This is a genomic window from Pseudomonas ulcerans, from assembly GCF_036324125.1.
Classification (GTDB): Bacteria; Pseudomonadota; Gammaproteobacteria; order Pseudomonadales; family Pseudomonadaceae; genus Aquipseudomonas; species Aquipseudomonas ulcerans.
This window is the reverse complement of record NZ_JAZDQN010000009.1, coordinates 1-109,301: the sequence shown is the minus strand read 5'-3', so window position 1 is coordinate 109,301 and position 109,301 is coordinate 1. Positions and strand designations below refer to the sequence as shown.

At 64.5% G+C, this 109,301-nt stretch carries 112 protein-coding genes, 2 tRNA genes and 1 pseudogene (1 of these 115 running past the window's edge); 50 read left to right on the top strand and 65 right to left on the bottom strand.

Features of this window, described 5'->3' with window-relative positions; all coding sequences use genetic code 11:
- From V0R59_RS11060 to V0R59_RS11045, 4 genes are all read left to right on the top strand, one after another.
- Positions 1-1,168: the 3' portion of a PepSY-associated TM helix domain-containing protein gene (locus tag V0R59_RS11060; RefSeq protein ID WP_330073885.1), read on the top strand. It extends 380 nt beyond the left edge of the window; the window shows 1,168 of its 1,548 coding nt (coding positions 381-1,548); the start codon falls outside the window, past its left edge; its stop codon occupies positions 1,166-1,168.
- A 1-nt stretch (position 1,169) separates the two neighbouring features.
- Positions 1,170-1,502: a DUF3325 domain-containing protein gene (locus V0R59_RS11055; protein ID WP_330073884.1), complete on the top strand. Its 333-nt coding sequence runs from the start codon at positions 1,170-1,172 to the stop codon at positions 1,500-1,502.
- A gap of 302 nt (positions 1,503-1,804) precedes the next feature.
- Entirely contained in the window at positions 1,805-2,182 is a 378-nt protein-coding gene (locus tag V0R59_RS11050; protein WP_330073883.1) for a helix-turn-helix domain-containing protein, read from the top strand.
- A complete protein-coding gene (locus tag V0R59_RS11045) occupies positions 2,179-3,477 on the top strand; it encodes a type II toxin-antitoxin system HipA family toxin (protein WP_330073882.1) in 1,299 nt (432 codons plus the stop codon). Before V0R59_RS11050 ends, V0R59_RS11045 begins: the two co-directional genes overlap by 4 nt.
- A 4-nt stretch (positions 3,478-3,481) precedes the next feature.
- Here the strand turns inward: V0R59_RS11045 and V0R59_RS11040 are convergent, their stop codons facing one another.
- On the bottom strand, positions 3,482-4,957 hold the full coding sequence (locus V0R59_RS11040; RefSeq protein WP_330073881.1) for a methylenetetrahydrofolate reductase C-terminal domain-containing protein: 1,476 nt from the start codon (positions 4,955-4,957) through the stop codon (positions 3,482-3,484).
- Positions 4,958-5,174: 217 nt separating this feature from the next.
- Here V0R59_RS11040 and metE point away from each other — a divergent pair, with 217 nt between their 5' ends.
- On the top strand, positions 5,175-7,475 hold the full coding sequence (metE, locus tag V0R59_RS11035) for a 5-methyltetrahydropteroyltriglutamate--homocysteine S-methyltransferase (RefSeq protein ID WP_330073880.1): 2,301 nt from the start codon (positions 5,175-5,177) through the stop codon (positions 7,473-7,475).
- Between the two features lie 76 nt (positions 7,476-7,551).
- Here metE and V0R59_RS11030 read toward each other — a convergent pair whose 3' ends face one another.
- Positions 7,552-8,064 (bottom strand): GNAT family N-acetyltransferase, encoded by a 513-nt coding sequence (locus V0R59_RS11030; protein ID WP_330073879.1) that lies wholly within the window; start codon positions 8,062-8,064, stop codon positions 7,552-7,554.
- 557 nt (positions 8,065-8,621) lie between these two features.
- On the bottom strand, positions 8,622-8,825 hold the full coding sequence (locus V0R59_RS11025) for a hypothetical protein (protein ID WP_232862130.1): 204 nt from the start codon (positions 8,823-8,825) through the stop codon (positions 8,622-8,624).
- A gap of 1,598 nt (positions 8,826-10,423) precedes the next feature.
- Between V0R59_RS11025 and V0R59_RS11020 the strand changes: the two genes are divergently transcribed.
- Positions 10,424-10,606: a hypothetical protein gene (locus tag V0R59_RS11020; protein WP_330073878.1), complete on the top strand. Its 183-nt coding sequence runs from the start codon at positions 10,424-10,426 to the stop codon at positions 10,604-10,606.
- Between the two features lie 285 nt (positions 10,607-10,891).
- Here V0R59_RS11020 and V0R59_RS11015 read toward each other — a convergent pair whose 3' ends face one another.
- From V0R59_RS11015 to V0R59_RS10915, 21 genes are all read right to left on the bottom strand, one after another.
- Positions 10,892-11,068: a hypothetical protein gene (locus V0R59_RS11015; protein ID WP_178097494.1), complete on the bottom strand. Its 177-nt coding sequence runs from the start codon at positions 11,066-11,068 to the stop codon at positions 10,892-10,894.
- A 237-nt stretch (positions 11,069-11,305) separates the two neighbouring features.
- The gene (locus V0R59_RS11010; protein ID WP_330073877.1) at positions 11,306-11,761 is read right to left on the bottom strand and encodes a hypothetical protein; all 456 of its coding nucleotides are present in this window, start codon (positions 11,759-11,761) and stop codon (positions 11,306-11,308) included.
- A complete protein-coding gene (locus V0R59_RS11005) occupies positions 11,758-12,357 on the bottom strand; it encodes a tail assembly protein (RefSeq protein WP_330073876.1) in 600 nt (199 codons plus the stop codon). Before V0R59_RS11005 ends, V0R59_RS11010 begins: the two co-directional genes overlap by 4 nt.
- A gap of 71 nt (positions 12,358-12,428) precedes the next feature.
- Positions 12,429-13,367, bottom strand: a complete 939-nt coding sequence (locus V0R59_RS11000) for a hypothetical protein (RefSeq protein ID WP_330073875.1) — start codon at positions 13,365-13,367, stop codon at positions 12,429-12,431.
- A gap of 3 nt (positions 13,368-13,370) precedes the next feature.
- The gene (locus V0R59_RS10995) at positions 13,371-13,970 is read right to left on the bottom strand and encodes a hypothetical protein (RefSeq protein WP_330073874.1); all 600 of its coding nucleotides are present in this window, start codon (positions 13,968-13,970) and stop codon (positions 13,371-13,373) included.
- Positions 13,967-14,269, bottom strand: coding sequence for a hypothetical protein (locus tag V0R59_RS10990; protein WP_330073873.1), 303 nt, complete (start codon positions 14,267-14,269; stop codon positions 13,967-13,969). The genes V0R59_RS10995 and V0R59_RS10990 overlap by 4 nt, the downstream gene beginning before the upstream one ends.
- A 336-nt stretch (positions 14,270-14,605) precedes the next feature.
- Entirely contained in the window at positions 14,606-16,405 is a 1,800-nt protein-coding gene (locus tag V0R59_RS10985) for a DUF927 domain-containing protein (protein ID WP_330073872.1), read from the bottom strand.
- Positions 16,392-17,282: a toprim domain-containing protein gene (locus V0R59_RS10980; protein ID WP_330073871.1), complete on the bottom strand. Its 891-nt coding sequence runs from the start codon at positions 17,280-17,282 to the stop codon at positions 16,392-16,394. Before V0R59_RS10980 ends, V0R59_RS10985 begins: the two co-directional genes overlap by 14 nt.
- Positions 17,279-17,506, bottom strand: a complete 228-nt coding sequence (locus V0R59_RS10975) for a hypothetical protein (protein ID WP_330073870.1) — start codon at positions 17,504-17,506, stop codon at positions 17,279-17,281. Before V0R59_RS10975 ends, V0R59_RS10980 begins: the two co-directional genes overlap by 4 nt.
- Positions 17,499-17,960, bottom strand: a complete 462-nt coding sequence (locus tag V0R59_RS10970) for a hypothetical protein (protein ID WP_330073869.1) — start codon at positions 17,958-17,960, stop codon at positions 17,499-17,501. The genes V0R59_RS10975 and V0R59_RS10970 overlap by 8 nt, the downstream gene beginning before the upstream one ends.
- Complete coding sequence (locus V0R59_RS10965) at positions 17,957-18,244, bottom strand: hypothetical protein (protein WP_330073868.1); 288 nt, start codon at positions 18,242-18,244, stop codon at positions 17,957-17,959. Before V0R59_RS10965 ends, V0R59_RS10970 begins: the two co-directional genes overlap by 4 nt.
- 10 nt (positions 18,245-18,254) lie before the next feature.
- A complete protein-coding gene (locus V0R59_RS10960; RefSeq protein WP_330073867.1) occupies positions 18,255-18,506 on the bottom strand; it encodes a hypothetical protein in 252 nt (83 codons plus the stop codon).
- Entirely contained in the window at positions 18,503-18,796 is a 294-nt protein-coding gene (locus V0R59_RS10955; protein ID WP_330073866.1) for a hypothetical protein, read from the bottom strand. Before V0R59_RS10955 ends, V0R59_RS10960 begins: the two co-directional genes overlap by 4 nt.
- A gap of 325 nt (positions 18,797-19,121) precedes the next feature.
- On the bottom strand, positions 19,122-19,385 hold the full coding sequence (locus V0R59_RS10950) for a hypothetical protein (RefSeq protein ID WP_330073865.1): 264 nt from the start codon (positions 19,383-19,385) through the stop codon (positions 19,122-19,124).
- Complete coding sequence (locus V0R59_RS10945) at positions 19,382-19,540, bottom strand: hypothetical protein (protein WP_330073864.1); 159 nt, start codon at positions 19,538-19,540, stop codon at positions 19,382-19,384. The genes V0R59_RS10950 and V0R59_RS10945 overlap by 4 nt, the downstream gene beginning before the upstream one ends.
- A gap of 320 nt (positions 19,541-19,860) precedes the next feature.
- Positions 19,861-20,367, bottom strand: coding sequence for a Rha family transcriptional regulator (locus V0R59_RS10940; protein ID WP_330073863.1), 507 nt, complete (start codon positions 20,365-20,367; stop codon positions 19,861-19,863).
- Positions 20,364-20,717 carry a hypothetical protein gene (locus V0R59_RS10935; protein ID WP_330073862.1) on the bottom strand — a complete coding sequence of 118 codons (354 nt, stop codon included), beginning with the start codon at positions 20,715-20,717 and terminating at the stop codon, positions 20,364-20,366. Before V0R59_RS10935 ends, V0R59_RS10940 begins: the two co-directional genes overlap by 4 nt.
- A complete protein-coding gene (locus V0R59_RS10930) occupies positions 20,718-20,984 on the bottom strand; it encodes a helix-turn-helix transcriptional regulator (protein WP_330073861.1) in 267 nt (88 codons plus the stop codon).
- An 84-nt stretch (positions 20,985-21,068) separates the two neighbouring features.
- Positions 21,069-22,007, bottom strand: coding sequence for a hypothetical protein (locus V0R59_RS10925; RefSeq protein ID WP_330073860.1), 939 nt, complete (start codon positions 22,005-22,007; stop codon positions 21,069-21,071).
- Positions 22,008-22,164: 157 nt separating this feature from the next.
- Positions 22,165-23,403, bottom strand: coding sequence for a tyrosine-type recombinase/integrase (locus V0R59_RS10920; RefSeq protein ID WP_330073859.1), 1,239 nt, complete (start codon positions 23,401-23,403; stop codon positions 22,165-22,167).
- Between the two features lie 167 nt (positions 23,404-23,570).
- A tRNA-Met gene (locus V0R59_RS10915) sits at positions 23,571-23,647 on the bottom strand.
- A gap of 310 nt (positions 23,648-23,957) precedes the next feature.
- Between V0R59_RS10915 and V0R59_RS10910 the strand changes: the two genes are divergently transcribed.
- Positions 23,958-25,322: a sensor domain-containing diguanylate cyclase gene (locus V0R59_RS10910; protein ID WP_330073858.1), complete on the top strand. Its 1,365-nt coding sequence runs from the start codon at positions 23,958-23,960 to the stop codon at positions 25,320-25,322.
- Between the two features lie 14 nt (positions 25,323-25,336).
- Here the strand turns inward: V0R59_RS10910 and V0R59_RS10905 are convergent, their stop codons facing one another.
- Complete coding sequence (locus tag V0R59_RS10905) at positions 25,337-25,840, bottom strand: hypothetical protein (protein WP_330073857.1); 504 nt, start codon at positions 25,838-25,840, stop codon at positions 25,337-25,339.
- A gap of 111 nt (positions 25,841-25,951) precedes the next feature.
- A complete protein-coding gene (locus V0R59_RS10900; RefSeq protein WP_330073856.1) occupies positions 25,952-27,157 on the bottom strand; it encodes an NHL repeat-containing protein in 1,206 nt (401 codons plus the stop codon).
- A gap of 239 nt (positions 27,158-27,396) precedes the next feature.
- On the opposite strand from V0R59_RS10900, the gene V0R59_RS10895 reads away from it, so the two are divergent.
- Positions 27,397-27,540 carry a hypothetical protein gene (locus V0R59_RS10895; RefSeq protein ID WP_330073855.1) on the top strand — a complete coding sequence of 48 codons (144 nt, stop codon included), beginning with the start codon at positions 27,397-27,399 and terminating at the stop codon, positions 27,538-27,540.
- Positions 27,541-27,640: 100 nt separating this feature from the next.
- Positions 27,641-28,798, top strand: a complete 1,158-nt coding sequence (locus tag V0R59_RS10890) for an MFS transporter (RefSeq protein WP_330073854.1) — start codon at positions 27,641-27,643, stop codon at positions 28,796-28,798.
- 18 nt (positions 28,799-28,816) lie between these two features.
- Here V0R59_RS10890 and V0R59_RS10885 read toward each other — a convergent pair whose 3' ends face one another.
- Complete coding sequence (locus tag V0R59_RS10885) at positions 28,817-29,044, bottom strand: hypothetical protein (RefSeq protein ID WP_330073853.1); 228 nt, start codon at positions 29,042-29,044, stop codon at positions 28,817-28,819.
- A gap of 96 nt (positions 29,045-29,140) precedes the next feature.
- Positions 29,141-29,713: a TetR/AcrR family transcriptional regulator gene (locus V0R59_RS10880; protein WP_330073852.1), complete on the bottom strand. Its 573-nt coding sequence runs from the start codon at positions 29,711-29,713 to the stop codon at positions 29,141-29,143.
- A gap of 134 nt (positions 29,714-29,847) precedes the next feature.
- Between V0R59_RS10880 and V0R59_RS10875 the strand changes: the two genes are divergently transcribed.
- Positions 29,848-31,041: an MFS transporter gene (locus tag V0R59_RS10875; RefSeq protein ID WP_330073851.1), complete on the top strand. Its 1,194-nt coding sequence runs from the start codon at positions 29,848-29,850 to the stop codon at positions 31,039-31,041.
- 14 nt (positions 31,042-31,055) lie between these two features.
- Here V0R59_RS10875 and V0R59_RS10870 read toward each other — a convergent pair whose 3' ends face one another.
- Together V0R59_RS10870 and V0R59_RS10865 are read right to left on the bottom strand one after the other, a co-directional pair.
- On the bottom strand, positions 31,056-31,298 hold the full coding sequence (locus V0R59_RS10870) for a hypothetical protein (protein ID WP_330073850.1): 243 nt from the start codon (positions 31,296-31,298) through the stop codon (positions 31,056-31,058).
- A 329-nt stretch (positions 31,299-31,627) separates the two neighbouring features.
- Positions 31,628-31,927, bottom strand: coding sequence for an ArsR/SmtB family transcription factor (locus V0R59_RS10865; RefSeq protein ID WP_330073849.1), 300 nt, complete (start codon positions 31,925-31,927; stop codon positions 31,628-31,630).
- 85 nt (positions 31,928-32,012) lie between these two features.
- On the opposite strand from V0R59_RS10865, the gene V0R59_RS10860 reads away from it, so the two are divergent.
- A complete protein-coding gene (locus V0R59_RS10860; RefSeq protein ID WP_330073848.1) occupies positions 32,013-33,104 on the top strand; it encodes an NADH:flavin oxidoreductase/NADH oxidase in 1,092 nt (363 codons plus the stop codon).
- A gap of 126 nt (positions 33,105-33,230) precedes the next feature.
- Here V0R59_RS10860 and V0R59_RS10855 read toward each other — a convergent pair whose 3' ends face one another.
- The 6 genes from V0R59_RS10855 to V0R59_RS10830 form a co-directional block, all read right to left on the bottom strand.
- Entirely contained in the window at positions 33,231-33,539 is a 309-nt protein-coding gene (locus tag V0R59_RS10855) for a YkgJ family cysteine cluster protein (protein ID WP_330073847.1), read from the bottom strand.
- A 47-nt stretch (positions 33,540-33,586) separates the two neighbouring features.
- Positions 33,587-34,615 (bottom strand): hypothetical protein, encoded by a 1,029-nt coding sequence (locus V0R59_RS10850; protein ID WP_330073846.1) that lies wholly within the window; start codon positions 34,613-34,615, stop codon positions 33,587-33,589.
- Between the two features lie 11 nt (positions 34,616-34,626).
- Positions 34,627-35,196, bottom strand: a complete 570-nt coding sequence (locus tag V0R59_RS10845; protein WP_330073845.1) for a hypothetical protein — start codon at positions 35,194-35,196, stop codon at positions 34,627-34,629.
- A 41-nt stretch (positions 35,197-35,237) separates the two neighbouring features.
- Positions 35,238-36,809: a hypothetical protein gene (locus V0R59_RS10840; protein ID WP_330073844.1), complete on the bottom strand. Its 1,572-nt coding sequence runs from the start codon at positions 36,807-36,809 to the stop codon at positions 35,238-35,240.
- Positions 36,806-37,873: a helix-turn-helix transcriptional regulator gene (locus V0R59_RS10835; protein WP_330073843.1), complete on the bottom strand. Its 1,068-nt coding sequence runs from the start codon at positions 37,871-37,873 to the stop codon at positions 36,806-36,808. Before V0R59_RS10835 ends, V0R59_RS10840 begins: the two co-directional genes overlap by 4 nt.
- A gap of 108 nt (positions 37,874-37,981) precedes the next feature.
- Positions 37,982-38,122 (bottom strand): hypothetical protein, encoded by a 141-nt coding sequence (locus tag V0R59_RS10830; RefSeq protein WP_330073842.1) that lies wholly within the window; start codon positions 38,120-38,122, stop codon positions 37,982-37,984.
- Between the two features lie 218 nt (positions 38,123-38,340).
- Here V0R59_RS10830 and V0R59_RS10825 point away from each other — a divergent pair, with 218 nt between their 5' ends.
- Both V0R59_RS10825 and V0R59_RS10820 read left to right on the top strand, forming a co-directional pair.
- Positions 38,341-39,543, top strand: a complete 1,203-nt coding sequence (locus tag V0R59_RS10825) for an MFS transporter (RefSeq protein WP_330073841.1) — start codon at positions 38,341-38,343, stop codon at positions 39,541-39,543.
- 77 nt (positions 39,544-39,620) lie between these two features.
- Entirely contained in the window at positions 39,621-40,517 is an 897-nt protein-coding gene (locus V0R59_RS10820; protein WP_330073840.1) for a LysR family transcriptional regulator, read from the top strand.
- Between the two features lie 140 nt (positions 40,518-40,657).
- Here V0R59_RS10820 and V0R59_RS10815 read toward each other — a convergent pair whose 3' ends face one another.
- The 9 genes from V0R59_RS10815 to V0R59_RS10775 all read right to left on the bottom strand — a co-directional run bounded on the left by V0R59_RS10815 (position 40,658) and on the right by V0R59_RS10775 (position 49,385).
- A complete protein-coding gene (locus V0R59_RS10815; protein ID WP_330073839.1) occupies positions 40,658-42,358 on the bottom strand; it encodes an AMP-binding protein in 1,701 nt (566 codons plus the stop codon).
- Between the two features lie 207 nt (positions 42,359-42,565).
- A complete protein-coding gene (gene ychF / locus V0R59_RS10810) occupies positions 42,566-43,666 on the bottom strand; it encodes a redox-regulated ATPase YchF (RefSeq protein ID WP_330073838.1) in 1,101 nt (366 codons plus the stop codon).
- A 21-nt stretch (positions 43,667-43,687) separates the two neighbouring features.
- Positions 43,688-44,272, bottom strand: a complete 585-nt coding sequence (pth, locus tag V0R59_RS10805; RefSeq protein ID WP_330073837.1) for an aminoacyl-tRNA hydrolase — start codon at positions 44,270-44,272, stop codon at positions 43,688-43,690.
- A gap of 76 nt (positions 44,273-44,348) precedes the next feature.
- Positions 44,349-44,942: a 50S ribosomal protein L25/general stress protein Ctc gene (locus V0R59_RS10800; protein ID WP_330073836.1), complete on the bottom strand. Its 594-nt coding sequence runs from the start codon at positions 44,940-44,942 to the stop codon at positions 44,349-44,351.
- 138 nt (positions 44,943-45,080) lie between these two features.
- Positions 45,081-46,022 (bottom strand): ribose-phosphate pyrophosphokinase, encoded by a 942-nt coding sequence (locus V0R59_RS10795; RefSeq protein ID WP_009405962.1) that lies wholly within the window; start codon positions 46,020-46,022, stop codon positions 45,081-45,083.
- 48 nt (positions 46,023-46,070) lie between these two features.
- Positions 46,071-46,145 (bottom strand) — tRNA-Gln (locus V0R59_RS10790).
- Positions 46,146-46,179: 34 nt separating this feature from the next.
- Complete coding sequence (gene ispE, locus V0R59_RS10785; RefSeq protein ID WP_330073835.1) at positions 46,180-47,028, bottom strand: 4-(cytidine 5'-diphospho)-2-C-methyl-D-erythritol kinase; 849 nt, start codon at positions 47,026-47,028, stop codon at positions 46,180-46,182.
- Position 47,029: 1 nt separating this feature from the next.
- Positions 47,030-47,647 carry a lipoprotein insertase outer membrane protein LolB gene (gene lolB, locus V0R59_RS10780; protein ID WP_330073834.1) on the bottom strand — a complete coding sequence of 206 codons (618 nt, stop codon included), beginning with the start codon at positions 47,645-47,647 and terminating at the stop codon, positions 47,030-47,032.
- Between the two features lie 4 nt (positions 47,648-47,651).
- The gene (locus V0R59_RS10775; RefSeq protein WP_330073833.1) at positions 47,652-49,385 is read right to left on the bottom strand and encodes a tetratricopeptide repeat protein; all 1,734 of its coding nucleotides are present in this window, start codon (positions 49,383-49,385) and stop codon (positions 47,652-47,654) included.
- A gap of 177 nt (positions 49,386-49,562) precedes the next feature.
- Between V0R59_RS10775 and hemA the strand changes: the two genes are divergently transcribed.
- The 6 genes from hemA to V0R59_RS10745 all read left to right on the top strand — a co-directional run bounded on the left by hemA (position 49,563) and on the right by V0R59_RS10745 (position 54,932).
- Complete coding sequence (gene hemA, locus V0R59_RS10770; RefSeq protein WP_330073832.1) at positions 49,563-50,840, top strand: glutamyl-tRNA reductase; 1,278 nt, start codon at positions 49,563-49,565, stop codon at positions 50,838-50,840.
- Positions 50,837-51,919, top strand: coding sequence for a peptide chain release factor 1 (prfA, locus tag V0R59_RS10765; RefSeq protein WP_330073831.1), 1,083 nt, complete (start codon positions 50,837-50,839; stop codon positions 51,917-51,919). Before hemA ends, prfA begins: the two co-directional genes overlap by 4 nt.
- A complete protein-coding gene (gene prmC / locus V0R59_RS10760) occupies positions 51,920-52,750 on the top strand; it encodes a peptide chain release factor N(5)-glutamine methyltransferase (protein ID WP_330073830.1) in 831 nt (276 codons plus the stop codon).
- Entirely contained in the window at positions 52,744-53,499 is a 756-nt protein-coding gene (locus V0R59_RS10755) for a molybdopterin-synthase adenylyltransferase MoeB (RefSeq protein ID WP_330073829.1), read from the top strand. Before prmC ends, V0R59_RS10755 begins: the two co-directional genes overlap by 7 nt.
- Positions 53,492-54,292 (top strand): glutamate racemase, encoded by an 801-nt coding sequence (gene murI / locus V0R59_RS10750; RefSeq protein WP_330073828.1) that lies wholly within the window; start codon positions 53,492-53,494, stop codon positions 54,290-54,292. Before V0R59_RS10755 ends, murI begins: the two co-directional genes overlap by 8 nt.
- Before the next feature lie 124 nt (positions 54,293-54,416).
- Positions 54,417-54,932, top strand: a complete 516-nt coding sequence (locus V0R59_RS10745; RefSeq protein WP_330073827.1) for an acyloxyacyl hydrolase — start codon at positions 54,417-54,419, stop codon at positions 54,930-54,932.
- Positions 54,933-55,009: 77 nt separating this feature from the next.
- On the opposite strand, the gene V0R59_RS10740 is transcribed toward V0R59_RS10745, so the two are convergent.
- The 5 genes from V0R59_RS10740 to V0R59_RS10720 form a co-directional block, all read right to left on the bottom strand.
- Entirely contained in the window at positions 55,010-55,708 is a 699-nt protein-coding gene (locus V0R59_RS10740; RefSeq protein WP_330073826.1) for an SDR family NAD(P)-dependent oxidoreductase, read from the bottom strand.
- The gene (gene phrB / locus V0R59_RS10735) at positions 55,698-57,140 is read right to left on the bottom strand and encodes a deoxyribodipyrimidine photo-lyase (protein WP_330073825.1); all 1,443 of its coding nucleotides are present in this window, start codon (positions 57,138-57,140) and stop codon (positions 55,698-55,700) included. Before phrB ends, V0R59_RS10740 begins: the two co-directional genes overlap by 11 nt.
- On the bottom strand, positions 57,131-58,045 hold the full coding sequence (locus V0R59_RS10730) for a MerR family transcriptional regulator (RefSeq protein WP_330073824.1): 915 nt from the start codon (positions 58,043-58,045) through the stop codon (positions 57,131-57,133). Before V0R59_RS10730 ends, phrB begins: the two co-directional genes overlap by 10 nt.
- Positions 58,035-58,991, bottom strand: coding sequence for a YbgA family protein (locus V0R59_RS10725; RefSeq protein WP_330073823.1), 957 nt, complete (start codon positions 58,989-58,991; stop codon positions 58,035-58,037). Before V0R59_RS10725 ends, V0R59_RS10730 begins: the two co-directional genes overlap by 11 nt.
- Positions 58,992-59,101: 110 nt before the next feature.
- Complete coding sequence (locus V0R59_RS10720; RefSeq protein ID WP_330073822.1) at positions 59,102-60,088, bottom strand: NAD(P)/FAD-dependent oxidoreductase; 987 nt, start codon at positions 60,086-60,088, stop codon at positions 59,102-59,104.
- Between the two features lie 192 nt (positions 60,089-60,280).
- Between V0R59_RS10720 and V0R59_RS10715 the strand changes: the two genes are divergently transcribed.
- Both V0R59_RS10715 and hemH read left to right on the top strand, forming a co-directional pair.
- Positions 60,281-61,183: a TIGR01777 family oxidoreductase gene (locus V0R59_RS10715; RefSeq protein WP_330073821.1), complete on the top strand. Its 903-nt coding sequence runs from the start codon at positions 60,281-60,283 to the stop codon at positions 61,181-61,183.
- Positions 61,184-61,195: 12 nt separating this feature from the next.
- Positions 61,196-62,209, top strand: coding sequence for a ferrochelatase (hemH, locus tag V0R59_RS10710; RefSeq protein ID WP_330073820.1), 1,014 nt, complete (start codon positions 61,196-61,198; stop codon positions 62,207-62,209).
- Positions 62,210-62,266: 57 nt separating this feature from the next.
- Here hemH and V0R59_RS10705 read toward each other — a convergent pair whose 3' ends face one another.
- Together V0R59_RS10705 and upp are read right to left on the bottom strand one after the other, a co-directional pair.
- The gene (locus V0R59_RS10705; RefSeq protein ID WP_330073819.1) at positions 62,267-63,541 is read right to left on the bottom strand and encodes a uracil-xanthine permease family protein; all 1,275 of its coding nucleotides are present in this window, start codon (positions 63,539-63,541) and stop codon (positions 62,267-62,269) included.
- A 2-nt stretch (positions 63,542-63,543) separates the two neighbouring features.
- Positions 63,544-64,182: a uracil phosphoribosyltransferase gene (gene upp / locus V0R59_RS10700; RefSeq protein ID WP_330073818.1), complete on the bottom strand. Its 639-nt coding sequence runs from the start codon at positions 64,180-64,182 to the stop codon at positions 63,544-63,546.
- Between the two features lie 167 nt (positions 64,183-64,349).
- Here upp and V0R59_RS10695 point away from each other — a divergent pair, with 167 nt between their 5' ends.
- The 4 genes from V0R59_RS10695 to V0R59_RS10680 all read left to right on the top strand — a co-directional run bounded on the left by V0R59_RS10695 (position 64,350) and on the right by V0R59_RS10680 (position 66,294).
- The gene (locus V0R59_RS10695) at positions 64,350-64,907 is read left to right on the top strand and encodes a hypoxanthine-guanine phosphoribosyltransferase (protein WP_330073817.1); all 558 of its coding nucleotides are present in this window, start codon (positions 64,350-64,352) and stop codon (positions 64,905-64,907) included.
- Between the two features lies 1 nt (position 64,908).
- Entirely contained in the window at positions 64,909-65,385 is a 477-nt protein-coding gene (locus V0R59_RS10690; protein WP_330073816.1) for a WbuC family cupin fold metalloprotein, read from the top strand.
- Positions 65,386-65,463: 78 nt separating this feature from the next.
- A complete protein-coding gene (locus tag V0R59_RS10685) occupies positions 65,464-65,931 on the top strand; it encodes a hypothetical protein (protein WP_330073815.1) in 468 nt (155 codons plus the stop codon).
- 72 nt (positions 65,932-66,003) lie between these two features.
- Positions 66,004-66,294, top strand: a complete 291-nt coding sequence (locus V0R59_RS10680) for a PA4642 family protein (protein WP_330073814.1) — start codon at positions 66,004-66,006, stop codon at positions 66,292-66,294.
- A 187-nt stretch (positions 66,295-66,481) separates the two neighbouring features.
- Here the strand turns inward: V0R59_RS10680 and mqo are convergent, their stop codons facing one another.
- A complete protein-coding gene (mqo, locus tag V0R59_RS10675; RefSeq protein ID WP_330073813.1) occupies positions 66,482-67,987 on the bottom strand; it encodes a malate dehydrogenase (quinone) in 1,506 nt (501 codons plus the stop codon).
- Between the two features lie 605 nt (positions 67,988-68,592).
- Positions 68,593-68,823: a hypothetical protein gene (locus V0R59_RS10670; protein ID WP_330073812.1), complete on the bottom strand. Its 231-nt coding sequence runs from the start codon at positions 68,821-68,823 to the stop codon at positions 68,593-68,595.
- Between the two features lie 174 nt (positions 68,824-68,997).
- On the opposite strand from V0R59_RS10670, the gene V0R59_RS10665 reads away from it, so the two are divergent.
- Positions 68,998-69,582, top strand: coding sequence for a YajG family lipoprotein (locus V0R59_RS10665; protein ID WP_330073811.1), 585 nt, complete (start codon positions 68,998-69,000; stop codon positions 69,580-69,582).
- 218 nt (positions 69,583-69,800) lie between these two features.
- Here V0R59_RS10665 and V0R59_RS10660 read toward each other — a convergent pair whose 3' ends face one another.
- Positions 69,801-70,007: a hypothetical protein gene (locus V0R59_RS10660; RefSeq protein ID WP_330073810.1), complete on the bottom strand. Its 207-nt coding sequence runs from the start codon at positions 70,005-70,007 to the stop codon at positions 69,801-69,803.
- 153 nt (positions 70,008-70,160) lie between these two features.
- Here V0R59_RS10660 and V0R59_RS10655 point away from each other — a divergent pair, with 153 nt between their 5' ends.
- On the top strand, positions 70,161-70,421 hold the full coding sequence (locus tag V0R59_RS10655) for a hypothetical protein (RefSeq protein WP_330073809.1): 261 nt from the start codon (positions 70,161-70,163) through the stop codon (positions 70,419-70,421).
- 49 nt (positions 70,422-70,470) lie between these two features.
- Here V0R59_RS10655 and V0R59_RS10650 read toward each other — a convergent pair whose 3' ends face one another.
- On the bottom strand, positions 70,471-71,637 hold the full coding sequence (locus V0R59_RS10650; RefSeq protein ID WP_330073808.1) for a 1-acyl-sn-glycerol-3-phosphate acyltransferase: 1,167 nt from the start codon (positions 71,635-71,637) through the stop codon (positions 70,471-70,473).
- A gap of 109 nt (positions 71,638-71,746) precedes the next feature.
- Here V0R59_RS10650 and V0R59_RS10645 point away from each other — a divergent pair, with 109 nt between their 5' ends.
- Genes V0R59_RS10645 through V0R59_RS10635 form a run of 3 tightly spaced genes read left to right on the top strand, consistent with a single transcriptional unit; the run spans position 71,747 to position 72,820 of the window.
- On the top strand, positions 71,747-71,929 hold the full coding sequence (locus V0R59_RS10645; RefSeq protein WP_330073807.1) for a CPXCG motif-containing cysteine-rich protein: 183 nt from the start codon (positions 71,747-71,749) through the stop codon (positions 71,927-71,929).
- A complete protein-coding gene (locus V0R59_RS10640) occupies positions 71,929-72,189 on the top strand; it encodes a putative signal transducing protein (RefSeq protein ID WP_330073806.1) in 261 nt (86 codons plus the stop codon). The genes V0R59_RS10645 and V0R59_RS10640 overlap by 1 nt, the downstream gene beginning before the upstream one ends.
- Positions 72,190-72,199: 10 nt before the next feature.
- The gene (locus V0R59_RS10635; RefSeq protein ID WP_330073805.1) at positions 72,200-72,820 is read left to right on the top strand and encodes an SOS response-associated peptidase; all 621 of its coding nucleotides are present in this window, start codon (positions 72,200-72,202) and stop codon (positions 72,818-72,820) included.
- Between the two features lie 112 nt (positions 72,821-72,932).
- Here V0R59_RS10635 and V0R59_RS31890 read toward each other — a convergent pair whose 3' ends face one another.
- Positions 72,933-73,676: a methyl-accepting chemotaxis protein gene (locus V0R59_RS31890; protein ID WP_375547350.1), complete on the bottom strand. Its 744-nt coding sequence runs from the start codon at positions 73,674-73,676 to the stop codon at positions 72,933-72,935.
- Between the two features lie 114 nt (positions 73,677-73,790).
- A pseudogene (locus tag V0R59_RS31885) lies at positions 73,791-73,991 on the bottom strand (HAMP domain-containing protein); the annotation flags it as partial.
- 1,403 nt (positions 73,992-75,394) lie between these two features.
- On the opposite strand from V0R59_RS31885, the gene V0R59_RS10625 reads away from it, so the two are divergent.
- On the top strand, positions 75,395-76,213 hold the full coding sequence (locus tag V0R59_RS10625; protein ID WP_330073803.1) for a M48 family metallopeptidase: 819 nt from the start codon (positions 75,395-75,397) through the stop codon (positions 76,211-76,213).
- A 120-nt stretch (positions 76,214-76,333) separates the two neighbouring features.
- Here the strand turns inward: V0R59_RS10625 and V0R59_RS10620 are convergent, their stop codons facing one another.
- The 5 genes from V0R59_RS10620 to V0R59_RS10600 form a co-directional block, all read right to left on the bottom strand.
- Complete coding sequence (locus tag V0R59_RS10620) at positions 76,334-76,918, bottom strand: TMEM165/GDT1 family protein (RefSeq protein WP_330073964.1); 585 nt, start codon at positions 76,916-76,918, stop codon at positions 76,334-76,336.
- Positions 76,919-77,172: 254 nt separating this feature from the next.
- A complete protein-coding gene (locus tag V0R59_RS10615) occupies positions 77,173-78,171 on the bottom strand; it encodes a class I SAM-dependent methyltransferase (RefSeq protein WP_330073802.1) in 999 nt (332 codons plus the stop codon).
- 53 nt (positions 78,172-78,224) lie between these two features.
- Positions 78,225-79,181: a 2-hydroxyacid dehydrogenase gene (locus V0R59_RS10610; RefSeq protein WP_330073801.1), complete on the bottom strand. Its 957-nt coding sequence runs from the start codon at positions 79,179-79,181 to the stop codon at positions 78,225-78,227.
- Positions 79,182-79,200: 19 nt separating this feature from the next.
- Positions 79,201-79,557 (bottom strand): MerR family transcriptional regulator, encoded by a 357-nt coding sequence (locus tag V0R59_RS10605; RefSeq protein ID WP_330073800.1) that lies wholly within the window; start codon positions 79,555-79,557, stop codon positions 79,201-79,203.
- A gap of 12 nt (positions 79,558-79,569) precedes the next feature.
- Positions 79,570-80,145, bottom strand: a complete 576-nt coding sequence (locus V0R59_RS10600) for an NAD(P)H-dependent oxidoreductase (protein WP_330073799.1) — start codon at positions 80,143-80,145, stop codon at positions 79,570-79,572.
- Positions 80,146-80,304: 159 nt separating this feature from the next.
- Here V0R59_RS10600 and V0R59_RS10595 point away from each other — a divergent pair, with 159 nt between their 5' ends.
- From V0R59_RS10595 to qhpG, 9 genes are all read left to right on the top strand, one after another.
- A complete protein-coding gene (locus V0R59_RS10595) occupies positions 80,305-80,934 on the top strand; it encodes a LysE family transporter (protein WP_330073798.1) in 630 nt (209 codons plus the stop codon).
- Positions 80,935-81,073: 139 nt separating this feature from the next.
- Complete coding sequence (locus tag V0R59_RS10590) at positions 81,074-82,756, top strand: fatty acid--CoA ligase (RefSeq protein WP_330073797.1); 1,683 nt, start codon at positions 81,074-81,076, stop codon at positions 82,754-82,756.
- A gap of 322 nt (positions 82,757-83,078) precedes the next feature.
- A complete protein-coding gene (locus V0R59_RS10585) occupies positions 83,079-84,980 on the top strand; it encodes a DUF1302 domain-containing protein (RefSeq protein WP_330073796.1) in 1,902 nt (633 codons plus the stop codon).
- A 29-nt stretch (positions 84,981-85,009) separates the two neighbouring features.
- Positions 85,010-86,374 carry a DUF1329 domain-containing protein gene (locus V0R59_RS10580; RefSeq protein WP_330073963.1) on the top strand — a complete coding sequence of 455 codons (1,365 nt, stop codon included), beginning with the start codon at positions 85,010-85,012 and terminating at the stop codon, positions 86,372-86,374.
- Positions 86,375-86,643: 269 nt separating this feature from the next.
- Positions 86,644-89,349, top strand: a complete 2,706-nt coding sequence (locus tag V0R59_RS10575; protein WP_330073795.1) for a LuxR C-terminal-related transcriptional regulator — start codon at positions 86,644-86,646, stop codon at positions 89,347-89,349.
- Positions 89,350-89,458: 109 nt separating this feature from the next.
- A complete protein-coding gene (locus V0R59_RS10570) occupies positions 89,459-91,360 on the top strand; it encodes a sigma-54-dependent Fis family transcriptional regulator (protein WP_330073794.1) in 1,902 nt (633 codons plus the stop codon).
- Positions 91,360-93,075: an ABC transporter ATP-binding protein gene (locus tag V0R59_RS10565; protein ID WP_330073962.1), complete on the top strand. Its 1,716-nt coding sequence runs from the start codon at positions 91,360-91,362 to the stop codon at positions 93,073-93,075. The genes V0R59_RS10570 and V0R59_RS10565 overlap by 1 nt, the downstream gene beginning before the upstream one ends.
- On the top strand, positions 93,068-93,733 hold the full coding sequence (gene qhpE / locus V0R59_RS10560) for a subtilisin-like serine protease QhpE (RefSeq protein ID WP_330073793.1): 666 nt from the start codon (positions 93,068-93,070) through the stop codon (positions 93,731-93,733). Before V0R59_RS10565 ends, qhpE begins: the two co-directional genes overlap by 8 nt.
- On the top strand, positions 93,730-95,037 hold the full coding sequence (gene qhpG / locus V0R59_RS10555; protein ID WP_330073792.1) for a flavin-dependent monooxygenase QhpG: 1,308 nt from the start codon (positions 93,730-93,732) through the stop codon (positions 95,035-95,037). Before qhpE ends, qhpG begins: the two co-directional genes overlap by 4 nt.
- A gap of 128 nt (positions 95,038-95,165) precedes the next feature.
- Here the strand turns inward: qhpG and V0R59_RS10550 are convergent, their stop codons facing one another.
- Positions 95,166-96,659, bottom strand: a complete 1,494-nt coding sequence (locus V0R59_RS10550; RefSeq protein ID WP_330073791.1) for an aldehyde dehydrogenase family protein — start codon at positions 96,657-96,659, stop codon at positions 95,166-95,168.
- A 400-nt stretch (positions 96,660-97,059) separates the two neighbouring features.
- On the opposite strand from V0R59_RS10550, the gene peaA reads away from it, so the two are divergent.
- From peaA to V0R59_RS10520, 6 genes are all read left to right on the top strand, one after another.
- Positions 97,060-98,637 (top strand): quinohemoprotein amine dehydrogenase subunit alpha, encoded by a 1,578-nt coding sequence (peaA, locus tag V0R59_RS10545; protein ID WP_330073790.1) that lies wholly within the window; start codon positions 97,060-97,062, stop codon positions 98,635-98,637.
- Positions 98,638-98,684: 47 nt separating this feature from the next.
- Entirely contained in the window at positions 98,685-100,115 is a 1,431-nt protein-coding gene (gene peaB / locus V0R59_RS10540) for a quinohemoprotein amine dehydrogenase maturation protein (RefSeq protein WP_330073789.1), read from the top strand.
- A gap of 1 nt (position 100,116) precedes the next feature.
- Complete coding sequence (gene qhpC, locus V0R59_RS10535) at positions 100,117-100,440, top strand: quinohemoprotein amine dehydrogenase subunit gamma (protein WP_330073788.1); 324 nt, start codon at positions 100,117-100,119, stop codon at positions 100,438-100,440.
- 32 nt (positions 100,441-100,472) lie between these two features.
- The gene (gene peaD / locus V0R59_RS10530) at positions 100,473-101,594 is read left to right on the top strand and encodes a quinohemoprotein amine dehydrogenase subunit beta (RefSeq protein WP_330073787.1); all 1,122 of its coding nucleotides are present in this window, start codon (positions 100,473-100,475) and stop codon (positions 101,592-101,594) included.
- Positions 101,595-101,836: 242 nt separating this feature from the next.
- The gene (locus V0R59_RS10525; RefSeq protein WP_330073786.1) at positions 101,837-102,349 is read left to right on the top strand and encodes a hypothetical protein; all 513 of its coding nucleotides are present in this window, start codon (positions 101,837-101,839) and stop codon (positions 102,347-102,349) included.
- Between the two features lie 8 nt (positions 102,350-102,357).
- Positions 102,358-102,798 carry a type II toxin-antitoxin system YafO family toxin gene (locus V0R59_RS10520; RefSeq protein ID WP_330073785.1) on the top strand — a complete coding sequence of 147 codons (441 nt, stop codon included), beginning with the start codon at positions 102,358-102,360 and terminating at the stop codon, positions 102,796-102,798.
- A gap of 18 nt (positions 102,799-102,816) precedes the next feature.
- Here the strand turns inward: V0R59_RS10520 and V0R59_RS10515 are convergent, their stop codons facing one another.
- Complete coding sequence (locus V0R59_RS10515) at positions 102,817-104,214, bottom strand: aminotransferase-like domain-containing protein (RefSeq protein ID WP_330073784.1); 1,398 nt, start codon at positions 104,212-104,214, stop codon at positions 102,817-102,819.
- Positions 104,215-104,413: 199 nt separating this feature from the next.
- Here V0R59_RS10515 and V0R59_RS10510 point away from each other — a divergent pair, with 199 nt between their 5' ends.
- The 4 genes from V0R59_RS10510 to V0R59_RS10495 all read left to right on the top strand — a co-directional run bounded on the left by V0R59_RS10510 (position 104,414) and on the right by V0R59_RS10495 (position 109,167).
- Complete coding sequence (locus V0R59_RS10510) at positions 104,414-105,616, top strand: benzoate/H(+) symporter BenE family transporter (protein ID WP_330073783.1); 1,203 nt, start codon at positions 104,414-104,416, stop codon at positions 105,614-105,616.
- Between the two features lie 83 nt (positions 105,617-105,699).
- Positions 105,700-106,785 carry a sensor domain-containing diguanylate cyclase gene (locus tag V0R59_RS10505; RefSeq protein ID WP_330073782.1) on the top strand — a complete coding sequence of 362 codons (1,086 nt, stop codon included), beginning with the start codon at positions 105,700-105,702 and terminating at the stop codon, positions 106,783-106,785.
- Between the two features lie 79 nt (positions 106,786-106,864).
- Complete coding sequence (locus tag V0R59_RS10500; protein WP_330073781.1) at positions 106,865-108,472, top strand: response regulator; 1,608 nt, start codon at positions 106,865-106,867, stop codon at positions 108,470-108,472.
- Positions 108,472-109,167 (top strand): sensor histidine kinase, encoded by a 696-nt coding sequence (locus tag V0R59_RS10495; protein ID WP_330073780.1) that lies wholly within the window; start codon positions 108,472-108,474, stop codon positions 109,165-109,167. Before V0R59_RS10500 ends, V0R59_RS10495 begins: the two co-directional genes overlap by 1 nt.
- Positions 109,168-109,301: the final 134 nt, after the last annotated feature.

Sequence of the window (109,301 nt, the reverse complement as noted above, 5' to 3'; positions counted from 1 at the left end):
CTTCACCCTCAACCTGCCGCGCAACTTCGGTATCTGGGTGGTCGGCCTGGCTGCCATGGCCATGCTCGCGGCGCTGGTCAGCGGCATCGTCATTCACAAGAAATTCTTCAAGGAGTTCTTCACCTTCCGCCCGGCCAAAGGCCAGCGCTCCTGGCTTGATGCGCATAACGCCACGGCCGTGCTGGTGCTGCCGTTCCACCTGATGATCACCTACACCGGGTTGGTGATCTTCTACCTGATCTACATGCCGGCGGCGTCCGACGCGCTGTTCGACGGCGACCGCGACGCGCTCAATCGGGCACTGCGCGGGATGCCGGCGGAGCAGCATGCCCAGCATGGACAACGCGGCGGGCGAGGGGCGCCGGGCGAGGCGGCAGCGCTGACCGACCTGGGGCCGGTACTGGTGGCGGCCGAGCAGGCCATGGGCCCGTTGTCCGGCCTGTCGATCCAGAACCCGGGGCGCAGTGATGCACGGATAGAGGTACGCCCGGTGCTGGGCAATCGCATCGAGCTGACCAAGGGGCAGAGCATGCTCTTCGACGGCGTCAGCGGCCAGGTCCTGCGCGCACCGGCGCAAAGCCGCCCGAGCCTGCTGACCCAGCGGGTGATGTCGGGCATGCACTTCGCCCAGTTCGGCGGTTATCCGATGCGCTGGTTGTACTTCCTCTGCGGCCTGGCGAGCTGCGCCATGATCGCCACCGGGCTGGTGCTGTTCACCGTCAAGCGCCGGCGTCGGCATGAGGGCGAGGGGGCGCTCGGTGCGCTGCTGTATCACGTGGCCGAACGCCTGAACGTCAGCGTGGTGGCCGGGTTGTCCATCGCCTGCATCGGCTTGCTCTGGGCCAATCGCCTGCTGCCGGTGGAGCTGGCGCAGCGCGGTGGCTGGGAAGTGCGGGTGTTCTTCCTGGTCTGGCTGGCGACCCTCGGGCACGCCATCGCCAGGCCATGGTTGAGTGCCTGGCGCGAGCAACTGGGGCTGGCGGCGTTGCTGTGCCTGCTGCTGCCGATGCTGAATTTCTTCACCGTCAATCGTGGGGCCTTCGTGCACCTGGAGCTCACCTGCGTGGTGATCGGGGCGTTGCTGGGCTGGTGCTGCTGGAAGCTGGCGCAGCCAGCGAAGGAGCGTCCGGCACGACGCGGGGCTGCTGGCGTGGCGGAGGTCAACTGAGATGAGCCTGATGTTATCCACAGGGCTGTTGCTGGCCTACAGCGGAATGCTCGGGCTATGCCTGGGGCTGGAGCGGCATTACAAGCAGGTCTGGCAGCGTGTGCCCGGGCCCCGCTTGCGCCGCGCACTGCGCATCGGCGGCTGGCTGGCGCTGGGCGGCAGTTTCGCCGCGAGCGTCGTGGCCTGGGGCTGGGCCATGGGGCCGATCGGCTGGTTCGGTTTGATGTCGCTGGCGGGATTGGGCTTGGTGCTGTTGTTGCCTTATCGGGCGAAGGCCGCGGTATGGCTGGCAGTTGTCGGATTGCCGCTGCTTGGTGTCGTGAGAATGCTATGAGGTCAAGGTCGGAAACATCGAGTCGGACTGGAGGACCTTCCTGATGCAGTGCTCAAGACTGCAGAGTTCTCGGGTAGGACCTTGCTGAAAGAACAGTGCATCTTGATTACCTTTCGGGATTAATCCGAGAGCAGGAAGCGATTGTGTTTAGTGGATAGAAAAATAGCCGTATTTGATATTTTTATGCGTTAGCGGTTGAAATCTTATTCGTTGTTTTGGTTTTTGGCTTGTTTCAGTATTGTGGCTAGAATTCTGTTCGATACTGACGATAAAGCGACTTAACGGTAAGGAAGTCACCCGCTATGCGTATGCTTTCCATGAGCGATCAGGCCATTGCCGAACTGATCGGTTCACGCATCGAAGCCCTCAGGCTAAAGAAAAACATCCATCTGGAAGTGGTTGCCCATGAGGCAGGCATTTCCCGCCAGACCCTGCGAAATCTGCTCAAAGGCAAAGGGACGCTTCTGAATCTGATCGCGGTCCTGCGGGTGATCGATGAACTGGACCGACTAGGCTCTCTCACCGACGAGGTGCGGCCCAGCCCGATCCAGATGGCCAGGATGGCCGGCAAGCAAAGGATTCGCGCCTCCAGCCCACGGAAAAAGGACAACGAGCCTCTGCCGGCAAGTGGCAGGAAACCGTTGCTGGCTCCGGCAGGAAAAAAGGACATTGACTGGTGATCGCGAAAATCTATCTATGGGATCTGTACGTGGGCGCCCTGAACTGGGACGAAGCCACCCGGACGGGCGAGTTTGAATACGCCGCCGAGTTCGTGCGCAGCGGTTTGCAGATCTCGCCGATCCATATGCCGTTGCGTGCCGACTACACCTACGTCTTCCCGGGGTTGAACCGGGAGACATTCCACGCATTGCCGGCGATCTTCGCCGATTCCCTGCCCGACGATTTCGGCACCGCCCTGATCAATGCCTGGCTTGCCCAGCGCGGGCGGGACCGGCAGGGGTTTTCGCCGGTGGAGAGACTGCTCTACCAGGGCAGCCGCGGCATGGGGGCGCTGGAGTATCACCCGGCGCTGAACGCCGAGATGGACCAGGCACAGCGCATCGAGATCCATGCGCTGGTGCAGTTGGCCGGCGAGGTGCTGTCCAGTCGCACCAGCCTGGAGGACCGATTGAGCGCCCATGACCCGAGCGTCGACGAGTCGGCCCTGCAGCGCCTGATCCAGGTCGGCACCAGTGCGGGTGGGGCGCGGGCCAAGGCGATCATCGCCATCAACGACGCTGGGGATATTCGCTCCGGGCAGATCAAGGCCCCGCCTGGCTACAGCTACTGGCTGCTGAAATTCGATGTCGCCAGGCACACCGACCTGTTGGCCGATAGCCAGGGTTATGGGCGTATCGAGTATGCCTACCACCTGATGGCCAAGGAGGCCGGGGTGCAGATGAGCGAGTGCCGGCTACTGGAAGAGGGCGGGCGCGCACATTTCATGACCCGGCGTTTCGACCGCAACGACGCCGGGGAGAAGATTCACATGGCGACCTTGTGCGCCCTCGACCATGCCGACTACAAGAAGCCTGGTGACTACTCCTATGCCGAAGCCTTCGCCGTGATGCGCATGCTCAGGCTGGGGCGTGACGAGGCGGTGCAGTTTTTCCGGCGCATGGTCTTCAACGTCATCGCGCGCAATCAGGATGACCACACCAAGAACATCGGCTTCCTGATGGATACCGATGGCACCTGGTACCTGTCTCCGGCTTATGACGTGACCTGGTCGTACCTGCCGGGCAACTTCTGGGTCGACAGCCATCAGATGACGATCAACGGCAAACGCGACGATTTCATCCTGGATGACCTGCTGGCAGTGGGGGAGCAGGTCAGGGGCATGGATGCGCGTCAGGTGGTGCGCGAGGTTGCCGATGCCGTGGCCCGCTGGCCGGAGATAGCGCGCGGTGTCGGGGTGGCACCAGCGACAGTCGAGGCGATCGCACGCTCGCATCGCCTCTATCTGGCGGCCTGAGGGCTCAGGGGAGCGCGGTGCTCCCGACCTGCTCCGGGGCGTTTCCTTCCGAGCCGACTTCGAACCATCCCGGCCACGAACTGCGCTGTCGCCCGCCCACTTCCACGCAGGGAATCAACCGATCCGTCAGCACTGCCGTCTGCCCCACGGATTTCGCGGTGCGGTACTTGAAGCTGTGGATGCATTCGCGGTCGCCGAACTCGCAGCGGTTCAGCCGGGTGCCGCCGCAGGGGCCGTTGGCCAGTCCCTTGGGGCAGGTTTCGGGGCAGACGTACAGGGTGTCCTCCAGCCGGCAACTGCCGCAGGTATCGCAGCCCACCAGGGGGCGTTTCACCTTGCGCTCCAGCCTGTGCAGCCAGCGTGCTCCTGTCGGGGTCGACCACATCGGCCGGCGTACTGCCCATCCGAAGGCACGGCTCAGCCAGGTGCTGCGGCTGAAGAACTGGGAATGGAACGCGGACAGCAAGTGATAGCGCAGCTTCTCCCGCGTGCTGGCCTGGACCTGCGATTCACCCGCCCTCCAGTCCGACGCCGGCGGATGGAAGCTCACCGGCGGCCCTTCCGGCATGCGCCAGCTTTCGGCCCAGGCGATGGCCCATTCCTCTTCGCTGCGGATCTTCCCGTTCCAGCTGTCCAGGGCCTTTTCCAGGGCCAGCAACTGCTCCAGCTCATGCACGCCGGACAGGTTGATCCCGGCATAGCCGAGCCATTGCAGGCCGATGATCTGCAAGGCCAGGCGGCTGACGCTGCGCTCTTGGGCAAAGGCCTTCGACACCGCTTCCTCCGCCGCCACCAGCGCGCGCATCGAGGGTGACACGGTGACCCCGGCAACATGTTCGAGCATCTTCGCCCGGCCATGGGTCAGGCCCATGATGCACGCCAGCATCGGCCGCGGCGTCGGCTGGCGCTTCATCCAGTCCATGGCCTCGCGGTACTTGGCCATGTCGAAGCCGAGCTGGAGGATGAAGAAATCAGCCCCGGCGGCGAGTTTCTTCTGCGCCTTGAAGTACTGCGCGCCACCTTCTTCCTCGCGGTACTTGAACGGGTTGAGCGCGGCACCCAGCAGCCAGTCTGGCCGCGCCTGGCGGACGATACCGAGGGCGGCCACCGACTCCAGGTAGCGCACCGGTCGCTCCCCCGGCACATGGCCGTGGAGGCGGTCGCCGGTGAGCAGCAGGAGCTGGTCGAGACCGAGGCCGTCCATGCGTTCCAGTTGCGCCAGCAGGTCCTGGCGCTCGCGGTCCTTGCCGGAGAAGTGGGGGATCACCGGGACAGGCCGGGAGAGGGCGCTGTAGGTATCCAGGGGGGACAGGTCGAGGTTGCTGCCGACCCGGTCGGCGATGCCGGCGAGCATCGGCCAGCCGCACAGCTGGCCACGCTGCATCAGCGTTTCGAATGCGGCCATGCGTTGCGGCTTGGGCACGAATTCCATCACGCAAACGAACTGCCGTTCGCGCAGGGCCTGTTTCAACGGGTTCATGTGGGGCGCCATCGGCTCAGCTCATCGACCCGACGATTCTGCGGCAGGGCCGGGTGCGGCCCATGTCCGAAAACGCAGGGGAATGTTTTGAAAGAGACATCAGACAGGACTGCATCGTGAGAGATTCTCTAGATCATCGTTAAGAAAATGAGTTTGTCTCATTCAAGGCTGGTCCGCAGAATTCTCTCATTCATTTTCATTCTTGAGGGATCTGCACATGGCCTTGGCACATAACCTGGGTTTCCCCCGCATCGGACGCGACCGTGAGCTGAAGAAGGCCCAGGAAGCCTTCTGGAAAGGCGAGTTGGACGAAGCCGGGCTGTGTGCCGTCGGCCGCGAGCTGCGGGCCGCCCACTGGCAGGTGCAGAAAGATGCCGGGATCGAGTTGCTGCCGGTGGGCGACTTCGCCTGGTACGACCAGGTCCTGACCCATTCGCTGACCTTCGGCGTGATCCCCGAGCGCTTCCGCGGCCACGGCGATGCCAGGCCAACCCTGCAGACCCTGTTCGCCATGGCCCGCGGTGTCTCTGACAGCTGCTGTGGCGGCGCCCACGCCCAGGAAATGACCAAGTGGTTCGACACCAACTACCACTACCTGGTCCCCGAGTTCGCTGCCGACCAGCAGTTCACCCTTCGCTGGGAGCAGCTGTTCGAGGAAGTCGACGAGGCCCTGGCCCTTGGCCATGCGGTCAAGCCGGTGGTGATCGGCCCGCTGACCTACCTGTGGCTGGGCAAGACCAAGGGCGCCGACTTCGACAAGCTCGACCTGGTCGAGCGCCTGTTGCCGCTGTACGACCAGATCTTCAATCGCCTGGCCGCGCAGGGCGTGGAATGGGTGCAGATCGACGAGCCGATCCTGGTCCTCGACCTGCCGCAGGACTGGAAGAACGCCTACGAGCGCGTCTACAACATCCTCCAGCGCGCACCGCTGAAGAAGCTGGTCGCCACCTTCTTCGGCGGACTGGAAGAAAACCTCGGGCTGGCCGCCAACCTGCCGGTCGACGGCCTGCATATCGACCTGGTGCGTGCCCCCGAGCAGTACCCGACGATTCTCGACCGCCTGCCGGCCTACAAGGTGCTGTCCCTCGGCGTGGTCAACGGTCGCAACGTCTGGCGCTGCGACCTGGAGAAGGCCCTCGACGTGTTGCGTCATGCTGCCGAACGCCTGGGCGATCGCCTGTGGATCGCGCCGTCCTGCTCGCTGCTGCACAGCCCGGTGGACCTGGCGCGTGAAGACGGGCTGGATGCCGAGCTGAAAAGCTGGCTGGCCTTCGCCGTGCAGAAGTGCGAGGAAGTCGCCGTGCTGACCCAGGCCATCAACCAGCCGCAAGCGCCCGCTGTGCTCGCTGCCATTGAACAGAGCCGCGCCGTGCAGGCTAGCCGGGCCGCTTCGCCACGTATCCACAAGGCGGCAGTGCAGGCACGCCTGGCGGCGATCAAGCCGGCGGACAGCCAGCGTCACTCGCCCTTCGAGCAGCGCATCGCCAGGCAGCGCGCCGTTCTCGACCTGCCGGCGTTCCCCACCACCACCATCGGTTCATTCCCGCAGACCCCGGCAATCCGCCTGGCGCGCCAGGCGTTCAAGCAGGGCAGGCTGGCCGAGGCCGACTACGTCGAAGCCATGCGCGGTGAAATCCGTCATGCAGTGCAGATCCAGGAGCACCTGGGCCTGGACGTGCTGGTCCATGGCGAGGCCGAGCGCAACGACATGGTCGAGTACTTCGCCGAGCAGTTGGACGGCTACGCCTTCACCCGTTTCGGCTGGGTGCAGAGCTATGGCTCGCGCTGCGTGAAACCGGCGCTGATCTTCGGCGACCTGAGCCGCCCGAAAGCCATGACCGTGGAGTGGACCCGCTATGCCCAGGGCCTGACCAACAAGGTCATGAAAGGCATGCTCACCGGCCCGGTGACCATGCTGATGTGGTCCTTCCCGCGGGAAGACGTGAGCCGTGAAATCCAGGCCAGGCAGTTGGCCCTGGCGATCCGCGACGAAGTGCTCGACCTGGAGGCCGCTGGCATCAGGATCGTGCAGATCGACGAAGCCGCCTTCCGCGAAGGCTTGCCACTGCGCCGCAGCGCCTGGACGCATTACCTGGACTGGGCGACGGAAGCCTTCCGCCTGTGCGCCAGCGGTGTGCGTGACGAAACCCAGACCCACACCCACATGTGCTACAGCGAGTTCAACGATGTGATCGAGTCGATCGCGGCCATGGACGCCGACGTCATTACCATCGAGACCTCGCGCTCGGACATGGAGTTGCTGGAGGCGTTCGAGAAGTTCGACTACCCGAACGAGATCGGCCCCGGGGTGTACGACATCCACTCGCCGCGGGTGCCGGGCCGGGAAGAGATGGTCGGGCTGCTGCGCAAGGCGGCCCGGCGGATTCCACCGCAGCGGTTGTGGGTCAACCCGGATTGCGGCCTGAAGACCCGGGCCTGGTCGGAGACCGAGGCGGCGCTGGTGAACATGGTGGCGGCGGCGCGGGAGTTGCGTGGGGATGTTGCCCTGATGGGGTGATGCAGTTCATCAGGCAACCTCAAGACGCAAGACGGGACGCAGCGCGTCCCGTCTTGCCTTTTACCCGCAGCGCCGCCTACTCGGTGGCCTCAAACGCCTCGTGATAGCGCACGGTGCCTGTTGGCACTTCACCGGCAAAGGCCTGTGCCTGGAAGTATTCCTGGGGAACCCCGGGCAGTTCCAGGTCCGGGCACGGCTTGAAACCGAAGCGCCCGTAGTAGCCAGGATCGCCCAGCACGACGCAACCGATGCCGCCAAGACGTTGCAGCTCCGCCAGGGCGGCTTTCATCAAGGCCGAGCCGATGCCTTGCCCTTGGTGATCCGGCCATACCGAAATCGGTCCAAGCCCGAACCATCCTGTTGCCCCAGACGAAACCTGAACCGGGGATACCGCGACATGGCCGATGATCTCGCCGTTCTCCACCGCCACCAGGGAAAGGGTGAGCTGCTTGCTGCGGCGTAGCGCGTTGACGATGAACTGCTCGGTGTGGTTTGAGTGTTCTTCGTGTTCAAAGGCGGCCGTGGTCAGTCGCGTTATGGCGTCGATGTCTTCGACCTGTTCGTTGCGGATGTTCACGGTGCTATGCATGAGCGTTTCTCCCGGTCTTCGGACGACGACCATAAACCATGAGGTTGCAGGCGGGTAACGGGGGCGGGCGGATGTGAGGGGGGGCGACAAGGACGAATGCCCCAGACGCAAAAAAGCCCGCGCGAGGCGGGCTTTTTCGTTTGCCTTGAGGTCAGGTTTCAACCTCAGGGCGGGGTATGGTGGTACACAGTCATTTGAACCTGATCGTAATGTTCCTGTATTTAAAGGGTTTTCAGGTTTCGTGTTTTTTGGGGATACACCAGGGGATACACGGTACTCGCTGCTGGGCCGTTTTTGCCCGTTTTTCCATGATTGCCGGTGATGGTCCGGGCGGCACGTTGCGACGTTATTGCCACCCTGTTTCGGGGTAGTGCTCGGCACCTGTCACGGTTAGGTCAGGGGGAGGCCACTGGGTGAACGGATCGTTCACCTCACCGGGGAATACCAGCCGCCAGGAAGGGTGGGGTGGCGCTTCACCACCCAATGACCGTGAGTGCCCGCTGGCGGGTGTTGCTATGACAGCAACCCCTTATCGGCAATTACGGAGAATCCCGTAATTACAGCCCCATCTGCCTGATGATCCTACGCGGCTCCATTCCATCGCGAAGCGCCCTGCTGGCGTCCGTGGTCATCTGGTCGAGGGCTTTGCTCTCGAATGCCTCGGCCATGGCGGCGGCCTTCCTGACGATCAGTAGCGCCAGCTCAGGCGGGAAGGTGATCGGTTCCGGGTCGGGTAAGTAGTCGCAGTCGATAACGGACATGGAGCGGCCCTCGATGTGGTGGCACTCAACGGGGTGAGCTGGGCGCCTGATTATCTTATAACTACCCAGCACCCGGGTAGTTCGCGGCGGGCAGGTCGGCCACCTGCAGGACCTGCGCAACCTGCAGATTTTCGTTGCTCCTGCGCTTTCTCGTCAGACCTGCTGCCCCCCCCGGCCTGGCGCACCTTCGCCGCCAGGATTAGGTCACTCTGGGGCTGTTCCCGCTCCGCTGCCAGGTCTGCCTGGTTCTCGCGAACGGCGGCGACCATACCTGCCTGGTTCTGTATCGCGTTGAGAGCCAGTCCACCGTGTCGATTTCTACACAGCGTCTCGTTTTCCACACGCTGGCGCTCGTCGAGTCGATCGATATTGGTAGTTTCGCCGAGGCTGGCCAGCCCCAGGTGATGCTCCTAGCTTTCGGGGTGTCTCCGCCAGGGAAACACCTTTGCAGTAAGGGCGTGGTGATATCCACCATCCCCTTAGCTGTGGTGACGACCATGGCCCGCGGCGGAGGGGCGAGTCACTTTGGCCGCCCTTTTTCGGGCCCGGAATATAAGGTTTTGTCAGGCTCTGGACTACCCGGTTTCCCTTGACGAGCACCCTCGGAAATTCTTGACGGCCTCCGCTCCCACAGGTCGGCTAGACTCAGCGCCAGCCCTTGTACAACAAGGCTTAGAGCCGATCCTGCTCAAGCGCCGGCGGCTGAATCCGTCAGGGGTCTGTCAAGGATTTCGTCAAGGCCTGTCAAGATTTTCGCCACTCTCCGGCCATTCTGGACGGGTGTTCGCCGGTCGATGGTGACCAGTCTCCCGCGCCCCAGGTAAATCAGCGCCCCACGTCATTTCACCTGCTGGTGCTGGCGCCGATCCGTCCAGAGCCTGTCCAGAATTCGGGCCTCGGCATTAGACGGAACTGTCCGCGCCAGCCCATCACGCATAGGCGCAGGCCAGGCCCGGCAAGTGATCCAGCGCAGGGGGCCACCGCTCACCGTCTAGTTGGGTCTAGTGCTGGTCTAGTTCCACCTGGCGATTTTGGACGAGCGTGCGGGCGGAGCAGCCCACCACCAGACTGACAGCCAGCCATCACACGCCATAGCGCCAGCACCACCGCGCAACACCAGCGCCGATCCGTCCAAAGCTGTCCAAAATCCGTCAGGGGCCTGTCAGGGGTATGAGGCGGCCACGGCCTCGACTTTGACGGCCTCCCGCATAGGCTGGGCCTCTGACGCCCACCCGGCGCTGGGTTCCGTCTCATGCCTGTCTCACATTCCGTCAAAGCGTGGTCAAAGTGGCGCCGCTCGGCACCGTGTTGATTCCTACACAGTGTGTCGCTTTCGACACAGTAGAACCTGAGAAAACCTGAGATCGGATCGGCTGGCGCTGGGCGGCGGGCATTGTGGTTTTCATGTGGTCTTTCGATTCAGGGCGCACCGGACCGGTTGCCACTGGCTAGGCTGTAATACCGTGGAAACCCCAGTGGAAACCATCGCCTGACAACCTCAACATTTCTCAACATGCAGGCCGCCAGGTTCGCGCATAGAGGTTGCGAACCTACAGCGCGAACCACCGGTGCGAACTGGCCCAGCACCAGCGCCTGAAATGCGTACCTGGCTGCGTGCCGTGGAAGATTTCACGCACCTCGCCTGCGTGACGATCGTGCGTGAAGCTCTGCGTGAAACAGGCCAGGACTTCCCGCTGGAACTGCGCATTTCGTGGATACCGGAGTGGATGCCGGGCGATCTGGTCAGCGCCAGCACTTGGCCAGACGTTGACAAATGTTGACATCGAAGCGGCCCGGCGCCACTGATCGAGCCCTGCCCTGTTAGCAAATGTTAGTACCGGGCAGGGGCTGGCCAGCCTTCCAGCCTGTTAACAATTGTCAAGGTTGAGCGCTGGCGCTGGGAGTGTCGGTCACCGCGGTCAGGCTGGTTACCAGGTGCGGCTACCACCGTTGGTTACCACCACGCATGACCAGCTCAACGAGACAGACGATATGGTCCGAATCAGACGCTTTGGTCTGTCTCGCGCCACAAAAGGGTGGGGTCGAATTTTGTGGCGCGGAATCAGTCACAGGCAGCTCTTCGTCGACTCCAGCGCCGTTGCTCTACCAGCGCCAAAATCCATGTACCAGCGCTGATAGAACTTCACATCGCTGCCGCTGGCGGACTTGGTGATCTGCAAAATCTCGTTGGTGCCCATATCGTCACCACTGAGCAGGCGGTAACCGCTTTCGGTTTCAGCCAACGTAGCCCCTGGGCGACTCTCCTGCCACTGAGGGAAGACGCACAGAGCGTATGCCTTGGGCTGCTTTGCTGTCTGAGCAGAATAGGTCGGGCCCTTCTGTATCAGTTCACCGGGTGAATAACAGCCCGCGACACTGAGGGCAAGAGTTGCGATTATGGCTAGGCCGGTAGAGCGCATGGTTCAGTCATCCGTTACTCAAGAAACGGAAAAGCTAACATGCGCTCGACCAAAGCCCAATCAGTGACGACGCTCTCCGAGCATCTCGGCGCCAGCGGCAACAGTGAACGAATGCCGCCAGCTCTCGACAAGGTCGCCCTTGGCACTTGGAGACAGCCCTGTCAGATAGACGACCGCGGGATGATGACCACCAATGGTGCTAATCAGATCTCGCGTACTCACGCCATGGTCGCTGCAGAAATCTGCAAAAGCTTGGTTCGCTGCGGCGATCTGATCAAGACATTCCAGTTTAGCGGCACCATCCATAGCTGAACTCGCGAAGTTCAATGCCAGACCGCGCATCTCGCACTCGAAAAGCTGGGCCACACGACATAGCATTCTCGTCGTGTTGAGAAACTCCAGGCTTGCGACTTCCACATGCTCTGTGGGGCAGTTATCTATCAACTGACGGACCTGGGCGTGATCTTTTTGAGCGATAGCCTTAATCGTGTGAGCGATCCTTTCACGTACGTTCATACCTTGTCCTCCGCATAGATCGACGCGGAGATGATCGCCCCGCCCCAGCGGCGCTTGCCGATGCAGATCGGGACAGGGTTGCCGCTGGCGGTGGTGTTTTTCGCCGAGCCAAACGCGTAACTCGGCATGTTTTCAGGAGCTGCGCTTTGGGAGAGGCCTTTGGCCTGGGGGCTGAGCATTTGGATAACACCGCCCGCCGTTGTTCCAACACCTGCGGCAAGGAGGGCCGGCTGAGACCCTGGCGCCACAAAAAACGACGCGACGATCAGCGCCACCCCGATGATGGTTTGCAGAACTCCTGCCCGCTTGCTGCCCTGGATTACAGGCACGAACCACAGCTCCCGAGCTCCCCCCAGGTCAAGTTCATCCTGTCCGATGTTTTTGCCATTCTTAAAAACCGCGAACCGCAGCCCTCGACTTTCAGCATCGGCTACATCTTGGGCGAAGCCAGGGTAGTTCACGTCGATCGCTTTGACTGCCTCCTTTGTGTCGCCCCGATCCAGCAGAAAACTCTGTGTTTTAAAGTATTTTTTTCGAAGGAAGCCGAGTAGGCGCACTTTCGTCCGCGGGGTGTAATGAGCTGCTGTAGCTGCCATGAGTAAACTCCTTGATGCGCCGCTGGCGCTTGGTATGGGCAAGTGCCCGGTGGTGTGATTGGTCGGGCCGGTCACCCGATCAGGTTGCAAAGAATTGCCTCTGACTCCGCCATGTCGTCGCGCTGGCTGGCGACCAGGTAGCGGAACACGGCCAGCGCCTCGGTCTTGTCGCGGGGGCGAATCTGCGCCAGCAGGCCGAACACAAACCAGTCACGCGCCGTCGCCTCCGGTGGCCCGTCGCTGGCGTCCCGGTCGACGGCGTTGCGCAGCCGGTAGAGGTGGTCCCAGTACCCCAGCTCGTACAGGCAATCCGCCAAGGTGTGCGGCAGTAGCTCTGGATGGGCGTTGAACCGGGCAGCTACCTCGCCCTTGTCGAAGTCACCAAATTGGCCGGTAGCCTCTAGCCCGCGCAGCGCATCGATACAGAACGATTCCGCCTCGGTGTCGGCCAGCAGGGCATCACCGAAGCGAGCGGTGCCCTCCAGCCTCAGTCGGTGTTGCTCTATGGCCCGAGTGGCCAGCGCCTCCAGGTCAGCGAAGCCGAACGACGACATGGCGGCGAATGGGTGCCCGGGGTTGGTGGCCACCAGGTAATCCCGATACCGCTTCTCCAGCACATCGAGCGGCGTCCTGATCTTCTTGGCGCCCTCCATGGCCCGCTCAATCAGGGCGACCTGACCGGTGCTGATGATCGAGCGCAGCCACAGCACCGCATCCACCTCCTTATCCCCGGTGACCACCTTCTGCGGCGGCAGCTCAGGCACGCTCGGCAGGGTCTCGGTGCTGGCGCTGATCGGCGGCAGGGTGAACATGGCGCGATGCTGCTCGTTGTCGCGGAACGCCCCTGAGCGTGAAACCAGGGTCTTCACCGTCCCCAGTGGCAGGGCGGTAATCTCGGCCACCTCACGCAGCGAGTGACGGCGGCGCAGGTCCAGTACCTGCTGGCGCTGCTCATCTGAAACCCGGTGTCTCATTTTTTCGGCTGAATCAGCCTGTTTCAGCATGACCATGGCTTACACCACCCTCAGTTTCGGTGGCAGCTTCGGCCCGAACGGCGCCCCAGGTGCGAATGGGTCAGGCAGCACGCCATCGGGGCAGTCCCTGATGAAGTCCGCCATAGCCGCGTGACAGGCGTTGAACAACGGCGCGTCATTCCACTCCTGTGCCCGGCGTTCTGCGCTGTCCTCCAGCACGTGGATGAACACCAGGTCCTCCAGACTCGTGATGCCATCCCGCATGGCCTGCTCGCGCTCGACGGTGTTCACGCTCAGCAGGTCGCACAGGCGGTCGAACCCCAGGGCCTGGGCCAGCCCGTCATGGTCGAACAGCAGCGACCGGCCAAACCCGGCCAGCGCCACCACGGCCTTGTCGCGTTCATCCGATCGGTGCGCCTGCGCCAGTTGCTCCAGATCGGCAATGGCCTGTCGAGTGAACGGCAGGAACTCTTTCAGCTTGCCCGCCTGGCGGCGCATGGCGCGGCGCTCAGCGTGGATCGAATCCAAGTTGCGGCCGATGTTGCGGCAGATACGCCGCGTGGTGATGAGCTGTGTGCTGGCGCTGATACCGGGCTTTGAGGCGATATCGCACAGGCGCATGGTCGGGGTCATTGTCATGGGTGGGCCTCCATGGGCATGTTGTCGTAGGTGGCGCGCAGCTCGGTACCGATCAGGCAGTGGCGACCAGCGGGCGCATAGCAGCCCCTGCAGGTCATGACATGGCTGATGTACTGGTCGCGGGCCTGGCGCCATTCAGGCGTGGCATTGGCGGCGTTGGCGTATGGGCTGGGTGGCAATTGGGCAGGCTCGACCAGCACCAGGCGCGGACGATCCGGGGTGCGTTTTGCCATGGGTGGTTTTCCAGCGCCAGCAACGTTCGGCGGCATGTGATTGAGCAGGTCGGAAAGCAGGCTCATGGCGTCACCTCGCCCGGATTTCCATAACTCCCAAATGTGTCTGTGAAAAAAAATCGGGGGAACGGGGGAACGCGGGGAACACCCAGTGTTTCCGGGGCCTCCAGCGGGGGTACGTGTTCCCCACCCGAAAAACGGGGGAACAGTGATAACCAAACATAAGGGTCAGCAATAGCGCTTATATTCAAAAACATGTTTGTGTTCCCCCTGTTCCCCAACACTTCAATAAGGGGGAACGGCTACAGGCCGCGTATTTGCTGGCTGTTCCCCCGTTCCCCCTGTTCCCCACGTTTTTAGGTTCCTGTGAATTCGGGCAATGGCGTTGGGTGGTGATGACGGTCATAGGCCACCGCCTTCACTGTCCATGGCTTCGGGGTCGATCACATACAGCCGGGCAGACCCACCGGCAGGCAGGCGGTATTTCTTGGTCCTGCGGCTGTCCCGGTCGGTGTCGTGCTTGGCAAGAGCACCCGCGCTTTCCAGCGCCTTCACGACACGCGCCAGCCCGTGCCCGTGGGCGGCCTCGGTCAGTGCAGACTTGTTGAACAGGTACAGGCGCTTGGCGCCCACCACCTCCCAGTACCCGGCGCGGTTGAACACCTTGGTGTCCGGCGTCTGGTCTTCTACGTCCGAAAACCGGCTGCTGCCGTGCTTGTCGATGAAGTCGAGGATGCCGGCCAGGATCTGGCGATCTTCGGCATTGCCACCGCCCACCCGGCTCAGCCACTCGCCATACAGCAACTGGCAGTCGGCTAGGGCGGTGCCCGGCGTCCAGGGCAGCAGGTCGTAGGCAATGGCCATTTCGCCCGCCAGTGCGATCACCGCGAAGCGATCCGCCACCCGCCCGGCCTGGGCGTTGTCCTCGACGAACTGGGCGCGGATACCGGCGAAGTCCTCAAGCAGGCCGGGGCGGTCATCGCTGGCCAGCAGCTTCTCCACGAAGGCCGGCCCGATGTGTCCGTGGTTCGCTCCTACGGCCACCGTGAGCTGGCGGTGGAAGTCGGCGCCTTCCAGGCCGTGCAATTCATCGAAGGCGCGATGGGTGCGGGTGCCGGCGTTCACATCGACCATGCGCAACTCGGCACCAGCGTGGGCGGCGTTGCCACTGATGGCCGCGTGCTCGGACAGGGAACGCTCGCCACTGGACAGCGCCAGCAGGCGCCAGCTCAGCTTGCCGCGGGCCTCCCGGTCGCGGGTCATGGTGCCCTTGCCCTGGCCGTTTGCGAGCGAGTAGGCCATCTCCTGTACGCGCTTGGGATCGGCCCGCTTGATCTCGTCCAGGGGCAACATGGTGTCGTTGCGGCTGGACGCCTCGATCTCCAAGCCGCCCTTGGTCATGTCCCACGATGCGGCGAAGATGCCCGGGTCGCCCCACACAGACGAGCCGATCAACTGCGCCAGCGACTTGCCGCTGGAGCTGTCGCCCACCAGGTGAACACCGCCACCCAACACGCCCACCAGGCTCAGCAGCGGGCCAGCGAGGGCGCAGCCGATGGCCAGGGTGAGCACCGGGTTGCCCTCGCACTTGTCCGCTACCTGGTCCTTCCAGCCCTCCAGGGTTCCGCGCACGCTGAACAGGTTCTGCCCCTTGGCGCTGGCCTGATAGCGAACCTTGTCGCTGCCGATGGTGCGCCCAGGCAGCACAAAGGCGCCTGACTCATGCCAGCCGGGGCGGCAGGTGGTGGCGAACACTTCTGCAGGTCGCTGGTCCAGCAGGTACTCCATGAACTGGCCGCGCTTCTTCAGGGCGATGATGACGCCCATGCCGAACAGCGTCCGCCTGGCGTCCTCGCCACTCCCGCCGAACACCTCCATGGGAATGATCCAGTCCTTAGGGCCGCTGTCGGTGAGCAGGCGCAGAAACCGACCTTCGCTGCCGTCGTCACTGTTGGTGGTGCGGGCGACGACGGTTACCGGCGTGGCGATCCACTCATCAGTGATCGGGCGGTCGGCCTTGTCGTCGTCGCTGTCATCGTTGCCGGCGCTGCGCTTGAAGCCGTGCCAGTACACCCCGGGCTTGAGCCTCCGGCCCTTCTCATTCGTTACCCAATGCTCGTATACGCCCCAGCACGGGCGATCTGGCTCGACCTTGGGCGCTTCGGGGCGCAGGTTGATGACGTTGTTGTCAGGCGGACGCATGGCGGCACCTCCAGGCGGCGAGGTCGTTGAAGTCGGAAAGGGTCAGCGGCGCATCGGCGGGCCACTCGGGAAAGGTCACCAGGCCACCACATGCGGCTGCGGCGTCATGAGCGGCTGTGCGCCCCGGGTTGCCCTTGCCTTCGGCCTCGGTTTCGCGGTCGTCGTCGCCGGCGATGATGATTTCGGTGCCGGAGTGGTCGGCCCGTAGCGCCAGCGCCACCGGTTTCAGGTTCCCGGCATTCATCGCGCAGGCGACCGTATAGCCGCTCTCGTGAAGCGTGGCGCCCGTGGCCCAGCCTTCGCAGATACACAACGGCCTGCCTGGCGTGATGCGTCCCAGGGGCGAATAGGCGCCCTTGATGCGCCCGCCATACAGAAAGCGCTTGCCGCCGTCCGGGGCGATCCGTTGCAGGTTCACCAACACGCCGCCGGCGTACAGCGGGATCAGTAGGTCGTCACCACGCTGGCGCAGGCCGTGGGCACGAATGCCCTTGGCGACTAGATACGGGTGGGCCGGATCAGCGCGGCGAGCATCACGCCACCAGCGTTGAGCTAGGGTTGCCGCCTTGAGCTGGCGCCGTTGCCGTTCGGCCTCCCGCTGGCGCCGGGCCTGCTCGATGCGCTGGCGCACCTGCTCGGCTTCGCGGGCGTCCACCGGCTCACGGCTACACCAGGTGTTGGTGCCGCCCGTCTTCCAGCTCCCGAACGCGCCTGAGGCGATGCCATCGGCAAACAGGCAGTACCAACCGTTGAGCGTGCCGGGCTTGTCGCCGGGTACGTGGAAGCGGTGGATATCGCCATCGTCCAAGGGCAGCCAGTCGAGCGGCCCGTAGGCCGACTGGAGCACGTCACGGAAAAGGATCGTCACGTCGGTCATGCGGCCCCCTGCGGTGGCGTGAAGCGCTTGGCCAGCCGGTCCAGTTGGTTGGTCAGGCGCTCCAGCTCAGGGCAGTGACGACCAGCGTCACCCTCGGCAATGCGCAGCTCCAAGAAGCCCACCAGGGTTTCCACCAGCAGGGCATAGCTGGCGCTGTCGATGTAGGCGCCAGCAGTCGGTGGACCACCGGCACCCTTGCGGCGAATCGGCGTGACCTTACTCATGGTTCACTCCCTCGGCGGCTACCAGCTCAGTCCAGCTATTGCCGTCGAACCGTTGCACGCGGGTGTCGGCCAAGGGCACGGTCCCAGCGATGGCAAACCAGTTGATCGGTGAGCCGCCACGCTTGCGACCCACGGCTTCCAGCTTGCGGCGGGTGGTGCTGGTGATGCCGGCGTACTTGCAGGCGTCAGCCCAGCTCATGAGACGTGAGTCGTCTGCCGGCAGGGAAAGCCTGGCGCACCCGTAGCTGGCCAACTGCTCAGCAAAGGTCAGCAGGCGCGGGCCACCCTCCGTTTGAACCATCTTGGTGGCGGTGCCTTCCCAGCGTTGCGCCAGGGAGAACCACAACAGCGGCACCTCATGCTCGGCCCCCGCGTTGCTTGGGCGAAGCTCACCAGACGCCAAGATCAGCGGCAAGTGGTGGTGCTCGGTCGTGTAGTGGTGAACCATGGTCACTGGCCACCCCCTTGGCGATCAGCGCCAGCAAACGCCCGGCAGACCTGGCCATTGTTCACCGCGTGCCAGTAGGTCAGCTCGTCCAACGACTCGACGAGGCAGGCCGTCACCGCAGCCTCAGCACTACGCATAACTACGCGCCCGCACTCAGCGTCGGCTTGGCTCAAGAACGGCCCCAGCAAGGCCCGCTCGGCCCTCGGATGGCTCACGTAAAACAGTTCGGTGGCTTTCTTCGGGCAAGCCGATCCCGTCAGCGCAGCGAGGCGCTGTTGAAAATTATTCATCACTAGTTCCTCAGCTCGGAGTCACAGACGCGGCGGTGGTATCGGCCTTCGTAGGTTCCTGTTGCTCAGCGAGCACGTCGTCCATAATTTCGGCCCAGGCCATAGCGGTGTGCTGCGCCATCACCGCGGTGACGCGGGCGACGATGATGGGCGTGGTCGGTGCGGCGATCAGCGCCAGGGCCATGCTCAGCAGCACCAGCACGCCTTGCACGTCGCGCAGATCGTCTTGGGTGTCCTTGGGCATGTGGATAGGGGAAGTCATACGGCAGCCCCCTGATCCATGTCAGTGCGCTTGCCTACAACGCCATGCGAGGCACCGAGGTGGCGGTGCTTCCACATGAAGTTCCCGGTGAAGATGATGACCTGCTCCAGATGCCGAGCGATATCGCACATCGGCCCCTCCTCATGGCTTGAACACATGGGGTAGAGCAGCGCGTAGAGCTTGTGGAATTCATCCCTGGCGAAATTCATCGAGCACATATCGCGGGCATCCAGCACGGCCTCAGACAGCACCTCGCCTTCAAGGGTCGCAACGCTTGGCAAGCGATTCATTGGGCACCTCCGGCACAAGCAGCGGCCCGGAAATGCTCTACCAGAGCGGCGCCCGGGTACGGCTGGTGCCGGCACTCCTCCAGGGCGGCATAGACTTCCTCCGGCACACGCATGGCGTCGTCCAGGCCGGCCAAAGAGCCTCGGCAACGACCCAGGATGCTCACCGCTGCCCGCGGAAAATCCGCACGAACCAAGGTGGCGATATCGCCTGCGAGACTTACTCCAACCACAGGGGGCAGACGGAACACTTGATGCCCAGGAATCGTGACCACTACCTGAGATTCGATGAAGCCCTGTACCGCTTCTACGTTGCATTGACCCAAAGTCATTGAACACCCCCATTGGCATCCAGACTTTCTTCGAGACGCTTGCAAATGTCATTGACTGTGGCCGCTCGGTCTATAGCCAAGTAGTTGCCGATGTCGGCCAAATGCTTGATGCGTTCGGCCGAGTTAGGCCGCGCCTCCTCGGCCTCTCGACTAATCACCCACATAAGGGTCTTGAGCCATTCGAAATGGCTGTTATCGGCCTGAAGGTCCCACAGAGCGCCATGAGCAAGAGCACCTAGTGCTTTGGCTTTGCCATTCATTGGGCACCGCCTTGCGCTTCCATGGCGCGGGCGATCTCGGCGTGATGGTTGTAGCGGGCGAGACGGACAGAAAGGGAAGAGTTTGCGCGAAGTGCGGCTAGGGCCAGGCGCCGGTGGGCGTATGCGCGAATTTTGGACGGAGTGAGGGCGTGCATGGGTCGAGCTCCTTTTGCTGATGAGGAGCTGCCACGATCCTTCCTACGGGATTGGGTGGCAGCCGTGCGCGGGGTAGGAATACCGGGGCAAAAGGAACCCGGCCAGGCCGAAGCCTGCCCGCACACAGCCGCCATAACACGAAACTGCAGACGAAAAAAAACGCCGGCAGTGGTGATCTGGGCGCTGTTGCGCCTTTTGCTCATCGGGTTCCTACGCCCGACCACGGGATTTACCGTGGATTTGGGCGAACCATACCGAGCAACACGATTGCCTGCAACCAGAAATATCGACCGTTCATCGCCAGTCTTGAGCGCCAGCGTCATTGTCCACCCCCTTCCAGATCGAGCGGGAGTTTCAGTTGCTCCCGCAGATGGGTGACGTGCTGATATATGCCGGGCTTGTCATAGCGCCAGTGAGCTAGCCGCTTACCGCTCTGGCTGGCCTCCTGCTTGCGAGCTAGCAGCGACTGGCAGGCCATGCCGTAACGGGCCTCACGGAATGCCTTGATCAGGTTGATCTTGAGCGCCCGGACCTTTGGGGTGTTACGGCTGTAGGTCAGCAGCAGATAGCACTGGTCTTCATTGAGCAGAGCGTACTTCTCAGGCTGCCCCCGACCTACGATTTCTCCGGTTTCAAACCGGAGTATTCCCAGCTCTAGGAAGTCAGCCTCGTAACGCTTTACCAGGTCATAGGTGTTTTCGTGCTGGTTGCCCAATTGAGCGGCCAGTACACGGGTGTCGGCGCAGGGCTCACCCTGAGACTGGACCAGGACAATGTCGAATTTCCCGCTGCTGGGCTCTGCCGGTGGAATGGTCGTCTTTTTCATGCGGCCACCCGCTGGCGCTGCTTCAAGGGAGAGCACAACATCTCCAGCACGGCGCTGGCGCGGCGGCGTTCGCCAGCAGGAAGGGTGTACCGGGTCACGGTGCAAGGCTCGCCCCAGTGGTTCGGCACGCGCTCGAGCTGGCGCTGGAATTTCAAACCGTAGCCGTTGGCCAGGCTGCTGATGGTGGAGTGCAAGCAGTGGTCGCCCAGGCGCTCTGCCTCGAAGCGTTGCAAGCTGCCATCATTGAGCATGTACGCCAGCACTCGGGCGATCTTGCTCGGCGGCTTGCTGGTGGTAATATCGCCTTGCGACTGGCTGCGTTTCTCTTCGGGGATCGTGGCCTTTTTCATTTACGCCACCTCGCGCAAAGCGATGCGCTGGCGCACCCAGGCCTGAATCTCAGCCAGAACGAACCCCACGGGCGAGCCACGCGACTTGCTGTTGCTCAGCGATACGGGCCTGGGAAAAGTCGGGTCATCCTTGAGGCGCTTGTAGACGGTGGCGCGAGCCAGACCAGTGATGGCCTCGACCTCGGGGAAGCGGATGATGGTCATCGAGGCGTCAAACTGCTGGATAGACGCAGTGGAATGCGTCACGTGAGCCGATGTGTTTTGCATGTCCTGTGTCCCGTGATGGTTGTATATAACGGGATATAGGTTCGCAATCGATCGGCTCGCTGAGCACGACGAAACGCTATTTTTTCAAGCGCTGTTCTGCCCCCTGAAGGTAAGACTTTTGTTTGCCTTTAGTGTCGTCAGAACATACTCGAAACCGAGGCCTCTTTTGTCGGCAATGCGTTTGGCCGCCTCCTCTCGATAGGCGTCCATTTCGCTTTTCGCCAAGCGCTCGATGGTGCGCATTTCCAGTGGGCGGCTCACGAAAGAAAGGCCCATCAGATGGAAGACTGCTTTTTTGTGAAACGACTGAAATACCCGTTGATTGACTCGGAGCAGGTCAATCGCGAATAGCCGTGCGGGCAAATCAATATCGTTTCTGCGGGTCGGTGTTGGGATGCCCTCGTCATGCGCATCAAGGTCACGAAGGGCTGCTTTGGTTCGGATGCTGTAGCCCAGGTTACGTCGCAGATCATCTGGCAGCCATTCCGCGCTGAGGATCTCTTCGACCTCAAGAACTAAGTCTTTCAAACGGCGGATAGCACTGGGCCCCTCTATTACAGCTCGATGCCCGATCCCGCTGACGTACCGATACGATGCTTCCGCAACCAGGGACATGTAATTGAGATAGTGACAGGGAATGCGGGCAATCCTATGTGCAACGAGCCCTTGGTGAGGCGAAGCACCTACTCGAAAGCCAGTCACCCAGCGCTCCAGCTCCCTCTGAATTTTTGGCTCCCAGTGGCCACCATCTACTTTGTGGTAGGAGAGCGATTTGATTGCCATGGCAAATGCGGGCTCAGATTCGAACCACTCTATCGTGCGTGAGCACTGAGCGGTCAAAACGCTAGAGTACGTGTCGTCTAGCAGCTTGGCGCACACTGAGGCCGTCTGGCTGAGATCACAGTCCCGCGCCGCTGGTACCTTGTCCAACTCGAACACTATTGCATCGGCAGCTTGCTTCACGAATGCATCAGCCACCTTCGATAATTCGTAAAAGCTATCCGCCGTAGGGGTCTCAGCCATATGCCCTCCGATAAATCTCTGCAGGGCAACCGGCTCGCAGCGTCCCGCGCCCCATAAAGCTAAGTTAGAAAACAACCTCATGCGCACCAACACTGGTTATTCAACCAGTAATGGCATTGAGTCTATATCTGTCTATTTGGACAATGGAAGGCCCGTATCAGGCCCTCTTGATCGACACGACATTGCCTTTGACCAAGGTATCTTGATGGTCGGCGTACCATTGCATCATGGTCGTGCGCTGGGCCAGGTACTGGGCCTTGTTGTAGATACCGGCCACGCCTTCCTTGACGTGCGATAGCTGCGCCTCGATGTGGTTTTCGTCAAAGCCGTGCTCATTGAGAACCGTCGAGGCGATGTGTCGGAATCCGTGGCCAGTCTGGCGGCCCTCATAACCCAGGCGGCGTAGGGCCATCAGGAACACGGTGTTGCTGCGGGGCTTGGTCGTATCGCTGCGGCCAGGGAACAGCAGGGGGTAGGCCCCGGTGAGTTTGCGCAGGTCGATCAGCAATTCCACCGCCTGGCGGGGCAGGGGTACCAGATGTTCACGGCGGCGCTTCATCCGTTCGGCAGGGATCGTCCACAGTGCTTTATCTAGATCGAACTCATCCCACCGGGCCTCTCGTATCTCAGATGGCCGGCAGGCGAGCATGGAGAGCAGGTGTAGGCCGATCCGAACGTCTATGGCGCTGGGATAGGCACGAATGGCCCGTAGCAGTGGTGGTAGCTCATCCACCGAGACATGGGCGTAGTTCTCAGACGGCTTGGTCTGGAGAAACTTGTGAAGTCCTTCCAGCGGGTTATGGGTGGCGCGACCCGTGACGCGGGCCAAGTCGTAAATCTCCTGGCAGCGAGCGCGTATTCGGCTGGTCTGCTCGATGATGCCCTTTTGCTCCATGCCGCGTAGGAAGTCCATCCACTCCATCGGCAGTATCTCGGTATATACACGCTTGCCGAACACAGGGAAGACGTGAAGCTCCAGTGAGCCGATGGTTCGGGTGGCTGTTCCATCCGTCCAGCTTTTGCGCTTGGTGGCGTACCACTCCCGTGCCAGGTGCTCGAACGTATTGTTCGCGGCCTCCAGTTCGGCGGCCTTCCTGGCTCGCTTGGTGGCTAGTGGGTTTCCGCCCTTGGCGGCGTCGTCTCTCAGGATGGCCGCTTTCTGTCTTGCCTGTGATCCGGTTAGTTGGTGATCGCCCGTGCCATAGCCGCCCAGGCCAAGCCACGACCATTTGCCGTCCGGTTTCTTGTAGCGCAGTTGCCACGACTTGCTGCCGTCCGGGCGCACGCGAAGATACAAGGCGTTGCCATCCAGCTCGCGGTATTCCTTCGCTTCTGGCTCAAGGGTGGCTATCACGGTGTCGGCCAATGGACGGCGCTTGATCTCGGTGCGCTTCATTTCCTTGTATCCCCCAGTTTCAATTATTTCTCAGGGTACACGAGGGGATACACGGCGGGAAGGTATAGGGGGAGATAAGGGGATACAGCCAGAAACAAGAAAGCCCGCACAGGGCGGGCTTCTTGAGGTGTTTCGTAGACTGCTTGAGGCAGGTCGAAACAGGTGTTTGGTGGCTACACAGGGACTTGAACCCCGGACCCCAGCATTATGAATGCTATGCTCTAACCAACTGAGCTATGTAGCCAAGTGGCGCGCATTATTCGCTCGAAACGGATTGCTGTCAACATTCTTTTTCAAAAAATTTTACGCGCTTTCAACCGCTTAGCCGAAACAGGCCTCAGAAGTCGTATTTGAACCCCGGCATGCTGAAGTACTCACCCGAAAAGCGCGCACAGGGTGGAAAAGCCGCGGCCATCCGCCTGCAGGTCGCCCATCAGCGCTCCCGGCAAATGCATCATGGCAGATACGCCACCCCGCGCCGGATTTGCCCGCAAGGGTCCCGATCCAGTAACGTGGCGCTTTGCCCCTGTGGTTGTTCGCCGAAGTCGCCTTCCATGCCCAACGCCTCCGACCCCGAGCCGCTCCCCGAAGGACTGGAAGTTCTTCGCCTGCGGGAAATCATCGCGCACAACTCCGACTGGCTCTGGGAAGTCGATAGCCAGGGCCGCTACACCTTCTGCTCCGAGCACAGCCGGCAGATGCTCGGCTATCCGCCGAGCGAGGTGCTGGGCAAGACCCCCTTCGATTTCATGCCGGCGGAAGAGGCGGCGCGGGTCGGCGCGATCTTCGCCGGCATCGTCGCCGAGCAGCGGCCGTTCGCCGGGCTGATCAACCGCAACGTGCGCTCCGATGGGCGCCTGGTGGTCCTCGAAACCAGTGGCGTGCCGCTGTTCGACGCCGCTGGTGCGCTCACTGGCTATCGCGGCATCGACCGCGACGTGACCCCGGCCATCGGTCCGCTGGACCGCCGCGAAGTGCAGCTCGAAGCGCTGTACGCCGCGGCCTCGGTGGCGCTGGGCCTGGTGGACCGCCAGGGCGTGCTGGTCAACGTCAACCATGCCGTTGGCCAGTTGCTCGGGGGCGATGCCACGCAACTGGTGGGGCAGTCGCTGACGGCACTGTTGCCGGAGGCGCAACTCGACCTGCACCACTGCCTCGGCGAACTGGAACAGGGCCGCACCCTGGCCGACCGCGAACTGGATTGGCGCGAGCGCAGCTACCTGTTGCAGATCGGCGCGGTGCGCGACCTGGACAACCAGGTCCTGGGCATGACCCTGGCCTTCAGCGACATCACCGAGCAATGCCTGATGCGCCAGGCCCTCGCCGAGAGCAATGCGCAACTGGCCGAGGCCAACGCACGCCTGCTGGCCCTGGCCAGCGAAGACTTTCTCACCGGCCTGCCCAACCGCCGGCGCTTCGACGAGGCGCTGCAGCAGGAAAAGGCCCGGGCCCGCCGCGAAGGCCGGCCGCTGTCGTTGCTGATGGTGGATGTGGACCACTTCAAGGTGTTCAACGACCACTATGGCCACCAGGCCGGCGACGAGTGCCTGCGGCGTATCGCCATGCTCCTGGGCCAGTCCCTGCAGCGTCCGGGGGACCAGGTCTGTCGCTATGGTGGCGAGGAGTTCGCGGTGATTCTCCCGGACACCGATGCCCACGGCGCCCGCAGTGTCGCCCGCTACCTCTGCCACCAGGTCTTCGACGCCCACCTGACCCATGCCGCCAGCCCGCTGGGGCGGGTGAGCCTGAGCATCGGCAGCGCCAGCCACGACCCCGACCAGCCGGACGACAGCGTCGCCCTCGGCGGCTTGCTGCGGGTGGCCGACCTTGCGCTGTACCGCGCCAAGCAGGACGGACGCAACCGCCTGGTGCAAGGCAGCGGCGCCGATGAGGCGCAGGGCGCGGTCCGCAGCGTGTAAGGTTCCCGGGCCGCTCAGCGGGCCTGCGGTGCAGGCCAGCGCAGCCAGGTCCAGTCCAGGCCAGCTCTTGTGTCTGGCGTCGAGGCGCTGGCCACGGGCAGCAGGGACACGATGAGAAACGCATCCACGCCCAGGCGCGGATGGGTTTCGGCATCCGGCAGCACGCGCAGCAGGTACACCCCGGTCCTGCCGCTGAAAGGATCGCTGAGATTGCCCTGCATCACCATGCTGCCGTTGGCTTCCAGGCGCAGGGACAGGCTGGTGACGCTGCGCGCCAGGTCGCTGGCGATGCGTTGCACGCCATAGAGGCCGAAACCATGGTCGAGCCAGCCACTCTTCAGGTGCCGCGCCAGGACGAACTCCCCGGTTTCCCTGTCGATGCTGGCGGTCAGGATCCTGTCGTTTTCCAGTAGCGTCGACTGTTCCAGGTGCATGCCCGCAGACAAGGGCAGATAGTCCGTGGTCGCGAATTCGGGATCGAGCGGGGCGGGGGCTTGATTGTTGTTTTCGGTCGCCATGCCGGGCCTCCAGGAGGGAGAGAACAAGGGAATACGGAGCCTTGTTTTTAAGCCCGGCACGCGCAGTCGTCTACTGACAAAAATATCAGGTGGCCAGTATCCGGGGGCTGCTCAGCCGAGGTAGCGGGCCAGGATGTAAGGTGTCTCGACGGTGCTCCGGGCGCTGAATCCGGAGGCCAGGATCCTGCCGTCAGGCTGGACCTCGACCTGTTCGCAGAAGTCGTCGCCGCCGAAATCGGTCATGACCTGGCCATTGACGCCGAAGCTCATGTCCATCTGGGCCGAGGGCAACATGCGCATCAGCAGGAAGTCGTCACGCTCCGCCGGGTCCATCGCGTGGCCCACCGTGACGATCCTGCCGTCCGCCTGCAACGCGACATCGTAGTGCTGCGACTCGTGGCCCTGGACCACCATGATCTTCGGCTCGCCATTGTTGAATGAAGGGTCCAGGCTGCCATCGGTGGTGAGGCGCAAGGTCAGGGTATGGACACCGAATCCGACATTCGCAGCGCCCACCGCGACGATCTTGCCATCCGGTTGCAGCGCCAGCTTGAAGAGGGCAACTTCGCCCTGCTGGATGACCACCGTCGCCACGCCGTTCTCGCCGAAGCGGGGATCGGGACTGCCGTCGGCGAGAAACTGCCAGAACACCAGGCGTGAGTAGTTCAGCGGTACGCCACCGAGGAGCACACCGCCTCCGGGCAGTGCCAGCATGTCGTACATGGAGTCGTCACCGACGTAGCGCATGCCCGTGCCATCGCCGAAGGCCGGGTCGAGCTGGCCGTTGTCCAGTTGCATCAGGTACACACGGTGGTCCTGTGGGCCTTGGCTGGCCACGTTGAGCATGAGCTTGCCGTTGTCCAGCATCACCAGCGTGCGGATCACGGTGGAGGGTTGTTCGTCCAGTTCGATCCGGCAGAAACCCGAGGCACCGAAGCTCGTGTCCAGCGCGCCGTCTGCGCCGACCCGGAATACGAACGAGTGATTCTGCAGATGGCTGCCCACGTTGCAATGGATGATCGCGCCGCCGTCTGCCTGGGGCAGGAGGTCCACGGGGCCGATGGGCAAGGTGTTTTCCGGCAGGACGACCGTGACGACGCCTTGGGTGCCGTAGGCGGTGTCGAGCATGCCGTCGTGCAGATGACGTAGCAGCAGGATCACGCTGCCGTCGGTTTCGGCGCCGACGGTCAGGATGTTGCCGTCCGGCAGCAGCTTCGAGCGACCGCGAGCAAGGTCGATGGGGAACTGCGCCTGGCCGGCCTGGCCGAAGTCGGGATCGAGGGTGCTAGGGGTTTTGCTGGAAGAGGATGTGGTCATGTTGGCTGACTCCATGGCGAGGGAACGGGGCTGGATCATCGGACTGCCGTCGCGGGCAGTGACGTTGGGAGACCGTCCCGACGCAGGGGCGCGGAGGCTGCGAACGGTCAGCCCAGTTTCTACCCGCGCCCCTCGAAGCCATCTACTGACAGAAATATCAGGTGCCCCTGCCAATTGACGGACGCGTCAGCCATGGCCTAGAGTGCCGCCCCTCTCTTCGATCCTTGCTGTAGCCGAACATGAACGCCGTTGTCCGTCCTTTCACTGCCAGCCTGCCCGTCTTCCGGGCGGTTCGTCGTGCCTGGCCGCAGGACACCGTGCTCAAGCGCCGGCGCAGCGTGCTGTTCGCCTTCACCTTCTCGCCACACCCGCTCGCTCGCTGATCCTCGCGGGCCCTTGCGCTCGCCCGTCTTCTTTCGTCATCGAGCATGAACCGGCTCGCGCGCGGCTTTCGCCCCGGCGCGTGCGGTTGTGGAGTGAGTTGTGAACAATCGTTTTCTTTTCGGCCTGTTGTTCGTCGTGTCCATCATCGGTTTCAGCCTGGGCGCGACCCTGCCGCTGGTGTCCTTGCGCCTGCTGGACGCCGGGGCGAGCAGCCTGCGCATCGGCATCCTCTCGGCCATGCCGGCGGCGGGGATGATGCTTTCGGCGTTCCTCGTCGATGCCTGTTGCCGACACCTGACGCGGCGGGTCATCTACCTGCTCAGCTTCAGCCTCTGCGCCCTCAGCGTCGGCCTGATCGAGTGGGCGTTCTCCTCGATCTACCTGCTGGCCAGCCTGCGCCTGGCGCTGGGGATCGGCATGGGCGTGGCGATCATCCTCGGCGAGTCGTGGGTCAACGAACTGAGCGAGGAACACAATCGCGGCAAGGTCATGGCGCTGTACGCCACGGCCTTCACCGGCTGCCAGATGCTTGGCCCGGCCATGCTGTCGCTGCTCGGCGCGCAGGGGCCGTGGCTGATCGTGATGGTTTCGATGGGCTACGCGCTGGCGCTGGCCTGCATCCTCTGGACCGTGCCCAACGATCATGTCGAACATGGCGAGGACGGCGAGAAGAGCTTCTCTCTGGCAGGCTTCTTCCGCGTTGCCCCGGCGTTGTGCATGGGCGTGCTGTTCTTCTCCTTCTTCGATGCGGTGGTGCTCTCGCTGTTGCCGGTGTACGCCACCCACCACGCCTATGCGGTGGGTGTGGCGGCGCTGATGGTGACGGTGATCCTCACCGGCGACATGCTTTTCCAGTTGCCCATCGGCTGGCTCGCCGACCGCTGCGAGCGCACCACCCTGCACCTGGTCTGCGGCGTGGTGGCGATGCTGATCGGCCTGGCCCTGCCATGGCTGATCACGGTGCAATGGCTGCTGTGGCCGGCGCTGGTGCTGCTCGGTGCCGTGGCGGGCGGGGTCTATACCCTGGCGCTGGTGCTGATCGGCCAGCAGTTCAAGGGCCAGGATCTGGTCACGGCGAACGCCAGTGTCGGCTTGCTGTGGGGCGTGGGTAGCCTGATCGGGCCACTGGTCAGCGGTGCGGCCATGGACGTCGCGCCCCACGGGCTGCCGATGGCGCTGGCGGTGATGGCGGCGATGTTCGTCTGCTTCGCGCAGTCGGCGAGCCGGCGGGCGTACCGGGTGTCGGCGGTGGAGTGAGGCTCTGGCCCTGCGGCGTTATTCGTCGGATTTCCCTGCGACATCGATTGACGCGCAGGTCGCGCCCCAGGTGTTTCCGGACACGCCCTCCACGCCGTCGATCCGGGTCAAGGTGACGACCACCGGATGGGTGAATTTCGCTTTTATCTTGGCCTCGGCTTCTTCCGCGCTGGCGGCTTGCACGGATCCTGATTCGAAGGTGCTGCTGCCGGCGACGGGTACGGTGGTGAACAAGAACTCTGCCATTTTCGAACGCCTGCCCCTGCTTGCCTGGATGGGCTGGCCTGCAAGGCCAGGTCACCAGTCTGAGCGCATCGCAGCGGCTGTCTACTGACAGAAATATCAGGTCGCCTGGCGCTGGATGCCCGCCAGCAAAACCGCCAGCGCGGCCTGCGCCTGTGCCAGCCGCGCCGTCCCGTCATCCTCTTGTGCAATCCAGAATGCGGCTTCCGCCAGGCTGCCGTAGATCAGCCTGGCGAGGGCTTCGGCCTGTTCGATCCCCATCTGCTCGATCAGTCCGCGCAGCGACGCGATGCAATGCTGCTCGCCCTCTGCCGTTGCCCCGCCCAGCACGGCGCGCGCATCACGCAGCACGATGCGCTGGATCTCCGGTTCCAGGGCCATGCGCAGGTAGGCGTTGCAGCGCTCGTTCAGTGCCTGCCATGGGCTTGTCGCCTTGGCGGAAATCGCCTCCAGGCGCTCATCCATCTCGCCATCGATCTGCGCCACCACCGCCGCCAGCAGGCCTTTCTTGTCGCCGAAATGGTGATACAGCGCCCCTCGGGTGAGGCCGGCCTGGGCGGTGAGTTCATCCATCGAGGCTTCGGCGTAGCCGGTTTCGGCGAAGGCCTTGCGGGCGGTGGCCAGCAGGCTGGCGCGGGTTTCTTCCATTGCGGCGCGGGTACGGCGGGCCATCGGGTGCTCCTTTCGGTTAACGAGATGAGGCTTTACATACGCACCGTATGTAAATAGGCTTTTAAACATACGAGGCGTATGTATCTTCCCCGCGTACTGCCATGAAGGCAAGCGGGCCTGCCAAGGAGCGTGAAATGAGCAACCCCTATCGACAGCTGTTCGACACCCCTGGAACCCGTGGATTTGCCCTGGCGGGATTGCTGGCACGGCTGCCTCTGCCCATGACCGGTATCGGCATCATCACCCTGGTTTCCCAGTTGCGCGGCAGCTTTGCCCTGGCCGGTGCGCTGGCGGCGACGTTCGTCATGACCTATGCGCTGCTGTCGCCACGCATCTCCCGCCTGGTGGACCGGCACGGGCAATCGACGGTGCTGCCGTGGGCGACGCTGGTCAGCGTGGCGGGCTCGGCGCTGTTGCTGGCTGGCACCTGGTGGCCGCTGGGCGACTGGAGCCTGTTTCTCGGCGCGCTGCTGGCCGGTGCCATGCCGAGCCTGTCGGCAATGGTGCGGGCGCGCTGGACGGCGCGCTATCGCGGGCAGCCGCAGTTGCAGACGGCGTATTCGCTGGAGACGGTGCTGGACGAGCTGACCTTCATCGTCGGGCCGCCGCTGTCGGTGGGCTTGTGCGTGGGCCTGTTTCCCCAGGCAGGGCCGTTGCTGGCGGCGCTGCTGCTGGCGCTTGGCGTTGCTGCGCTGGTACTGCAGCGCGCCAGCGAGCCGCCGGTGACGAGGGATATCGAGGTAGCGGGTGGGTCGCTGCTCGGCCTTGGCCAGGTGCGCCGGTTGAGCCTGTTGATGGTCGCCATGGGGGTGATCGTCGGCACCGTCGATATCGTAAGCGTCGCCTTCGCCGGTGAGCGCGGGCAGCCGGGGGCGGCGAGCCTGGTGCTGTCGGCGTATGCGCTGGGGTCGTGCCTGGCGGGCTTGGCGTTCGGTGCGCTGAAGCTGTCGCAGCCGCTGCCCCGGCTATTGCTGCTGGGGGCGCTGGCGACAGCAGCGAGCACGCTGCCGATGTGGCTGGCCGGGTCGATCCCACTGTTGGCGCTGGCGGTGTTCGGTGCCGGGCTGTTCTTCGCGCCGACCATGATCGTGGCGATGTCGTTGCTGGAGCGCAGCGTGCCGGAGCAGCGGCTGACCGAGGGCATGACCTGGTTGCTGGCGGGGTTGAATGTCGGGGTCGCGATGGGCGCGGCAGTGGCGGGGCAGGTGGTGGACCTGTGGGGGACGCGGATGGGGTTCGCCGTGGCGGTGCTGGCGGGGGCAGGGGTGCTGTTGCTGGGATGGCTCGCGGCGCCTTGCGGAAGCCGGTCGCTCGCTCCCGCAAGGTGAGCTTCGGCGGGCGGCTAGAAAATCGGCACGCTGGCCGTGGTCCGGGTTATCGCGATGGTCAACATCGCCCTGCAGATCTTCAGGTCGATGATGGCGTCGGTGAGCAGTACCTGATTGCCCGAGAGCGGTTGCTCGGGCAGCAGTGCCAGCCCGCGGAGGGCGCCCTTGAGGCTTTCCTCGGCATTGCGCAGCGCATCCTCGGGGGACAGGCCGGCGCGGACGCAGAGGACGGGTGGATCGGGGACGATTTTCTTCATGGTGCAACTCCCTTTGATGTCTCGGAGTCGCCACATCACGCTGCTATACGAAAGGTGGCGACTGTACGTGAGTTAGCAGACCGGTAAAGGGAAACCCGGTGCACCCGAAGGTGCCCACACGCACAGCCGCCATGACGCGTTGCTGGTGGTTTTCCTTTGAACGGACTGCTAATCCGCGTCGTTGATTTGGCAACGACCGGCGGAGATTAGGCAGCGTTTCCCGAGCACGCAACCACCAGGCGGGGTCGGGGAGTATGCTTGGGAAATTGCCTACAAGAAAGTCGGAGATAGGGGAATTTTCGTGGCGGGATGCGACAGATTTCAGCCACTCAGACGTGCTGCAGGATCGCCCCGATCAACCCCGGAAAGCGCCCGTCCAGCGCCTCGGTACGCAGCGAATTCATATGCGTGGTGCCCACCGCTCGGGTCTGTACCAGCCCGGCATCGCGCAGCACGCGGAAGTGGTGGGACATGCTCGACTTCGGCCGGCCACCGTCCAGCTCGCCACAGCTCGCCTCGGCCACGCTGGCCAGGCAACGGACGATTTCCATGCGAACAGGGTCGCTCAGCGCATAGAGCACGCGTTCGAGGACGAAGTCTTGAGGTTCGGGGTGTTTATAGGCACGCATGGGCCGAATGATACCGGAGGCTTCTCTAAATGCCAAAGTTCGAATACTATCGAACAATCGTATCTCGACTGTAGGACGTTTCCCCATGACTGCACTGTTCCAACCCTTCACCCTGAAAGACGTCACCCTGCGCAATCGCATCGCCATTCCGCCGATGTGCCAGTACATGGCCGAAGACGGCATCGTCAACGACTGGCACCAGGTGCATTACGCCGGCATGGCCCGTGGCGGCGCCGGCCTGGTGGTGGTGGAAGCCACTGCGGTCGCGCCGGAAGGGCGGATCTCGCCGAACTGCACCGGTATCTGGAGCGACGCCCATGCCCAGGCCTTCGTGCCGGTGGTCAAGGCGATCAAGGCGGCAGGTTCGGTGCCGGGCATCCAGATCGCCCATGCCGGGCGCAAGGCCAGCGCCAACCGTCCCTGGGACGGCGACGACCATATCCCTGAAAACGATCCACGCGGCTGGCAGACCATTGCGCCGTCGCCGATCGCGTTCGGTCACCACCTGCCGAAGACCCCGCGGGAAATGACCCTCGACGATATCGCCCGGGTCCGCCAGGACTTCGTCGATGCCGCACGCCGCGCCCGTGACGCCGGTTTCGAGTGGATCGAACTGCACTTCGCCCACGGTTACCTGGGCCAGAGTTTCTTCTCCGAGCACAGCAACAAGCGCACCGACGCCTACGGCGGCAGCTTCGACAACCGCAGCCGCTTCCTCCTGGAAACCCTCGCTGCCGTGCGTGAAGTGTGGCCGGAGCACCTGCCGCTGACCGCGCGTTTCGGCGTGATCGAGTACGACGGTCGTGACGAGCAGACCCTCGCCGAATCCATCGAACTGGCCCGTCGTTTCAAGGCCGGTGGCCTGGACCTGCTGAGCGTCAGCGTCGGTTTCACCATTGCCGAGACCAACATCCCGTGGGGTCCGGCGTTCCTCGGTGAAGTGTCGCGCCGGGTGCGCGATGAAGCCGGTATTCCGGTGACTTCGGCATGGGGCTTCGGCACGCCGCAATTGGCGGAAGAGGCGGTGAGTTCGCGGCAACTGGATATCGTTTCGGTGGGGCGTGCGCACCTGGCCGACCCGCACTGGGCGTACTTCGCGGCCAAGGAACTGGGGGTGGACAAGGCGTCGTGGACCCTGCCTGCGCCATATGCGCACTGGCTGGAACGCTATCGCTGATTGCGGTTGGGGTAACAATTCCAACGTAGGACGCGTACCCCTGTGGGAGCGGGTTTACCCGCGATGAATATGGTGAATTCACCTACGCCATCGCGGGTGAACCCGCTCCCACAAGGTCCAGTATTCTCAGTCCACTGCGACCAGGGGAATGGCCACGGCAGCATGCTGTTGCTGCAGGTAGTCGCAGATTTCCATATTCAGCCGCACGTACTCGTCCCAACTGAATTGCCGGGCATAACGCTGGGTGAATTGCAGGTCCACCCGGCAGATGTCCGGGCGCTCCTCGTAGATCCTGCACCTCTTGCTGGCGGCGTCGTAGTGCCGGCAGGTGCCGTCGCCACGGTCGAGGAAGCGGGTTTCCTCGGCCATGTGCACATGCTGGCAGCACAGCCCGCACTGGTTGCAGGGAAACGGCGAGGTGATCGAACAGCTCATGTCGTCTCTTCACCTACAGCGCCCGCGCCGAAGCGCGGGCGCCTGTCTCATGCGACGGGTGCGTCCAGCGCGGCTTTCTGCCCGCTGGCCACTGCGGCGACATCCTTGATGCGCTTTTCCGTCGACAGCACCAGGTTGCCGGCTTCGTCGAGGATGGCGGTGTCGATCATGGCCTTGATCAGCTGGGCGAACTTGACCGCGCGGAATACCACTTTCTTGCTCTCGTCGGAGAAGCTGCGGTAGTCGACGCCGTTGTTCTCGATCACCTTCTTCAGCTCGTTGACGCTGCGGCGCAGCTGCGCGCTGATGTTGGAGAAGGTGGTGTTGGCCAGCGCGGTCACCGCATCGATGGCTTGCAGCTTGCCGGCCATCAGGTTGGCCTGCTCGCGGATGGTCTTGGCCTGTTCCATGTTGCTGCGCGCGGTGTTCAGGGCTTCCTCGCCCTTGCTGCCCAGGACATGACCGAAGATCGCCAGGGCGGGACCGGCGACGATGCCGCCCAGCACCATCATGCCCCCTGCCATGCCATAGCCACCGGCGGCCAGCGAACCACCGCCGAGCCAGGCCAGGGTGGCGTTGGTCGCGGCGACGCCGCCAAGGGAGGAGATGGCGGTGCCGGTGCTCGCCGTGGCCAGCAGCATGGTGCCGTTATAGGCACCGAAGGCCAGGGCCGCGCCGCCGGTCATCCCGGCGCCAAGGCCGAGGCCGGCGTCCTTGAGTGCCTGGTAGTCCTGGCGCAGGCCGACCAGGGTCTTGCCGGTGAAGTCGCCGGCGTTGAGCTTGTCCAGCTCCGGGCTCTGGCTCAGTTCGACGTTCTTCAGGCGTTCGAAAGTCTCGATGAACTCGGCGACCACGCCGTTGAAGGCACGCAGCTTGCGCTGGCCGTAGTCTTCCAGGGTGGCGTTGGTCTTGGTGCGCTGCTCCTCGACCTTGGCGTTGGCGGCATCGACCATGGAGCCGGCACTGGCATTGAGGTCCTTGGCTTCGCTGTGGTCCATGGCGCCGCTGACGCCCTTGACCGCGCCGTAGATACCGGCCGCCGCAGCGACCGCACCGATGATGAGTGGAATAGGCATGGCTCTGGTCCTTATTCGAGAATGAGCGAGATGGTTTTGCTGACTTCCTGGTTCATGGTTTCGGCACGTTCCAGCAGGTCGTCGAAGATGAAGTCTTCCAGCTTGTGGTGCAGCTGGAATTCCTTGAGCAGCGCCCATTCCACGCTGGAAATGTTGCCGTCGCGCAGGGCCACCAGGAACAGTTCGAACAGCACCACCTTGGGCGTCGACGGCAGCTCGAACCTGGTCGCCTTGAGCAGTTCGCGCAGTACGCTGGTGGCGGCCTGCACGCGGTATTCCGGCTTCTCGGCGGCGATCATCGGCAGCTTCTTCAGCACCTCGATCAGGCGCGTTTCCACGTGCCAGGTCGAGGAGAAGAAGGTGTTGAACGACGAGGCGTTGCCGGTGGATTGCACCAGTTCGTCGATCAGCTCGCGTTCGGCGTCGCCGGTGACGATGGTGAGGGCGTCGAGGTCGCTGCTGGAGGTCAGCTGGTCGCGCGTCTTGCCATCCCAGCGCAGCGGCTTGTCGGCGATGGCGAGCAGTTTCGCCAGGTCGATGAGGTGTTGCTTGTCCGAGCTGGACAGGAGTTTCATCAGCATTGCACAGGATCCTTTTTCCGGGAGCAGGGGCAGGAGTGAGGTCAAAGCACCAGTGGGCCGTCGCTGTCCATGAAGGCGTCGAATTCGCTCTGTGAGCTGAATTCCAGCTGTTTGCCCAGCAAGGTGGCGTACTGGTTGATGGCGACGGCGAAGGCATCGCTGTCGGCGCCGTTGACCGCGACGAACAACTGCGCGGTTTCATTGCGCAATTGCGGGATCTCGCGGCGGGTGAATTCATCGAGGCGGGCTTGTTCCTCGGCGATGCGCTCGCGTGCAGCGGCCTGGATCATCCGGGCGCGCTCCAGTTGCCGGCGCGACAGTTCCACGCTGCGGGCCGCCTCGAAGGCGCACTGGTAGAAGGTCGACGCCAGGGTGTAGCCGATCATGCCGCCGATGGCCGCACCGACGAACGGAATCGGTACGGCGATCTGGCCGAGCACCGCCATCATGCTGCTCGACAGCATGCCCGTGCCTTTCTCGCCGAGCTCTTCCAGCAGTTGCGCTTCGCTGATGTCGTCGTTGATGTAGCGGTGGATCGAGGTCGTCAGTGACAGGCAGATGTTGACCACCAGCGCCGGTGCGTTGGTGCCGGACAGGGTGCGCAGGGTCTGGTTGCCTGACTGCTGCATGGCGCCCTTGAGCGCCGAGCCGGCGAACGCCGTGCCGTAGCCCAGCGCGGCGGCCTTGGCGGTGTCGATGGCCAGGTCGCGGGCGGCCTCGTCCAGTTCCTTGGTGTCCTGGGCCACCTTGAAGGCGTTGCTCAGCAGGGAGATGCCGCCGCCGATCAGCGCGCCGTACTTCGCGCCTTCGACACCGGCCCGGTGGCTGGTGCGGGCGATGTCCTTGAGGGTTTCGCGCAGGGGGCGTTCGGCGTAGTCGATGGCCTTGGTGGTGTCCAGGCCGAGGTCGACGATGTCTTCGTCGGCCAGCTTGTCGAAGCGGTCGGCGCGCTCGCGGAACTTGGCCGCCACCTCGGGCTTGCCTTCGCTGTCGAGCTTGTCGGCGCGGGTGCGCAGGTTCTGCGCGCGGGTGCGGCAGTAGGTCTTGGCCTCTTCGACCTGTTCGCTGGGCAGTTCGAGCTTCTTGCCGAAGTACTTGCTGTACTTGTGGTCCTCGTGGCTGACCTGGTTGGCCACACGGTTGCCGTTGGCCTCGACCTTGGTCTGCGCCTCGTAGACGATCTGGCCGTTTTCATCCACCCGCACGCGGTCCACGGCCTGGCGGTAGGTGCCGTCGGTCTCGATGCCGTAGTGCTTGAGGTCGTCACTGCGGATGCTGCGCTCGCTGGACTTGTTGATGATCGCTTCGGCGTTTTCGCGGCTCGTGCTGGCGACCTCCGCGGCCCAGCCGGCGCGGTGCTTGACGCCGGTGTTTTCCTGGCTGATGCCCTTGAGGCCCTTGCTCAGCGTCACGCCGTGCTCGTTGTCGACGCCGGTGTAGGCCTTGACGAACTCGGCGTTGGCGCTGCCATAGCGCGACACGGTCTCGCTGGAGGACAACGCGGTGGCGGTGTTGGCCCGGTCACGGGCGATGGCCTCGCGATCGGCTGGCGTGGCGAGCGGCTGCTCTTCGGTGTCCGCGGCAGACACGGTGCCGATGTCGTTGAAGTTCATGCGCGCTCCTGAAGGTGTGGGTCGCAGGTGGAAGACGGCTGGCCGGCGTTTTCCGGCGTGGCATACAAGGCGGAGACTTTTTCCAGCTTGTCCCGGATCGCCTCGATCCAGGGCTGCGGCTCGTGCAGGCGGATGCTTTCACCGAGGCCGAAGACCCACCAGAAGGTTTCCTGGTCGTCGGGCACCGTGACCTGCAGGTGCTGCCAGTCGCTGTCGGGTAGCGGCGTGAGGCTTTGTTCGGCGCTCAGCGGCGTTTCCTGCAGCATCCAGGCGATCGACGGTGCGACATCGGCCACCAGGCGCTGCTGGCCGATCTGCCCTTTGTGGTTGAAGCCACTGCGGATGAAAGTGTCGAGTTCGAAGCCGTCCGGCTCGACAGATGCCTCGTCGAGGCAGGTGGCCTGCTGGATGCGGTGCATCGCGAACTGACGCACGTCGGCGTAGCCCTCGACCCGGCCGACCAGATAGCTGACGGCATGGCGCGACACGATGCCGCTGGGGTGGATGCGCAAGGCCTTGTGCTCGGCCTTGCTGCGACTGTGGTAGCGAATGTCCAGCTGGCGCGCTTCGAGCACTGCCATGGCGACCTCGCTCCACACCGTGGCTTCCACGGCGGCTGGCAGCAGGGCCTTGCCGTTGGGGATCACGCGCACGCGTCGGGGCCAGTTGGCCAGGGGGTTGTGCTCCAGCCCCTGCAATTGCCGATGGGCCAGGTCGAAGTGCGGCGCGAGCAGGTCGAGGATGCTCGGCGGCAACACCTTGTTCAGGTGGCTTTGCGCGAGGGCGAAGGCCAGTGCCGTCGGGGTGTCCAGCGCCGGAAAGTCGAAGCGTGGCATGTCGCTGGGGAAGCTCCAGCGAAACGGCTTGCGGCTTTCGTCGCAGTCGAGGGGGAAGTCCAGACCCAGGCGCCCGATCAGGTCGCGCTGCAGGGTGCGCTGGTCGATATCGAAATTCTCGGCCTTGAGCTTTTTCAGCAGCTCGCTGGTGGAGATGCTTTTCGGCGCACGGGGAATCAGGCGTAGCAATGCCAAGTGCCGGAACAACCGGTCCTTAGGATCTGACATGGGGGAACAATCCGATCTGCCTTGAAGGTTCGCGGGTGCGGCGAACAATCCTTTGTGGCCTTTTAACATCATCTTGTGCACTCCGCCAATAGTCCGTCCGTCGAGGGTTCAGGCTGCGCTGTGCTGGGTTGCACGGTTACGGGACTTTTCCCGCTCCAGTTCCTTCTCCATTTCGGCGAAGGCCTGGCGGTTCTTCATGGTGATCACGCCGATGACCACGCCGAGGGTGAAGCAGATGAGTTCTTTCATGGACGATTCGCTCGTTGACCGGGGTTGAGGCGATCATCCGACGAGGGTGCGACAGCCTGCGTCGCATCACACAAAAATCTGCGGGATAAAAAGATCGCGCGGCCCACGGCAGCTTTGCGCGCTGCGCACCGCAGTTTTGCCTTGCGGACGGATTCCGTGATGGCGCCCGGCCCTCTAGTCTGGCGCCATCCCGTTCCGTCCCTTCGATGAGGTCCGCCATGTCCCTTGGCAATCCTGTCGCCGCCGAGTCCCGCTCGGCGCTGGCGACACCCACGCTGTCCAGTTCCCTGGTGATCTTCCTGGCCATCTGTTGTGGCGCGGTGGTCGCCAACCTGTACTACGCCCAGCCGATCGTCGAGCTGATCGCGCCGAGCATCGGCTTGTCCAGTCACAGCGCCAGCCTGATCGTGTCCCTGACCCAGTTCGGCTACGCCCTGGGCTTGCTGTTCCTGGTGCCGCTGGCCGACCTGCTGGAGAACCGCCGCCTGCTGGTGGGCTTCACCCTGGCGGCGGCGGTGTGCCTGGTGGCTGCGGCCCTGAGTACTACGCCGTCGCTGTTCCTGGTCTGCTCGCTGCTGATCGGCCTGACCTCGGTGGCGGTGCAGATACTCGTGCCGCTGGCCGCGCACATGGCTCCGGAGGCCAGTCGTGGCCGGGTGGTCGGCAATATCATGAGCGGCCTGCTGCTGGGCATCCTGTTGTCGCGGCCGCTGTCCAGTACCCTGGCCGAATCCTTCGGCTGGCGCGGGGTGTTCTTCGGCGCGGCGGGCCTGATGACCTTGATTGCGCTGGTGATGGGCCTGGTCCTGCCGCGTCGCCTGCCGACGCACCAGGCCAGCTATCCGGCGTTGATCGCCTCGGTGTTCGCCTTGGCGCGGCGGCATGGGGTGCTACGCGAGCGCTCCCTGTACCAAGGGCTGCTGTTCGCCAGCTTCAGCAGCTTCTGGACCATTGCCCCGATCGAGTTGGTGCGGCATTACGGCTTCAGCCAGGGTCAGGTGGCGATCTTCGCCCTGGTCGGTGCGGTGGGCGCCGTCGCCGCGCCGATCGCCGGGCGCCTGGCCGATGCCGGGCACAGTGTGCGCAGCACTGCGGCGGCGCTGGTCCTGGCCCCGTTGGCGCTGGTGGTCGGTTCGCTGCAAGGCGGTGGCTGGTGGTGGATGGTGGTCACCGCGGTGGCCCTGGACTTCGCCGTGCAGCTGAACATGGTCCTCGGCCAGCGCGAGGTCTACGCCATCGACCCGCACAGCCGGGCCCGGCTCAACGCGGTGTACATGACCAGCATCTTCGTCGGCGGCGCCCTTGGCTCGCTGATCGCCAGCCCGCTGTACGAGCAGGTCGGCTGGGAAATGTTCGCCTGCCTGTCGGCCTTGCCGCCGGTGTCGGCCCTGGCCCTGTTCGTCTTTCGTCCGCGCGGTTGAGCACGGCGATGCAAGCGCGGGGCGGCACTTTCGTTCACACTCACCGGCCAGGAATTCAAGCTGCCGAGGGCCGGGCTGTGGATAAGTTGCAGGCGTTGAGCATGTTCGTCGAAACCGTGCGCTGCGGCGGTTACTCCGCTGCGGCGCGCAAGCTCGGCGTGGCGACGTCGTCGGTGACCCGCCAGGTCGCCGCGCTGGAGGCCGAGCTGGGCACGACCCTGCTCAACCGCACCACCCGCCACAGCAGCCCGACCGTGGTCGGCCAGGACTACTACGACAAGGCCGTGGCCATCCTCGATGCCCTGGCCGAGGCCGACGGCGCGGTGTTCGACCGTGGCAGCGAGGCACGCGGGCGGCTGCGGGTCAGCGTGCCTGTGGAGTTCGGCCGCAGGGGCATCGCCCCGCACCTGGGGCGCTTGCTGGCACGGCATCCCGAGCTGGATATCAGCCTGCACCTCAGCGACCAGATGACCGACATGGCCAAGGAACGCATCGACCTGTGCGTGCGCCTCGGCTCGACACTCGCCACTGACGACATCGTCAGCAAGCCCATCGGCCGCTTTCAGCGCTGGGTAGTGGCGAGCCCGGGATACCTGGCGCGCGGGGCGATCCCGTTGCATCCGCTGGACGTGCTGGAGCACGCGTGCCTGGTGTTCGACTACGGACCGTCGTTGCAGAACTGGGTGTTTCGCGAGGGGGGCGACAGCATTGCGGTGAATGTCCACGGGCGCCTGTACAGCAACAATGCCGATGTGCTGCGTGAGGCGGCGCTGGCGGACGGCGGGCTGGCGCTGCTGGCTGACTGGCTGGTGGACGAGGATGTGCGCCAGGGCCGCTTGGTGCGGGTGCTGGCGGGGTTCGAGGCGAGCCCCGGCAGTGCCAGCTGTTCGATCAACGTGCTGTATCTGCCGGGGCATCGGGAGTCGAGCCGGATCCGCGCGTTCGTGGCGTTTCTCGAAGAAATCCTGGACTGACGTCGACGCGTACCCTCTGGGAGCGGGTTTACCCGCGATTACGTCAGTGAACTCACCATCGTAATCGCGGGTGAACCCGCTCCCACAAGTCCCATGCGAAACCATGAGTCATGTGTTGTTTCCGCAGGCAAGCATCGCCTTCACTTGCCGACCTGAACGAAATCCTCCTCGAAGAATTCCCATTCCCCGCGCCCGTCGCTCTGCCGGCGCAACACCTCCATCTGGCGCAACTCCACCCGCCTGATCTTCCCGGAAATGGTCTTGGGCAACTCGACGACGAATTCGATACGCCTTACCCGCTTGTACGGCGCCAGGTTGTCGCGGGCGAAGGCGAGGATCTCGCGGGCCAGCTCGGCGTTGCCCTGCTGGTCGTGGGCGAGGATCAGGAAGGCCTTGGGCACCGCAAGTCGCAGCGGGTCGGGGCTTGGCACCACCGCCACCTCCATCACCGCCGGGTGCTCGATCAGCGCGCTTTCCAGCTCGAACGGGCTGATGCGGTAGTCCGAGGCCTTGAACACGTCGTCGGCGCGGCCGACGAAGGTGATGTAGCCGTCGTCATCGATCTGCGCGGTGTCGCCGGTGCGGTAGTAGCCGTCGCGCATCACCTCGGCGGTCTTCTCCGGGCTGTCTTCGTAGCGCAGCATCAGGCCCAGCGGACGCACGTCCAGCGGCAGCGCCACCTCGCCTTCGCGGGCGGGCTGGCCGTCGGGGTCGAGCATGGTCACCCGGTAGCCGGGCAGCGGACGGCCCATGGAGCCGGGCTTGAGCGGCTGGCCGGGGGTGTTGCCGACCAGCGCGGTGGTTTCCGACTGGCCGAAACCGTCGCGCAGGTCGAGGCCCCAGGCGTGCTGGATCTGCTCGATGATTTCCGGGTTGAGCGGCTCGCCGGCGCCCACCAGTTCACGCAGGCGCAGGCGCGTGCGATAAGCACCCAGGTCCTCCTGGATCAGCATGCGCCACACGGTGGGCGGGGCGCACAGGCTGGTCACACCGTACTGCTCCAGCACCCGCAGCAAGGCGGCGGCGCTGAAGCGCGAGGTGTTGTGGATAAAGATGCAGGCGCCGGCATTCCATGGCGCGAAGAAGCAGCTCCAGGCGTGCTTGGCCCAGCCGGGCGAGGAAATGTTCAGGTGCAGGTCGCCGGGTTGCAGGCCGATCCAGTACATCGTCGACAAGTGCCCGACGGGATAGCTCTGGTGGCTGTGCAAGACCATCTTCGGCTTTGAGGTGGTGCCGGAGGTGAAGTACAGCAGCATCGGGTCGCTGGCGCGGGTAGTGCCGTCGACATTGAACTCGCTGGAATGGGCGTGGGCGGCGTCGTGATCGATCCAGCCTTGTGCCTGGGCGCCGACACTGATGCGCGTGCAGCCTTCGGCCAGGCCGGCGAACTTGTCCACATGGGCGGCGCCGACCACCAGGTGGCGCACCTGGCCGCGCTCAAGGCGATCGCGCAGATCGTCGGCGGTGAGCAGGGCGGTGGCCGGAATCACCACCGCGCCGAGCTTGAAGGCGGCGAGCATGGTTTCCCACAGGGCGATATGGTTGCCGAGCATCAGCAGGACTCGCTCGCCGCGCTTCACGCCCAGGCTGCGCAGATGGTTGGCGACGCGGTTGGAGCGCTGCGCCAGTTCCTCGAAGCTGTAGCGGCGCTCGCTGCCGTCTTCCTCGACTATCCACAGGGCCGTGGCCGCGTTGTTGCGCGCCATGTCGTCGAAGTAGTCCAGCGCCCAGTTGAATTCGTTCAACTGCGGCCAGCGGAAATCCCGGGCAGCGGTGGTGTAGTCGGTGCGATGGGCGAGCAGGAAATCGCGCGCGGCGAGGAAGGCATGGCGGTCGGTCATGGCAGGCGGCCCTGGATTGTTGTTATGGGGGCGGTGCGGGTCTGGCCGAGTATAGGCAGGGTGGGGGGAGGGGAGTACGGGTAGAAAAGCAGGTGGGATGTGCAAAAAAACCGGGAGCTTCATCCTTCTGGCCGCACGTGAATTCGGACCAAGAAAAAGCCCCTTGGAGCGAGGGCTCACAAGGGGCTTTCTTTACGAGGCGCTGACTCAGACGTTGAAGCGGAAGTGCATCACGTCACCGTCCTTGACGATGTAGTCCTTGCCTTCCAGACGCCATTTGCCGGCTTCCTTCGCGCCGCCTTCACCCTTGAACTGGATGAAGTCGTCGTAGGCGACCACTTCGGCGCGGATGAAGCCTTTCTCGAAGTCGGTGTGGATCACGCCAGCGGCCTGTGGCGCGGTGGCACCGACGCGGACGGTCCAGGCGCGGACTTCCTGCACGCCGGCAGTGAAGTAGGTCTGCAGGTTGAGCAGGGCGTAGCCTGCGCGGATCACGCGGTTCAGGCCAGGCTCTTCGAGGCCCAGGGCTTCGAGGAACATGTCCTTCTCTTCGCCTTCGTCGAGTTCGGCGATTTCCGCTTCGATCTTGTTGCACACCGGCACCACCACCGCGCCTTCTTCATCGGCGATGGCACGCACCACGTCCAGGTGCGGGTTGTTGTCGAAACCGTCTTCGGCAACGTTGGCGATGTACATCACCGGCTTGCTGGTGAGCAGGTGGAAGCCGCGGATCACCGCCTTCTCGTCGTCACCCATGTTCTTCATCAGGCTGCGCGCCGGCTTGCCTTCGGTGAAGTGCGGGATCAGTTTTTCCAGGATGGCCTTCTGGGCCAGGGCATCCTTGTCGCCGCCCTTGGCGTTGCGCGCGACCTTCTGCAGTTGCTTCTCGCAGCTGTCGAGGTCGGCGAAGATCAGTTCCAGGTCGATGATCTCGATGTCGCGCTTCGGATCGACGCTGTTGGAGACGTGGATCACGTTCTCGTCTTCGAAGCAGCGCACCACGTGGGCGATGGCGTCGGTCTCGCGGATGTTGGCGAGGAACTTGTTGCCCAGGCCTTCACCCTTGGACGCGCCCGCCACCAGGCCGGCGATATCGACGAATTCCATGGTGGTCGGCAGGATGCGCTGCGGCTTGACGATGGCTGCCAGGGCATCCAGGCGCGCGTCGGGCATCGGCACGATGCCGCTGTTCGGCTCGATGGTGCAGAAGGGGAAGTTCTCTGCCGCGATACCGGATTTGGTCAAGGCGTTGAACAGGGTGGACTTGCCGACGTTGGGCAGGCCGACGATGCCGCAATTGAATCCCATGGTGAATCCCTCTTCGTGAAGTCAGGCCTTCTGGCTGTGCAGCTCTCTCATCGCACGCGCCCATTCGCCGGCGAGGATGTCCGGCAGCACGCCGAGGGCAAAATCGATGCTGGCGTCGAGTTTGTCCTGTTCGGCGCGCGGCGCCTTGCCCAGGACGAAGTTGGACACCAGCTTGGCATCACCCGGGTGGCCGATGCCAAGCCGCAGACGGTGAAAGTCGTTCTTGTTGCCGAGCTGCGCGATGATGTCGCGCAGGCCGTTGTGCCCGCCATGGCCGCCGCCCTTCTTGAGCTTGGCGACGCCGGGGGGCAGGTCGAGTTCGTCGTGGGCCACCAGGATGGCATCCGGCTCGATTCGGAAGAAATTGGCCAGAGCAGCAACGGACTGGCCGCTGCGGTTCATGTAGGTGGTGGGGATCAACAGGCGAACGTCTTGGCCCTGATGGCTGAATTTCGCCGTCAGGCCGAAATACTTGCGGTCAGCGGTCAGGTTGACACGCTGGGCGCTGGCGATGCGTTCAACGAAAAGAGCCCCTGCGTTATGCCGGGTCTGTTCGTATTCGGGGCCGGGATTTCCCAGGCCGACGATCAACTGGATGGCGGTCACGTCAGGGGCTCTTCCTTGGAGTTGGGGGTGGCGGCGCGATCACCGCCACCCGGGCAACACCGGCGAACCGAGTAGATTACTCGGCAGCGCCTTCTGCTTCTGGAGCAACGCGCGGGGCGTGAACGTTGGCAACGGCCTTGTCATCACCGTGGGCCAGAGCGACGAACTCTACGCCTTTCGGAGCTTTCAGGTCCGACAGGTGGATGATGGTGCCGATTTCGGCGTTGGCCAGGTCGACTTCGATGAACTCAGGCAGGTCCTTGGCTTCGCAGGAAACTTCGATCTCGTTCTCTACGTGGGAGATCTCGCCGCCTTTCTTGACCGGAGCTTCTTCGTTGATGAAGTGAACCGGTACCTTGGCGGTCAGTTTCTGGCCAGCGACGACGCGAACGAAGTCGGCGTGCATGATGAACTGCTTGGCCGGGTGACGCTGCAGGGCCTTGACGATGACGTTCTGCTTGGCGCCGTCGACGTTCAGCTCGATCACGTGGCTGAAGGCAGCTTCGTTTTCGAACAGCTTGGTGAGTTCCTTGGCCAGGATGGTCACGGACTCAGCGGCCTTGTCACCACCGTAGACAACGGCAGGAGTGTTGGCGGAATGACGCAGGCGGCGGCTCGCACCTTTCCCCAGGTCAGTACGCGCTTGGGCGTTCAGGATGAAATCAGTCATTTTGTATCTCCAAAATAGCCGGCTCCGAAGGGCATTTGCGACCAATGCCGAAGCGGAGAGGGCAAAAAAGCCCCGCCCCAACAACAGGTGTTGGGGCGGGGCGCTTTACGTCAACGGATGTTTGCCGGGGCTTGCGCCTCAGCGGAACATCGCGCTGATCGATTCTTCGTTGCTGATGCGGCGGACCGCTTCGGCGACGACCGGTGCGATATCCAGTTGACGGATACGGTCACAGGCTTGTGCAGCGGCGGACAGCGGGATGGTGTTGGTCACCACCAGCTCGTCGAGCACGGAATTCTCGATGTTCTCGATCGCGCGACCGGAGAGTACAGGGTGCGTGCAGTAGGCGTAAACCTTGGCAGCGCCGTGTTCTTTCAGGGCCTTGGCCGCGTGGCACAGGGTGCCGGCGGTATCGACCATGTCGTCGACGAGAATGCAGGTACGTCCTTCGACATCACCGATGATGTGCATCACTTCGGAGTGATTGGCCTTCTCGCGGCGTTTGTCGATGATACCCAGGTCGACACCCAGGGACTTGGCGACGGCACGTGCACGCACGACACCACCGATGTCCGGGGAGACGATCATCAGGTTCTCGAAACGCTGGTCTTCGATGTCATCCACCAGTACGGGGGAGCCGTAGATGTTATCTACCGGAATATCGAAGAACCCCTGGATCTGGTCAGCGTGCAGGTCGACGGTGAGAACACGGTCGATACCCACGACGGTGAGCATGTCAGCGACGACTTTGGCGCTGATGGCAACACGCGCCGAACGCGGACGGCGGTCCTGGCGGGCATATCCGAAGTAAGGAATCACAGCGGTGATTCGGGACGCTGAGGAACGGCGGAAGGCATCGGCCATCACTACCAGTTCCATCAGGTTATCGTTGGTTGGCGCGCAAGTCGGCTGAATGATGAAGACGTCCTTACCGCGGACGTTTTCATTAATCTCAGTGCTGATTTCGCCGTCGGAGAACTTGCCGACAGAAACATCACCCAGTGGGATATGCAGCTGACGTACGACACGCCGAGCCAGATCGGGGTTGGCGTTCCCCGTAAAGACCATCATCTTGGACACGCGCAGTACCTGAAGGCTGAGGGTATACCTGGATGAGTATAAGGAAAATGGCAGGGGCGGCTGGATTCGAACCAACGCATGGCAGGATCAAAACCTGCTGCCTTACCGCTTGGCGACGCCCCTGTATCTGTTGCTGCGAGTACCTGGTACTCGATTCCTAGCGCAGACTTCGTAACTTGCGATGCAACATCGAAACGTTGCTTCCCTTTGCCACGAACCCTGTCTGGGTCTCTGCAAGAAGGGCCAAAACTTTATCAGCTTCAGCTTTGTCTGGGAAGGCCCCAAACACACAACTTCCAGTGCCGGTGAGTCTTGCTTCAGTGAATTTACCTAGTAAATTCAAAGCGTTACGTACTTCTGGGTAACTTTGCTCAACTACCGCTTGACAGTCATTTCGACTGTTTCCCTCGGGAACGGGGCGCACTTTAATGGGCTTTGAATTACGTGTCAACAAAGGATGCGAAAAAATTTCTGCCGTACTTACAGCGACTTGCGGAACCAGCACGACGTACCAGGGCTCGTGCGGATCGACCGGCGTGAGCTTTTCCCCCACGCCCTCGGCGAACGCCGCATGGCCGCGAACGAACACCGGAACGTCGGCGCCCAGGCCCAGGCCGATTTCGGCCAGCTGGTCTTCGGAGCAGCCGGTGTTCCACAGGTGATCGAGGCCGAGCAGGGTGGTGGCGGCATCCGAACTGCCGCCACCGATGCCGCCGCCCATGGGCAGCACCTTGTTCAGCCAGATGTCGGCGCCCAGCGACGTACCGGTCAGTTGCTGCAGCTTGTGCGCGGCGCGAACGATCAGGTTGCTGTCGTGGGGAACGCCGGGGATCTCGGTGACCAGGCGGATTTCACCGTCCTCGCGGGCGGCGAAGCTCAGTTCGTCGCCGTGGTCGAGGAACTGGAACAGGGTCTGCAGTTCGTGGTAGCCGTCGGCGCGGCGGCCGAGGATGTGCAGCATCAGGTTGAGCTTGGCCGGGGCCGGCAGGGTGAGGGTGGCGTTCATCTCAATGCCCCAGCTGGCGCGGTTGCCATTCCTTGAGGACCACGGTCACGTCGAGGTCCTGGCCGTGCAGCTTCATGCGCTCGGGAAGCCAGTAGCCGTTCTGTTCGGTGTAGCTGGTGTATTCGACCTGCCAGCCGTCCTGCTCCAGGCTGGCCAGGCGGCTGTTGCCGTCGAGGGTCAGGCGGCTCTTGCTGTCCGGGGCCGGCAGGCCGCGGACCCACCAGACCAGGTGCGAGACCGGCAATTCCCAGCCCATCTGCTCGGCGAGCAGGGTTTCCGGGGTCGCAGCCTCGAAGCGGCCCTGGTTGGCCACTTCCAGCACCACCTGGCCCGGACGTCCGGTCAGGCGCGCGGCGCCACGGCCCAGCGGGCCGGACAGGCGGATGTCGTAGTAGTCCTGGCGTTGCAGCCAGAACAGGGTGCCGCTGCCGGAATCCTTGGGCGCGCGGATGCCGACCTTGCCGTTGATCTGCCAGCCGTCGAGGGAGGCCAGTTGCTGCTTGTGTTCCTTCCAGAGCTGCGGGCTGCCCTGGCCCTGGACGGCTTCTTTCGATCCGAAGCCGGCGCAACCGGCGAGCAGGGCGATCAGGCTGAAGGTGATGATGTGGCGCAGGAACATAGGCTTAAAGGGTCTCGGATCCGGTCAGGCGCAGGACGGTTTTGCGCAGGATGGGGCTGTCGGGCTGGCCTTCGAAGGCCTTGGCCCAGACCTGGCGGGCTTCGCGGCGCTTGCCGTTGGCCCAGAGCACTTCGCCCAGGTGAGCGGCGACTTCATGGTCGGGGAAGCGCTCCAGCGCCCGGCGCAGCAGGCGTTCGGCCTCGTCGAGGTTGCCCATGCGGTAGTTGACCCAGCCCAGGCTGTCGAGCACGGCGGGATCTTCCGGGGTGAGCAGGTGGGCCTTCTCGATCAGCGCCTTGGCTTCGGCATAACGGGTGGTGCGGTCGGCCAGAGTGTAGCCGAGAGCATTGAGGGCCATGGCGTTTTCCGGCTCGCGGGCGAGGATGCTGCGCAGGTCCTTTTCCATCTGCGGCAGATCGTCGCGCTTCTCGGCGAGCATGGCCCGGGTATAGAGCAGGTTGAGGTCGTCCGGGTATTGCTTGATGGCCTTTTCCAGGACCCGCAGCGCCTGGTCGTCCTTCTTGTTGTTGCCGAGGGTCTCGGCCGCGATCAGGTACAGCTGGATGGCGTAGTCGGGCTGGCTGTCGCGGGCCTGGTCGAGGCGGCGCAGGGCCTCGTCGGTGCGGCCGTTGGCGATGAGGATGTCGGCCTGGCGCAGTTGCGCCGCCAGGTAGTCGTTGCCCGGTCCGACCTGGGCGTATTCGGCAAGCGCGCCTTCGGGGTCGTTGCGCTCTTCGCGGATGCGACCGAGGTTGAGGTGCGCGGCATCGACGTGGCTGTCGCGGTCGATCAGGTCCTGCAGGTAGCCGGCGGCTTCGTCATACGCCTTGGCTTCCAGGCTGACCAGGGCCAGGGAATAGCGCAGCTCGTCGTCGTCCGGGTACTGCTGGAGCAGGCTGGCGAATTCGACCTTGGCGTCGTCGATGCGGTCCTGTTCCACCAGCATGCGCGCGTAGGTCAGGCGCAGGCGCTTGTCGTCAGGGTTGCGCTCGATGCTCTTGCGCAGCAGCGGCAGTGCCTCGGAACCGCGGTCGAGGCTCTGCAACAGGCGCGCCCGCAGGAGGATCGGGGCGATCTCGCTGTCGTCCTTCGGCGGATGGGCTTCGAGCAGGGCCAGGGACTCCTCGGACTTGCCGTCCTGCTGCAGGAGCAGGGCCTTGCCGAACACCAGCTGGCTGTTGTCGGGGTATTTCTGCAGCAGACGGTCGAAACTCTTCAGCAGGCCGTCGCGGGTATCCTGGTCGGTTTCCGCGGCGGACAGGGCGAGGAAGTCGAAATGGGTATCGCCCTGGCCCTGCAGGACCTTCTCCATGTAGGCCATGGAGTCGTCGTAGCGCCCGGCGCGGGCCAGCTGGATGGCGGCGGCGCGTTGTGCGTCGATGTTGTCCGGGTCGTTCTTCGCCCACAGCAGCGAGGTGTCCAGCGCCGACTGGTCGGCGCCGAGGTATTCGGCGATGCGGAAGGCGCGCTCGGAGATCGCCGCGTCCTGGGTCTTCTCGGCCTGGGCCACGTAGTTGTCCAGGGCGATGTCGAAGCGGTTGCGCTGCCCGGCGATTTCCGCCACCAGCAGGCTGTACAGGGTGTCTTCGCTGAACGAACCGTAGACCGTCGGCTCGGGCTTGGTCGTCGGCGCGGCGGCCTGCTGCCCGGCGGGAGCCGTGGCATCGCTGGCACCGGGCAGGGCCTGGCATCCCTGGAGCAGGGCAAGAGCGAGAAGCAACGCGGAAGATCTATTCATAATGAGGATTTTGAGCGGCTAACCTGCGGTCGGGCCATCATGACACAAGCGTCATGGCAAACCCACTCGCGATGGGGTTCATGGATACAGTCTATAGAGACAATCGCGAGCGGTGGTTGTTCTCGATCCAGCGAAGTAGGACAATTATCGGCTTCACGTCACAACCAGCGACCTTGAATGGCCTTTCTTGCCCTCGGTATCAACCATAAGACTGCCTCGGTAGACGTACGCGAGCGCGTGGCGTTTACCCCCGAGCAGCTGGTCGAAGCCTTGCAGCAGCTCTGCCGACTGACCGCCAGCCGCGAAGCCGCGATCCTTTCGACCTGCAACCGCAGCGAACTGTACATCGAGCAGGACCACCTGGCGGCGGACAGCGTATTGCGCTGGCTGGCCGATTATCACCAGTTGAGCATCGACGAACTGCGCGCCAGCGCCTACATCCACGAGGACCACGACGCCGTCCGGCACATGATGCGGGTCGCCTCCGGGCTCGATTCGCTGGTGCTCGGCGAGCCGCAGATCCTCGGCCAGATGAAGTCGGCCTACGCCGTGGCCCGCGAGGCCGGGACCATCGGCCCGCTGCTGGGGCGCCTGTTCCAGGCCACCTTCAGCGCCGCCAAGCAGGTGCGTACCGATACCGCGATCGGCGAGAACCCGGTGTCGGTGGCCTTCGCCGCCGTCAGCCTGGCCAAGCAGATCTTCAGCGACCTCGGGCGCAGCCAGGCCCTGTTGATCGGTGCCGGCGAGACCATCACCCTGGTCGCCCGCCACCTGCACGAGCAGGGCGTGCGCCGCATCGTCGTGGCCAACCGCACCCTGGAGCGCGCCAGCACCCTGGCCGAGCAGTTCGGCGCCCACGCCGTGCTGCTGGCGGACATCCCGCAGGAACTGGTCAACAGCGACATCGTCATCAGTTCCACCGCCAGCCAGTTGCCGATCCTCGGCAAGGGCGCGGTGGAAAGTGCGCTGAAACAGCGCCGGCACAAGCCGATCTTCATGGTCGACATCGCTGTGCCGCGGGATATCGAGCCGCAGGTCGGCGAGCTGGACGACGTCTACCTCTATACCGTCGACGACCTGCACGACGTCGTCGCGGAAAACCTCAAGAGCCGCCAGGGCGCTGCCCAGGCCGCCGAGGAACTGGTCACGGTGGGCGCCGAGGACTTCATGTCGCGCCTGCGCGAGCTTGCCGCTGTGGACGTGCTCAAGGCCTACCGCCAGCAGAGCGAGCGGCTGCGCGACGAAGAACTGCAAAAGGCCCAGCGCCTGCTGGCCAATGGTGCCAATGCCGAGGACGTGCTGCTGCAACTGGCCCGCGGCCTGACCAACAAGCTGCTGCACGCCCCCAGCGTGCAACTGAAAAAGCTCTCCGCCGAAGGCCGCCTCGATGCGCTGGCCATGGCCCAGGAACTCTTCGCCCTCAACGAGGGCCCGACGGATAAAACCCCGCAATGAAAGCGTCGCTGCTGAACAAACTGGAAATCCTCCAGGACCGCTTCGAGGAACTGACCGCGCTGCTCGGCGATGCCGAGGTCATCTCCGACCAGACCCGCTTCCGCGCCTATTCTCGCGAATACGCCGAAGTCGAGCCGGTGGCCGCCGGCTATGTGCAGTGGCGCAAGCTGCAGGATGACCTGGAGGGCGCCCAGGCGCTGCTCAAGGACAGCGACCCCGACCTGCGCGAGATGGCCGTGGAGGAAGTCCGCGAGGCCAAGGAGCAACTGCAGGAGCTGGAAAACCAGCTGCAACGCATGCTCCTGCCCAAGGACCCCAACGACGGCCGCAACGTGTTCCTGGAAATCCGCGCCGGCACCGGCGGCGACGAGGCGGCGATCTTCTCCGGCGACCTGTTCCGCATGTATTCGCGCTACGCCGAGCGGCGTGGCTGGCGTCTGGAGATCCTCTCGGAGAACGAGGGCGAGCACGGCGGCTACAAGGAAATCATCGCCCGGGTCGAAGGCGAGAACGTCTACGCCAAGCTCAAGTTCGAGTCTGGCGCGCACCGTGTGCAGCGCGTGCCGGAGACCGAATCCCAGGGTCGCATCCACACCTCGGCGTGCACCGTGGCGGTATTGCCGGAGCCGGATGAGCAGGTGGCCATCGAGATCAACCCGGCCGACCTGCGCGTGGATACCTACCGCGCCTCCGGTGCCGGTGGCCAGCACGTGAACAAGACCGACTCGGCGATCCGCATCACCCACTTGCCCACCGGCATCGTGGTGGAATGCCAGGAAGAGCGTTCGCAACACAAGAACCGCGCCCGGGCGATGGCCTGGCTGTCGGCCAAGCTGAACGACATGCAGACCAGCGCCGCGCAGAACGCCATGGCCTCCGAGCGCAAGCTGCTGGTGGGTTCGGGCGATCGTTCGGAACGCATCCGCACCTACAACTATCCACAGGGCCGGGTCACCGATCACCGCATCAACCTGACCCTGTACTCGCTGGACGATGTCCTCGCGGGGGGCGTCGACGCCGTAATCGAGCCGCTGCTGGCGGAATACCAGGCCGATCAACTGGCCGCACTGGGTGACTAAATGACCATCATCGCCAGCCTGCTCCGCGGTGCGGAGCTTCCCGACTCGCCCACCGCGCGCCTGGACGCCGAACTGCTCCTGGCCGCAGCCATCGGCAAGAGCCGCAGCTACCTGCACACCTGGCCGGAGCGCATCGTCGCCAGCGAGGCGGCGCAGACCTTCGCCGACTACCTGCAGCGCCGCCGCGCCGGCGAGCCGGTGGCCTACATCCTCGGCCAGCAGGGCTTCTGGAACCTCGACCTGGAGGTGGCCTCGCACACCTTGATCCCGCGTCCGGAAACCGAGCTGCTGGTGGAGACCGCCATGCAGTTGCAAGCGGCCGACCCGGCCCGGGTCCTCGACCTCGGCACCGGTACCGGCGCCATTGCCCTGGCCCTGGCCAGCGAGCGTCGGCAGTGGCAGATCACGGCGGTGGACCGCGTGGACGACGCGGTGGCCCTGGCCGAGCGCAACCGCCAGCGCCTGCAACTGGACAACGTCAGCGTGCAGGCCAGCCACTGGTTCAGCGCGCTGGACGGGCAACGCTTCGACCTGATCATCAGTAACCCGCCATACATCGCCGCGGAAGATCCGCACCTGGTGGCCGGCGACGTGCGCTTCGAACCGAGCAGTGCCCTGGTGGCCGGGCACGACGGCCTGGACGACCTGCGCCAGATCATCGCCCAGGCCCCGGCGCACCTGGTGGAGGGCGGCTGGCTGCTGCTGGAACACGGCTACGACCAGGCTGCGGCCGTGCGTGAGCTGCTGGCCCGTCACGGCTTCGAACAGATCGAAAGCCGTCTCGACCTCAACGCGCACGAGCGCATCACCCTGGGGCGCCTGCCGTGCTGAGTGATGAGGAACTGCTGCGCTACAGCCGGCAGATCCTGCTGGCGCAGATCGATATCGACGGCCAGTTGCGCCTGAAGAACGCCAGCGCGCTGATCGTCGGTCTCGGCGGCCTCGGTTCGCCGGTAGCCCTGTACCTGGCGGCGGCGGGGGTCGGCAGCCTGCACCTGGCGGACTTCGACACGGTCGACCTGACCAACCTGCAGCGGCAGATCATCCACGACGGTACGTCGGTCGGCCAACCCAAGGTCGACTCGGCGCTGAGTCGCCTGCGTGGCCTGAACCCGGATATCGAGCTGGTCGCCCACCGTCGCGCGCTGGACGAGGACTCCCTGGCCGCCGCCGTGGCTGCAGTCGACCTGGTGCTGGATTGCTCCGACAACTTCGGCACGCGCGAGGCGGTCAACGCCGCCTGCGTCAAGGCCGGCAGGCCGCTGGTCAGCGGTGCGGCGATTCGCCTGGAAGGGCAGTTGTCGGTGTTCGACCCGCGCCGCCCGGAAAGCCCGTGCTATCACTGCCTGTACGGCCACGGCAGCGATGCCGAGCTGACCTGCAGCGAGGCCGGCGTGGTCGGTCCGCTGGTGGGGCTGGTGGGCAGCCTGCAAGCGCTGGAAGCCCTGAAATTGCTGGCCGGATTCGGCGAGCCGCTGGTGGGCCGCCTGTTGCTGGTGGACGCCCTGGGTACGCGTTTCCGCGAACTGCGGGTCAAGCGTGATCCGGCCTGCGCCGTGTGCGGGACGACCCATGGCTGAGGCGGCGGCAGCGCCGGTCGGCGTGTTCGATTCCGGCGTCGGCGGCTTGTCGGTGCTGGCCGAGATCACTCGCCTGCTGCCCAACGAGTCGCTGCTGTACGTGGCCGACTGCGGCAACATCCCTTACGGCGAGAAGTCGCCGGAGTTCATCCGCCAGCGCTGCCGCAGCGTCGCCGAATTCTTCCAGGAGCAGGGCGCCAAGGCCGTGGTCCTGGCCTGCAATACCGCCACCGTGGCCGCCGCCGCGGACCTGCGTGAACGCTTCCCGCACTGGCCCCTGGTCGGCATGGAGCCGGCGGTGAAGCCAGCCGCGGCGGCGACCCGCAGTGGCGTGGTCGGCGTGCTGGCGACCACCGGCACGCTGCAGAGCGCCAAGTTCGCCGCGTTGCTCGATCGCTTCGCCACCGACGTGCAGGTCGTCACCCAGCCCTGCCCCGGCCTGGTCGAGCGCATCGAGGCGGGCGACCTGGACAGCCCGGTGCTGCGCCAGCTGCTCCGGGGTTATGTCGAGCCGCTGCTGGCCGCCGGCTGCGACACCATCATTCTCGGCTGCACCCACTATCCCTTCCTGCGCCCCTTGCTGAGCCAGATGGTCCCGGCCTCGGTGGCGATCATCGATACCGGCGCCGCCGTGGCCCGCCAGCTCCAGCGCCTGCTGGCCGAGCGCGACCTGCTCGCCGCCGGCCCAGCGCGCCCGACCCGTTTCTGGACCAGCGCCGACCCCGAGCATCTGCGAAACATCCTGCCGTTGTTGTGGAAGAAATCTGACTCTGTGCAAAGCTTCATTCGGTAATCGACAAAATTTTCACAAAAAGTCGAAAATCCACTGAACTCCTTTGTAAGCGCTGTTTTCTACTACGTTGTCTGATGAGACACAAAAACACCAATAAACGGCTTTTCCGAAAAGGACGTTTCTCATGAAGAAACTTTGCTTGGCTGTGGTTGCAGCCGCAACCCTGGGGTATGTATTCACCGCACAGGCCGCTGGCGTGACCTTCGCCGTCGGCCAGACCAGCGATTCCACCATGACCTACCGCCTCGGCTTCGAATCCGACTGGGATGCCAGTTGGTGGCAGACCAGCGTCGGTCGCCTGACCGGCTACTGGGACGTTGGCTACACCTATTGGGAAGGGGATGACACGTCGAGCAACCACAGCCTGTCGTTCGCGCCGGTGTTCGTCTACGAGTTCGGCGGCGGCTCGGTCAAGCCGTACATCGAGGCCGGTATTGGCGTCGCGGGATTTGCCAATACCAAGTATGAAAGCAACGACATGGGCTCGGCCTTCCAGTTCGAAGACCGCATCGGCTTCGGCCTGCGTTTTGCCGGCGGGCATGAGGTGGGGATTCGCGCGATCCACTACTCCAACGCCGGGATCAAGCAGCCCAACGATGGGGTCGAGAGCTACGCCTTGCATTACCGCATGGCGCTCTGAAGTGCGCTGAAGGATGAAAAAGAAACCCCGCCGACATGGCGGGGTTTCTCTATCTGCTCAAGTTCGGCCTTGCCAACTCATCGCCGCAACGGCCACAGACTACTGGTGGACAACGCCTCCAGTACCATCTCCGGCATGCGCCGCGGCAAGCGATCGATGATCGCCAGGGCGGCAGTGTCTGCCGTCCATTGCTGTGGCAGGGCGATACTCTGGGTGACCGGCTTTTTCAGGGTTTGCGGGGTGACCAGGGTCAGGTCGATTTCCTGCGGCGAAAGCCGGCTGCGGGTTTCGCTGAACCACTGGCCCAGGCTGTTCTGCGCCGTGGGCCACTGGCTGCTTTCGTGCTGCTGGATCGCCGTCAGGCTGCTGAGAATCCCCACCACATGCGCCTTGCGGCCCGCCAGCAAGAGCGGCAGGGCACTGTCCAGGCCGTGGCTGCTGGCGGCCAGGTTGCTGGCGATCAGCGCCTCGAACAGCGCCGTGCCACTGGCCTGCTCATCCAGGTAGTCGCAGGTCCCGGCATTGAGGATCAGCGTGTCCAGCGCTCCCCAGTGGTCCTGGATGCACTGGCTCATGCGCTCTGCCTGCGCGGCGTCGTTGAGGTCGCCGTCGAGCATGAGGCAGCGCGACAGCAGGTTGCCCGGCAACGCGTCGAACGGCGCGCGACCGCTGACCGCCACCTGATGACCAAGGCTGAGCAGGTGCAAGGCCAATGCATGACCGAGGCCAGTGCTGGCGCCGGTGACCCAGATTCGTTTCGGATGCTCAGTAGTCACGGTCTGGCTCTACTTCTTCGGAGTCTTTGGGAAGTTGCCTGAATGCCTCGATTGCGCGCTGGCGACTCCTGCCCAGATCGACGATGGGTTGTGGATAACCCTTCACCGCGAACAGTCCGCCGGGGCTGTGAACATCCCTTTCGTCCAGGTCTTGCAGTTCCGGCAACCAGTGTTTCAGGAAACGCCCCTTGCTGTCGAAGCGTTGGGACTGACTCACTGGATTGAATACCCGGAAATAAGGCACCGAATCGGTGCCGGTGGAGGCGCTCCACTGCCAACCACCATTGTTTGCGGCCAGATCGCCGTCGATCAGGTGACGCATGAAGAATCTTTCACCTTCGCGCCAGTCGATCAGCAGGTTCTTGCTGAGGAACATGGCCACCACCATGCGCAGCCGGTTGTGCATCCAGCCGGTGGCCAGCAACTGGCGCATGGCGGCATCGACGATGGGCACGCCGGTGCGGCCTTGCTGCCAGGCTTCCAGGTCCGACGGGGCGTCACGCCACTGCACCGCCTCGGTGGCGGGACGGAAGGCGCGGTGCCGCGAGACCCGCGGATACCCCGCCAGCACATGCTTGTAGAACTCGCGCCAGAGCAGTTCGTTGATCCAGCTGACGGCGCCGGGATTGCCACTCTCGAACTCGCCATGGTTGCTCGCCAGCGCCGCGTGCAGGCACTGGCGCACCGAGATCACCCCGGCGGCCAGGTACGGTGACAACTGGCTGGTACCGTCCACAGCGGGGAGATCACGTGTTACAGGATAGTCCGCCATCAAGTCGTCGACGAAATTTTTCAAGCGCTTGCGGGCATGGTCTTCTCCCGCAGGCCACTGCTCGCGCAGAGTGTCGGGCGTTTGCGCGAAACCCTTGATCGACGCGGGTATCTCGTCGCTGTCGATGGTGCTCTTGGCCTGCTTGCGCGGCAGGCGCTGCAGCGGCGGCAGGGCGTGGTGCAGACGCTGGTAGCAGACCTTGCGGAACTGGGTGAAGACCTTGAAGTAGCCACCGCTCTTGGTCAGCACCGTCCCGGGCTTGAACAGCAACTGGTCCAGGTGGCTGTGCAGGGTGATGTCGTGGCGCTGCAGCAGCTCGCCGACTGCGCGGTCGCGCCGAGCTTCGTTGATGCCGTATTCCTCGTTCACGTGCACGTCCTGCACGTCGTGTTCGCGACAAACTTCGTGGATCACCTGGGGTGCACTGCTCCAGTGCTCGGCGTGGCGAACCAGCAGCGGGATGTTGTAGTGCGCCAGAGCGTCCTTGAGCTCTCGCAAGTTGCGTAGCCAGAAGTCCACCTTGCATGGGGCGTCGTCATGGTCTTTCCATTGGCCGGGGCTGGCCAGCCACAGGGCCAGGGCCGGACCGCGCTCGCAGGCGGCGACCAGTGCGGTGTTGTCGTGAACGCGCAAGTCGCTGCGCAGCCAGATCAGTTGCATGTTTCGGTTCCGGGAAGGATGGGGTTCCGGGCAAGCGTGCCGGGCTCCTGCAGGCGGCGCAGTGCCGTCAGTGGCGAGTCGAGCAGGTGACAGCCTGGATCGGGCTCGGCGGCTTGCTTGTATAAGGTGACCGCGACGCCGAACAGGAGTTTCGGTACCTCGATCGGGTCAAGGGTGCGAAGCAAGGGTTCGCTGCCGGCGACGCTGTTGACGCTGAGCAGCAGTGCCCGGGCGTCGAGGCGCTCGACGGCCAACGCGAGGTCGCGGCCCGGCAGGGGCTGGTCGAAGACTTCCACCGGGTAGCCGGCGTCGCTGACCAGCCAGGCACACAGCCACAACGAAGGGTCGATGGCCTGGCGGCCGGTGCCGACCAGCAAGACCGGTGCGCCCTGCAACTGGCGATTGTTGTGGTAAACCCGCAACCCCAGCTTGCTGCGCAGCCAGCTGTGGAAGAACGCCTGCTCGACCCGGGCCGAGGGATGTACCTGCCAGCGGGTTTCCAGTTCGCCGAGCAGCGGCAGCAACAGTTGCTCGCACAGGGTGAAGGCCGGATAAAGCGCCATCGCCTGGTTGAACTGCTGGTCGAGGCGGCGCTCGCCGAGGTGGGCGATGCAGTCGGTCAGGTGGGCACGCTGCGCCTGCCAGTCGTCGCCCTGGGCTGCGGGCTGCTGCGGCTGGTCCTGTTCCAGCAGCGGCAGGACCTGGCTGACGGCGACGCCACGATTGAGCCAGGACAGGATCGCCCGGATACGCTGCACCTGGTCGTGGCTGTAAAGACGATGCCCCTTGCCAGTGCGTTGTGGCACCACCAGGCCGTAGCGGCGCTCCCAGGCGCGCAGGGTGACGGGATTGACCCCGGTCAGCCGGGCCACGTCACGGATTGGCAGCAGGGGTTCAGATGGCATTGCGCAGGCTCAGGTTTTCCGGGTGGGGCTGCAGGTAGACCTGGGCCAGCAGGTAGGGATCGGGATGATGGCGCAGGTGATGCTTGAGCAGGGTCAACGGCACCACGAGGGGCACCACGCCGGCGATGTACTGGTCGATCAGGCCGCGGATTTCCTGCTTGTCCTGCGGGTCGAGGAAGCGCCGCAGGTAGCCGCTGAGGTGCATCAGCACGTTGCCGTGGGTGCCGCGGCTTGCGCAGCGGCGCAGGGCAGCCATGAGCTGGCTGAAGTACGCTGCGCCGACCTGTCCGGCATCGTCCTGGCGGGTCATGCTGCCCAGCAGCTTGCCGAGCACCTTGTACTGCTCGGGGTTGTGCGCCATCAGCTGGTACTTGTAGCGGGAATGGAAGGCGATCAGCGCATGCCGGCTCAGGCCCTCGTGGCACAGGCGCTGCCAATCGGCGTAAGCCAGCACACGGGTGATGAAGTTTTCCCGCAGCACCGGGTCGCACAGGCGACCTTCCTCTTCCACCGGCAGGTCCGGACGCAGCTCGCAGAAGCGCGCAGCATACAGGCCGCTGGCGCGCTGACGGGCGGGATAGCCATTGGCCTGGTAGACCTTGATGCGCTCCAGGCCGCAGGACGGCGATTTCTGCATGAAGATGTAGCCGCAGATGTCATCCAGCGCGGCGGCGGTGTGGTCGGCGTAGTCACGCAGGGCGTCCGACACGTCCAGGGACGGATCGCGGCTGCCGACGGCGCGAGGCTGTTCCGGGTCGCCGGCGAGGTGGATCGCCGCCCGTGGAATGCCCAGGCCGATCGCCACTTCCGGACAGACGGGGACCAGTTCGAAGTGCTCCGCCAGCACGTCGGTGCACAGGCGCGATTGCTTGTGGCCGCCATTGAAGCGGACTTCTTCGCCGGCGAGGCAGGCGCTGATGGCGATTTTCGGCTTGGTATCGGGCATGCGTGGACGACCTTTCTTGTACAAAAATAAAAACCTGTACAACGTGGGTCAGCATAGGCCGATAGTTGTACAAGTCAATATTCCTGTAGAGGTCGGAATGCCTTCTGAATCTACTCCAGATGTTCGATCAGCCGACGGGCTGCTTCCTGGCCGCTGAGCCAGGCGCCTTCGACCCGTCCCGACAGGCACCAGTCGCCGCAGGCGTAGAGGCCCAGGTCCGCATCGGCGAGGACGCCCCATTCATGGCTCCCGGCGGGACGTGCGTAGAGCCAGCGGTGGGCCAGGGTAAAGCTCGGCGCCGGGACGGCACAACCGACCAGTTCGGCGAAGTCGCCCAGCAATTGCTCGATCACTGCTTCCTTTTGCAGGTCGATGTGCTGCTTGCTCCAGGTCGAGGTGGCATGCAGTACCCAGGTATCGAGGTGTTCATCGCGACCTGGCTTGCTGCGGTTGCGCGCCAGCCAGTCGAGGGCGCAGCCCTGGACGAAGCAGCCTTGCATCGGCGTGTCGAGGGGCGTGTCGAAGCCGAGGGCGATGGCCCAGGTCGGTTCCATCTGTACGCCGGCAGCAGCAGCGGCGAGTTTCGGTGCAGCCGCCAGCAGCGGCGTGGCTTGCGGCGCCGGCACGGCGACGATGACCCGGCTGAACGGACCGTGGCTGCAGCCTTCGGTGTCCTGCAGGTGCCAGTACTGTTTGCCACGGAACACCTCGGTGATGCGGCAACTGAAGTTCACCGTGACATCCTTGAGCAGGCCGCGGGTGATGGCGCTCATGCGCGGCACGCCGACCCAGCGCAACTGCTCGTCCGGCGAGGGGCTGAGCTGGCCGTCGCGGTAGTTGTACAGCTGGGGTTTCCACTCCGCGACCCAGCCCTTGTCCTGCCAGCGCTGGACCTGCTCGACGAAGCGGCGGTCACGGGCGGTGAAGTACTGGGCGCCGAGATCGAGGGCACCGGCGTCACTGCGCTTGCTGGCCATGCGTCCGCCGCTGCCGTGACCCTTGTCGAACAGGTGCACGGTCAACCCTTGTTCCTGCAATGCCTGTGCTGCGGAGAGTCCGGCGATGCCGGCACCGATGATGGCGATAGGTACAGTCATGATGGCCTCTTCGAACCCGTGTGAGGTACAGACAGCCTTGGCTGTCGACAAACCTGTACAACTCTGATGTTCTGTATAAGATTGATCGGCTCGTTACGACAGGTTGGCCTAATGTTTATCCCAGAGCGAACGGTCAAAAAAGTGCCTTGCTCTTAAAAATAGACCAGCCCACGCACTAGAGAGGACACGGCCATGAATATATTGCTGACCGGCGGTACGGGTCTTATCGGACAGCAGCTGTGTCGTCACTGGCTCGACCAGGGACATCGCCTGACCGTGTGGAGTCGGCGTCCCGAACAGGTTGGAAAGCTCTGTGGCGCAGGAGTTCGCGGTATCGCCGAATTGCAGGACTACGGCGACGCGCCGCTGGACGCGGTGGTCAACCTGGCCGGCGCGCCGATCGCCGATCGGCCCTGGACGGCCTCGCGCCGGGCGCTGCTGTGGGGCAGCCGGATCACCCTGACCGAACACCTGCTGGCCTGGCTGGAACGCCGTGAGCAGCGTCCGGCGGTGCTGGTTTCCGGCTCTGCGGTGGGCTGGTACGGCGACGGTGGCGAACGCGAACTGACCGAGGCATCGCGCCCGGTGAAGGAGGATTTCGCCAGCCAGCTGTGCATCGCCTGGGAAGAAACCGCGCAGCGTGCCGAGGCCCTTGGCATGCGCGTGGTGCTGGTGCGAACAGGCCTGGTGCTGTCGGCCGAGGGCGGCTTTTTGTCGCGCCTGCGCCTGCCGTTCAAACTCGGGCTGGGCGGGCCTATCGGCGATGGCCGGCAGTGGATGCCGTGGATTCATATCGACGATGAAATCGCCCTGATCGATTTTCTCTTGCAGCGCGAAGACGCGAGCGGTCCTTATAATGCCTGCGCCCCGGAGCCGGTGCGCAACCGCGAGTTCGCCCGGCGCCTGGGGCACGCCTTGCACCGGCCGGCGTTCATGCCGCTGCCGGCGCTGGTCCTCAAGGCGGGACTGGGCGAACTGTCGACGCTGCTGCTCGGTGGCCAGCGCGCCCGCCCGGTCCGGGCCCTGGCGGCGGGCTTCACCTTCCGTTTCAACGATGTGCAATCGGCGCTGGACGCCTTGTCCCCGCGCCTCTGAAAAGGATGTTGCATGACCGATCATGCTCTGCTGCTGGTCAACCTGGGTTCGCCGGCGTCGACTTCCGTCGCCGACGTACGCCGTTACCTCAACCAGTTCCTGATGGACCCCTACGTCATCGACCTGCCCTGGCCGGTGCGGCGCCTGCTGGTGTCGCTGATCCTGATCAAGCGCCCGGAACAGTCCGCCCACGCCTACGCCTCGATCTGGTGGCCGGAGGGCTCACCCCTGGTCGTGCTGACCAGGCGCCTGCAGGAAGCGATGAAGCCGCACTGGCCCCACGGCCCGGTGGAAATCGCCATGCGCTACGGCGAGCCGGCGCTGCCGTCGGTGTTGCAGCGCCTGGCCGCGCAGGGCGTGCGCAAGGTCACCCTGGCGCCGCTTTATCCACAGTTCGCCGACAGCACCGTGACCACCGTGGTGGAACTGGCCAGGGCGACCATCGCCGAGCAGAAGCTGGGGCTGGATCTGCGCGTGCTGCAGCCGTTCTACGACCAGCCGGAATACATCGACGCCCTGGTTGCCAGTGCCAGGCCTTACCTGGCGCAGGACTACGATCACTTGCTGCTGAGCTTCCATGGCCTGCCGGAACGGCACCTGAAGAAGCTCGACCCCACCGGCAAGCATGATTTCCAGCAAGCCGACTGCTGCCATGATGCTTCGGCGCAAATGCTTGCAGTCTGCTACCGCGGCCAGTGCCTGCGCACTGCCCAGGCCTTCGCGAAAAGGATGGGGCTGCCGGACGGCAAGTGGTCGGTATCGTTCCAGTCGCGGCTGGGCAAGGCCAAGTGGATCGAACCCTACACCGAGGCGCGCCTGGACGAGCTGGGCCAGGCCGGAGCGAAGAAGCTGCTGGTGATGTGCCCGGCGTTCGTCGCCGACTGCATCGAGACCCTGGAGGAAATCGGCGACCGCGGTCGCGAGCAGTTCATCGAGGCGGGGGGCGAGGAACTGGTGCTGGTGCCGTGCCTGAACGATCACCCGCAATGGGTCGAGGCACTGACCACACTCTGCGAAAGGGCGTGAAAAACAGAAGGGGCTGCGATTGCAGCCCCTTCTTCATTCAAGTGTTGGACGGTCCGCTCACGGCAGATGATCGTCCATCACCTTGTTCTTCCAGCCATCATTCCCCGGCAGCAGCAGGTTCAGCGCAATCGCCACCACTGCACACAGGGCGATGCCTTTCAGGCCCCAGTCATCCGGGCCATCGCCGCTGCCCACCAGCACGCCGCCGATGCCGAACACCAGGGTCACCGAAACGATCACCAGGTTGCGGGCTTCGCCGAGGTCGATCTTGTGGCGGATCATGGTGTTCATGCCCACCGCGGCGATCGAGCCGAACAGCAGGCAGAGGATGCCGCCCATCACCGGCACCGGGATGCTCTGCAGCAGCGCGCCGAACTTGCCGATGAAGGCCAGGGCGATGGCGAAGACCGCTGCCCAGGTCATGATCTTCGGGTTGTAGTTCTTGGTCAGCATCACCGCGCCGGTCACTTCGGCGTAGGTGGTGTTGGGCGGGCCGCCGAACAGGCCGGCGGTGGTGGTGGCGATGCCGTCACCCAGCAGGGTGCGGTGCAGGCCCGGGGTCTTGAGGTAGTCGCGACCGGTCACGCTGCCCACCGCGATCACCCCGCCGATATGCTCGATCGCCGGCGCCAGGGCCACCGGGACGATGAACAGGATGGCCTGCCAGTTGAACGCCGGGGCGGTGAACTTCGGCAGTTCCAGCCAGGGTGCGGCGGCGATCTTGGCCACGTCGACCACGCCGAAGGCGAACGACAGGCCGAAGCCCACCAGCACGCCGGCGATGATCGGCACCAGGCGGAAGATGCCCTTGCCGAACACGGCGACGACCAGGGTGGTCAGCAGCGCGGGCATGGAAATCATCATCGCCGTGCTGTACGGCAGAAGTACGGTGCCGTCACCGGCCTTGCCCATCGCCATGTTGGCAGCGATCGGGGCCATGGCCAGGCCGATGGAAATGATGACCGGACCGATCACCACCGGTGGCAGCAGGCGATCGATAAAACCGGTGCCCTTGATCTTCACGGCGAGGCCAAGGAAGGTGTAGACGAAGCCCGCTGCCATGACGCCGCCCATGGTCTCGGCCAGGCCGAACTGGCCCTTGGCGAGGATGATCGGGGTGATGAAGGCGAAGCTGGAGGCCAGGAACACCGGGACCTGACGGCCGGTGACGACCTGGAACAGGAGGGTGCCCAGGCCTGCGGTGAACAGCGCGACGTTGGGGTCCAGGCCGGTGATCAGCGGCATCAGCACCAGGGCGCCGAAGGCCACGAAGAGCATCTGCGCGCCGGAGAGAACCTGGCGCCACAACGGGTCGTTGAACTCGTCCCGCATGCTCAGGTGTCCTTCTGCTTGGTGCCGAAGATCTTGTCACCGGCATCGCCCAGGCCAGGGATGATGTAGCCGTGTTCGTTCAGGCGCTCGTCGATCGAGGCGGTGTACAGCTTGACGTCCGGGTGGGCCTTCTCGACCACGGCGATGCCTTCCGGCGCGGCGACCAGGACCATGGCGCGGATGTCCTTGCAGCCAGCGCGCTTGAGCAGGTCGATGGTGGCGACCATGGAACCGCCGGTGGCCAGCATCGGGTCGATGATCAGGGCCAGGCGCTGGTCGATTTCCGGCGCCAGTTTTTCCAGGTAGGTGTGGGCTTCGAGGGTTTCCTCGTTGCGCGCCACGCCGACGGCGCTGACCTTGGCGCCCGGGATCAGGCTGAGGACGCCGTCGAGCATGCCGATGCCGGCGCGCAGGATCGGTACCACGGTGATCTTCTTGCCGGCGATCTTCTCGGCCTGGACCTTGCCGCACCAGCCGTCGATTTCGTAGCTTTCCAGCGGCAGGTCCTGGGTGGCTTCATAGGTCAGGAGCGCGCCGACTTCCTGGGCGAGTTCGCGAAAATTCTTGGTGCTGATATCGGCACGGCGCATCAGGCCGAGCTTGTGGCGGATCAGCGGATGGCGGATCTCACGGATGGGCATAGGGGGAGGGCTCCGGAATGCGGGCAAAAAAACCGCGCTAGATTAATCTATTCGGTCACGCGTGTCCTAGGGGCATACTGGACGTTAGTCCAGAAATGCTTGATCTGGTGCCGACGGATGCGTACCTTTGCCCGCTTTTCCAAATCCTGACCACCTGGAGAGCATCCATGTCCGCCGATCTCGAGCACATCCGCCAAGTCATGCGCGAGGCCGATTGCCTGTACAACGAGGCCGAAGTCGAGGCAGCCATCGCCCGTGTCGGCGCGCAGATCAGCGAAAAGCTCGCCGAGAGCAACCCGGTGGTCTTCTGCGTGATGAACGGCGGCCTGATCTTCGCCGGCAAGCTGCTGACCCACCTGCAGTTCCCGCTGGAGTCGTCCTACCTGCACGCGACCCGCTACCGCAACCAGACCAGCGGCGGCGACCTGTTCTGGAAGGCCAAGCCGGAAGTCTCGTTCATCGACCGCGACGTGCTGATCATCGACGACATCCTCGACGAAGGGCACACCCTGAGCGCCATCCTCGATTTCTGCCGCCATGCCGGTGCCCGCAACGTCTACACCGCCGTGCTGGTCGACAAGGACCACGACCGCAAGGCCAGTGTCGACCTCAAGGCCGATTTCTGCGGCCTGAGCTGCGTCGATCGCTATGTCTTCGGCTATGGCATGGACTACAAGGGCTACTGGCGCAATGCCAACGGCATCTACGCCGTAAAGGGTCTCTGAATTGAAGCGTGAGCCTGGTTTCCTCGATCAGTTGTTGTTCGCCGATATGGCGCACAAGGCCGCTCAGAGTTCCCGCGGCCGGCAGCACCACAACTTCCACGATATGGACGAGCCGTGCCACCGCATGGCGGTCGGCCTGCAGCCGGAAACCTACGTCCCGCCCCATCGCCACCAGGCGCTGGACAAGGCGGAGACCCTGATCGTGCTCAAGGGCAAGCTGGGCCTGCTGATCTTCGACGATGCCGGACAGGTCATCGACAAGCGGGTGATGCAGGCAGGGGGCGAGTGCCTGGGTGTCGATCTGCCGCCCGGTACCTTCCATGGTCTGGTGGTGCTGGAACGCGACAGCGTGATGTTCGAGTGCAAGGCAGGTCCGTATCGCCCGGTGGGCGAAGGCGACATGGCGCCCTGGGCGCCGAAGGAAGGCGAGCCTGAGGTGGCCGCCTATCAGGCCCGGATGCGCGCGCAGTTCGATTGAAGACACGCAGGGCCCTGGCGCAACGCCTTGGCCCCGTCCGTCATGCTAGAGTGCCAGGCCGCTAACAAGGAGCCTGTCATGCGTGCGATTCTCCCGCTTCTTCTGTTCATCAGCCTCCCCGTGACCGCCGCACCGATGCACAGCCAGTTCCTGCCGCCGGATGAACAGGCGGTGCGCCAGGAAAACCCGGAAACCCAGCAGTTGCTGCAAGTCACCAGCTATTCGGTAGTGGTCGGCAACCAGCGCCAGTCCAACCAGCAGCCGTTGCCGATCACCTCGTCCCAGGTGATGCGCCTGAAGGGCAAGCCGCTGAGCCAGGGCGCGAGCATCAGCCAGGTGCTGATCAGCTTCGACGGCGAGGGCAAGAGCCTGCGCAAGCCGGTCTACGACAGCGCCAGCCGCACCCTGACCCTCAACTATCCGCCGGCGCAGTACCAGGTGATCCTCGATCTGCTGCGCAACGATACCGTCTATGTGCAGTTCCTCAGCTACCCGAACGGGCATATCTGGGCCGACGTGCACACCGGAACCCTTCGCGCGCGTTGAGCCGCAGGCCCGCCGGGGGGTACACTGCGGGCCCTCTGGAAAACGTCCTGAATGGTTCAGTTGGAGTCGGTAATGCGTAAAGACAAGAAGCAGGTGATTGGCGACGAGATCAGCGACGACTACGTCAAATCGTTCCTCATTTTCGAGCCGGCCGATGGCCTGACCTCGCCTTCGCACCACAAGCTGATCAAGGGCTACCGCGGCCTGCGCATCGACGACTTCGAGCGTTTCGTCGGGTTCTTCGTCGAGGCCGGCTACGACCTGGACGGCAAGGACGAGCAGGGCAAGACCTTCGTCGAGGTGATCGCCGACCAGCGCAATGCGCCGGAGTATGTCGAGATCATCGAGAAGGCGCGCGGCTGAAAGCTCTGTAGCGTGATGCTTGCCTCTGTGGGAGCGGGTTCACCCGCGATCACGGTGGTGAATCCACTGAGGCATCGCGGGTGAACCCGCTCCCACAGGGGCCGTGTTGAGCTTTCCAGTGATGTAAGCATCACAAATCGCCAGCCCCAAAAAAACGCCCAGAAGGGCGTTTTTTCATGGGAGCAGATCAGGCGTAGCTTGGCGCCGGACTGCTTTCGACCAGGCCCAGGGCCTCGTCGTTGTACGCCGCGACCTTGCGGTACAGGTCGGCATCGGCGGCCAGTACTTTCTCCCGCGCCGGGAAGATTTCCTTGAGCTTGGCAGCCCACTCGCCCTTGGCCTTGTCGGCGAAGCAGCGCTCGATCAGTTCCAGCATGATCGACACGGTCACCGAAGCACCCGGCGAAGCGCCCAGCAGAGCGGCCAGCGAACCGTCCTGGGCGGCGACCAGTTCGGTACCGAACTGCAGGATGCCGCCTTTCTTCGGGTCTTTCTTGATGATCTGCACGCGCTGACCGGCCACTTCCAGGCGCCAGTCCTCGGCTTTCGCCTCGGGGTAGAAGCGACGCAGGGAGTCCAGGCGCTGCTCCATCGACTGCATCACTTCGCTGACCAGGTACTTGGTCAGGTCCATGTTGTCGCGAGCCACGGCCAGCATCGGGCCGATGTTGCCCATGCGCACCGACAGCGGCAGGTCGAGGAACGAACCGTGCTTGAGGAACTTGGTGGTGAAACCGGCGTATGGCCCGAACAGCAGGGATTTCTTGCCGTCGACCACACGGGTATCGAGGTGCGGCACCGACATCGGCGGCGCGCCCACAGCGGCCTGGCTGTAGACCTTGGCCTGGTGCTGCTTGACGATTTCCGGGTTGTCGCAACGCAGCCACTGGCCGCTCACCGGGAAGCCGCCGAAGCCTTTGCTCTCCGGGATGCCCGAAGCCTGCAGCAGCGGCAGGGCCGCGCCACCGGCGCCAAGGAACACGAAGCGTGCGTCGACGTCACGGCTGCCGCCGCTGTTGACGTCCTTGATGCTCACGGTCCAGCCGCTGCCGTTGCGGCGCAGGCCGGTGACGCGCTTGCTGTACTTGACCTGCGCGTCGGCACTGTTGCCCAGGTGCTTGAGCAGCTTGTTGGTCAGGGCGCCGAAGTTGACGTCGGTGCCATTCATCACGCGGGTCGCGGCGATCTTCTGATCCGCCGGGCGGCCCGGCATCATCAGCGGCATCCAGTCCTTCATCACCGCCTGGTCTTCGGTGTATTCCATCTCGGCGAAGGCGTGATGCTGCTTGAGCAACTCGTAGCGCTTCTTGAGGAAGGCGATGCCTTTCTCACCCTCGACGTAGCTCAGGTGCGGCACGGGGTTGATGAACGCCCGCGGCGAGCTGAACGCGCCTTTCTTGCTCAGGTACGCCCAGAACTGCCGGGAGACCTCGAACTGGGTGTTGATGTGCACCGCTTTCTTGATGTCGATGCTGCCATCGGCAGCCTGAGGCGTGTAGTTCAGTTCACACAGCCCGGCATGGCCGGTACCCGCGTTGTTCCACGGATTGGAACTTTCCGCGGCACCCGAATCCATCAACTCGACGACTTCCAGCTTGATCGCCGGATCGAGTTCCTTGAGCAGCACGGCCAGGGTGGCACTCATGATGCCTGCCCCTACCAGTACCACATCGACTGTTTCGTTCTGCGCCATTTAACGCATCTCCAAAATCTTCAGCACCTAATTGACAGCATAGGATCCCGGTCACGCGGGATCGCCATATCCGCTACTTCACAGTTTTTCCAACGTTCACGGACACCGCCAACCGGGCTCTCGATGGTGCATATGAACGCATCCGAGGGCCGGCGTGGCAATTCGACTTATGGTCGAGGCGCCCGCAGCGCGCTGTGCACCGGCCTCAGTCACCCACTCTGGATGAAGGCTGATACCGGCTGATCGGGGCTGTTCGGGACACTGATGATGCTTTTGCACATACCAGACTGTTCATGCTCGCCACACTCTCGTGAAGTTGTGAAAACCCGTTTTTTCACGCTCTTTTGGAGTCGTGAACCTCAAAAAGGAGCCGTGCAGGGCAGGCTCGTCAGGTTCAGGCAGAGCGTGGGGCCGAAAAAAAGCGGGCACACCGGCTTCGCAAGACCTGTGTGAACGGCTCTCTGTGGGCGTTTTGGGGGGATGCCGATGCATGACATTGGCGGTGCTGCGGGGCCCGATCAGGAGACGTCCTTATAATCGGGGGCAGATTATAACGATGTCGCGGGCAGAAATGGCCTTTATTACAGACTTTTCTTGCTGACCGGTCAGGCGGCGAGGGCACGTTGCAGCAGATTGCCACGCCGACGCGCTACGACCCGGGCGCTCGCGGGCAGCGGACGGTTCAGCCAGCGCAGGTCGGACTCGCCGACTTCGACCCAGCCGGCCCCGACGGGCGGCTGTTCGCAGCACTTGAGGGCCTGGCACAGGCCTTGGGCATCGAGGCGGGCGAAGTGGCGTTGTGGCTGGCGCTTGAACAGGGACCAGAGGCTGGACATGGCGACGTACCTGATGGGGGTTGGCGCAAGGATAAGAGGGGGATGATGAAGTCCTTGTGACAGGCGGGAATCAGTAATGTGAAAGTGCTGTCTGATCCCTGTACGAGCCGATGACTGGCGCATGGAGCGCTGGGTATACTGGCGACCTTTGCCGCTATTCCAGGAGAGATGAGCATGTTGCAACGTTTGTTGTTCGGTTTGATCGCTGTGACCAGCCTGACCCTGGTGGGTTGCGCCCATAGTCCGCAACAACTCAGCCCGCAACCGAAACTCACCGCCCAACTCGCTCCCGTTGGCCATGGCCAGCCGGTGGTGGTACGGGTGGTCGACGGACGTGGCACCCAGACCCTCGGTACCCGCGGTGGCCTGTACCCGGAAACCAGCGCGATCACCGTGACTGGCAACGACGTCCTGCCCAAGCTGCAGGCCCAGGCCGAAGCCGCAGTGCGCCTGCTGGGCTTCACCCCGACCGCGAACGCCTACAACGCGCCGCAGCTGACCGTGACCCTGGCCGAGCTGAAGTACCAATCGCCCAAGGAAGGCCTGTACGTGACCGAAGCGACCATCGGCGCGACCTTCAAGGCTGACGTGAACAACGCCAACCGTCGCTACAGCGGCCGTTATGGTGCGTCCCTGGACCAGCGTTTCGGCATGGCGCCGAACCAGGAAACCAACACCAAGCTGGTCAGCGATGTGCTCAGCGATGCGTTGACCCGCCTGTTCAAGGATCCGACCATCGGCCAGGTGCTGGGCGAATAAGCCTTACCGCGTAAACAAGAAGGCCCGCGTCCTGTGATCAGGACGCGGGCCTTCTTGTTTACGCGTACCCCTGTAGGAGCGGATTTATCCGCGATTGGCCGCAAAGCGGCCATGAAACCTGAGTCCGAGTGGTGTCAGAAAAACCTGGGACTCAGGACTTACGACGGCTGCGCCGCCGATCGCGGATAAATCCGCTCCTACAGGGTCGGCAGTGTCCTTCAGGCCGCTTCGATGTGGAAATCGAGCACGCTGATACCGGTCTGGCTGTCGACCTCCGGCAAATGATCGTGGGAATGGCCGCCCAGTGCGCAGTAGACCAGCCACTGGCGATCCTGGACATTGATGGCAAAACCGTCGATCAGCGCTTCCTGCTCCTCGCTCTGGGCAATCAGATAGAGGCGATCCTGGTTTTCGGCGTGCAGCATGACAAGCTCCGGTGCGTTGCGAGGGCGACAGGGTGGCCTGTGATGATGACGAGCGTGTGACGACGACCTGCAGTTGGTCATTTGGTCGCAAAGGCGGGGCGAACGTGGACGGCTTGGGTAGAATGCGCGCGGTTCGTCTTTCGAGGTTAGGTGATGTCGCTGCAAATGCTCTGGGGGCTGTTCGCCGGTCACCCGGCCAAACTGATCAATCTGTTCGCACTGCTGCTCACCTGTCCGGGCGGTGTCCTCCTGCACAACGCCCGCCGCCGCGCTTCGCGGGCCATGGCCAGCCTGCCGGCGGGCGAGGCGGCGATCGACCTGCTGACGCAGCGGGTCAACCGCTTCTACTACAGCCTGGGCTTTGCCTTCCTGGCGATGGCCTTGCTGCTGTCCTGGGTCAGTACCTGGATCTGATGGCTACGGAGCCTTATCGCGGGTTCGCCAGCGATAAGGCCCGAGACCGTTACAAAGGCAGCCCGGCCTTGACCCGATACTGATTCCGCACCGGCGTTGCATACTGCAACACCAGGTACGGCCGGTGCTCCTCGGGGCACGCCTCCAGCCGCCGCTGCCATTCGGCCTGAGCCTTGGCCAATTCTTCCGCTCCGAACACCTCGCTGGCCTTCGGCACCTGCAGCTGCGGATCGGCGTCAGCCCATTGCGCATATGCCAGGTAATGCACCGGGAACAACCGGTAGCCGCCGAGAATCTGCTTGTCGATATGTGCCGCCAGTTGCTTGGTGTCCTCGAACGAGGCGGTTACCGGCGGGGTGAAGTTGATATGCACCCGTCCTTTGTAGCCGGTGATGCCCAGGCCGATGCTCAGGTCGTCCTCGCCCGGTGCCTTGCTGTAGCTGCCGGTGGTGGCGCGGATGTACAGCTCGCGGGCCTTGGCGGCGTCGCAAGGATCGTACTCGTAGCTGATCGACACCGGGCTCAGGTTCAGCGACTGGATCACTTCGCCGAACGGCTCGTCCTTGCGGCTCATGTGGAACATCTTGAGGATCGCCGAATCGGTACGGTCGTCGCCGTCCTTGGCCCGGCCTTCGGCCTGGGCGATCCAGATCGACGCGCCGTCGTTGCGGATCGAATGGTTGATGTAGGCGGAGAGCAACTGGTACGCCGCCAGCTTCTCGCGCCGCCCGCTGATGGAGCGGTGCACGATGAAGCTCTTGTTCAGGCGCATCATGTCGCTGACGAACGGCTTCTGCAGCAGGTTGTCGCCGATGGCGATGCGCGGGGTCGGCAGGCCGGCGTGGTACACGGCGTAGTTGACGAAGGCCGGGTCCATGACGATGTCGCGGTGGTTGGCCAGGAACAGATAGGCGCTGCCCGACTTGAACTGCTCGACGCCGGTGTAGGTGACCCCGTCGGTAGCGCGCTCGATGGTGTGATCGACGTAGAACTCGACCTTGTCCTGCAGGGTCGCCACGCATTTCACCCCGGCGAACTCCTTGCGCAGGCGGCGGGCGATCAGCGGCTTGAGCAGCCAGCCGAAGTTGGACGCCATCTTCGGAAAGCGGAACCGGGTAAGGATATCGAGGAATGCCGGGTCGCTGAGCAGGCGTGCCAGAACGGCAGGGACCTCAGCGTCGTCATACGGTCGGATGGCATCGAATTCGCCCATCATGCTCTCTTGTTGTGAAACGACTAGGGTAAAGGGTGGGGCCGCGCCGAAAAGTACCGGGATCGGGGCGCAGGACCGGCAATTATACGCACAAGTAACCGCGGAGGCCGCGATGCTGGAAACTGCGTTCTACGATTGTCCTTATTGCGGCGAAGAGGTGGAGACCACCCTCGACCTCTCCGGCGGCGACCAGACCTATATCGAGGACTGCGCGGTATGTTGTCAGCCGATCGTCTTCATTCTGCAGGTGCATGGTGACGAATGGATGCTCGACGTGAAGCGCGAGGATGAGTGATGCAGCGAATCTACGAGCCGGAAAACCTCCTGGAAGCCGAGCTTCTGCTGGGCATGCTCGGCAACGAAGGGGTCGACGCGCACCTGGTGGGCCGCGACCTGATGGGCGGGATCGGCGAGCTGCCGTTGCAGGGCCTGCTGGGCCTTGCCGTTGCCGATGACCAGGCCGAGTACGCACGGGAACTGATCGCCGCGTACAATGCCGCCCTGCCGCTTCCTGGCGATGAGCCGGAGAGTTTCCCCGGAACGCTGATTTGCTAGGTTTCTCCTGATGTGTGGACGTTATGCCCTGTTCCGCTGGTCGCCGGCCTTCGCCGCGTTGCCCGGCTTTCCCGCTGACCAGAAGGCGCAGTGGAACATTTCTCCTGGCGCCCAGGTGCTGATCCAGCGCCGGGAGGACGAGCACCTGACCCTGGCCCGCGCGCGCTGGGGCCTGACCCCGCCGTGGCTGACCGACCTCACTCGTACCCCCGCCCATGCCCGTGCCGAAACCCTGACCGACCAGCCGATGTTCCGCGAGGCGTTCGCCAGGCGGCGCTGCCTGCTGCCGGCCAACGGTTTCTACGAATGGCGCGGCAACGTTCGCAAGCGTCCGTACTGGCTGACGCCGGGGCAGGGCTCGTCGTTGTTCTTCGCGGCGATCTGGGAGGCGTATCCGGTGCAGGAACAGGTCTGGTTGAGCGTGGCGGTGGTGACCCAGGCGGCGATGAACCAGCGTCGGCCACTGATCCTCGACGAGGCGGGGCAGGCGGCATGGCTGAATTCCGATACCCCGCTGGCCGAGTTGCATGCGCTGCTGGCCAGTCCTCCCGCTGCGTTGCGCGAGCGGGTGCTGGCCAACTTCGTCAATGATCCGAAGCTCGATGCCCCGGAGTGCCTGACCCCGGCTTGATCGGTCATTGGGGCTGCTTTGCAGCCCTTCGCGAGCAAGCTCGCTCCCACGGAGTGGACTGCCTGTGGGAGCGAGCTTGCTCGCGAAGGGCCGCAAAGCGGCCCCAAGCAATTCAAACCCGGAACTGGTTGATCAACCGCCGCTGCTGCTCCGCCAGCTTGGTCAGCTCGGCACTGGCACTGCTCGACTCATCGGCACCGCCCGCCACTTCATTGGCCACCTGGCCAATATTGATCACGTTGCGGTTGATGTCCTCGGCCACCGCGCTCTGTTCCTCAGCGGCGCTGGCGATCTGGGTGTTCATGTCGTTGATCACCGACACCGCGCGAGTGATGCTTTCCAGCGCGTCGGCCGCCTTGGCCGCCTGTTGCACGCTGATATCGGTCTTGCCCTGGCTGTCCTCCATGACCCGCACCACGTCGCGGGTGCCCTGCTGCAGTTGCTGGATCATCTGCTGGATTTCTTCGGTGGCCTGCTGGGTCTTCTGCGCCAGGTTGCGCACTTCATCGGCGACCACGGCAAAACCGCGACCTTGTTCGCCAGCGCGGGCCGCCTCGATCGCGGCGTTGAGGGCCAGCAGGTTGGTCTGCTCGGCAATGGCGCGGATCGCCACGAGGATGGCGTTGATGTTCTCGCTGTCGCGGGCCAGGTTCTGCACCACGCCCACCGCGCGACCGATCTCGTCGGCCAGGGCGGCGATGGAGTTGGACGTATCGCGGACGATGGACAGCCCCTGGTTGGCGGCCTGGTCGGCATTGCTCGCGGCTTGCGCCGCGTGGGTGGCGTTGCGCGCCACGTCCTGGGCGGTGGCGGTCATTTCGTGCACCGCGGTGGCCACCAGGTCGATCTCCGCCATCTGTTTATGCACGCCCTGGTTGGTGCGGATGGCGATATCGGCGGTGTGTTCCGAGGAGTCGCTGACCTTCTGCACCGAGGCGACCACCTGGCTGATCATGGTCTGCAGCTTGCCGAGGAAGGTGTTGAAACCTTTGGCGATGGAGCCCAGCTCGTCCTGGCGATCGCTGTGCAGGCGACGGGTGAGGTCGCCTTCGCCCTGGGCGATGTCGTCGAGCATCGCCACCATCTGCCGCAGCGGGCGGGCGATGCCGTGGGCCAGCAGCCAGATCACCAGCAGGCCAAGGGCCGCGATGGCCAGGCCGACCAGGGTCATGCCGGCGATATCGGTGCGCCGCTGTTCGCTGAGGTCGTTCTGCAGTTTTTCCGCGTCGGCCATCACTGCGCTCAGCGGCAGGTCGATCAGCAGGGTCCAGCGCTGGGCGGTCTCGCCGATCTGGAACGGCAGGAACAGGCGAATCTGGCCGTTCTCACGGTCGACTTCATAACGCAGCGTATCGCCGCTGGCCTTGGCCAGGCCGGCGGCTTCGGCGGCGGGCAGCACGTCGCTGGCTTTTTCGCCGAACTTGCTTTCGTCCTTGGTGTAGGCGACCAGGCGACCGTTGTTGCCGATCAGTGCCAGTTCGCCGGCGCCGTCGTAGAGCTGGGCGTCGGCGGCCTTGAGCAGGTCCTGGATGAAGTTCACCGACAGGTCGGCACCGACGATGCCCATGAACTGGCCGTCGACCAGGATCGGCTCGATGAACGAGGCGAGCATCACCATCTTGTCGCCCACCTTATAGGGCGCGGGGTCGATGGTGCAGGCGCGCTTGCTTTCCTTGGAGCACAGGTAGTACTCGCTGGCGCGCACGCCGGTGGAGAGCAGGGTGTTGTTGCTCAGGTCGATCAGCGCTTCGACGCCGAGCGTGCCGTCGGTGTTGCGGTACCACCAGGGCTGGAAGCGGCCGGTGGCCGGGTCGATGCCCTTGATCGCGGTGCCGGTGAAACTGGCGTCGGAATGATCGAGGGCATTCGGCTCCCAGGCGATGTAGCCGCCCAGCAGCAGCGGGTTGTCGACGATGGTCTGTTTCAGCAAGGCGATCAGTTGTTCGCGCTGGATCTGCAGGCGCGGGTTGCCGGCGTCGTCCTTCATTCCCAGCTGGGCATTGGTGGTGGCCAGGCCGCGAGCGACCAGCAACGGGGCTTCCAGGCGGCGCAGGATCTGGCTGGCCTGGGTCTGGGCCAGTGCGGTCAGGCGCTGTTCGATGACGGTGTCGAACTGTTGCCGGGTTCGGGTTTCCACCAGTTCCTGGGTCTTCGCACCGGAATACACCGCATACAGCACCAAGGCTGCGACGATACTCAACACGATAGCCCCCGCGAGGGCGGCAACGGACAACTGGATCGACTTGAACTTCATTGAGGGCTCCGGACGCAGAGATAAAGTCGCCTTGCCCCGGTGTTATCGGCGTGAAACCGATGAATCATGAGTCGGTCAGATAGAAATCTTTGCTTACGGTCGTAGCGCGATCATCTGCGTCGTCCTAGTGTGGTGTTTTGCAAATACGGCCAATGATTCGCGAGTGATTTTTGCGCTCAGGCAAGGCGGCGCGACGAGTCGTAGCTCGGCTACGGCGAGGAGCGACAACGCAGCATGAGCGCAAAAAGCGCCGCGAATTATGGTCGTTATTTGTGAAACACCACACTAGGATACGTCCCACGTCAGAAGGGAGTTTTTTCATGCGTAAGTTGGTTGTTGTCGGTGCATTGGGCGCTTCGATCCTGCTGGCCGGTTGCCAGGCGGTGAACACCACCAGTGGTGGAGCGGTCGGTGTCGAGCGCAAGCAATATATGTTCAGCATGCTGTCGACCGACCAGGTCAACCAGATGTACGCCCAGTCCTACCAGCAGACCCTGGGTGAAGCGAGCGGCAAGGGCGTGCTGGACAAGACCAGCGCCAACGCCAAGCGCGTGCAGGCCATCGCCAACCGGCTGATCGCCCAGGCCCCGCAGTTCCGTCCGGATTCGGCGCAATGGCAGTGGGAGGTCAACCTGATCAAGAGCGACGAGCTCAACGCCAATTGCGGCCCTGGCGGCAAGATCATCTTCTATAGCGGGCTGATCGATAAATTGCAGCTGACCGACGACGAGATCGCCGCAGTGATGGGCCATGAAATCGCCCACGCCCTGCGCGAGCACGGTCGTGAGGCGATGTCCAAGGCCTACGGCATCCAGATGGCCCGTTCCGGTGCCGGTGCCCTGCTGGGCCTGGGCGAAGACAGCCTGCAACTGGCCGACACCGTGGTCCAGTACAGCCTGACCCTGCCCAACAGTCGCAGCAACGAGAACGAAGCCGACCTGATCGGCCTGGAACTGGCAGCCCGCGCCGGCTACAACCCGAATGCCGCGATCACCCTGTGGAACAAGATGGCCCAGGCGTCCGGCGGCAGCTCGCAGCCTGAATTCATGAGCACTCACCCGGCGTCGGATAGCCGGATCGCTTCGTTGCAGGCGGCGATTCCGAAGGTGATGCCGCTGTACGAGCAGGCGAAAAAGTAACCTTCTGGTTTGTGTTGACCCTGTGGGAGCGGGTTCATCCGCGATGAGGTTCGTGGGTGCGCTATCGCAATCGCGGGTAAACCCGCTCCCACAGGGAGTTGCAGGATTCTGTCCTGCCCGTCAACCGACCCATCCACTGGCCTGCATTGCCGAGTAAACGGCAATCAGCGCCAGCACCACGAACGCAGTCGCCGCCAGGCGACGGATCAGGGTCAGCGGCAGTTTCTCCGCGGCAAAGTTGCCCGCCAGCACCACCGGTACGTTGGCAATCAGCATGCCCAGGGTGGTTCCGATGATCACCATGATCAGGTGCGGGTACTGCGCCGCCAGCATCACCGTGGCGACCTGGGTCTTGTCGCCGATCTCGGCCAGGAAGAACGCGATCAGCGTGGTCAGGAACGGTCCGAAGCGTCGCGCGGTGCTGGCTTCGTCATCGTCCATCTTGTCCGGGATCAAGGTCCACGCCGCCGTGGCGAGGAAGCTCGCGGCTAGGATCCAGTGCAACGTGACGTTGCTGAAGAAACTGCCGAACCAGGCACCCACGGCACCGGCGGCGGCATGGTTGGCGAGGGTCGCGGCGACGATGCCGGCGATGATAGGCCACGGCTTGCGGAAGCGCGCGGCGAGAATGAGGGCAAGCAGCTGCGTCTTGTCGCCGATTTCGGCGAGCGCAACGATGGCGGTGGGGACAAGTAGCGATTCCAGCATCAGGATTTCCTACGGGGGCGGGTCGACACGGCTATGACACGTACAGCCTCCCCGCCCCGGGTAAGGTGTTCGTGTCATAGGTCTTGTCAAACCCTGGATCCGTCTGATGCGGACCGTGGGTCGTGCGCGCCATGGTCTGTGGACCAAGTATGTTGACGACGCACCATGCGAGCTGGGCGCTCGCGGGAGACTACTCCCCTAGGACGGAGCGGATTCTGCCTACGCGGATTCGTTTGCGCAAGTGCTGTTTTTCAGCCGCGCAGCGCCCGGTAGATCTTGAATCCGTCGCCCTGGGCACGCGTTTCGCAGTTGCCCAGGGCCGCTTCGATCAGCGGCGGATAGCGCAGGAAGCTGTTCGCGACCAGGCGCATTTCTCCACCTTTTTTCAGATGTTCGGCTGATTTTTTCAGCAGGTTCTCCGACGCCTGGTAATTGGTATGAACCCCGGTGTGGAACGGTGGATTACTCAGAATGATGTCGAGTTCGCGAGGTGCGGCGTCGATGCCGTCACCGGCGATCACCTCGCCTTCCAGACCGTTGGCCGCCAGGGTCAGGCGGCTGCTGGCGACGGCGAAGGCATCGACATCCAGCAGGGTGACCCGGCTCTGTGGATAACGTCGCTTGACGATCGCCCCCAGCACGCCTGCGCCGCAGCCGAAATCGAGCACATGGCCAGCGCTCAGTCCGTCCAGATGCTCCAGCAGCAGCGCGGTACCGCGGTCCAGCCGGCCATGGCTGAATACGCCCGGCAGGCTGACGATATTCAGCGGACCATCGGCCAGCGGCAGCTCGAAGCGCAGGGCCAGGCTCTCCAGCGGCTGCGCCGCCGGTGGGTTATCCACAGTCACCTGCCACAGCTGGCAGTGTCGCGCGCTATCCAGCTTGCGAGGCTTGCCGAAGGCGTGCAGTTGCTTCGCCGCGCCCTCGATGCCGCCGCGTTTTTCCCCGACCAGGAACAGCGTGCGCCCGCCCAGGCGCGAGGCGAGGGCGTTGAGCAGGTAGTTGGCGAGGTCGCGGGACTTGGGCAGGAACAGCACCGCGGCGTCGAACGGCACATCGGGGGTTTCCACGCCGAAATGGCTGCGCCCGGCGAAACGGGCATCGAGGGTCGCCTGGTCGCCGGCATGCCAGCACCAGCCATGGGCCTGTGGAAAACTGCCCAGCAGGCTGTCGGCCGGCAATCCGGCGAGCAGCAGCGGGCCGGTGAACAGATCGGCCTGACGAAGCAACACTTCACTGCGCGGGTCCATGGACGGCGGCTCCTGAGAAAAAAGGGGCGAATTCTAGCAGAAGCCGGCGTTGCTCAGCTGACCACGCGGCGCGGGCTGCCGGCGAGGAACGCCCGGGCGTTTTCGCTCAACTGGTCGACGATGCGTTGCCGCGCTTCCACCGCGCCCCAGGCACTGTGCGGGGTGACGATCAGGCGCGGGATGTCCGCGGCCAGCAGCGGGTTGCCGTTGACCGGCGGTTCCACGCTCAATACGTCGGTAGCCGCGCCACCGAGATGGCCGGCACGTAGCGCATCGGCCAGCGCCTGTTCGTCGATCAGCCCGCCGCGGGCGGTGTTGACGATGAACGCGCCGGGCTTGAGGAGGGCCAGCTGCGCTGCGCCGATCATGTTGCGGGTGTTGTCGTTGAGCGGGCAGTGCAGGGTCAGGGCATCGACCTGGGGCAGCAGCTCTTCCAGGCTCAGGCGATCTTCACGGGCTGGGCGGCCGGGCAACTGGCCAAGCAGCACGCGCATGCCGAAGGCCTCCGCCAGGCGCGCCACCGCACCGCCCAGCTCGCCATGGCCGAGCAGGCCGAGGGTCTTGCCTTCCAGCTCGACGATGGGGAAGTCCAGCAGGCAGAACTGCTTGGCCTGGCCCCATTTGCCGTCGGCGACCGCCTGCTGGTAGTCCGCCAGGCGCGTGGCCAGGGCCAGCAGCAGGGCAAGGGTGTGCTGGGCCACCGAGGGTGTGCCGTAGCCTTGGCAGTTGCTGACCAGGATGCCCTGCTCGCGGGCGGCTTGCAGGTCGACGTTGTTGGTGCCGGTGGCGGCCACCAGGATCAGCTTCAGGTCCGGGCAGGCCTTGATCACCGCGGCGTCCAGCACGACCTTGTTGCTGATCGCCACGCTGGCCCCTTGCAGGCGTTGCACCACCTGTTCGGGCGCGCTCGCCGGGTGCACGTCAAGGCGCTCGAAGCAGGCGTGCAAGCCGCCCAGGTCGAGGTCGCCGAGGTCCAGCGAGCTGTGATCGAGAAAGACGGCGTGGGTCATGGCGGGGCTCCCGGGAAATTCAGAGATGGAAACAGCTATCGGAAATCTGCTGCAGGCTGGCGTCGAAGGCCTGCAAGTCGCCGAGCTGGCGTTGCAGTTGGTCGATCCGCTGCTGCACCTGCGCGCTCTTCGTGGCGATGGCGGCGCGGATGTCTTCGCGGCGGGTCTGGCCGTCGGCCATTAGAGCCTGCATCTCCTTGAGGGTAAAGCCGAGCTTTTGCGCGCACTTGATCAGCACCAGCAACTCGACGGCATGCTGGTCGTAGACGCGGTAGCTGCCCTGGCGCCGGGCCGTGGCCAGCAGGCCGATGCTTTCGTAGTGGCGAATGGTCTTGATGGTGGTACCGGACAGGCGGGCGGCTTCGCCGATGAACATTGCACTTCCTTGTCAGCGCAGGGCCAGGGCGCGAGTCTGGTCCAGCCAGGACTGGCGCCGTTGCAGGGTGGAGTTAAGAACCGGTCCGAACGTTAGCGTCTTTCCCGTGCGCACGCCACAGAATGCCAGGGTGGTGCGGCGCATCTGGTGCAGGCCGGGCATGGCCTGGAACCAGTGGTAGTACCAGGGCGGGGTGTCCATGGTCACCAGCAGGTGGGCATGGCGGCCGCTCAGGAGTTTTTCCGGGAACGGCGAACCGCGCTTGTAGCGGAAAGCGAAGCCCGGTTGCAGGACGCGGTCGAGGAAGCCCTTGAGCAGGGCGGGCACACCGCCCCACCAGATCGGGAAGACCAGCACCAGGCGCTCGGCCCAGAGAATCGCTTGCTGGGCGGCGAGCAGGTCGGCTTCCAGCGTTTGCTCGGCGCGGTAGCCGTGGTGCAGGACGGGTTCGAAGTCGAGGTCGCCGAGGATCAGTTGGCGAACGTCGTGGCCGGCTTCGCGGGCGGCAGTGGCGTAGTGTTGGCCCAGGGCGCCGCAGAAGCTGTCGGGGGCGGGGTGGCCGAGGATGATGAGGATGCGCTGGGTCATGGAGTCTGGTCCGGGGGAAAGACCGGCAGGCTAAAGGTTGACCCTTGGGGGAGAGTCAAGCATCGAGGAACCGCAACGCGGCCCCGATCCGGATCTGTTGTAACAATGTGTGAGCAGGTAAGGTACGTGCCCTCGATCGTTACCAGGAGCCACTCCCCCATGTACTGGGCAGAATTTCTCACCGTCGCGCTGATCCACCTGCTGGCCGTCGCCAGCCCCGGCCCCGACTTCGCGGTGGTCGTGCGCGAGAGTGTTACCCATGGCCGCCGCGCGGGTACCTGGACCGCTTTCGGCGTCGGCACCGCGATCTTCCTCCATGTCGGTTACTCGCTGCTGGGCATCGGCCTGATCGTGTCGCAGTCGATCATGCTGTTCAACGCGCTGAAGTGGGCCGCCGCGGCCTACCTGGTCTACATCGGTTTCAAGGCCCTGCGCGCCAGGCCAGCTGCGGCCGGCGCCGAGTCTGTGCAGGTCTCCACCGTGGAACGCACGCCGCGCGCGGCCTTCGTCGCGGGGTTCATGACCAACGGCCTCAACCCCAAGGCCACGCTGTTCTTCCTCTCCCTGTTCACCGTGGTCATCAACCCGCATACCCCGCTGCTGGTCCAGGCCGGCTACGGCGTGTACCTGGCGCTGGCCACCGGCCTGTGGTTCTGCCTGGTCGCCATGCTGTTCAGCCAGGCCCGGGTACGCGCCGGCTTCGCGCGCATGGGCCACTGGTTCGACCGCACCATGGGCGCCGTGCTGATCGCCCTGGGGATCAAGATCGCCTTCAGCGAAATCCGCTGAACAGACAGACCGCACGGAATGACCGTTCGGTCGAAAGACGGTCAAATCATTCCTTTGGCTGATTTGACCGTCACATCCCCGCTCTAGAGTAAAGGCAGCTTTGTCCAATGCCTCGTGCAACTCCAGAAAAGGGACTCCCATGTTGCAGACTCGTGTCATTGCCCCCGCCGAGGGTGCGTATCAGTTTCCGTTGCTGATCAAGCGTCTGCTGATGTCCGGCAGCCGCTACGAGAAAACCCGCGAGATCGTCTACCGCGACCAGTTGCGCTACAGCTACCTGACCCTCAACGAGCGCATCGCCCGCCTGGCCAACGTGCTCACCGAGGCCGGGGTCAAGGCTGGCGACACCGTGGCGGTGATGGACTGGGACAGCCATCGCTACCTGGAATGCATGTTCGCCATCCCGATGATCGGCGCCGTGGTGCACACCATCAACGTGCGCCTGTCGCCTGAGCAGATCCTCTACACCATGAATCACGCCGACGATCGCTTCGTGCTGGTCAACAGCGACTTCGTCGGGCTCTACCAGGCCATCGCCCCGCAACTGACCACGGTGGAGAAGACCCTGCTGCTCACCGACGGCCCGGAGAAGACCGCCGAGCTGCCTGGCCTGGTCGGCGAGTACGAGCAACTGCTGGCGGCCGCAAGCCCGCACTACGACTTCCCGGATTTCGACGAGAACTCGGTCGCCACCACCTTCTACACCACCGGCACCACCGGCAATCCCAAGGGCGTGTACTTCACCCACCGCCAGCTGGTGCTGCACACCATGGGCGTGGCCACTGTTACCGGTAGCATCGACAGCGTGCGCCTGCTCGGTACCGACGACGTGTACATGCCGATCACCCCGATGTTCCACGTGCACGCCTGGGGCATCCCCTACGTGGCCACCATGCTCGGGCTCAAGCAGGTCTATCCCGGGCGCTATGAGCCGGACATGCTGGTCCGCCTATGGCGCGAGGAAAAGGTCAGCTTCTCCCACTGCGTGCCGACCATCCTGCAGATGCTGCTCAACTGCAAGAACGCCCAGGACGAGGACTTCGGCGGCTGGAAGATCATCATCGGCGGCAGCGCGCTGAACCGCGCCCTGTACGAGGCGGCCAAGGCCCGCGGCATCCAGCTGACGGCGGCCTATGGCATGTCCGAGACCTGCCCGCTGATCTCCTGCGCCCACCTCAACGATGAACTGCTGGCCGGCAGCGAGGACGAGCGCACCACCTACCGGATCAAGGCCGGGGTGCCGGTGCCGCTGGTGGAAGCGGCGATCGTCGACGGCGATGGCAACTTCCTCCCGGCCGACGGCGAGTCCCAGGGCGAGCTGGTGCTGCGCGCGCCCTGGCTGACCATGGGCTACTTCCGCGAGCCGCAGAAGAGCGAGGAACTCTGGGCCGGCGGCTGGCTGCACACCGGTGACGTCGCCACCCTCGACGCCATGGGCGTGATCGACATCCGCGACCGCATCAAGGACGTGATCAAGACCGGCGGCGAATGGATTTCCTCACTGGACCTGGAAGACCTCATCAGTCGCCACGCCGCAGTACGCGAAGTGGCCGTGGTCGGCGTTGCCGATCCGCAGTGGGGCGAGCGCCCGTTCGCTCTGCTGGTGGTGCGCGAAGGCGCCAGCATCGACGCGCGGGAACTCAAGGAACACCTCAAGCCGTTCGTGGAGCTGGGGCATATCAACAAGTGGGCGATCCCCAGCCAGATCGCCCTTGTTACCGAAATTCCCAAGACCAGTGTCGGCAAGCTCGACAAGAAGCGTATCCGCCTCGACATCATCGAGTGGCAGGCCAGCAACAGCGCCTTCCTGTCCACCCTGTAAACCGCAGCGGCTCGCGCCTTGACGGGTGCGAGCCGCGTTCCAGAGGCTTCGCCGCCTTGTGAAATGGAAAATATCAGCCATCCTTCCCCCGCCAGCCTTCGTGTTGCCGCCCTGGCGGTGCCACGGGCGAGGGTGATGTGCAAATCACACTTTAGAGGGATCAAGCACTACTACCTGCTGGCTATAGTCGGGCCAGGGGATTTTGAGGGACGGGGAATGCGCACGCAGCGCACCGACTAGCGGCCTGCCAGCACTGGCGTCGATCGGCCCGTTTCTTTGAAGGACTCACTGCCATAAAAATAAAGTACATGGAGTAGCGTCGATGACATCAGTAAATCTGTTCTGGCGCCGGGCGAAACTGCCCCTGGCCGTCAGCCTCGCTTCTACGCTTGCAAGTCCTGCATTCGCGGTCAGTTTCAATATCGGCGAGATCGAGGGGAGCTTCGACTCGGCGCTGTCGGTCGGCGCAAGCTGGTCAACCGAGAAAGCGAACAAGAACCTGATCGGGGTGAACAACGGCGGCCATGGCCTGTCGCAGACCTCTGACGACGGTCACCTGAACTTCAAGCGCGGTGAGACCTTCTCGAAGATCTTCAAGGGCATCCACGACCTCGAACTGAAGTACGGCGATACCGGCGTCTTCGTTCGCGGCAAGTACTGGTACGACTTCGAACTGAAGGACGAAAGCCGCGAATTCAAGGACATCAGCGACTCCAACCGCAAGGAAGGCGCCCAGTCCTCCGGCGGGCAGATTCTCGACGCCTTCATCTACCACAACTACTCCATCGCCGATCAGCCGGGCTCGGTGCGCCTGGGCAAGCAGGTGGTGAGCTGGGGTGAAAGTACCTTCATCGGTGGCGGCATCAACTCCATCAACCCGATCGACGTGTCCGCATTCCGTCGTCCGGGGGCCGAGGTCAAGGAAGGCCTGATCCCGGTCAACATGTTCTACGTGTCCCAGAGCCTGACCGACAACCTGTCGGCCGAGGCCTTCTACCAGCTGGAGTGGGACCAGACCGTAGTGGACAACTGCGGTACCTTCTTCTCCCAGCCAGACGTGATCGCCGACGGTTGCAACAACAACCTGGCGGTACTGGCCAAAAACTCGAGCATCGCCTCCCCAGCCGTGCGCAATGCGCTGGCCCAGCTCGGCGTGACCCATGGCTCGCCTGACGAAGGCGTGATCGTGCGGCGTGATCCCGACCGCGATGCACGCGATGGCGGTCAGTTCGGCGTTGCCTTCCGCTACATGTACGATCCGCTGGCCACCGAGTTCGGTGCCTACTTCATGAACTACCACAGCCGCGCGCCGATCTTCAGCGGCAAGGGCGGTCCGGCCAGTGCTTACAGTGCCGCCGGGCTCGTCGGCAGGCTGATGGCCAACGGCCTGAGCCAGGCCCAGGCCGTGGCGTTGGCGCCTACCCTGCTGCCTCTGGTGGTGGCGGGCAACTCCAGCTACTACGTCGAATATCCGGAAGACATCCGTCTGTACGGCCTGAGCTTCTCCACCACGCTGCCCACCGGCACCGCGTGGAGCGGGGAAATCAGCTACCGGCCAAACGCCCCGGTGCAGCTCAACACCACCGATATCCTGTTCTCCGGCCTGACCCCGCTGGACCCGACCGCATCGGTCCTGCAAGGCCGTCCAGGCCAGGACCAGCCGGGCTATCGCCGCAAGGAAATCACCCAGCTGCAAACCACCTTCACGCACTTCTTCGACCAGGTCATGGGCGCCAGTCGCCTGACCCTCGTGGGTGAAGTTGGCTGGACCCACGTCGGTGGCCTGGAAAGCACTTCCAAGGCTCGCTACGGTCGTGACCCGGTGTATGGTCCTGGCCCGTTGCCCAACGGTCGCTGCACGTCGCTCAACGCCAGCACCCTGGCCGGCGGCCCGCAGAACAACCTGACCCGCTACTGCGAGAACGACGGCTTCACCACCTCCGATTCCTGGGGCTACCGTGCTCGCGCCATCTGGGATTATCCGGACGTATTCGCCGGTGTGAACCTCAAGCCGAGCGTGGCCTGGTCCCACGACGTCAAGGGTTACTCGCCAGGTCCGGGCGCCAACTTCGAGGAGGGTCGCAAGGCCGTCAGCCTCGGTGTCGATGCCGACTACCTCAACACCTACACCGCCAGCCTGTCGTACACCAACTTCTTCGACGGCAAGTACACCACCGTGGATGACCGCGACTTCGTCGCCCTCAGCTTCGGCGTGAACTTCTAAGCGCATTATTCAGGAAGAAGAACATGACCATGAAAAGCACCAAGACTTTGCTCAAAGCCGGCGTACTGGGCCTGTCCCTGCTGGCGAGCAGCGTGATGGCGGCGGTGTCCGCCGATGAAGCCGCCAAGCTGGGCAGCAGCCTGACCCCGATGGGCGCGGAAAAAGCCGGTAACGCCGATGGTTCCATCGGCCCCTGGGAGCCGCTGTCGAAGACCGCTGGCTCCGTCGATGCCCGCGGCTTCCTCTCCGATCCGTATGCGGCCGACAAGCCGCTGTTCACCATCACCGCGCAGAACGTCGACCAGTACAAGGACAAGTTGTCCCCGGGCCAGGTCGCGATGTTCAAGCGCTACCCTGAGACCTTCAAGATCCCGGTGTACAAGACCCACCGCGGCGCCACCGTGCCTGCCGACGTCTTCGCCGCGATCAAGAAGAACGCCACCGAGACCACCCTGGTGGAGGGCGGCAACGGCCTGAACAACTTCCAGGTCGCCGTACCATTCCCGATTCCGAAAAGCGGCGTCGAGGTCATCTGGAACCACATCACCCGCTATCGCGGGGGCAGCGTGACCCGCCTGGTGACCCAGGCCACGCCGCAGCAGAATGGCAGCTACAGCCTGGTGTACTTCCAGGACCAGTTCGTCTTCCGCGACCGGATGAAGGACTTCAACCCGCAGGATCCGGGCAACGTGCTGTTCTACTTCAAGCAGGAAGTCACCGCGCCGGCACGCCTGGCCGGTAGCGTGCTGCTGGTGCACGAGACCCTCGACCAGGTCAAGGAACCGCGCAAGGCATGGGTCTACAACGCCGGCCAGCGTCGCGTGCGCCTGGCGCCGCAGGTGTCCTACGACGGTCCGGGTACCGCGGCCGACGGCCTGCGTACCTCCGACAACCTCGACATGTACAACGGCGCGCCGGATCGCTACGACTGGAAGCTGGAAGGCAAGAAGGAGATGTACATCGCCTCCAACAGCTACAAGCTGGATTCGCCGACCCTGAAGTACGCCGACATCATCAAGGCGGGCCACATCAACCAGGACCTCACCCGTTACGAACTGCGCCGCGTGTGGCACGTGGTGGCGACCCTGAAACCGGGCCAGCGCCACATCTACGCCAAGCGTGACTTCTATATCGACGAGGACACCTGGCAAGCGGCGGTGATCGACCAGTACGACGGTCGCAACCAGCTGTGGCGGGTATCCGAGGCCCACGCCCAGGACTACTACAACGTCCAGGTACCGTGGTACACCCTGGAAGCCATCTATGACCTGCAGTCCGGTCGTTACCTGGCCCTTGGCATGAAGAACGAGGAAAAACGTTCCTACGACTTCGGCTTCACCGCATCCAAGGCCGACTTCCAGCCGGCAGCCCTGCGTCAGTCGGGTGTGCGTTAAGGCTTGAGCGACTCCGTGTGATCCCCCAGAACGCCCCGGCTTGCCGGGGCGTTCTGATTTTCGGAATACACCCCATCAGAAAAATCCCTTCGACATCTCGGATAACGCCATCCGACGTATCATCCATTGCCTCCAGTCAATGTCGTTCTTGTTGCTTCTTGTTGTAGTCTTTTTTTGCTTACCTGCGGCAATCGCCTTCAAATGTGCCGGTTAAACCGCTAGTCTGCGGCAATCCCTGTCGCCGAGAGTTTCCCAGGAAAGGGCCGGCCATGACCGATCTGTCCAGCACGCAAGGGTTCACCAGCCAGACCGTGTCCGCGCTGGAAGGACGCTTCTACCGGCCACCGCTGCCCGACGGGCATGTGCCGCGGGCGCGCCTTTGCCAGCGTTTGCAGGCCGGGCTCGGCGGACGCCTGTTGCTGGTCAACGCCCCGGCCGGGTTCGGCAAGAGTTCCCTGGCGGTAGAGTTCTGCCAGGGCCTGCCCGCGCAGTGGCGCAGCCTGTGGCTGGGCCTGAGCAAGCGTGATGCCGATCCCGGTCGTTTCCTGGAGCGCCTGCTCGAAGGCCTGCAACAGCATTGTCCGGGCCTTGGCGCCCAGGCCCTCGGCCTGCTGAAGATGCGCCAGCGCCACCAGCCGTTCGCCTTCGAGGAATGGCTCGACGGCCTGCTCGACGAACTGGCGGTGCACCTGCACAACGGCGCGCCGATCCTACTGGTGCTGGACGACTACCACCTGGCCCAGGGGCCGGTGCTCGACCGCTGCCTGCAGTTCTTCCTCAATCACCTGCCGACCGGGCTGGTGCTGCTGGTCACCAGCCGCCTGCGCCCGGACTGGCACCTGGCGCGCCTGCGCCTGTCGCGACAGTTGCTGGAGCTGACCGAACAGGACCTGCGCCTGACCCCCGACGAATCCTTCGCAGTGCTCGGCCAGCACCCTTCGGCACTGCGTGGCCAGGCCCTGGACAACCTGGTCCAGCGCAGCGACGGCTGGGTCGCCGGCCTGCGCTTCTGGCTGCTCGCGGCCATCGAGTCCGGGGCCGACAGCGCCTTGCCCCAGGCCCTGCACGGTGGCGAAGGGCTGATCCGCGACTACCTGCTGGAAGAAGTCATCGACTGCCTGCCGCCCGAGGTGCAGGCCTTCCTCAACGACACCGCCTGCCAGGACCGCTTCTGCGCCGACCTCTGCGACGCCCTGCGGGAAAGCCACGACAGCGGCGAGATTCTGCGTTTCCTGCAATCGCACCAGGTGTTCCTCGTGCCGCTGGACGAGCACGGCTACTGGTTCCGCTATCACCACCTGTTCTCCGACCTGCTGCGCACCCGCCAGGCCAGCCTGCCACTGTCCAGCCTGCACTTGCGGGCCTGCCGCTGGTTCCATGGCCAGGGCCTGCTCGACGAGGCGGTGGAGCAGGCATTGCGCGCCGGGCACCTCGACGTGGCGGCCAACCTGGTGCAGAACCTCTCCGAGGAACAACTGCTGGCGGAACAGAACGTCGGCATGCTGCTGCGCTGGAAGATGGACCTGCCCGACAGCCTGCTGATCAGCACGCCGCGGCTGATCGTGCTGTACAGCTGGGCCTTGGGCCTGGCTTGCCAGCTGGACGCGGCGGAGGAGCTGGCCAGCCATCTCAGCCGTTTCCTGCCGGCGCCCTCGGCCACCGCACAGAAGTCCATGCTGGCCCAGTGGCTGGCGCTGAGCGGGATCATCGCCCGTGGTCGCGGCGACCGCGAGCGCACCCGCTCGTACTGCGAGCAGGCCCTGCAGAGCCTGCCGCACAAACGTTACGGGCAGCGCCTGATGTGCCTCTCGACCCTGTCCAACCTGGCCATCGCCGATGCCGATTTCTGGCGCGCCCGTGGCTGGAACCGCGAGGCCCTGGAGCTGGCCCAGCGGGTCGGCAACCCGTTGTTCGAAGCCCTGGCCCACTACGACCGCGCGCGGGTGCTGCATGCCCGCGGCGAAGTGCTGCGGGCCATGGACGAGGTGCGCCAGGGGCTGCACCGCCTGCGCGGATTGTCGTCCCAGCGACTCTATGCGGTGCGGGCGCGGCTGATGCTCTATGAAGGCTATCTGCTGGTGGGTCGCCTGCAGGCGGACGCTGGCCGCAGCCGCCTGCGTGCCGGCCTGATCGAAGCGCGCGCCTGTCGCGATATCAGCGTGCTCATTGGCCATTGCGCCCTGGCCACCCTGGACGGACGCGAAGGGCGTTTCGCCGAAGCTTTCGCCGAACTGGCCGAGGCCGAGCGGCTGATGCATATCTGGGACGTGCCGCCGATCTTCTACCTGGCCATGATCACCCTGGTGAAGTGCGAGCTGTGGCTGGCCCAAGGGCGCAACGACCTCGCCGAGTCCTGGCTGCTGCGCCTGAGCCAGACCTATGGCGGACAACAGGCTGCGGCGGCGCCGGAGTTCCACCCGTTGCTGCCGTTGCATATCGAGTTGCAGCAGGCGCTGCTGGAGCAGGCCCAGGGGCGTGCCGCCCAGGCCGGGCAGCGGCTGCAGGCGCTGGTCAATCGCGGCCAGGCCAGTGGCGGCCAGTTACTGTGCGTCAACGCCCTGTGCCAGGCGGTCGGCCTGGCATTGGCGCTGGGCGACCAGCCGGAGGCACGCGAGCGGCTCGCCCTGGCGCTCGATGCCGCGCGGGGCGGGGCCTTGCAACCCTTCCAGCGCCTGCTCAACGAACATCCCGAATGGCTGCGCGAACAGCTCCAGGCCCAGCCGTCGAGCACCATCCAGGCCAGCCTGCTGGCCTTGCTTCCCGCCCAGGAAAGTGCCAGCGCGGAAACCCTCAGCGTGCGCGAACACGCCGTGCTCAAGCTGATCGCCCAAGGCTGCTCCAACCAGGAAATCAGCGAGCAGCTGTTCATTTCCCTGCATACCGTGAAGACCCACGCCAGCCATATCAACAGCAAGCTCGGCGTGGAGCGGCGCACCCAGGCAGTGGCCCGAGCCAAGTCGCTGGGGCTTTTGTAACGGCGTTATACTCGCAAGCCTGTTGGCCCTGTTGCCGGCACAGGGAAGTGTTACCAACGGAATCTGGCGCAGGTCTTGCTTGTATCGGATAACCGATCCGGAGCCGCCGATGAGCACAATAAAAACAGCCCCGACCTCGAACCCCCGTCTTGCCCGCGAACGCCTGTCCGTCGAGGGCCAGTTGCCCGACGGTTTCCTGCGTGCCGAAATCGATGCCTCCTGGCGCCGCAGCCTCGGTCATGGGGTCACCGGTAACGCCGGCCAGGAAGTCGCCCTGACCTCCGCTGCCAGCCTCGACCTGCTGCTGGCCAGCAACCGCCCGCTGCTGGACGCCGCCAGCGCCGAACTCGACTACCTCGGCGCGCGCCAGGGCCAGGACAGCCTGATCATCCTCGCCAACGCCGACGCCACCATCCTCGCCATCCAGGGCGAATCCGGCGTACTCAGGCAGCGCGGCCTCGGCGACATCGCCCCCGGCACCTGCTGGAGCGAGGCGAGCCGTGGCACCAACGCCCTGGGCACCGCGTTGGTGGAAGCGCGCACGGTACAGATCGACTGCGGCGAACACTTCCTCGAACGCCTCAGCGATTTCTCCTGCACCTCGGTGCCGATCCACTGCCCGCAGGGCGAACTGTTCGGCGTCCTCGACCTGACCCGCCAGGGCCCCCTCGGCCGTCTCCACGACCGCACCGCGCTGCTGGCGATGGCAGTGATGCAGATCGAAAGCCGGCTGTTCATCAACAGCTTCCCCGAGCAGATCGTCCTGGCGTTCCACAGCCGTCGGCAGTACCTCGACTCCTGCTGGCAGGGCCTGCTGGCGGTGAGTCTCGACGGGCGCATCCTCGCCGCCAGCAACCAGGCCTGCCAGTTGCTGCATGGCGACCGCGCCAGCCTGGTCGGCCAGCGCTGCGACGGCCTGCTGGGGCAGCGCGTCGAGCAATGGCTGGCGCGCCTGCAGGCGGGCCAGGTCGACAGCATCGAGACCGCCAAGGGCGCCTTCCACTACAAGGCGCTGCACCTGCCGCAGCGCTCCATTGCCGTGTCGCTGCCGGCCACCGTCAGCCGGCCCACGCCAGCCTCGACCACGCCTTCGCTGGAAACCCTCGGCGCCGCCAGCAGCCGTTTCGCCCGGACCCTGCGCATGGCCCGCCAGGGCCTGGCCAGCGACCTGCCGGTGGTGCTGCTGGGCGAGACCGGCAGCGGCAAGGAAGTGGTGGCCCGCGCCCTGCACCACGACAGCGCCCGCGCCGGCAAGCCGTTCATCGCGGTGAACTGCGCGGCGATTCCCGAAGGCCTGATCGAGTCGGAACTGTTCGGCTATCGCGAGGGCGCCTTCACCGGATCGCGCCGCGGCGGCATGGTCGGGCGCCTGCAGCAGGCCCATGGCGGCACCTTGTTCCTCGACGAGGTCGGCGACATGCCGCTGGCCCTGCAGGCCCGGCTGCTGCGGGTCTTGCAGGAGCGCAAGGTGGCGCCGCTGGGGGCGGCGCAGGAGCAGGACCTGGATATCGCCCTGATCTGCGCCACCCACCGCGACCTCAAGCAGCAGGTGGCCGACCAGCAGTTCCGCGAAGACCTCTACTACCGTCTCAATGGCATCAGCGTGAAGCTGCCGGCCCTGCGCGAGCGCGACGACCTGCCGGCGCTGATCGACAGCCTGCTGGCCCGCCTCGGCGGTCACGGCGTGCGCCTGTCCGACGAGCTGGCGCGGTTGTTCGGCGCCTACCACTGGCCGGGCAACATCCGTCAGCTGGAGATGAACCTGCGCCTGCTGCTGGCGATGCGCGAGGACGGCGAACAGCTACTCGGCCTCGACCACCTGCCGGACAACCTGCTGGACGAACTGCGCAGCGGCGCGCCCCAGGCCAAGGCGGAAAACCTGCGGGACAACCAGCTGGAACTGATCCGCCAGGCACTCGACCGTCATCATGGCAATGCCACGGCCGCCGCCGCGGCCCTGGGCATCAGCCGCGCCACCCTGTACCGCAAGCTCAAGCAGATGACGTCGTGATCCAGCGTCTGCTCAGCCGCCTGATCGAGCATCAGGACCGGCCCGCCGTGCAGGACGCCCTGCACTGGCTGTACGGCTTCATCCGCCCGCACCGGCTGGCCATCGCCGGGTTGCTCGGCCTGTCGCTGTGCGCCACCGCGCTGGTGCTGGTGCAGCCCTGGCTGACCAAGCTGCTGATCGACGATGGCCTGCTGGCCAAGGACTTCCCCAAGCTGGCGCTGATCGCCGGCCTGATGATCCTCGCCGGCATCCTCGGCACCTTGTTGTCCGGCCTCAATCGCTACCTGCACACCCGCCTGTCCGGGCGCATCCTGTTCGCCCTGCGCGACGCCCTGTATCGCCACCTGCAACGGCTGTCGCCGAGCTTCTACGGCCAGCGCCGCCTTGGCGACCTGATGTCGCGGCTGGACGGCGACGTGGCCGAGATCCAGCGCTTCGCCGTGGACTCGCTGTTCTCCGCGGTGTCCAGCGTGATCGGCCTGGTCTGTGCCCTGGGCATGCTGCTGATGCTGTCCTGGCAACTGTCGCTGCTGGCGCTGCTGCTGATCCCGCTGGACGTGCTCTGGCTGCGCTGGATGCGGCGCAAGGTGGAGCGCGAGGTGCGCCAGTTGCGCGAGCGCTCGGCAGATGTCTCGTCGTTCCTGGTGGAGACCCTGCCGGCGATGAAGTTCATCCAGGCCGCCGGCCAGCAGCAACGCGAGGCGCGGCGTCTCGACGGGCTGGGACAGGGCTACATGAGCCAGTTGCTGCGCCTGCAGGTCACCGAGTTCTTCACCCAGGCAGTGCCGGGTACCCTGACCTCGCTGTCCCGCGCCTGCGCCTTCCTCGTGGGGGGCTACTGGGTGGTGCAGGGCACCTGGCAGTTGGGGGCGCTGATTGCCTTCTCCACCTACCTCGGCATGGCGGTGGGGCCGGTGCAGAGCCTGCTCGGCCTGTATGTGGCGGTGCAGCGCATGAGCGTCAGCCTGGGCCGGGTCATGGAGTTGCGCGGGGTCGCGCCGGAGGTGGAAAGCCCGCAGCAAGCGACGCCGATGCCGGAGCGCGGTGACCTGGAATTGCACGGCGTGTGCTTCGCCCACCCGGGGCGGCCGCCGCTCTTGCAGCAGGTCGACGCGCAGATTCCCCATGGCTGCAAGGTGGCCCTGAGCGGCATGTCCGGCGCCGGCAAGTCGACCCTGATCGACCTGCTGCAACGCTTCTACGACCCCCAGGCCGGGCAGATCCTGCTGGGCGGCGTCGACCTGCGCGACCTCGATCTGCAGACCCTGCGCCAGCGCGTGGCGGTGGTCAGCCAGGACATCGTGCTGTTCCGTGGCAGCCTGGCCGACAACCTGGCCTACAGCGCGCCGGATGCCAGCCGCGAAGCCATCGCCGAGGTTGCCCGCCTGGCGCAACTCGACAGTCTCATCGCCAGCTTGCCGGAGGGCCTGGACAGCCCCTTGGGCGAGCGCGGCCAGCAATTGTCGGGCGGACAGAAACAACGTATCGCCATTGCCCGCGCATTGCTCCAGAATCCCCTGCTGCTGGTGCTGGATGAAGCCACCTCACAAGTCGATGAAGACACGGAGCGAGAAGTGATTGCCGCGATAGACCGATTGTTTGCCGAGCGGACCCGGATCCTGGTCAGCCACCGCCCCTCGACCCTGGCCAACGCCGACCTGCACCTGGTGCTGAGGGACGGCCAGTTGCGCGAGCGGGAGGCCGGGCATGTCTGAGGTGAGCATCGGCGTGGTGGACAGCGGTGGTCCCCTCGACCGCCTGGCCGGCGCCCAGCGTTTCCAGCTGGCGGCGGTCGGCGTCAGCGAACAGCCGGCGCGGGAGGATGCGCTGGGGCATGGTTCGGCGGTGGTCGAGCTGATCGCCGCCGGTGCTGGCGACCTGCCGATCCATGTTGCCCAGGTGTTCGACGAGCGCGGTGTGACCAGCGCCTTGCAGGTGGCTGCGGGCATCGAGTGGCTGGTGATGCGCGGCGTGCGCCTGATCAACCTCAGCCTCGGCCTGCGCGAGGATCGCCCGGCGCTGCGCGAGGCTTGCGCGGCGGCACAGAACGCCGGCGTGCTGATCTGCGCCTCGACCCCGGCCCAGGGCATGCCGGTGTATCCCGCCGCCTACCCGGGCGTGTTGCGCATCACCGGCGATGCCCGTTGCCAGCGCGACGAGTGGAGCTGGCTGGACAGCCCCCAGGCCGATTTCGGCGCCTGCGTGCGGGCCAAGGAAAGCCCGCTGTCGGGGGCCAGTTTTGGTTGTGCGGCGCTGACCGGGCATATCGCCGCCTTTCTTCGCGAGCAGCCCCATGCCAGCAATGCGCTGGTGATGGCCTGGCTGCTGCACAACGCCCATTACCGTGGCCGTGAATATCGGGGTCGTGCTTGAAATCTATTGTCGTACTGGGAGCCGGCCCGGCGGGCGCGGTGGTTGCCCTGGGTCTCAAACGGCTTGGCCATGAGGTTCGGGTCGTCAGCGAGTGGCGTCGTTTCGCTGCGCTGGAGGGTGTGTCGCAGCGGGTCCTGGAGGCGCTGCGCAGCAGCGGCCTGCAGCAGGCGCTGGCGGTGGCCGGCGAGCCTTCGCGGCGGCATGCGCGGTGGAACAGCGAGGCGCAGAGTCGCAACGTCGAGTTCCTGCTGGACCGCCCGCGTTTCGACCAGGGCCTGCGCGACGACCTGCGCAGCGCCGGGATCGAGGTGATCGAGGCGCGGGTGCTCGGCGTGCACGTCGAAGACGGTCGCAGCCTGATCGAACTAGACGGGGCGCCGTCCCTCAGTGCCGATTTCCATGTCGAAGCCCGCGGCCGCCAGGCGCCCCAGCACGACCGCTCCCAGGGACGCGCCGAGCGCGGGCCGGAAACCCTCAGCCTGCTCAACCGCTGGCAGGGCCCTCCGGGCAAGAGTGCCAGCGCGGTGGAAAGCCAGCCCGACGGCTGGGTGTGGATGGCCCGCCAGGCCGATGGCCGTTGCTACTGGCAGTGGACCCTGGACGTCGCCGCCACGGCCTTGCCGGACAAGGCCGCGCTGCTGGACTTCTGCCGTGAGAAGCGCTGGCAGTCGCCACTGGCCCGGGCATTCTTCGACACCGACCAGGAACAGGACCTGCAACTGCATGCCCGTAGCAGTACGGCGATCCTGGCGCCGCTGTGCGGCGGTGACAACTGGCTGCGGGTGGGGGATGCGGCGATGGCGGTGGATCCCCTGTCGGGCAACGGCATCTTCCAGTCGTTGTCTTCCGCCTTGCAGGCACCGGCGGTGATCAACACCCTTCTGACCCATCCCGAACGCCGCGAGCTGGCCCTGCGTTTCCACCAGCGGCGGGTCGAGCACCTGTTCTGGCGCTTTGCGCGGCTGGGGCGGGATTTCTACCTGGAAGAGCGGCGCTGGGCCGACGAGCCGTTCTGGCAGGCACGCCGACAGTGGCCGGATGCCGAGCCGGTGCATGCCACGGCGGATTTCTCCAGCCTGCGAATAGAACAGGCGCCAGTGCTGCGCGAGGGCCTGGTGGACCTGGCGCAGGTGGTGATCAGCCCCGATCAGCCATTGGGCATCTGGCACCTGAATGGAGTAGAGCTGGCGCCGCTGGTCAGCCGCTTGCGCGCTGAGCCGGCGGATCAGGTGCTGGCTGCGTTGAACCCCGAACAACAGCGCTACCTGCGTAGCTGGCTGCTGAGCCAGGGCTACCGCCCCTGAAGCCGAACGCGGACTTTGTGGGAGCGGGTAAACCCGCTCCCACAGGGGCCGCGTATGGTTCAGGTACCAGACGCCTGAAAATGGTGATCAGCCCCGATCAGCCACTGAGCATCTGGTACCTGAATGCTTCAGAGCTTGATCAACACCGACTTCAGCTCGGTGTAGTGCTCGATCGCCGCCGCGCCCATCTCGCGGCCGACGCCGGACATCTTGTAGCCGCCGAACGGCAGCGCCGGATCCAGCGCGCTGTGGCAGTTGACCCAGACCGAGCCGGACTTGATGCGCGGGATCATGCGGTGCACCGCACCCAGGTCGTTGGACCAGATGCTCGCACCCAACCCATACGGGCTGTCGTTGGCCAGGCGCAGTGCCTCGGCTTCGTCATCGAAAGGCATGGCCACCAGCACCGGCCCGAAGATTTCTTCCTGCACCAGCGGGTGTTTCTGGTCGACGTCGACGATCACCGTCGGCTTGACGAAGTAGCCCGGGCCGAACTGCTCGCCACCACAAGCGATGGTGGCGCCGCTGCCGCGCCCCTGCTCGATGTAGTCGAACACGCGCTTCTGCTGGCGCGCGGAAATCAGCGGGCCCATCTGCACGCTCGGGTCGAGGCCGTTGCCCAGCTTCATGGCGTTGGCGATGCCGGCGATATCCGCCACCACGTTGTCGAAGTGCTTGCGGTGCACATACAGGCGCGAGCCGGCGCAGCACACCTGGCCCTGGTTGAAGAAGATCGCCTGGGCCGCGCCGGCAGCCGCAGTGGCCAGGTCGGCGTCGGCCATGACGATGGTCGGTGACTTGCCGCCCAGCTCCAGGGTCACCCGGGTCATGTTGTCCATCGCGATCTTGCCGATGTGCTGGCCCACCGCGGTGGAGCCGGTGAAGGTCAGCTTGTCCACCCGAGGGTCCCGGGTCAGTGCATCGCCAGCGATCGCACCGGTGCCGGTGACGACGTTGAACACCCCGGCCGGGTAGCCGGCTTCCAGCACCAGCTCCGCCAGTTTCAGCGCGCTCAACGGCGTCTCGTCGGCGGGCTTGAGCACCACGCTGCAACCGGTGGCGAGGGCCGGGCCGAGCTTCCAGCAAGCCAATAGCAGAGGGAAGTTCCAGGCCACGATGGCGCCCACCACGCCCACCGCTTCACGCCGGATGAAACCGTGGAACTGGTCGGCAGGCATCAGCGGCAGCGAGACGTCGACGGTGTGGCCCTCGACCTTGGTCGCCCAGCCGGCCATGTAGCGCAGGAAGTCGATGGACAACTGCACGTCCATGACCTTGGCCACCACCGCGCTCTTGCCGTTGTTCAGGCATTCCAGCTGGGCCAGGATCTCGGCGTCGCGCTCCATCAGGTCGGCGAGTTTCCACAGCAGGTTCTGCCGCTCCCGCGGGCGGGTGCGACTCCAGGCCGAGTCATCGAAGGCCTGGCGCGCGGCGGCCACGGCCCGGGCGACATCGGCGGGCGTCGCCGCCGGCACCTGGCACAGCACCTCGCCGGTGGCCGGGTTGCGCAGGGTCAGGCGTTCGCCGTCGGCGGCCTCGACCCAGTCATCGCCAATCAGCATGGTCGGCGCGCGTCGGATAAAGGCCTCGACGGCCGGGTGCAGGGGGGCAGGGGTGGACATGGGCAGACCTCGTTCTTGTGAGTGAATGCCGGGGCCATCGCAACGGCTGTGCCAAGGTCGCCGCTGCCATTGCGGGGCCGGTGAATCCGGGGGCGCGGGGCAGGTCCGACAAGCGCGCTGGTCGCCGCGCCCGTCGCAAAACGAGACAGCGGGCGAGACTGTCTCATGGGCCTGCGACAACTGTCTCAGCCTGTCTCATCTGTCGCGAAACGTGCCGCAAGGCGCGTCCTGCGTGGCCCGCAAGCCCCGTGAAACGGCGCTTTCGGCGTTTGGCACGCAATATGTATCGAGCCTTGCAAGCGGCCCTTCGGTGCGTGCTCTGCCCTGTGTGGCCGGCGGAAGGGACCTATAAGAGAAAGATACGAACAATAAAAAGAACCCCGTGGGAGGTCAGTCATCGATGAAGAGAACACTCAGGTTCGCCAGTGCCGGTGGTCTGCTGGCAGTGGCCGTCAGCCTTGCCTTGCAACCGCAGGTCAGCCAGGCCCGTGAGGGCCGTCAGATTCTGATGGAGACCTGCCAGGGTTGCCATCTGCCCGAGGGCAACGACGCCCTCAGCCGCATCAGCCACCAGCGCAAGACCCCGGAAGGCTGGCTGATGACCATCGGCCGCATGCAGACCATGCATCAACTGCAGATCAGCGACGAAGACCGTCGCACCCTGGTCAAGTACCTCGCCGATACCCAGGGCCTGGCGCCCAGCGAAACCGACGGCGTGCGCTACGCCCTCGAACGGCGGCTGAACACCGTCGAGCAGATCGAGGAACCCACCAAGCAGATGTGTTCGCGCTGCCACTCCGGCGCGCGTATTGCCCTGCAGCGGCGTCCGGCCCAGGAGTGGGAGCGGCTGGTCAACTTCCACCTCGGCCAATGGCCGTCGCTGGAGTACCAGGCGCTGTCCCGCGACCGCGACTGGTTCGACCTGGCGAAGAAGGACATGGTCCCGCTGTTGGCGCAGAAATACCCGCTGGACAGCAAGGCCTGGAGCGACTGGCAGAAATCCATGCCCAAGGCCGCGACCCTGGCTGGCGACTGGAGCTTCAGCGGCCATCTGCCGGGCAAGGGCGAGCTCAACGGGGTGATGAAGGTCAGCGCCGAGGACGGCGACCGCTTCAAGGTCAGCGTCGACGGCCAGTACGCCGATGGCTCGCCGTTCAAGGGCGAGGGCAGCGCGGTGCTGTACAGCGGCTATGAGTGGCGCGGCACGGTGGACATTGATGGCGTGAGCATGCGCCAGGTGTTCGCGGCCAATGACGGCCAACTGGTCGGTCGCATGTTCGACAAGACCCATGACGAACGCGGCCTCGATTTCACCGCGGCGCAGCAGGGCAAGGCACGCCTGCTGGCGGTGCAGCCGGGCTACGTGAAGGCCGGCAGCGAAAGCGAGCTGACCCTGGTGGGCAGCGGCCTGAGCGGTACGCCGTCGTTCGGCAAGGGCGTGGAAGTGCTGCAAGTGGTCGAGAACACCTCGCAGCGCATCAAGGTGCGGGTCAAGGTTGCCGCCGACGCCGCCAGCGGCCTGCAGGAGGTCAAGGTCGGCGCGCTGGGTGGCCAGCAACTGGCGCTGTACCGCGAGATCGCCGAAGTGAAGGTGGTGCCGGCGTTCTCGGTGGCACGGGTGGGTGACAACGGTGGCTCCACGCCGAAGGTCCAGGGGCGTTTCGACGCCGAGGCCTGGGGCCAGGGCAGCGATGGCAAGGTCTACCGCATCGGCGTGTTCCCGGCCAGGTGGAAAGTCGAGCCCTTCGACGAACGCGCGCGTGAGGACGAGGACGTCAAGTTCGCCGGCGTGATGCAGGCCGACAGCGGCGTGTTCACCCCGGGCGATGCCGGGCCGAACCCGGCGCGCAAGATGTCGACCAACAACGCCGGCAACCTCAAGGTCATCGCCGCCGTTGACGACGGCGGCAAGGCGCGCACCGGCGAAGGCCAGATGATCGTGACCATCCAGCGCTGGAACAACCCGCCCATCCCGTGATCCGGCGGTGTGACCTGGCCATGTCCTTAGTTTTCGAGGAGGTTGTGATGGGTGCCATCCTGAACCTGGTAGAACGCAATCTGCATGAAGTGCGGGTCGACGATGCCCGCATGCTGTTCCATATCCCCAGCAGCTCGCTGTTCGCCAGCGATGCCCTGACCGGGGAAATCATCGACGCACTGCGCCGCGAAAGCTGTTCCAGCGATGCCCTGGTGCAGCGCCTGGCGGCGCGTTTCGACGGCGCGGAAATCAACGAGACGCTGCGCGAGCTGATCGCCCTGGAGCTGGTCAGCGACGGCTCGCCGCTGACCCCGGAAATCTCCGCCCGGCGGGTCGAGCGCACGGCGCTGAACACCGTGGTGCTCAACGTCAACACCGGCTGCAACCTGAGTTGCACCTACTGCTACAAGGAAGACCTGGACAAGCCCTCGGCGGGCAAGCGCATGGACGTCGAGACGGCGGTGGCCTCGGTGGAGATGCTGCTCAAGGAGTCGCCGGACGAGCCGGTGTACACCGTGGTGTTCTTCGGCGGCGAGCCGCTGAGCAACCGCAAGCTGATCGAATACATGGTCGACTACTGCGAGCGGCGTTTCAGCGAGGCGGGCAAGCGCGTGGAGTTCGTCATGACCACCAACGCCACCCTGCTCACCGAAGAGATCGTCGACTACCTCAATGCCCACCGCTTCGGGCTGTCGGTGAGCATCGACGGGCCGAAGACCGTGCACGACCGCAATCGCATCACCGTGGGCGGGCAGGGCACCTACGACGTGGTGCGGCGCAAGGCCGACATGCTGCTGTCGCGCTACGACAGTCGCCCGGTGGGCGCGCGGGTGACCCTGACCAAGGGCGTCACCGATATCGAGACCATCTGGAACCACCTGTTCAACGAGATGGGTTTCGCCGAGGTCGGGTTTGCCCCGGTGACCTCCGGCGATGTCAGCGCCTACAACCTCAGTGGCGAGGAACTGGTGGAGGTCTTCGCCAACATGAAGGCCCTCGGTCGGCGTTACCTGGAGGCGGCGCTGGAGCATCGCAACATCGGCTTCTCCAACCTGCACCAGTTGCTCACCGACATCCACGAAGGCCACAAGAAGGCGCTGCCCTGCGGCGCCGGCCTGAAGATGCTGGCGGTGGACCACAAGGGCGAGCTGAACCTCTGCCACCGCTTCACCGGCTCGTCGCTGCCGACCTTCGGCAACGTGCATAGCGGCGTGAAGCAGGTCGAGCTCAACGACTTTCTCTCCCAGCGCCTGGACCGCACCAACACCGGCTGCGACAGCTGTCGCATCCGCAACCTGTGCTCCGGCGGCTGCTACCACGAGAGCTACGCCCGCTACGGCGACCCGGCCCATCCGACCTACCACTATTGCGAACTGATGCGTGACTGGGTGGACTTCGGCATCGAAGTCTACAGCCGGATCATGGCCGAGAACCCGGCCTTCATCAGCCGCTACATCACCTCGCGCAAGGTGCACTGACATGAAACATCTCAAGCCGATCAACAACAAAGCGATCAAGCTGGACCAGGCCGCCGAGGAGAACCGCATCGAGGAAGTGGTGGCGATGAACTCGGTCGCCGGTTGCGCCTCGACCACCGACCCGGGCTGGGAAATCGACGCCTTCGGTGGCGTCTCGTCGCTGTGCCAGCCGATGGAGTCCGACCTCTACGGCTGCTCCGACCCTTGCTGGTGGCCGGCCCAGGTGCCGGACATGATGAGCACCTTCCCCGACTGGAACAAGGACGCACAGTCCTCCGGCGATGGCTGGCGCAACCTCGGGACCGTGTTCCCGGACGACAAATGAGCCCCCAGGCGAACAAGAAGAGGGATATCTCCATGCTGCATATCGCAACCCGCGGCCTGGCCGCCCTGGTGGCGCTCGGCGCGACCGCCGGCCTGGCCCAGGCCGCCGACGAAGGCAAGGCGCTGAAGGCTGGCCACGAGTACATGGCCGTCACCAACTACCCGAACAACCTGCACGTCATCGACCTCGGCAGCGACAAGCTGTACAAGACCTGCACCATGCCCGACGCCTTTGGCCCGGGCTCGGTGCAGATGTCGCCGGACCGGCGCATCGCCTACGTGCTCAACAACCACTACGCCGATATCTATGGCGTCGAGCTGGACAGCTGCAAGCAGGTGTTCCACGCCAGCATCACCCAGCAGCCGGGAGAAAAGGCGCGCTCGATGTTCTCCTTCACCGTCAGCCACGACGGCAAGGAAATCTACACCGTCGCCAACCCGACCAAGCTGTTCAGCGACCACTACGAAGTGCAACCGCCGCGGCTGGATGTCTACGGCACCGATGGCGGGCTGGATGCCAAGCCGCTGCGCAGCTTCCCGGCGCCGCGCCAGCTGACGATCATGCAGAGTGGTGACGACGGCACGTTGTACGTGGCCGGTCCCGATATCTACAAGGTCGACGTGAAGACCGGCAAGTTCGACGTCATCGTGCCGAGCCGCAACTGGAAGCGCCCCAACTACAGCGCGCCGGACGTGCTCTACGTATGGAACCAGCAGACCTGGCGGCATGAATTCTCGCTGCTCTACACAACGGCCAGGTTCACCGACGACAAGCAGGACCCGGCGACGGCGGAGAACCTGTATGGCTTCTTCAGCATCGACCTGAAGACCGGCAAGAGCCAGACCGTGGACTTCGGTCCGCTGACGGAAATCTACTTCAGCGGCATGCGCTCGCCGAAGGACCCGAACGTGGTGTACGGCGTGCTCAACCGCCTGGCCAAGTACGACATCAAGGAGAAGAAGCTGGTCAAGGCCGCAACCCTCGATCACTCGTACTACTGCGTGTCGATGAACAAGGCGGGGAGCAAGGTGTACCTGGCCGGGACCTACAACGACGTGGCGATCTTCGATGCCGACAGCTTGAAGCCGTTGGGCAAGATCCAGTTGCCGGGTGGGGATATGGCGATTACTACGGCGCAGGTGTTTGTGCGGTAGGCATGCTTGGCGGTCCCGGATTCGGGACCGCTTTCATTTCCTCGCTCCACCGTTCGTCTTAAATCTCGTTCCTGGATGAGCGGTGAGGATCGACATCAGTCTTACCTATACTGGCTATACGGGGTTTTGTAATACCCAGTCACCAGGACACCACGGGGACGGCAATTGACTAATTTGACCCGGGGTCGATAATCGCGGTCCTGCCTGGCTTCCAAGCCAACGTCATCATCACGGAGCTTTCCATGTCCCTCAAAGCGAATGCGCCTGCTTCTGCACTGTTTGTCGCAGCCCTCGCCTTGATCAGCGACTATGCTGCGCTCTCCGAACAACGTACCAGCGATCCCTCGCCAGTGGCTTACGCGAGCGAGTCCCCGGCCGTCCTCAAGCTCCGTTCAGTGATAGCGGCTCTGGCCAGCGGCTGGAACGATCTTGATACCCACTACGCGCGCAGCGTGGAAAAGATTGCCACCCTGACCTCGATCGACGAAGAACACTTCCTGCGCAATATGGAACTCCTCAAGGCGACCCGTCAGCTTGAGGAAGTACTGCGCGATTCGCCGGTTCCCTCTGCGCTGAGCAACGAACATGAGCAATTGCGCAGATCCGTTGCGAAGGTCAGAACCCGCCTGGCAACCATGGACGTGATGTACCGGCAGTTCTTCGTTCGTCCCGACGAGTTCCCAAGTCAGATAGAGCGTCAAGCCCTGCGGGACCTTGCGGACCACACCACGAAACGGATTGCGAAAATCGCCTGAGGGAACCAATGGCTTTCGAGGTTTCCTTCCATCCAGAAACATTCGAGGTCTTCTTTCTTCCTGTCGATGCCAGATACCCCGGCCTTTCGGAAACCTTGAAGGCTGAATTCATCCGGTACATCGAGTCGGATCGTTTGCATATTCCGGCGATCTTCGGGCGCGATGCGCCCTACACCCAGCCTGCCTCGGCGTTGCAGGCCTGCCTGATGCATATTCATGTACGCATTCCACCTGCCCGCTTTCGCCAGGGCGTAGCGCAGCGGGACCGGGTGTGCAGGAAAGGGCGTCCAGGGGAAGACGCCGCGCTGGTCTATGTTCCAGGTGAACTCTACGAAAACCGCATTCTGATATTGGCCTTCCTGTGGCCTGATGCCCACGGAAAGGCCCGTGATCGGGAAATCATGCGCTACCTGTCCAGGCTGGCCAACGAATGGCGATCGCAGAATTGACCCGTTGCCAAGCGTGGCTCAGTAAAACCGTCGCGGATCCGCCGTCCCCGCCAGGCTCGCCAGCTGCGTCAACGCAAACCTCAATTCATCCTCCCGGGTCGGCGACATCAGCACCACCCGCACCCCACGGCTGTCACCACTACGCTCCGCCTGGAACTGCGACCCGCTGAGAATCTTCACCCCCTGCGCCCGCGCCAGGGTGGCGAACTCATCCGCGCTCCATGGCTCCGGCAACTCCAGCCAGAGGTGATAGCTGTGTGGCTCGGCCTTCACCTTCAGGCCTGACAGCAGTTCACGCGCCATCGCCTGGCGCTTCGCCGCCGCTTCCCGTTGCAGCTTCACCAGCCGCTGGTCCAGTCCTTGCTCGATGATGTTGCTTGCCAACTGCGCGGTGAGCGGGGAGGGCATCCAGACGCTGCTGCGCACCATCGCGGTCAGACGCGAGAGCAGGCGCGGCGGGCTGTACAGATAGCCGATGCGTAGCGCCGGCAGCACCGATTTGGACAGGCTGGTGAGATACACAGAACGTTCCGGCGCATAGCTGGCCAGCGGCCGTAGCGTGGTATCGCTGGCGAGGAAGCCGTAGATGTCGTCATCGAGGATCAGGAAGTCGAATTCCTCGGCGATCGCGGCAATCTCCGCCCGTCGCTGGTGCGACATGGTCGCCGTGGTCGGGTTCTGGCACGTGGCGACACACACCAGCATCTTCGGTCGTTCGCGCTGGCAGAGTTCGCGCAACGAGGCCGGAACGATGCCTTCCTCGTCCATCTCCACCCCGCGCAGGCGCCGTTGCAGGCTGTGGGCCAGGGAAATGATCCCCGGGTAACACAGCGATTCGCAGAGGATCAGGTCATTGCTTTCGGTCAGCGCACTGATCGCCACCAGCAGGCCATGCTGGGCGCCGGCGGTGATCACCACCTGCTGCCAGACCGCATCCGGCAACCACTGCCGCAACCACTGCGCGCCCGCCTCGCGGTGCACCGGATGCCCGCCATCCGGCGCGTAGTCCAGGGCCTGGGCGAAGTCGGTGCCGTTGGCCAGCTCCACCAGTGCGCCGCGCAGCCAGGTGGAGGCGGTGTCGCTGGCTGGCTTAATGATCGACAGGTCAAGAAGCGGCGCGGCCACCGACAGGCTGCCCTGCTGCACCACCGGCTCCACGGCGATCGGCTCGGCCAGCGGCGTCGCCCGCACGTAGGTACCGCGTCCCACTTCCCCCTGCAACAACCCGCGCCGTTGCGCCTCGCCATAGGCGCGACTCACCGTGCCGGGGGTGACCTGCAGCGCCTGGGCCAGCTCGCGCAGGGTCGGCAGGCGTTCGCCCGGCTTGAGTGCGCCGCTGGCGATATCACGGCCCAGGGCGTCGGCGATGGACAGGTACACGGGTTGATTGAAGGCGTTGAGCAGGGGGACCCACATGGACGAACTACCGATGGAAACAAGTGCGCCGAGCCTATCACATCGCAGCAATCGGCCTGTGCCGTGGCGCAATCCTGATGGCGTGTTGACGGAGAGAATATTTCAAATTGTTTAATTGAGTCTATTGAATTGAGTCGATTGAGTCGAATAGATTTGAAATGAATCGAATCAATTTACTGCTTCGCTCCGGGAGAACTGCATGGAACACCTCAGGAAGGACCTTTCGCTGTCGGCGGTCGTCGCCGGTCTGATCGCCGTGATCATTTCCTACGCCGGCCCGCTGATCATCGTCTTCCAGGCCGCCCGCGAGGCGCAGCTGGCGCCGGCTGAGGTGTCGTCGTGGATCTGGGCGATTTCCATCGGTAGCGGTGTCACCGGCCTGTTGCTCAGCTGGCGCCTGCGCGCGCCGGTGATCACCGCCTGGTCGACGCCGGGGGCGGCGCTGCTGGTGTCGATGCTGCCGCAGGTGTCGCTGGCCGAGGCGGTCGGCGCCTACATCGTTGCCGCGCTGGTGATCGCCGTGGTCGGCCTCAGCGGCGCCTTTGATCGCCTGATGAGCCGCCTGCCCAGGGCCATCGCTGCCGCCATGCTGGCCGGCATCCTGTTCCGCTTCGGTGCCGAGCTGTTCACCTCGATCAAGCTGCAGCCGGCGCTGGTCCTGGCCATGTTCGCCAGCTACCTGCTGTTCAAGCGCCTGTCGCCGCGCTACGCGATTCTCTCGGTGCTGATCGTTGGTTGCGTGGTGGCCGGGTCGCTCGGGCAACTGAACGCCTCGGCGTTGACCCTGGCCCTGGCCGAGCCGAAGTTCACCGCACCGGCGTGGAGCTGGCATGCCATCATCAACATCGGCCTGCCCCTGGCGCTGGTCAGCCTGACCGGGCAATACGTGCCGGGCATGGCGGTGATGCGCAGCGCCGGCTACAGCACCCCGGCCCGGCCGATCCTCGCGGTCACCGCTCTCGGCTCCGTGCTGCTGGCGCCCTTCGGCTCCCATGGCTTCAACCTCGCCGCCATCACCGCAGCCATCTGCACCGGCCGCGAAGCCCACGAACAAGCGGGCAAGCGCTATGTCGCCGGGATCGCCTGCGGCCTGTTCTACATCCTCATGGGCACCTTCGGCGCGACCCTGGCCTCGGTGTTCGCCGCCTTGCCCCGTGAACTGATCGCCGCCCTCGCCGGGCTGGCCCTGTTCGGCGCGATCATGACCGGCCTGGCGGGCGCCATGGCCGACGAGAAACAGCGCGAGCCGGCGCTGATCACCTTCCTGGTGACGGCCTCGGGCATGAGCTTCCTCGGCCTGGCCGCGGCCTTCTGGGGCCTGATCTTCGGCCTGGTGGCGCACGCCGCGCTGAACTGGAGCCGCCAGCGCAAGGCTGCCGCCGCGAGCGTGGTTGCCAACTAGCGCACACCCGGGGCCGGAAAATTGGACGGCAATAGTGGCAATTCGCTATTTTAGTGCTGCTTTCCTCTTTCCGGCCCCGTTCCATGACCGCCTTCGACTGGCTCGCCCTTGGCACATCGCTGATGTTGCTGGTCCTGCTGCTGCGCGCCCGTCGCCGCGAACGGCAGCTGCGCGCGCGCCTGGCGGTGTGCCAGATCCGCCTCGACAACCAGCCGCAAAGCCCGCCTGCCTTCGCCCCCCGCGATGACAGCGAGCGCTACCAGCGCAGCCAGTATTTCGCCCGCATCGGCACCTGGGACTGGGACATCGACACCGAGACCCTGTACTGGTCCGACGCCATCTTCGGCATGTTCGGCTACCAGGTAGGCGAGATCACCCCCAGCTACGAGCGCTTCTGCAATGCCGTGCATCCCGATGACCGCGCCCAGGTGCGCGCCGGCGAGCTGCGCTGCATCGAGACCGGCGACAACCACGACGAGGAATACCGCGTGGTCTGGCCCGACGGCAGCATCCACTGGCTGCGCGAGACCGGCAATATCGTGTGCAACGCCGACGGCGTGGCGGTGAAGATGATCGGCGTGGTGCGCGAGATCACCGAGGAAAAGGCCTGGGCCAGCCAGCTCCAGCAACTGGCCCACAGCGACGCGCTGACCGGCCTGCCCAACCGACTGGTGCTTGAACACCGCCTGCTGCAGGCGCTGGAGCAGGCCCGGGAACACCAGGGCCGGGTGACCCTGGTGTTCCTCGACCTCAACGGCTTCAAGGCGATCAACGACCAGCATGGCCACGCCGTCGGCGATCGCGTGCTGGTGCTGATCGCCCGGCGGCTCAAGCAAATGCTACGTGCCGCCGATACCGTAGCGAGGATTGGCGGCGACGAGTTCGTCCTGGTCCTCGATGGCATGCCCGAGGGGGAGGGTGACGAGGCCGAGCTGCACACCCTGTGCCGCCGCCTGATCGACACCCTGGCCGAGCCGATCAGCCTGGCCGAAGGCATCCTGCAGGTGGGCAGCAGCCTGGGCGTGGCGGTATTCCCGCAGCACGCCACGGGCATGGATACGCTGCTCCACGCCGCTGACCTGGCGATGTATGAAGCCAAGCGCAGCGGCGACAATCAGTACCGGCTGGGAAGCCAAGGGTTGCTGGCGGTGGCCGACGGTCATGCCTGACCGGGGCGGCCTCGCGGGTTGCGCCGGGCCTGTTCGTGTGTCGTATGCGTTTCAATAATTTCCAGGACAGGTTTTGCGGATGCTGGTCTACAGCCAAAAGAGTTTTCTCATCGTCGATGACTTCACCGATTTCCGTACGTCGTTGCGTTCGATGTTGCGCGAGGCGGGGATCAAGGACGTCGACACCGCCGAGAGCGGCGAGACGGCGATCCGCATGTGCGGGCAGAAGCGCTACGACTTCATCCTGCACGATTTCCACATGGGCGATGGCAAGAAGAACGGCCAGCAGGTCCTCGAAGACCTGATGCTCGACAAGCTGATCAGCCACGAAGCGATCTTCGTCATGATCACCGCCGAGAGCAGCCAGGCCGTGGTTCTCAGCGCCCTCGAACACGAACCCGATGCCTACCTGACCAAGCCGTTCAACCGCCTCGGCCTGACCCAGCGCCTGGACAAGCTGGTGCAGCGCAAGACCCTGCTCAAGCCGATTCTCCAGGCCCTCGACCGCGGCAACCCGGCGCAAGTGCTGGTGGCCTGCGAGCAGTTGTGCAAGAAAGACCCGCGCTTCGCCCCGCTGTGCCTGCGCTACCGCGCCGATGCCATGGCCGCGCTGAACCGCCACGAAGAACTGGAACGTTTTCTCAAGGCCATCCTCGCCAACCGGCCGACGCCCTGGGCCTACTCGGCGCTGGGCAAGTTGCTGTTCAAGCGCAACCAGGTGAGCCAGGCCAAGGAGATCTACGAGCAGGCGATCAAGGCCTTCTCGATGATGCCGGGGCTGTACGACGGCCTCGCCGAGGTGCTGATGGCCAGCGGCGAAAACCGTCGCGCCCAGCACGTGCTGGAAGATGCCGTGCGCCTGTCGCCGCTGGCGGTGAAACGGCAGATGCTGCTGGGCAAGCTGGCCCTGGGCAATGCCGATTTCGACGGGGCCTCGAAGGCCTATCGCCAGGCCGTCAGCCAGGGCCAGAACTCGCGCTTCAAGGACCCGGAAAGCAACCTCGGCCTGGCCCAGGCGCTGATCCAGAAGAACGCCGGCAACGGCCTTGACGCGCGCACCCGGGTCGAGATCAACCAGGTGCTCGGCGATGTCGCCAAGCAGTACGCCGAAGACCAGGGCCTGCAGGTCCGCGCACGCCTGATCAAGGCCACCGGCGTGGCCCAGGCCGGTGATGCCGAGACCGCCGCCAAGCTCACCGAGGCCGCCATGGCGCGCCTGGAAACCATGGACCAGTTCTTCTCCGCCGAGGCGGCCCTGGCGGTCGCCGCCCAGCTCAAGCAACTGGGCCAGGAAGACGCCGGCAAGAACATCCTGAAGAACTGCGTCGAGGTCTACGGCGACGACAACGCCGTGATGCAGAGCATCGCCAAGCTCACCGACGACCCGGCCATCCTCGGCGCCGGCAACGAAGCCGTGGACCTCAATCGCCAGGGCGTGCGCAGCTACCAGGCCGGCCAGCTGGACGAAGCGCTGAACCTGTTCCGCAAGGCGTTGAAGCTGCAATCGAAGAACATCAGCATCGCCCTCAACACCGCCCAGGCCTTGTTGCGCGTGGGTGGGGAGAACCCGCCGGCGGCGGTGCTGCAGGAGTGTCGCGAGTGCCTGGCCAAGGTGGCCGGCATTCCCGACACCGATCCGCGCTATGAGCGCTACCGTAAATTGCGCATTCGCGCTGTGGGGTCATGATGTCCAGGGACAAGGAATCGGGGCTGGATTTTTCCACGGTGATCGCCTCCACCGTGCACGACATGAAGAACTCGCTGGCGATGCTCATGCAGGCGCACAGCCAGTGGCTGGCGCGCCTGCCGGAGGGGCATCAGCAGGCGCCGGAGCAGGTGGTGATCGAGCATGAGTTCGTCCACCTCAACGGCATGCTGGTGCAACTGCTCGGCCTCTACAAGCTGGGGATCAACCAGCTGCCGATGCTGCCCGACTACCACGATCTCGACGACTTCATCGGCGGTCTGCTCGCCGGCTACCAGGAGATCCTCGACAGCCGCGGCATCATCGCCCGCTACGAGATCGACGAAGCCACGCCGCTGGGCTTCTTCGACCGCGAGCTGGTGGGCTCGGTGATTTCCAACATCATCAACAACGCCACCCGCTATGCCGGGCATGCCCTGCTGGTGACCGTGCGCGAGGAGAACGAGGCGCTGGTGATCAGCGTCAACGACGACGGTGCCGGCTTCCCGGCAGCGATGATCGCCCAGCAGGACGAGTACGTGCAGGGCATCGAGCACAGCACTGCCAGCACCGGGCTGGGCCTGTATTTCGCCGCGCGCATCGCCGCGCTGCATGCGCGCAACGGCGTGCCGGGGCGGATCGAGATCGCCAATGGCGGGGCGCTGGGAGGCGGGCTGTTCAGGTTGTACCTGCCGTAACCGACCCTGTGGGAGCGGGGGTGGGGGGGGGGGGGGGGGGGGGGGGGGTGAGGGGGGGGGGGGGGGGGGGGGGGGGGGGGGGGGGGGGGGGGGGGGGGGCGCGGGGGGGGGGGGGGGGGGCGGGCGCGGGGGGG

What these genes read in the sequence shown, in the direction of transcription:
- V0R59_RS11055 (WP_330073884.1), top strand. Translation starts at nt 1,170, where the DNA reads ATGAGCCTGATGTTATCCACAGGGCTGTTGCTGGCCTACAGCGGAATG.
- V0R59_RS11050 (WP_330073883.1), top strand. Translation starts at nt 1,805, where the DNA reads ATGCGTATGCTTTCCATGAGCGATCAGGCCATTGCCGAACTGATCGGT.
- V0R59_RS11040 (WP_330073881.1), bottom strand. Translation starts at nt 4,957, where the DNA reads ATGAACCCGTTGAAACAGGCCCTGCGCGAACGGCAGTTCGTTTGCGTG.
- metE (WP_330073880.1), top strand. Translation starts at nt 5,175, where the DNA reads ATGGCCTTGGCACATAACCTGGGTTTCCCCCGCATCGGACGCGACCGT.
- V0R59_RS11030 (WP_330073879.1), bottom strand. Translation starts at nt 8,064, where the DNA reads ATGCATAGCACCGTGAACATCCGCAACGAACAGGTCGAAGACATCGAC.
- V0R59_RS11025 (WP_232862130.1), bottom strand. Translation starts at nt 8,825, where the DNA reads ATGTCCGTTATCGACTGCGACTACTTACCCGACCCGGAACCGATCACC.
- V0R59_RS11020 (WP_330073878.1), top strand. Translation starts at nt 10,424, where the DNA reads ATGCGTACCTGGCTGCGTGCCGTGGAAGATTTCACGCACCTCGCCTGC.
- V0R59_RS11010 (WP_330073877.1), bottom strand. Translation starts at nt 11,761, where the DNA reads ATGAACGTACGTGAAAGGATCGCTCACACGATTAAGGCTATCGCTCAA.
- V0R59_RS11005 (WP_330073876.1), bottom strand. Translation starts at nt 12,357, where the DNA reads ATGGCAGCTACAGCAGCTCATTACACCCCGCGGACGAAAGTGCGCCTA.
- V0R59_RS11000 (WP_330073875.1), bottom strand. Translation starts at nt 13,367, where the DNA reads ATGGTCATGCTGAAACAGGCTGATTCAGCCGAAAAAATGAGACACCGG.
- V0R59_RS10995 (WP_330073874.1), bottom strand. Translation starts at nt 13,970, where the DNA reads ATGACAATGACCCCGACCATGCGCCTGTGCGATATCGCCTCAAAGCCC.
- V0R59_RS10990 (WP_330073873.1), bottom strand. Translation starts at nt 14,269, where the DNA reads ATGAGCCTGCTTTCCGACCTGCTCAATCACATGCCGCCGAACGTTGCT.
- V0R59_RS10985 (WP_330073872.1), bottom strand. Translation starts at nt 16,405, where the DNA reads ATGCGTCCGCCTGACAACAACGTCATCAACCTGCGCCCCGAAGCGCCC.
- V0R59_RS10980 (WP_330073871.1), bottom strand. Translation starts at nt 17,282, where the DNA reads ATGACCGACGTGACGATCCTTTTCCGTGACGTGCTCCAGTCGGCCTAC.
- V0R59_RS10975 (WP_330073870.1), bottom strand. Translation starts at nt 17,506, where the DNA reads ATGAGTAAGGTCACGCCGATTCGCCGCAAGGGTGCCGGTGGTCCACCG.
- V0R59_RS10965 (WP_330073868.1), bottom strand. Translation starts at nt 18,244, where the DNA reads ATGAATAATTTTCAACAGCGCCTCGCTGCGCTGACGGGATCGGCTTGC.
- V0R59_RS10960 (WP_330073867.1), bottom strand. Translation starts at nt 18,506, where the DNA reads ATGACTTCCCCTATCCACATGCCCAAGGACACCCAAGACGATCTGCGC.
- V0R59_RS10955 (WP_330073866.1), bottom strand. Translation starts at nt 18,796, where the DNA reads ATGAATCGCTTGCCAAGCGTTGCGACCCTTGAAGGCGAGGTGCTGTCT.
- V0R59_RS10950 (WP_330073865.1), bottom strand. Translation starts at nt 19,385, where the DNA reads ATGAATGGCAAAGCCAAAGCACTAGGTGCTCTTGCTCATGGCGCTCTG.
- V0R59_RS10945 (WP_330073864.1), bottom strand. Translation starts at nt 19,540, where the DNA reads ATGCACGCCCTCACTCCGTCCAAAATTCGCGCATACGCCCACCGGCGC.
- V0R59_RS10940 (WP_330073863.1), bottom strand. Translation starts at nt 20,367, where the DNA reads ATGAAAAAGACGACCATTCCACCGGCAGAGCCCAGCAGCGGGAAATTC.
- V0R59_RS10935 (WP_330073862.1), bottom strand. Translation starts at nt 20,717, where the DNA reads ATGAAAAAGGCCACGATCCCCGAAGAGAAACGCAGCCAGTCGCAAGGC.
- V0R59_RS10930 (WP_330073861.1), bottom strand. Translation starts at nt 20,984, where the DNA reads ATGCAAAACACATCGGCTCACGTGACGCATTCCACTGCGTCTATCCAG.
- V0R59_RS10925 (WP_330073860.1), bottom strand. Translation starts at nt 22,007, where the DNA reads ATGGCTGAGACCCCTACGGCGGATAGCTTTTACGAATTATCGAAGGTG.
- V0R59_RS10920 (WP_330073859.1), bottom strand. Translation starts at nt 23,403, where the DNA reads ATGAAGCGCACCGAGATCAAGCGCCGTCCATTGGCCGACACCGTGATA.
- V0R59_RS10910 (WP_330073858.1), top strand. Translation starts at nt 23,958, where the DNA reads ATGCCCAACGCCTCCGACCCCGAGCCGCTCCCCGAAGGACTGGAAGTT.
- V0R59_RS10905 (WP_330073857.1), bottom strand. Translation starts at nt 25,840, where the DNA reads ATGGCGACCGAAAACAACAATCAAGCCCCCGCCCCGCTCGATCCCGAA.
- V0R59_RS10900 (WP_330073856.1), bottom strand. Translation starts at nt 27,157, where the DNA reads ATGACCACATCCTCTTCCAGCAAAACCCCTAGCACCCTCGATCCCGAC.
- V0R59_RS10895 (WP_330073855.1), top strand. Translation starts at nt 27,397, where the DNA reads ATGAACGCCGTTGTCCGTCCTTTCACTGCCAGCCTGCCCGTCTTCCGG.
- V0R59_RS10885 (WP_330073853.1), bottom strand. Translation starts at nt 29,044, where the DNA reads ATGGCAGAGTTCTTGTTCACCACCGTACCCGTCGCCGGCAGCAGCACC.
- V0R59_RS10880 (WP_330073852.1), bottom strand. Translation starts at nt 29,713, where the DNA reads ATGGCCCGCCGTACCCGCGCCGCAATGGAAGAAACCCGCGCCAGCCTG.
- V0R59_RS10875 (WP_330073851.1), top strand. Translation starts at nt 29,848, where the DNA reads ATGAGCAACCCCTATCGACAGCTGTTCGACACCCCTGGAACCCGTGGA.
- V0R59_RS10870 (WP_330073850.1), bottom strand. Translation starts at nt 31,298, where the DNA reads ATGAAGAAAATCGTCCCCGATCCACCCGTCCTCTGCGTCCGCGCCGGC.
- V0R59_RS10865 (WP_330073849.1), bottom strand. Translation starts at nt 31,927, where the DNA reads ATGCGTGCCTATAAACACCCCGAACCTCAAGACTTCGTCCTCGAACGC.
- V0R59_RS10860 (WP_330073848.1), top strand. Translation starts at nt 32,013, where the DNA reads ATGACTGCACTGTTCCAACCCTTCACCCTGAAAGACGTCACCCTGCGC.
- V0R59_RS10855 (WP_330073847.1), bottom strand. Translation starts at nt 33,539, where the DNA reads ATGAGCTGTTCGATCACCTCGCCGTTTCCCTGCAACCAGTGCGGGCTG.
- V0R59_RS10850 (WP_330073846.1), bottom strand. Translation starts at nt 34,615, where the DNA reads ATGCCTATTCCACTCATCATCGGTGCGGTCGCTGCGGCGGCCGGTATC.
- V0R59_RS10845 (WP_330073845.1), bottom strand. Translation starts at nt 35,196, where the DNA reads ATGCTGATGAAACTCCTGTCCAGCTCGGACAAGCAACACCTCATCGAC.
- V0R59_RS10840 (WP_330073844.1), bottom strand. Translation starts at nt 36,809, where the DNA reads ATGAACTTCAACGACATCGGCACCGTGTCTGCCGCGGACACCGAAGAG.
- V0R59_RS10835 (WP_330073843.1), bottom strand. Translation starts at nt 37,873, where the DNA reads ATGTCAGATCCTAAGGACCGGTTGTTCCGGCACTTGGCATTGCTACGC.
- V0R59_RS10830 (WP_330073842.1), bottom strand. Translation starts at nt 38,122, where the DNA reads ATGAAAGAACTCATCTGCTTCACCCTCGGCGTGGTCATCGGCGTGATC.
- V0R59_RS10825 (WP_330073841.1), top strand. Translation starts at nt 38,341, where the DNA reads ATGTCCCTTGGCAATCCTGTCGCCGCCGAGTCCCGCTCGGCGCTGGCG.
- V0R59_RS10815 (WP_330073839.1), bottom strand. Translation starts at nt 42,358, where the DNA reads ATGACCGACCGCCATGCCTTCCTCGCCGCGCGCGATTTCCTGCTCGCC.
- ychF (WP_330073838.1), bottom strand. Translation starts at nt 43,666, where the DNA reads ATGGGATTCAATTGCGGCATCGTCGGCCTGCCCAACGTCGGCAAGTCC.
- V0R59_RS10800 (WP_330073836.1), bottom strand. Translation starts at nt 44,942, where the DNA reads ATGACTGATTTCATCCTGAACGCCCAAGCGCGTACTGACCTGGGGAAA.
- ispE (WP_330073835.1), bottom strand. Translation starts at nt 47,028, where the DNA reads ATGAACGCCACCCTCACCCTGCCGGCCCCGGCCAAGCTCAACCTGATG.
- lolB (WP_330073834.1), bottom strand. Translation starts at nt 47,647, where the DNA reads ATGTTCCTGCGCCACATCATCACCTTCAGCCTGATCGCCCTGCTCGCC.
- V0R59_RS10775 (WP_330073833.1), bottom strand. Translation starts at nt 49,385, where the DNA reads ATGAATAGATCTTCCGCGTTGCTTCTCGCTCTTGCCCTGCTCCAGGGA.
- hemA (WP_330073832.1), top strand. Translation starts at nt 49,563, where the DNA reads ATGGCCTTTCTTGCCCTCGGTATCAACCATAAGACTGCCTCGGTAGAC.
- prfA (WP_330073831.1), top strand. Translation starts at nt 50,837, where the DNA reads ATGAAAGCGTCGCTGCTGAACAAACTGGAAATCCTCCAGGACCGCTTC.
- prmC (WP_330073830.1), top strand. Translation starts at nt 51,920, where the DNA reads ATGACCATCATCGCCAGCCTGCTCCGCGGTGCGGAGCTTCCCGACTCG.
- murI (WP_330073828.1), top strand. Translation starts at nt 53,492, where the DNA reads ATGGCTGAGGCGGCGGCAGCGCCGGTCGGCGTGTTCGATTCCGGCGTC.
- V0R59_RS10745 (WP_330073827.1), top strand. Translation starts at nt 54,417, where the DNA reads ATGAAGAAACTTTGCTTGGCTGTGGTTGCAGCCGCAACCCTGGGGTAT.
- phrB (WP_330073825.1), bottom strand. Translation starts at nt 57,140, where the DNA reads ATGCAACTGATCTGGCTGCGCAGCGACTTGCGCGTTCACGACAACACC.
- V0R59_RS10730 (WP_330073824.1), bottom strand. Translation starts at nt 58,045, where the DNA reads ATGCCATCTGAACCCCTGCTGCCAATCCGTGACGTGGCCCGGCTGACC.
- V0R59_RS10725 (WP_330073823.1), bottom strand. Translation starts at nt 58,991, where the DNA reads ATGCCCGATACCAAGCCGAAAATCGCCATCAGCGCCTGCCTCGCCGGC.
- V0R59_RS10720 (WP_330073822.1), bottom strand. Translation starts at nt 60,088, where the DNA reads ATGACTGTACCTATCGCCATCATCGGTGCCGGCATCGCCGGACTCTCC.
- V0R59_RS10715 (WP_330073821.1), top strand. Translation starts at nt 60,281, where the DNA reads ATGAATATATTGCTGACCGGCGGTACGGGTCTTATCGGACAGCAGCTG.
- hemH (WP_330073820.1), top strand. Translation starts at nt 61,196, where the DNA reads ATGACCGATCATGCTCTGCTGCTGGTCAACCTGGGTTCGCCGGCGTCG.
- V0R59_RS10705 (WP_330073819.1), bottom strand. Translation starts at nt 63,541, where the DNA reads ATGCGGGACGAGTTCAACGACCCGTTGTGGCGCCAGGTTCTCTCCGGC.
- upp (WP_330073818.1), bottom strand. Translation starts at nt 64,182, where the DNA reads ATGCCCATCCGTGAGATCCGCCATCCGCTGATCCGCCACAAGCTCGGC.
- V0R59_RS10695 (WP_330073817.1), top strand. Translation starts at nt 64,350, where the DNA reads ATGTCCGCCGATCTCGAGCACATCCGCCAAGTCATGCGCGAGGCCGAT.
- V0R59_RS10685 (WP_330073815.1), top strand. Translation starts at nt 65,464, where the DNA reads ATGCGTGCGATTCTCCCGCTTCTTCTGTTCATCAGCCTCCCCGTGACC.
- V0R59_RS10680 (WP_330073814.1), top strand. Translation starts at nt 66,004, where the DNA reads ATGCGTAAAGACAAGAAGCAGGTGATTGGCGACGAGATCAGCGACGAC.
- mqo (WP_330073813.1), bottom strand. Translation starts at nt 67,987, where the DNA reads ATGGCGCAGAACGAAACAGTCGATGTGGTACTGGTAGGGGCAGGCATC.
- V0R59_RS10670 (WP_330073812.1), bottom strand. Translation starts at nt 68,823, where the DNA reads ATGTCCAGCCTCTGGTCCCTGTTCAAGCGCCAGCCACAACGCCACTTC.
- V0R59_RS10665 (WP_330073811.1), top strand. Translation starts at nt 68,998, where the DNA reads ATGTTGCAACGTTTGTTGTTCGGTTTGATCGCTGTGACCAGCCTGACC.
- V0R59_RS10660 (WP_330073810.1), bottom strand. Translation starts at nt 70,007, where the DNA reads ATGCTGCACGCCGAAAACCAGGATCGCCTCTATCTGATTGCCCAGAGC.
- V0R59_RS10655 (WP_330073809.1), top strand. Translation starts at nt 70,161, where the DNA reads ATGTCGCTGCAAATGCTCTGGGGGCTGTTCGCCGGTCACCCGGCCAAA.
- V0R59_RS10650 (WP_330073808.1), bottom strand. Translation starts at nt 71,637, where the DNA reads ATGATGGGCGAATTCGATGCCATCCGACCGTATGACGACGCTGAGGTC.
- V0R59_RS10645 (WP_330073807.1), top strand. Translation starts at nt 71,747, where the DNA reads ATGCTGGAAACTGCGTTCTACGATTGTCCTTATTGCGGCGAAGAGGTG.
- V0R59_RS10640 (WP_330073806.1), top strand. Translation starts at nt 71,929, where the DNA reads ATGCAGCGAATCTACGAGCCGGAAAACCTCCTGGAAGCCGAGCTTCTG.
- V0R59_RS10635 (WP_330073805.1), top strand. Translation starts at nt 72,200, where the DNA reads ATGTGTGGACGTTATGCCCTGTTCCGCTGGTCGCCGGCCTTCGCCGCG.
- V0R59_RS31890 (WP_375547350.1), bottom strand. Translation starts at nt 73,676, where the DNA reads ATGGCGGAGATCGACCTGGTGGCCACCGCGGTGCACGAAATGACCGCC.
- V0R59_RS10625 (WP_330073803.1), top strand. Translation starts at nt 75,395, where the DNA reads ATGCGTAAGTTGGTTGTTGTCGGTGCATTGGGCGCTTCGATCCTGCTG.
- V0R59_RS10615 (WP_330073802.1), bottom strand. Translation starts at nt 78,171, where the DNA reads ATGGACCCGCGCAGTGAAGTGTTGCTTCGTCAGGCCGATCTGTTCACC.
- V0R59_RS10610 (WP_330073801.1), bottom strand. Translation starts at nt 79,181, where the DNA reads ATGACCCACGCCGTCTTTCTCGATCACAGCTCGCTGGACCTCGGCGAC.
- V0R59_RS10605 (WP_330073800.1), bottom strand. Translation starts at nt 79,557, where the DNA reads ATGTTCATCGGCGAAGCCGCCCGCCTGTCCGGTACCACCATCAAGACC.
- V0R59_RS10600 (WP_330073799.1), bottom strand. Translation starts at nt 80,145, where the DNA reads ATGACCCAGCGCATCCTCATCATCCTCGGCCACCCCGCCCCCGACAGC.
- V0R59_RS10595 (WP_330073798.1), top strand. Translation starts at nt 80,305, where the DNA reads ATGTACTGGGCAGAATTTCTCACCGTCGCGCTGATCCACCTGCTGGCC.
- V0R59_RS10590 (WP_330073797.1), top strand. Translation starts at nt 81,074, where the DNA reads ATGTTGCAGACTCGTGTCATTGCCCCCGCCGAGGGTGCGTATCAGTTT.
- V0R59_RS10585 (WP_330073796.1), top strand. Translation starts at nt 83,079, where the DNA reads ATGACATCAGTAAATCTGTTCTGGCGCCGGGCGAAACTGCCCCTGGCC.
- V0R59_RS10580 (WP_330073963.1), top strand. Translation starts at nt 85,010, where the DNA reads ATGAAAAGCACCAAGACTTTGCTCAAAGCCGGCGTACTGGGCCTGTCC.
- V0R59_RS10575 (WP_330073795.1), top strand. Translation starts at nt 86,644, where the DNA reads ATGACCGATCTGTCCAGCACGCAAGGGTTCACCAGCCAGACCGTGTCC.
- V0R59_RS10570 (WP_330073794.1), top strand. Translation starts at nt 89,459, where the DNA reads ATGAGCACAATAAAAACAGCCCCGACCTCGAACCCCCGTCTTGCCCGC.
- qhpE (WP_330073793.1), top strand. Translation starts at nt 93,068, where the DNA reads ATGTCTGAGGTGAGCATCGGCGTGGTGGACAGCGGTGGTCCCCTCGAC.
- V0R59_RS10550 (WP_330073791.1), bottom strand. Translation starts at nt 96,659, where the DNA reads ATGTCCACCCCTGCCCCCCTGCACCCGGCCGTCGAGGCCTTTATCCGA.
- peaA (WP_330073790.1), top strand. Translation starts at nt 97,060, where the DNA reads ATGAAGAGAACACTCAGGTTCGCCAGTGCCGGTGGTCTGCTGGCAGTG.
- peaB (WP_330073789.1), top strand. Translation starts at nt 98,685, where the DNA reads ATGGGTGCCATCCTGAACCTGGTAGAACGCAATCTGCATGAAGTGCGG.
- qhpC (WP_330073788.1), top strand. Translation starts at nt 100,117, where the DNA reads ATGAAACATCTCAAGCCGATCAACAACAAAGCGATCAAGCTGGACCAG.
- peaD (WP_330073787.1), top strand. Translation starts at nt 100,473, where the DNA reads ATGCTGCATATCGCAACCCGCGGCCTGGCCGCCCTGGTGGCGCTCGGC.
- V0R59_RS10525 (WP_330073786.1), top strand. Translation starts at nt 101,837, where the DNA reads ATGTCCCTCAAAGCGAATGCGCCTGCTTCTGCACTGTTTGTCGCAGCC.
- V0R59_RS10520 (WP_330073785.1), top strand. Translation starts at nt 102,358, where the DNA reads ATGGCTTTCGAGGTTTCCTTCCATCCAGAAACATTCGAGGTCTTCTTT.
- V0R59_RS10515 (WP_330073784.1), bottom strand. Translation starts at nt 104,214, where the DNA reads ATGTGGGTCCCCCTGCTCAACGCCTTCAATCAACCCGTGTACCTGTCC.
- V0R59_RS10510 (WP_330073783.1), top strand. Translation starts at nt 104,414, where the DNA reads ATGGAACACCTCAGGAAGGACCTTTCGCTGTCGGCGGTCGTCGCCGGT.
- V0R59_RS10505 (WP_330073782.1), top strand. Translation starts at nt 105,700, where the DNA reads ATGACCGCCTTCGACTGGCTCGCCCTTGGCACATCGCTGATGTTGCTG.
- V0R59_RS10500 (WP_330073781.1), top strand. Translation starts at nt 106,865, where the DNA reads ATGCTGGTCTACAGCCAAAAGAGTTTTCTCATCGTCGATGACTTCACC.
- V0R59_RS10495 (WP_330073780.1), top strand. Translation starts at nt 108,472, where the DNA reads ATGTCCAGGGACAAGGAATCGGGGCTGGATTTTTCCACGGTGATCGCC.